Source organism: Thalassospira sp. SM2505, assembly GCF_054901115.1.
The window spans coordinates 1,792,843-1,905,810 of sequence record NZ_CM142731.1 but is presented as its reverse complement, the minus strand read 5'-3'; the positions used below and the strand labels follow the sequence as shown (position 1 = coordinate 1,905,810).

The 112,968-nt window shown below is 54.1% G+C and carries 115 protein-coding genes, 2 tRNA genes and 1 other RNA gene (2 of these 118 cut by a window edge); 49 read left to right on the top strand and 69 right to left on the bottom strand.

Annotated features, from left to right (window positions below):
- The 10 genes from ACTU44_RS08655 to ACTU44_RS08610 form a co-directional block, all read right to left on the bottom strand.
- On the bottom strand, positions 1 to 218 hold the 5' portion of the coding sequence (locus ACTU44_RS08655; protein ID WP_287465545.1) for a hypothetical protein. It extends 7 nt beyond the left edge of the window; 218 of the gene's 225 nt are visible here — the first part of the coding sequence; it begins with the start codon at positions 216 to 218; the stop codon falls past the left edge of the window.
- A complete protein-coding gene (locus tag ACTU44_RS08650) occupies positions 218 to 433 on the bottom strand; it encodes a hypothetical protein (protein WP_462097214.1) in 216 nt (71 codons plus the stop codon). Before ACTU44_RS08650 ends, ACTU44_RS08655 begins: the two co-directional genes overlap by 1 nt.
- A complete protein-coding gene (locus ACTU44_RS08645) occupies positions 420 to 854 on the bottom strand; it encodes a hypothetical protein (RefSeq protein WP_412557574.1) in 435 nt (144 codons plus the stop codon). The genes ACTU44_RS08650 and ACTU44_RS08645 overlap by 14 nt, the downstream gene beginning before the upstream one ends.
- Positions 855 to 857: 3 nt before the next feature.
- Positions 858 to 1,361 carry a host-nuclease inhibitor Gam family protein gene (locus tag ACTU44_RS08640; protein WP_412557573.1) on the bottom strand — a complete coding sequence of 168 codons (504 nt, stop codon included), beginning with the start codon at positions 1,359 to 1,361 and terminating at the stop codon, positions 858 to 860.
- A 76-nt stretch (positions 1,362 to 1,437) separates the two neighbouring features.
- A complete protein-coding gene (locus ACTU44_RS08635) occupies positions 1,438 to 1,737 on the bottom strand; it encodes a hypothetical protein (RefSeq protein WP_287465540.1) in 300 nt (99 codons plus the stop codon).
- Positions 1,738 to 1,748: 11 nt separating this feature from the next.
- Positions 1,749 to 2,717: an AAA family ATPase gene (locus ACTU44_RS08630; RefSeq protein ID WP_462097213.1), complete on the bottom strand. Its 969-nt coding sequence runs from the start codon at positions 2,715 to 2,717 to the stop codon at positions 1,749 to 1,751.
- A 64-nt stretch (positions 2,718 to 2,781) separates the two neighbouring features.
- A complete protein-coding gene (locus ACTU44_RS08625; protein WP_462097212.1) occupies positions 2,782 to 4,725 on the bottom strand; it encodes a transposase domain-containing protein in 1,944 nt (647 codons plus the stop codon).
- On the bottom strand, positions 4,725 to 5,198 hold the full coding sequence (locus tag ACTU44_RS08620; RefSeq protein WP_287465537.1) for a phage regulatory CII family protein: 474 nt from the start codon (positions 5,196 to 5,198) through the stop codon (positions 4,725 to 4,727). Before ACTU44_RS08620 ends, ACTU44_RS08625 begins: the two co-directional genes overlap by 1 nt.
- Entirely contained in the window at positions 5,198 to 6,058 is an 861-nt protein-coding gene (locus ACTU44_RS08615) for a ParB/RepB/Spo0J family partition protein (protein WP_462097211.1), read from the bottom strand. The genes ACTU44_RS08620 and ACTU44_RS08615 overlap by 1 nt, the downstream gene beginning before the upstream one ends.
- A 159-nt stretch (positions 6,059 to 6,217) precedes the next feature.
- Positions 6,218 to 6,514 (bottom strand): helix-turn-helix domain-containing protein, encoded by a 297-nt coding sequence (locus ACTU44_RS08610; RefSeq protein WP_462097210.1) that lies wholly within the window; start codon positions 6,512 to 6,514, stop codon positions 6,218 to 6,220.
- Positions 6,515 to 6,714: 200 nt separating this feature from the next.
- On the opposite strand from ACTU44_RS08610, the gene ACTU44_RS08605 reads away from it, so the two are divergent.
- From ACTU44_RS08605 to ACTU44_RS08580, 6 genes are all read left to right on the top strand, one after another.
- Entirely contained in the window at positions 6,715 to 7,227 is a 513-nt protein-coding gene (locus ACTU44_RS08605) for a helix-turn-helix domain-containing protein (protein ID WP_287465535.1), read from the top strand.
- Positions 7,228 to 7,234: 7 nt separating this feature from the next.
- Positions 7,235 to 7,675: a hypothetical protein gene (locus tag ACTU44_RS08600; RefSeq protein ID WP_287465534.1), complete on the top strand. Its 441-nt coding sequence runs from the start codon at positions 7,235 to 7,237 to the stop codon at positions 7,673 to 7,675.
- Positions 7,668 to 8,138: a hypothetical protein gene (locus ACTU44_RS08595; protein WP_462097209.1), complete on the top strand. Its 471-nt coding sequence runs from the start codon at positions 7,668 to 7,670 to the stop codon at positions 8,136 to 8,138. The genes ACTU44_RS08600 and ACTU44_RS08595 overlap by 8 nt, the downstream gene beginning before the upstream one ends.
- A 256-nt stretch (positions 8,139 to 8,394) precedes the next feature.
- On the top strand, positions 8,395 to 9,402 hold the full coding sequence (locus ACTU44_RS08590) for a zinc ABC transporter substrate-binding protein (RefSeq protein ID WP_462097208.1): 1,008 nt from the start codon (positions 8,395 to 8,397) through the stop codon (positions 9,400 to 9,402).
- Positions 9,362 to 10,057, top strand: a complete 696-nt coding sequence (locus ACTU44_RS08585; protein ID WP_114099329.1) for a DUF1007 family protein — start codon at positions 9,362 to 9,364, stop codon at positions 10,055 to 10,057. The genes ACTU44_RS08590 and ACTU44_RS08585 overlap by 41 nt, the downstream gene beginning before the upstream one ends.
- A complete protein-coding gene (locus ACTU44_RS08580; protein ID WP_462097207.1) occupies positions 10,005 to 11,069 on the top strand; it encodes a nickel/cobalt transporter in 1,065 nt (354 codons plus the stop codon). Before ACTU44_RS08585 ends, ACTU44_RS08580 begins: the two co-directional genes overlap by 53 nt.
- Before the next feature lie 59 nt (positions 11,070 to 11,128).
- On the opposite strand, the gene ACTU44_RS08575 is transcribed toward ACTU44_RS08580, so the two are convergent.
- The 4 genes from ACTU44_RS08575 to ACTU44_RS08560 form a co-directional block, all read right to left on the bottom strand.
- The gene (locus ACTU44_RS08575; RefSeq protein ID WP_336083388.1) at positions 11,129 to 11,563 is read right to left on the bottom strand and encodes a DUF7282 domain-containing protein; all 435 of its coding nucleotides are present in this window, start codon (positions 11,561 to 11,563) and stop codon (positions 11,129 to 11,131) included.
- Between the two features lie 119 nt (positions 11,564 to 11,682).
- Positions 11,683 to 12,411, bottom strand: a complete 729-nt coding sequence (locus tag ACTU44_RS08570; RefSeq protein WP_462097206.1) for an anti-sigma factor — start codon at positions 12,409 to 12,411, stop codon at positions 11,683 to 11,685.
- Entirely contained in the window at positions 12,408 to 12,950 is a 543-nt protein-coding gene (locus ACTU44_RS08565; protein ID WP_462097205.1) for a sigma-70 family RNA polymerase sigma factor, read from the bottom strand. Before ACTU44_RS08565 ends, ACTU44_RS08570 begins: the two co-directional genes overlap by 4 nt.
- Positions 12,951 to 13,087: 137 nt before the next feature.
- Positions 13,088 to 13,957 carry a LysR family transcriptional regulator gene (locus ACTU44_RS08560; RefSeq protein WP_114099326.1) on the bottom strand — a complete coding sequence of 290 codons (870 nt, stop codon included), beginning with the start codon at positions 13,955 to 13,957 and terminating at the stop codon, positions 13,088 to 13,090.
- 188 nt (positions 13,958 to 14,145) lie between these two features.
- On the opposite strand from ACTU44_RS08560, the gene ACTU44_RS08555 reads away from it, so the two are divergent.
- Positions 14,146 to 14,424 (top strand): DUF1127 domain-containing protein, encoded by a 279-nt coding sequence (locus ACTU44_RS08555; RefSeq protein WP_462097204.1) that lies wholly within the window; start codon positions 14,146 to 14,148, stop codon positions 14,422 to 14,424.
- Positions 14,425 to 14,592: 168 nt separating this feature from the next.
- On the opposite strand, the gene ACTU44_RS08550 is transcribed toward ACTU44_RS08555, so the two are convergent.
- The gene (locus ACTU44_RS08550) at positions 14,593 to 15,462 is read right to left on the bottom strand and encodes a LysR family transcriptional regulator (RefSeq protein WP_462097203.1); all 870 of its coding nucleotides are present in this window, start codon (positions 15,460 to 15,462) and stop codon (positions 14,593 to 14,595) included.
- A 147-nt stretch (positions 15,463 to 15,609) separates the two neighbouring features.
- On the opposite strand from ACTU44_RS08550, the gene ACTU44_RS08545 reads away from it, so the two are divergent.
- Positions 15,610 to 15,870: a DUF1127 domain-containing protein gene (locus ACTU44_RS08545; protein WP_114099324.1), complete on the top strand. Its 261-nt coding sequence runs from the start codon at positions 15,610 to 15,612 to the stop codon at positions 15,868 to 15,870.
- Positions 15,871 to 15,941: 71 nt separating this feature from the next.
- Here the strand turns inward: ACTU44_RS08545 and ACTU44_RS08540 are convergent, their stop codons facing one another.
- The 6 genes from ACTU44_RS08540 to ACTU44_RS08515 all read right to left on the bottom strand — a co-directional run bounded on the left by ACTU44_RS08540 (position 15,942) and on the right by ACTU44_RS08515 (position 22,677).
- Positions 15,942 to 16,583, bottom strand: a complete 642-nt coding sequence (locus ACTU44_RS08540) for a bifunctional 4-hydroxy-2-oxoglutarate aldolase/2-dehydro-3-deoxy-phosphogluconate aldolase (protein ID WP_462097202.1) — start codon at positions 16,581 to 16,583, stop codon at positions 15,942 to 15,944.
- A gap of 23 nt (positions 16,584 to 16,606) precedes the next feature.
- Positions 16,607 to 17,545 (bottom strand): glucokinase, encoded by a 939-nt coding sequence (gene glk, locus ACTU44_RS08535; protein ID WP_462097201.1) that lies wholly within the window; start codon positions 17,543 to 17,545, stop codon positions 16,607 to 16,609.
- Positions 17,545 to 19,377 carry a phosphogluconate dehydratase gene (edd, locus tag ACTU44_RS08530; RefSeq protein WP_462097200.1) on the bottom strand — a complete coding sequence of 611 codons (1,833 nt, stop codon included), beginning with the start codon at positions 19,375 to 19,377 and terminating at the stop codon, positions 17,545 to 17,547. Before edd ends, glk begins: the two co-directional genes overlap by 1 nt.
- Before the next feature lie 5 nt (positions 19,378 to 19,382).
- Complete coding sequence (gene pgl / locus ACTU44_RS08525; protein WP_114099320.1) at positions 19,383 to 20,102, bottom strand: 6-phosphogluconolactonase; 720 nt, start codon at positions 20,100 to 20,102, stop codon at positions 19,383 to 19,385.
- 70 nt (positions 20,103 to 20,172) lie between these two features.
- Positions 20,173 to 21,660: a glucose-6-phosphate dehydrogenase gene (gene zwf / locus ACTU44_RS08520; protein ID WP_114099319.1), complete on the bottom strand. Its 1,488-nt coding sequence runs from the start codon at positions 21,658 to 21,660 to the stop codon at positions 20,173 to 20,175.
- Between the two features lie 549 nt (positions 21,661 to 22,209).
- Positions 22,210 to 22,677 carry a hypothetical protein gene (locus ACTU44_RS08515; protein WP_114099317.1) on the bottom strand — a complete coding sequence of 156 codons (468 nt, stop codon included), beginning with the start codon at positions 22,675 to 22,677 and terminating at the stop codon, positions 22,210 to 22,212.
- 363 nt (positions 22,678 to 23,040) lie between these two features.
- Here ACTU44_RS08515 and ACTU44_RS08510 point away from each other — a divergent pair, with 363 nt between their 5' ends.
- The 3 genes from ACTU44_RS08510 (at position 23,041) to ACTU44_RS08500 (ending at position 27,221) form a co-directional block, all read left to right on the top strand.
- Entirely contained in the window at positions 23,041 to 23,172 is a 132-nt protein-coding gene (locus ACTU44_RS08510; RefSeq protein WP_255355705.1) for a hypothetical protein, read from the top strand.
- Between the two features lie 708 nt (positions 23,173 to 23,880).
- Positions 23,881 to 25,170 (top strand): polyhydroxyalkanoate depolymerase, encoded by a 1,290-nt coding sequence (locus ACTU44_RS08505; protein ID WP_114099316.1) that lies wholly within the window; start codon positions 23,881 to 23,883, stop codon positions 25,168 to 25,170.
- A gap of 197 nt (positions 25,171 to 25,367) precedes the next feature.
- Positions 25,368 to 27,221: a monovalent cation:proton antiporter-2 (CPA2) family protein gene (locus tag ACTU44_RS08500; RefSeq protein WP_462097199.1), complete on the top strand. Its 1,854-nt coding sequence runs from the start codon at positions 25,368 to 25,370 to the stop codon at positions 27,219 to 27,221.
- A gap of 79 nt (positions 27,222 to 27,300) precedes the next feature.
- Here ACTU44_RS08500 and ACTU44_RS08495 read toward each other — a convergent pair whose 3' ends face one another.
- Entirely contained in the window at positions 27,301 to 28,089 is a 789-nt protein-coding gene (locus tag ACTU44_RS08495; protein ID WP_462097198.1) for an acid phosphatase, read from the bottom strand.
- Between the two features lie 281 nt (positions 28,090 to 28,370).
- Between ACTU44_RS08495 and ACTU44_RS08490 the strand changes: the two genes are divergently transcribed.
- Positions 28,371 to 29,111 carry an SDR family NAD(P)-dependent oxidoreductase gene (locus ACTU44_RS08490; protein WP_462097197.1) on the top strand — a complete coding sequence of 247 codons (741 nt, stop codon included), beginning with the start codon at positions 28,371 to 28,373 and terminating at the stop codon, positions 29,109 to 29,111.
- 8 nt (positions 29,112 to 29,119) lie between these two features.
- On the opposite strand, the gene ACTU44_RS08485 is transcribed toward ACTU44_RS08490, so the two are convergent.
- The 4 genes from ACTU44_RS08485 to ACTU44_RS08470 all read right to left on the bottom strand — a co-directional run bounded on the left by ACTU44_RS08485 (position 29,120) and on the right by ACTU44_RS08470 (position 32,896).
- Positions 29,120 to 29,734 carry an NUDIX domain-containing protein gene (locus tag ACTU44_RS08485; protein ID WP_462097196.1) on the bottom strand — a complete coding sequence of 205 codons (615 nt, stop codon included), beginning with the start codon at positions 29,732 to 29,734 and terminating at the stop codon, positions 29,120 to 29,122.
- A 21-nt stretch (positions 29,735 to 29,755) separates the two neighbouring features.
- Positions 29,756 to 30,544 carry an alpha/beta fold hydrolase gene (locus ACTU44_RS08480; protein ID WP_462097195.1) on the bottom strand — a complete coding sequence of 263 codons (789 nt, stop codon included), beginning with the start codon at positions 30,542 to 30,544 and terminating at the stop codon, positions 29,756 to 29,758.
- A 163-nt stretch (positions 30,545 to 30,707) separates the two neighbouring features.
- Complete coding sequence (locus ACTU44_RS08475; RefSeq protein ID WP_181850366.1) at positions 30,708 to 30,869, bottom strand: RSP_7527 family protein; 162 nt, start codon at positions 30,867 to 30,869, stop codon at positions 30,708 to 30,710.
- Between the two features lie 509 nt (positions 30,870 to 31,378).
- Entirely contained in the window at positions 31,379 to 32,896 is a 1,518-nt protein-coding gene (locus tag ACTU44_RS08470) for an NAD-dependent succinate-semialdehyde dehydrogenase (protein ID WP_462097194.1), read from the bottom strand.
- A gap of 194 nt (positions 32,897 to 33,090) precedes the next feature.
- Here ACTU44_RS08470 and ACTU44_RS08465 point away from each other — a divergent pair, with 194 nt between their 5' ends.
- Positions 33,091 to 33,555, top strand: a complete 465-nt coding sequence (locus tag ACTU44_RS08465; RefSeq protein WP_114099310.1) for a c-type cytochrome — start codon at positions 33,091 to 33,093, stop codon at positions 33,553 to 33,555.
- A gap of 168 nt (positions 33,556 to 33,723) precedes the next feature.
- Here the strand turns inward: ACTU44_RS08465 and ACTU44_RS08460 are convergent, their stop codons facing one another.
- A complete protein-coding gene (locus tag ACTU44_RS08460) occupies positions 33,724 to 34,425 on the bottom strand; it encodes a cytochrome b/b6 domain-containing protein (protein WP_462097193.1) in 702 nt (233 codons plus the stop codon).
- Positions 34,426 to 34,728: 303 nt separating this feature from the next.
- On the opposite strand from ACTU44_RS08460, the gene ACTU44_RS08455 reads away from it, so the two are divergent.
- From ACTU44_RS08455 to ACTU44_RS08440, 4 genes are all read left to right on the top strand, one after another.
- Positions 34,729 to 35,997, top strand: coding sequence for an imelysin family protein (locus ACTU44_RS08455; protein WP_462097192.1), 1,269 nt, complete (start codon positions 34,729 to 34,731; stop codon positions 35,995 to 35,997).
- A gap of 97 nt (positions 35,998 to 36,094) precedes the next feature.
- Positions 36,095 to 37,558, top strand: a complete 1,464-nt coding sequence (locus tag ACTU44_RS08450) for a di-heme oxidoreductase family protein (protein WP_462097191.1) — start codon at positions 36,095 to 36,097, stop codon at positions 37,556 to 37,558.
- A 45-nt stretch (positions 37,559 to 37,603) separates the two neighbouring features.
- Entirely contained in the window at positions 37,604 to 38,731 is a 1,128-nt protein-coding gene (locus ACTU44_RS08445; protein WP_462097190.1) for an imelysin family protein, read from the top strand.
- Between the two features lie 36 nt (positions 38,732 to 38,767).
- Entirely contained in the window at positions 38,768 to 39,907 is a 1,140-nt protein-coding gene (locus tag ACTU44_RS08440; protein ID WP_462097189.1) for a DUF1513 domain-containing protein, read from the top strand.
- A gap of 432 nt (positions 39,908 to 40,339) precedes the next feature.
- On the opposite strand, the gene ACTU44_RS08435 is transcribed toward ACTU44_RS08440, so the two are convergent.
- The 8 genes from ACTU44_RS08435 to ACTU44_RS08400 all read right to left on the bottom strand — a co-directional run bounded on the left by ACTU44_RS08435 (position 40,340) and on the right by ACTU44_RS08400 (position 47,852).
- A complete protein-coding gene (locus ACTU44_RS08435; RefSeq protein WP_462097188.1) occupies positions 40,340 to 41,098 on the bottom strand; it encodes an IclR family transcriptional regulator in 759 nt (252 codons plus the stop codon).
- A gap of 45 nt (positions 41,099 to 41,143) precedes the next feature.
- Positions 41,144 to 41,530 carry a RidA family protein gene (locus tag ACTU44_RS08430; RefSeq protein WP_114099304.1) on the bottom strand — a complete coding sequence of 129 codons (387 nt, stop codon included), beginning with the start codon at positions 41,528 to 41,530 and terminating at the stop codon, positions 41,144 to 41,146.
- Between the two features lie 15 nt (positions 41,531 to 41,545).
- Positions 41,546 to 42,313, bottom strand: a complete 768-nt coding sequence (locus tag ACTU44_RS08425) for an amino acid ABC transporter ATP-binding protein (RefSeq protein WP_114099303.1) — start codon at positions 42,311 to 42,313, stop codon at positions 41,546 to 41,548.
- A 10-nt stretch (positions 42,314 to 42,323) separates the two neighbouring features.
- Positions 42,324 to 42,983, bottom strand: a complete 660-nt coding sequence (locus tag ACTU44_RS08420; RefSeq protein WP_462097187.1) for an amino acid ABC transporter permease — start codon at positions 42,981 to 42,983, stop codon at positions 42,324 to 42,326.
- An 11-nt stretch (positions 42,984 to 42,994) separates the two neighbouring features.
- The gene (locus ACTU44_RS08415; RefSeq protein ID WP_114099302.1) at positions 42,995 to 43,657 is read right to left on the bottom strand and encodes an amino acid ABC transporter permease; all 663 of its coding nucleotides are present in this window, start codon (positions 43,655 to 43,657) and stop codon (positions 42,995 to 42,997) included.
- Between the two features lie 27 nt (positions 43,658 to 43,684).
- Complete coding sequence (locus ACTU44_RS08410; protein ID WP_114099301.1) at positions 43,685 to 44,521, bottom strand: transporter substrate-binding domain-containing protein; 837 nt, start codon at positions 44,519 to 44,521, stop codon at positions 43,685 to 43,687.
- A gap of 278 nt (positions 44,522 to 44,799) precedes the next feature.
- Complete coding sequence (locus tag ACTU44_RS08405; protein ID WP_462097186.1) at positions 44,800 to 47,223, bottom strand: heavy metal translocating P-type ATPase; 2,424 nt, start codon at positions 47,221 to 47,223, stop codon at positions 44,800 to 44,802.
- Between the two features lie 188 nt (positions 47,224 to 47,411).
- Positions 47,412 to 47,852, bottom strand: a complete 441-nt coding sequence (locus ACTU44_RS08400; RefSeq protein WP_462097185.1) for an ArsR/SmtB family transcription factor — start codon at positions 47,850 to 47,852, stop codon at positions 47,412 to 47,414.
- Positions 47,853 to 48,031: 179 nt separating this feature from the next.
- Here ACTU44_RS08400 and ACTU44_RS08395 point away from each other — a divergent pair, with 179 nt between their 5' ends.
- From ACTU44_RS08395 to ACTU44_RS08375, 5 genes are all read left to right on the top strand, one after another.
- Positions 48,032 to 48,586 (top strand): DUF2975 domain-containing protein, encoded by a 555-nt coding sequence (locus ACTU44_RS08395; RefSeq protein WP_462097184.1) that lies wholly within the window; start codon positions 48,032 to 48,034, stop codon positions 48,584 to 48,586.
- Positions 48,586 to 48,795: a helix-turn-helix domain-containing protein gene (locus ACTU44_RS08390; protein ID WP_114099298.1), complete on the top strand. Its 210-nt coding sequence runs from the start codon at positions 48,586 to 48,588 to the stop codon at positions 48,793 to 48,795. The genes ACTU44_RS08395 and ACTU44_RS08390 overlap by 1 nt, the downstream gene beginning before the upstream one ends.
- 105 nt (positions 48,796 to 48,900) lie before the next feature.
- Positions 48,901 to 49,317 carry an MAPEG family protein gene (locus tag ACTU44_RS08385; protein WP_114099363.1) on the top strand — a complete coding sequence of 139 codons (417 nt, stop codon included), beginning with the start codon at positions 48,901 to 48,903 and terminating at the stop codon, positions 49,315 to 49,317.
- A gap of 105 nt (positions 49,318 to 49,422) precedes the next feature.
- The gene (locus ACTU44_RS08380) at positions 49,423 to 50,178 is read left to right on the top strand and encodes an SDR family NAD(P)-dependent oxidoreductase (RefSeq protein WP_462097183.1); all 756 of its coding nucleotides are present in this window, start codon (positions 49,423 to 49,425) and stop codon (positions 50,176 to 50,178) included.
- Between the two features lie 13 nt (positions 50,179 to 50,191).
- The gene (locus ACTU44_RS08375) at positions 50,192 to 50,344 is read left to right on the top strand and encodes a hypothetical protein (protein WP_462097182.1); all 153 of its coding nucleotides are present in this window, start codon (positions 50,192 to 50,194) and stop codon (positions 50,342 to 50,344) included.
- A 61-nt stretch (positions 50,345 to 50,405) separates the two neighbouring features.
- Here the strand turns inward: ACTU44_RS08375 and guaA are convergent, their stop codons facing one another.
- A complete protein-coding gene (guaA, locus tag ACTU44_RS08370; RefSeq protein ID WP_114099292.1) occupies positions 50,406 to 51,959 on the bottom strand; it encodes a glutamine-hydrolyzing GMP synthase in 1,554 nt (517 codons plus the stop codon).
- 290 nt (positions 51,960 to 52,249) lie between these two features.
- Between guaA and ACTU44_RS08365 the strand changes: the two genes are divergently transcribed.
- Positions 52,250 to 52,567 carry a hypothetical protein gene (locus tag ACTU44_RS08365; protein WP_147252033.1) on the top strand — a complete coding sequence of 106 codons (318 nt, stop codon included), beginning with the start codon at positions 52,250 to 52,252 and terminating at the stop codon, positions 52,565 to 52,567.
- A 203-nt stretch (positions 52,568 to 52,770) separates the two neighbouring features.
- Here the strand turns inward: ACTU44_RS08365 and ACTU44_RS08360 are convergent, their stop codons facing one another.
- The 6 genes from ACTU44_RS08360 to ACTU44_RS08335 form a co-directional block, all read right to left on the bottom strand.
- Positions 52,771 to 54,108: an RsmB/NOP family class I SAM-dependent RNA methyltransferase gene (locus ACTU44_RS08360; protein ID WP_462097181.1), complete on the bottom strand. Its 1,338-nt coding sequence runs from the start codon at positions 54,106 to 54,108 to the stop codon at positions 52,771 to 52,773.
- Positions 54,109 to 54,320: 212 nt separating this feature from the next.
- Positions 54,321 to 55,787: an IMP dehydrogenase gene (gene guaB / locus ACTU44_RS08355; protein WP_336083460.1), complete on the bottom strand. Its 1,467-nt coding sequence runs from the start codon at positions 55,785 to 55,787 to the stop codon at positions 54,321 to 54,323.
- A 252-nt stretch (positions 55,788 to 56,039) separates the two neighbouring features.
- Positions 56,040 to 57,377 carry a methyl-accepting chemotaxis protein gene (locus ACTU44_RS08350; protein ID WP_181850362.1) on the bottom strand — a complete coding sequence of 446 codons (1,338 nt, stop codon included), beginning with the start codon at positions 57,375 to 57,377 and terminating at the stop codon, positions 56,040 to 56,042.
- A complete protein-coding gene (locus tag ACTU44_RS08345; RefSeq protein ID WP_114099288.1) occupies positions 57,352 to 57,876 on the bottom strand; it encodes a PAS domain-containing protein in 525 nt (174 codons plus the stop codon). The genes ACTU44_RS08350 and ACTU44_RS08345 overlap by 26 nt, the downstream gene beginning before the upstream one ends.
- Positions 57,877 to 58,053: 177 nt before the next feature.
- Positions 58,054 to 58,860 carry an RlmE family RNA methyltransferase gene (locus tag ACTU44_RS08340; RefSeq protein WP_114099287.1) on the bottom strand — a complete coding sequence of 269 codons (807 nt, stop codon included), beginning with the start codon at positions 58,858 to 58,860 and terminating at the stop codon, positions 58,054 to 58,056.
- A gap of 63 nt (positions 58,861 to 58,923) precedes the next feature.
- On the bottom strand, positions 58,924 to 60,114 hold the full coding sequence (locus tag ACTU44_RS08335) for a Ppx/GppA phosphatase family protein (RefSeq protein ID WP_336083465.1): 1,191 nt from the start codon (positions 60,112 to 60,114) through the stop codon (positions 58,924 to 58,926).
- A 243-nt stretch (positions 60,115 to 60,357) separates the two neighbouring features.
- Between ACTU44_RS08335 and ACTU44_RS08330 the strand changes: the two genes are divergently transcribed.
- The 3 genes from ACTU44_RS08330 (at position 60,358) to ACTU44_RS08320 (ending at position 61,095) form a co-directional block, all read left to right on the top strand.
- Positions 60,358 to 60,431, top strand: a tRNA-Gln gene (locus ACTU44_RS08330).
- 81 nt (positions 60,432 to 60,512) lie between these two features.
- Positions 60,513 to 60,586 (top strand) — tRNA-Gln (locus ACTU44_RS08325).
- A 116-nt stretch (positions 60,587 to 60,702) separates the two neighbouring features.
- A complete protein-coding gene (locus tag ACTU44_RS08320) occupies positions 60,703 to 61,095 on the top strand; it encodes a GFA family protein (protein WP_114099286.1) in 393 nt (130 codons plus the stop codon).
- Between the two features lie 12 nt (positions 61,096 to 61,107).
- Here the strand turns inward: ACTU44_RS08320 and ACTU44_RS08315 are convergent, their stop codons facing one another.
- The 3 genes from ACTU44_RS08315 to ACTU44_RS08305 form a co-directional block, all read right to left on the bottom strand.
- On the bottom strand, positions 61,108 to 61,779 hold the full coding sequence (locus ACTU44_RS08315; protein WP_462097180.1) for a 5-formyltetrahydrofolate cyclo-ligase: 672 nt from the start codon (positions 61,777 to 61,779) through the stop codon (positions 61,108 to 61,110).
- 129 nt (positions 61,780 to 61,908) lie between these two features.
- Positions 61,909 to 62,115, bottom strand: a complete 207-nt coding sequence (locus ACTU44_RS08310; RefSeq protein WP_008892097.1) for a cold-shock protein — start codon at positions 62,113 to 62,115, stop codon at positions 61,909 to 61,911.
- A 360-nt stretch (positions 62,116 to 62,475) separates the two neighbouring features.
- Entirely contained in the window at positions 62,476 to 63,261 is a 786-nt protein-coding gene (locus ACTU44_RS08305) for a hypothetical protein (protein ID WP_462097179.1), read from the bottom strand.
- A 271-nt stretch (positions 63,262 to 63,532) separates the two neighbouring features.
- Between ACTU44_RS08305 and ACTU44_RS08300 the strand changes: the two genes are divergently transcribed.
- Together ACTU44_RS08300 and ACTU44_RS08295 are read left to right on the top strand one after the other, a co-directional pair.
- Positions 63,533 to 64,558 carry a GGDEF domain-containing protein gene (locus ACTU44_RS08300; RefSeq protein WP_336083472.1) on the top strand — a complete coding sequence of 342 codons (1,026 nt, stop codon included), beginning with the start codon at positions 63,533 to 63,535 and terminating at the stop codon, positions 64,556 to 64,558.
- Positions 64,559 to 64,761: 203 nt separating this feature from the next.
- Positions 64,762 to 65,796 carry a hypothetical protein gene (locus tag ACTU44_RS08295; RefSeq protein WP_114099282.1) on the top strand — a complete coding sequence of 345 codons (1,035 nt, stop codon included), beginning with the start codon at positions 64,762 to 64,764 and terminating at the stop codon, positions 65,794 to 65,796.
- A 92-nt stretch (positions 65,797 to 65,888) separates the two neighbouring features.
- On the opposite strand, the gene ACTU44_RS08290 is transcribed toward ACTU44_RS08295, so the two are convergent.
- Both ACTU44_RS08290 and ACTU44_RS08285 read right to left on the bottom strand, forming a co-directional pair.
- Positions 65,889 to 66,212 carry a hypothetical protein gene (locus ACTU44_RS08290; RefSeq protein ID WP_336083475.1) on the bottom strand — a complete coding sequence of 108 codons (324 nt, stop codon included), beginning with the start codon at positions 66,210 to 66,212 and terminating at the stop codon, positions 65,889 to 65,891.
- Between the two features lie 118 nt (positions 66,213 to 66,330).
- Positions 66,331 to 66,954, bottom strand: a complete 624-nt coding sequence (locus tag ACTU44_RS08285; RefSeq protein ID WP_114099280.1) for a LysE family translocator — start codon at positions 66,952 to 66,954, stop codon at positions 66,331 to 66,333.
- Positions 66,955 to 67,581: 627 nt separating this feature from the next.
- Here ACTU44_RS08285 and ACTU44_RS08280 point away from each other — a divergent pair.
- A complete protein-coding gene (locus ACTU44_RS08280) occupies positions 67,582 to 69,132 on the top strand; it encodes a 2-isopropylmalate synthase (protein ID WP_336083478.1) in 1,551 nt (516 codons plus the stop codon).
- A gap of 85 nt (positions 69,133 to 69,217) precedes the next feature.
- Here the strand turns inward: ACTU44_RS08280 and ACTU44_RS08275 are convergent, their stop codons facing one another.
- A complete protein-coding gene (locus ACTU44_RS08275) occupies positions 69,218 to 70,066 on the bottom strand; it encodes a LysR family transcriptional regulator (protein WP_462097178.1) in 849 nt (282 codons plus the stop codon).
- 134 nt (positions 70,067 to 70,200) lie between these two features.
- On the opposite strand from ACTU44_RS08275, the gene ACTU44_RS08270 reads away from it, so the two are divergent.
- The 7 genes from ACTU44_RS08270 (at position 70,201) to rodA (ending at position 78,230) form a co-directional block, all read left to right on the top strand.
- Entirely contained in the window at positions 70,201 to 71,130 is a 930-nt protein-coding gene (locus ACTU44_RS08270; RefSeq protein WP_462097177.1) for an MBL fold metallo-hydrolase, read from the top strand.
- Between the two features lie 93 nt (positions 71,131 to 71,223).
- On the top strand, positions 71,224 to 72,138 hold the full coding sequence (locus ACTU44_RS08265; RefSeq protein WP_114099276.1) for an alpha/beta hydrolase family protein: 915 nt from the start codon (positions 71,224 to 71,226) through the stop codon (positions 72,136 to 72,138).
- 182 nt (positions 72,139 to 72,320) lie between these two features.
- Positions 72,321 to 73,361: a rod shape-determining protein gene (locus ACTU44_RS08260; protein WP_008892088.1), complete on the top strand. Its 1,041-nt coding sequence runs from the start codon at positions 72,321 to 72,323 to the stop codon at positions 73,359 to 73,361.
- Between the two features lie 122 nt (positions 73,362 to 73,483).
- Entirely contained in the window at positions 73,484 to 74,467 is a 984-nt protein-coding gene (mreC, locus tag ACTU44_RS08255; protein ID WP_114099275.1) for a rod shape-determining protein MreC, read from the top strand.
- Positions 74,464 to 74,979, top strand: coding sequence for a rod shape-determining protein MreD (gene mreD, locus ACTU44_RS08250; protein ID WP_114099274.1), 516 nt, complete (start codon positions 74,464 to 74,466; stop codon positions 74,977 to 74,979). The genes mreC and mreD overlap by 4 nt, the downstream gene beginning before the upstream one ends.
- A 167-nt stretch (positions 74,980 to 75,146) precedes the next feature.
- Positions 75,147 to 77,063, top strand: coding sequence for a penicillin-binding protein 2 (gene mrdA, locus ACTU44_RS08245; protein WP_114099273.1), 1,917 nt, complete (start codon positions 75,147 to 75,149; stop codon positions 77,061 to 77,063).
- A 3-nt stretch (positions 77,064 to 77,066) separates the two neighbouring features.
- The gene (rodA, locus tag ACTU44_RS08240; RefSeq protein ID WP_114099272.1) at positions 77,067 to 78,230 is read left to right on the top strand and encodes a rod shape-determining protein RodA; all 1,164 of its coding nucleotides are present in this window, start codon (positions 77,067 to 77,069) and stop codon (positions 78,228 to 78,230) included.
- A 13-nt stretch (positions 78,231 to 78,243) separates the two neighbouring features.
- Here rodA and ACTU44_RS08235 read toward each other — a convergent pair whose 3' ends face one another.
- The 3 genes from ACTU44_RS08235 to ACTU44_RS08225 form a co-directional block, all read right to left on the bottom strand.
- Positions 78,244 to 79,695 carry a GGDEF domain-containing protein gene (locus tag ACTU44_RS08235; RefSeq protein ID WP_114099360.1) on the bottom strand — a complete coding sequence of 484 codons (1,452 nt, stop codon included), beginning with the start codon at positions 79,693 to 79,695 and terminating at the stop codon, positions 78,244 to 78,246.
- Between the two features lie 52 nt (positions 79,696 to 79,747).
- Positions 79,748 to 80,830, bottom strand: coding sequence for an ABC transporter substrate-binding protein (locus tag ACTU44_RS08230; protein ID WP_114099359.1), 1,083 nt, complete (start codon positions 80,828 to 80,830; stop codon positions 79,748 to 79,750).
- A gap of 348 nt (positions 80,831 to 81,178) precedes the next feature.
- A complete protein-coding gene (locus ACTU44_RS08225) occupies positions 81,179 to 81,379 on the bottom strand; it encodes a hypothetical protein (protein ID WP_114099358.1) in 201 nt (66 codons plus the stop codon).
- Between the two features lie 305 nt (positions 81,380 to 81,684).
- Between ACTU44_RS08225 and ACTU44_RS08220 the strand changes: the two genes are divergently transcribed.
- Positions 81,685 to 82,836, top strand: coding sequence for a M24 family metallopeptidase (locus ACTU44_RS08220; RefSeq protein WP_336083493.1), 1,152 nt, complete (start codon positions 81,685 to 81,687; stop codon positions 82,834 to 82,836).
- Between the two features lie 68 nt (positions 82,837 to 82,904).
- Here the strand turns inward: ACTU44_RS08220 and ACTU44_RS08215 are convergent, their stop codons facing one another.
- Complete coding sequence (locus ACTU44_RS08215; protein WP_336083495.1) at positions 82,905 to 83,240, bottom strand: Hpt domain-containing protein; 336 nt, start codon at positions 83,238 to 83,240, stop codon at positions 82,905 to 82,907.
- 80 nt (positions 83,241 to 83,320) lie between these two features.
- Positions 83,321 to 84,355 carry a phytanoyl-CoA dioxygenase family protein gene (locus tag ACTU44_RS08210; RefSeq protein WP_462097176.1) on the bottom strand — a complete coding sequence of 345 codons (1,035 nt, stop codon included), beginning with the start codon at positions 84,353 to 84,355 and terminating at the stop codon, positions 83,321 to 83,323.
- Between ACTU44_RS08210 and cobD the strand changes: the two genes are divergently transcribed.
- Positions 84,342 to 85,436 (top strand): threonine-phosphate decarboxylase CobD, encoded by a 1,095-nt coding sequence (cobD, locus tag ACTU44_RS08205; RefSeq protein WP_462097175.1) that lies wholly within the window; start codon positions 84,342 to 84,344, stop codon positions 85,434 to 85,436. The genes ACTU44_RS08210 and cobD overlap by 14 nt on opposite strands.
- 6 nt (positions 85,437 to 85,442) lie before the next feature.
- On the opposite strand, the gene ACTU44_RS08200 is transcribed toward cobD, so the two are convergent.
- Positions 85,443 to 87,041, bottom strand: a complete 1,599-nt coding sequence (locus tag ACTU44_RS08200; RefSeq protein ID WP_462097174.1) for a sigma-54-dependent transcriptional regulator — start codon at positions 87,039 to 87,041, stop codon at positions 85,443 to 85,445.
- A 168-nt stretch (positions 87,042 to 87,209) separates the two neighbouring features.
- Between ACTU44_RS08200 and ACTU44_RS08195 the strand changes: the two genes are divergently transcribed.
- Entirely contained in the window at positions 87,210 to 87,515 is a 306-nt protein-coding gene (locus ACTU44_RS08195; protein WP_336083503.1) for an STAS domain-containing protein, read from the top strand.
- Positions 87,516 to 87,518: 3 nt separating this feature from the next.
- Positions 87,519 to 89,582, top strand: coding sequence for a SpoIIE family protein phosphatase (locus ACTU44_RS08190; protein WP_462097173.1), 2,064 nt, complete (start codon positions 87,519 to 87,521; stop codon positions 89,580 to 89,582).
- Between the two features lie 17 nt (positions 89,583 to 89,599).
- Here ACTU44_RS08190 and ACTU44_RS08185 read toward each other — a convergent pair whose 3' ends face one another.
- The 4 genes from ACTU44_RS08185 to ACTU44_RS08170 form a co-directional block, all read right to left on the bottom strand.
- A complete protein-coding gene (locus ACTU44_RS08185) occupies positions 89,600 to 90,211 on the bottom strand; it encodes a tetratricopeptide repeat protein (protein WP_462097172.1) in 612 nt (203 codons plus the stop codon).
- Positions 90,212 to 90,374: 163 nt separating this feature from the next.
- Positions 90,375 to 92,327 (bottom strand): putative bifunctional diguanylate cyclase/phosphodiesterase, encoded by a 1,953-nt coding sequence (locus ACTU44_RS08180; protein WP_462097171.1) that lies wholly within the window; start codon positions 92,325 to 92,327, stop codon positions 90,375 to 90,377.
- Between the two features lie 166 nt (positions 92,328 to 92,493).
- Positions 92,494 to 92,883, bottom strand: coding sequence for a TfoX/Sxy family protein (locus tag ACTU44_RS08175; protein ID WP_336083512.1), 390 nt, complete (start codon positions 92,881 to 92,883; stop codon positions 92,494 to 92,496).
- Complete coding sequence (locus tag ACTU44_RS08170; RefSeq protein WP_114099263.1) at positions 92,867 to 93,571, bottom strand: helix-turn-helix transcriptional regulator; 705 nt, start codon at positions 93,569 to 93,571, stop codon at positions 92,867 to 92,869. Before ACTU44_RS08170 ends, ACTU44_RS08175 begins: the two co-directional genes overlap by 17 nt.
- A 125-nt stretch (positions 93,572 to 93,696) precedes the next feature.
- Here ACTU44_RS08170 and ACTU44_RS08165 point away from each other — a divergent pair, with 125 nt between their 5' ends.
- On the top strand, positions 93,697 to 94,134 hold the full coding sequence (locus ACTU44_RS08165) for a VOC family protein (RefSeq protein ID WP_462097170.1): 438 nt from the start codon (positions 93,697 to 93,699) through the stop codon (positions 94,132 to 94,134).
- 75 nt (positions 94,135 to 94,209) lie between these two features.
- On the opposite strand, the gene ACTU44_RS08160 is transcribed toward ACTU44_RS08165, so the two are convergent.
- Positions 94,210 to 94,842, bottom strand: a complete 633-nt coding sequence (locus ACTU44_RS08160) for an alpha/beta family hydrolase (RefSeq protein WP_462097169.1) — start codon at positions 94,840 to 94,842, stop codon at positions 94,210 to 94,212.
- A gap of 325 nt (positions 94,843 to 95,167) precedes the next feature.
- Here ACTU44_RS08160 and ACTU44_RS08155 point away from each other — a divergent pair, with 325 nt between their 5' ends.
- The gene (locus tag ACTU44_RS08155; protein WP_462097168.1) at positions 95,168 to 96,214 is read left to right on the top strand and encodes an AbrB family transcriptional regulator; all 1,047 of its coding nucleotides are present in this window, start codon (positions 95,168 to 95,170) and stop codon (positions 96,212 to 96,214) included.
- A gap of 5 nt (positions 96,215 to 96,219) precedes the next feature.
- Here the strand turns inward: ACTU44_RS08155 and ACTU44_RS08150 are convergent, their stop codons facing one another.
- The 3 genes from ACTU44_RS08150 to ACTU44_RS08140 form a co-directional block, all read right to left on the bottom strand.
- Entirely contained in the window at positions 96,220 to 97,653 is a 1,434-nt protein-coding gene (locus ACTU44_RS08150) for a methyl-accepting chemotaxis protein (RefSeq protein WP_462097167.1), read from the bottom strand.
- A 232-nt stretch (positions 97,654 to 97,885) separates the two neighbouring features.
- Positions 97,886 to 98,806, bottom strand: coding sequence for a DMT family transporter (locus tag ACTU44_RS08145; RefSeq protein WP_114099259.1), 921 nt, complete (start codon positions 98,804 to 98,806; stop codon positions 97,886 to 97,888).
- Between the two features lie 165 nt (positions 98,807 to 98,971).
- On the bottom strand, positions 98,972 to 100,588 hold the full coding sequence (locus ACTU44_RS08140) for a fumarate hydratase (RefSeq protein WP_462097166.1): 1,617 nt from the start codon (positions 100,586 to 100,588) through the stop codon (positions 98,972 to 98,974).
- A gap of 295 nt (positions 100,589 to 100,883) precedes the next feature.
- On the opposite strand from ACTU44_RS08140, the gene ACTU44_RS08135 reads away from it, so the two are divergent.
- Complete coding sequence (locus ACTU44_RS08135) at positions 100,884 to 101,819, top strand: AEC family transporter (RefSeq protein ID WP_462097165.1); 936 nt, start codon at positions 100,884 to 100,886, stop codon at positions 101,817 to 101,819.
- Between the two features lie 80 nt (positions 101,820 to 101,899).
- Here the strand turns inward: ACTU44_RS08135 and ACTU44_RS08130 are convergent, their stop codons facing one another.
- Both ACTU44_RS08130 and ssrA read right to left on the bottom strand, forming a co-directional pair.
- Entirely contained in the window at positions 101,900 to 102,439 is a 540-nt protein-coding gene (locus ACTU44_RS08130) for an SspB family protein (RefSeq protein ID WP_114099257.1), read from the bottom strand.
- Positions 102,440 to 102,576: 137 nt separating this feature from the next.
- Positions 102,577 to 102,943: a transfer-messenger RNA gene (gene ssrA, locus ACTU44_RS08125) on the bottom strand.
- Positions 102,944 to 103,073: 130 nt separating this feature from the next.
- On the opposite strand from ssrA, the gene ACTU44_RS08120 reads away from it, so the two are divergent.
- The 5 genes from ACTU44_RS08120 (at position 103,074) to ACTU44_RS08100 (ending at position 106,573) form a co-directional block, all read left to right on the top strand.
- The gene (locus ACTU44_RS08120; RefSeq protein WP_114099256.1) at positions 103,074 to 103,868 is read left to right on the top strand and encodes a thymidylate synthase; all 795 of its coding nucleotides are present in this window, start codon (positions 103,074 to 103,076) and stop codon (positions 103,866 to 103,868) included.
- Positions 103,868 to 104,395, top strand: a complete 528-nt coding sequence (locus ACTU44_RS08115) for a dihydrofolate reductase (RefSeq protein WP_114099255.1) — start codon at positions 103,868 to 103,870, stop codon at positions 104,393 to 104,395. The genes ACTU44_RS08120 and ACTU44_RS08115 overlap by 1 nt, the downstream gene beginning before the upstream one ends.
- 130 nt (positions 104,396 to 104,525) lie before the next feature.
- Positions 104,526 to 105,107, top strand: a complete 582-nt coding sequence (locus tag ACTU44_RS08110; RefSeq protein WP_462097164.1) for a TetR/AcrR family transcriptional regulator — start codon at positions 104,526 to 104,528, stop codon at positions 105,105 to 105,107.
- 147 nt (positions 105,108 to 105,254) lie between these two features.
- Entirely contained in the window at positions 105,255 to 105,890 is a 636-nt protein-coding gene (locus tag ACTU44_RS08105) for a class I SAM-dependent methyltransferase (protein ID WP_462097163.1), read from the top strand.
- A gap of 125 nt (positions 105,891 to 106,015) precedes the next feature.
- Complete coding sequence (locus ACTU44_RS08100; RefSeq protein WP_336083534.1) at positions 106,016 to 106,573, top strand: peroxiredoxin-like family protein; 558 nt, start codon at positions 106,016 to 106,018, stop codon at positions 106,571 to 106,573.
- Positions 106,574 to 106,674: 101 nt separating this feature from the next.
- Here ACTU44_RS08100 and ACTU44_RS08095 read toward each other — a convergent pair whose 3' ends face one another.
- The 5 genes from ACTU44_RS08095 to cyoA form a co-directional block, all read right to left on the bottom strand.
- A complete protein-coding gene (locus tag ACTU44_RS08095; protein WP_462097162.1) occupies positions 106,675 to 107,463 on the bottom strand; it encodes an SURF1 family protein in 789 nt (262 codons plus the stop codon).
- Between the two features lie 95 nt (positions 107,464 to 107,558).
- Positions 107,559 to 107,939: a cytochrome o ubiquinol oxidase subunit IV gene (locus tag ACTU44_RS08090; RefSeq protein ID WP_336083539.1), complete on the bottom strand. Its 381-nt coding sequence runs from the start codon at positions 107,937 to 107,939 to the stop codon at positions 107,559 to 107,561.
- Entirely contained in the window at positions 107,936 to 108,556 is a 621-nt protein-coding gene (gene cyoC, locus ACTU44_RS08085; protein ID WP_462097161.1) for a cytochrome o ubiquinol oxidase subunit III, read from the bottom strand. The genes ACTU44_RS08090 and cyoC overlap by 4 nt, the downstream gene beginning before the upstream one ends.
- Before the next feature lie 10 nt (positions 108,557 to 108,566).
- The gene (gene cyoB, locus ACTU44_RS08080) at positions 108,567 to 110,576 is read right to left on the bottom strand and encodes a cytochrome o ubiquinol oxidase subunit I (protein WP_336083543.1); all 2,010 of its coding nucleotides are present in this window, start codon (positions 110,574 to 110,576) and stop codon (positions 108,567 to 108,569) included.
- A gap of 91 nt (positions 110,577 to 110,667) precedes the next feature.
- The gene (gene cyoA / locus ACTU44_RS08075; RefSeq protein ID WP_443082650.1) at positions 110,668 to 111,807 is read right to left on the bottom strand and encodes a ubiquinol oxidase subunit II; all 1,140 of its coding nucleotides are present in this window, start codon (positions 111,805 to 111,807) and stop codon (positions 110,668 to 110,670) included.
- 440 nt (positions 111,808 to 112,247) lie between these two features.
- On the opposite strand from cyoA, the gene ACTU44_RS08070 reads away from it, so the two are divergent.
- On the top strand, positions 112,248 to 112,968 hold the 5' portion of the coding sequence (locus ACTU44_RS08070) for an MFS transporter (RefSeq protein WP_462097160.1). 620 nt of this gene lie beyond the right edge of the window; only the first 721 of its 1,341 coding nucleotides appear in the window; the start codon lies at positions 112,248 to 112,250; its stop codon lies beyond the right edge, outside the window.

Sequence of the window (112,968 nt, the reverse complement as noted above, 5' to 3'; positions counted from 1 at the left end):
CCACGCACACGTCTGCGTGGTGCCATCAGAAATCGTCTGTATTGTTCGATTGCCTGGCGGTCACCAATTGCGTCCTCGGCCGGGATACCAGGCACGCGACGGTTTGAACCGATACGGCGGCGAAGAATGGCTTCAGGACCGCTCGCGAGCTTGATCGCATTCACTGGCAACTGCTCGCCGAACTGGATATCTCCACCCTCGTAGCAATAAGCAAACATCAGGCTGCCTCCCCCTCAGAGGACTTGAAGTTGATCGCCCGATCATTGAGCACATCATCAACACGGCGCGGCCTGACACCGGGACTGCGATCCGGTGTGTAGCCATGCGATATCGCAACGCTCAATGCCCCCTTGGCATGACGTGCCAGGACATAGATCTGACGACGGTCGGCCAAGAGCACCGAGTACAAGACAGTTGGCTTACGCTTGCTCATCGGTATCCTCCGGCTCGGCAAAGAAATCAGACGGTAGGATGAGCTGGACGAACGGGTCACTGCGGCCCAACACGCCGTCGATATGTTCGCCAGTGATCTTCTTGGCCTGAAAAGCTCGCCCCAGATACTGCTCAGGAAGGCGGGAGAGCGTGATCTGAGCTGTATTGCCTCGCTTCGGCACTTTGAGCTCCCACCCTTTGGAAACCTCACTCAGCCGGAGTTTTCCTGCATGGTCATCAATGCCCCAGCGCACCATGTACTGCTTGCCTACACTGAGCTTGAGCCGTTTGACGGCCTCATCACCAAAGCGCAAAACGACCATGTTGCACTTATGAACCTTGCGGGTGGTCAGCAGAACTTCGTCAGGCTTGATAGCCGGTTTGACATTCTTGACGGGCGGCTCGATTGTTACGAATGACATTGCTCATTCCTCCTCGATCAGCGCCGCAACCAGTTTGTCGATATCACTGTCCTGCGGCTTGACAATGACAGCGTCGGTCGCATCAACAACCGAGATACCAAGACGCTTAAGGTCTTTGCCCGGAAGATTGGAAAGAGCCGTTTTCACCGGCTTTTCAGTAACCTTCACAAGGGTTGAAAACTGGTCAGGAAGTGTGTTGCGAATGCGCGCGACCAGAAGGACATCTTCGGGACATTCAAGCCGTCCTGGCTGCTTTCCAAACCCAACCTTGATCCCTGCAAACGTGCGGGATTTCGGTTTGGTAAACAGATCCGGTGCAGCCTCAATCGCGTTCTTGAGTGCTGTCTCATGCTCGCGCACGGTTTCAACCTGTTTGCGGATCATGCCCATATAGCGGGCCTTGATCTTTTCGAGATCCTCGTGCAGGGCGGTCACACCTTCCTGCAGCTCGATCCGGGCGGCAGCATAGCCCTGTGCCATTTGTTCGATCTCTGCCATCGTCGTCATAGCGGTTTCCTTTGAAGGGTCCGCCAGTAGCGGATCTGTTGAAGCCAAAAGCGAATGAAGGGAATGCGGGAACGTTTCATGCGACTGATCCCCCGCCGTCCGGCGGCAGATCGCGGCGCAGTATTTCTGCCGTGCGTCGGTCTGCCAGATTGATGACCTGACCTCGGGCAACGGCGCGCTCGATCGCGTGCAGGCTGGTCTCACCAACAGGGATCGGTCCGGCGCTATGCTCGTAAGAGCCAAGACTGTCAGAGAGCTCCTGCAGGTTGGTCAGCAAGATGTCTGTGGTTGCGTGATCGAGTTTCAGGCTCCCGGAACTGTGGTTGGCCATTTTCCGCAACGCCGCTGTGATGTTGGACAGTTTTTGGCTGATCATCACAAACCTCCTCACACTGCTGACGAGGAATGTTTTTCCCACGCCATCTTGATGTGTTCGATTGTGCGAGGAACGCCTGCGCCATTCGCCAGAAGGGTTGCCAACTGCAAGCATTTGGTCATCCCACGCAGTGCGCCTGGCTTGCGCGCAATCGCCTTGAGGTATCGGATTTCTTCTTTGTCTGTGACATCCCAGGCAGCGATCAACGCACACATGTCGGCTGCTTTCGGTTGGTTTTGTGTACAGCGCACGCCAACCCGTGAAAAAAGCTGCGCAAAACCGGGTTTGCGTCCGTTGCCTTCCAGTCGGGCGTAAACCGTTTCATTCCCAACAAACACCAGCCCGACAGTTCCGCGTGCCTTGTCATAAATGGACCGCGCCTGATCAAGCGCCTCAGTTGTCAAATGCTGGGCTTCGTCGATGATGATCAAGCCGTTGGTACCATCAACGCGGTTTACGATTGCCTTTGACAGCTTGGTTGGTGACTTCTCGGTAATGCCAAGCACTTCTGCCAATTCAAGCAACATGCCGTGCGTGCCCTTGGTGCTCGGCTCCATGGTCGCCACCCAGACATTGCGATTGGTACGGGCATATTGTTCGCACGCTGTCGTCTTACTGATACCGGCACCACCGGCGATAATGGCGATTTCCGGCAGCACGTGGGCATATTGCAACGCGCTCATGAACTCGATCGTTGACGGGGTTTCAACATAGTCGGGGATGCGAGGTACCCGCTTTGCCGTCTGCTTTTTCTCGCCCAGACCTGACAGCCAGATTTGAACCTCGCCCGCCACGCGGGAATTGTTGCCGGCATACGTGCCTTTGAACCAACCAGTGAACGTGCCGTATTTTACACCGGTCAGCTTTGCCACATCTGCTTGGCTGTAGCCCTCTGCGTCCATGACCTCTTGGACACGACTGCGGATTTCCTGAATCTCTTCGTCTGTAAAAGTGCTGTCTGTCGCAACGATATTGTTCATGCTAAAATCCTTTATTGGTCGTCTTGATCAAAGAGGGTGCGCAATGCTTGGCGGCGGCGCGCCCTCACTCATCCCGTCCGCCCTGCAGGATCTGCAGACCAGCCCGGAAATTTCGTGAAAAATCTTCTTCGTCATCAGGTGTTGGTAATGCCTCGGCTTGGCGTGCAAGGTTGCCTGTAACCAGGCGAACAGCAGCAGGCTGCGGTGCCGCCTCGGCGTCGTCGCTGTCCGGAAGCAGATCCATGTATTCTTCAAGTGAAAGTGTGCGCTCGATCTCGGCGGCTTTCTTGGTCAGGTTGATGAATGCCCGACGCTTGCGGCCATGTTCGCGCGCTGCGTTGCGATCAGCGAACCCACTGGCCTCCCAAAGGCCAACTTCGCCGATGAAACTGCCATCAAGGCGATAGGCGTAAACGCTGTCATGGAGGAAGTCCGGGTCAAACCGCACCATGATCGACTTGCCCATGTGATCATGCAGGCATTCATCCCAATAGAAGTTCCCCATAAGCTCGATCCGGCCACTGCGCTGATCCGTGCGGATCTGTTCGGCGGCTAGCAAGCACATGCGCAATTGCTCGGGGGCAGCTTTGCGGATGACGGAATCTGCGTAGCTGGCATCGAATGCCTGGTCAAAGGACCGAACCCGACCGCACACCCGCGTATTGCGCTTCGGACGTGCGTTGTGGACGCGAATGCCCTCGCCAACGACCTTCAAAAATTCATCAAGCGGGATCGCTTTACTGCGGTAGTTTTCCGGCTTGGCATCCGGCTTGTTGCCGGTGTAGGCACCGGCGAATTTCGGATGTTTCGCAATGTGGTTGCAGAAATCCCGGAACATGCGTTCGATTGGCTTGGATTGCCCGGAATACGGTGTGGTCCAGTGGATATTGATGCCCAATGCGGTGAGGATACCGCTTGGTTCTTCAGGCTTGACCTTGAACCGGAAACGGTTTGGCGTGCCGCCAGAGATGCACTTGGCGGCAAATCCGCGACCGTTATCAAGCCATGCATGATCCGGGATACCGTATTCACGGAACAAATCACCAAAGGCCAGTCGAACAAGGTCAGAGTTTTCGGATTTATCTACGCGCCAGGCGACGCATTTATTGGAATACAGATCCTGAATCGCAATCATGATCGGGCGGCAAATCTCGCCATCCGGGAACTCAACCCATACGTCCCATTTGTGACCATCAACGTTGACCGCTTCCATCGCGTGGAATTCTGATCTGTCGCGCACCTGGGGCGGATACATCATCTTGAGTTTTTCGCTGCCTTCGCGCAGCAAGACACGAACCGGAGCCGGTATTTCGCTTTCCAACCGTCGTTCCAGTGTGCGTGCAGCTGGTATTGTCCAACCATTCTCCTGCGCCGCTGTCTCAAGTCGAAGATAACAGGCAGCGAATGGCGGCTTTTCAAGGCGCAGGAAATCAGCCTTCAGACATTCCCAGGCGAGCGGGTCACAAGGTACTTTCTTCGTGCGGCCGGCATGTCGTGGACAGAGGGCAGGCAACCAGTCTTTGCGATCCAAACCTTCAACCAGCTTGAACCAGTTGTAGATCGTGGATGCACCGATGTTCTGTTGCGCAGAAACGCTGCATACGGCTTGATCCTTGGAAAGTGCACCACGTTGCAGAGTGCAAATGGCATCAAGAACAGCAAACCGGTCATGCGCCTTTTTCTTCCGCGCTTCGGGCAGAGCCTCAAACCACTCCCAGTCTACGCGGGCAGCAGTCGAACCCCTTCCATTTGATTGCGGTGCTTCGGCTTTCTTGCGGGCGATTTCCCGCTTCTGCAGCTCTGTTTGGGCCGGTATTGGCAGCAATGACCAATGATATTCCCAACCGCCGCCGCGCCCTTTGCGTTTCCTTGCAAGCGGGTCATTGTTATGGGTGGATGCATCGCGCCAGTTGTTGCGATCTGCAAGCGCATTGACACCCATCTTGGTGCCCGGTGTACCTGGCAGCCTCAATTCGGCGATTTCAGCGGGTGAAAACCACTCTTGCATTACGACTTCCTCCCGCGCCGGAGCGAATGAAGCTCCCCGTTAAGTTCTTCGATTTTTTCAGCAAGGATCGCTTCGCGGACCGTGCCCTCGTATTTCCGTGGAATGACTGTCAGGCCAAGCTCCTCGGCCAGCAGGGTCAAAAGCCTGTAATCATCGGTCGCGTGCATGAGCGCAACAGCACGTGGCACGCTGATTTTGTGATCTTCGCGCGACTGACTGGCATAGGCGTCGAGCATGTTTTTGGAGACTTCTTCACCAAGAAATTCTCCCATGCGGCGTGCTACGTCCTCGCGTTCCAGCGGTTCCTTTTCGCGGACCTTCACATCTGCAAGAATGCGAGACACCGCCAGTGCGATCTTGCCGCTGATGGTCGCTGCTCGAACCATCTGCTCTTCGAACCTTTCGACCTTCGGGCTGGAGGGATGCCAGCTCAGCAGGTCCAGTGTCTTGCGATCTGAACGTTGCCGGACCATCAAGCAGCCTCCTCGGCGTCAGGAGTTGCCATATCGAGCAAATCTTGGAGAAGAAGACGATCCCCGGCTGACAGCTCCCGGACGAACGTCCGTCGCGCGGTAAGGCCTGAATGGCGCCAGGCATCCATCAGTTTTTTGATTTCGGCTTGAGTAGTATCCGCAACCACCTTCGGCTTGCCACTGGTTCGCTCAAGCGCGGCTTTGACCGATTTAACCCCGTGCTTCTGATCAAGGATCAGTTCAACAATCTTGATCTGCGCGTCCGGCTCCTGTTTGGCCAGCAGCAACAGCTCACTCTGATTTTTGGAAAGTTCCGTGCCGACAAGGTTCTTGCGAACTTCCGGTGACAAGCTGGTGGCGATCTTTACTGATCGCTCGATCGTGCGTGGGTTAAAGCCCAGGCGATTTGCTGCATCTTTGGAAAACGACATCGTGTCGTTTTCGTTCTTGCCCTTATTGTGGCCTTGTGCTCCGTGCTTCGTCTCCGGGTGCAACTCTTCATAAATGCGTTTGCGCTCTGCAAGAAACACCGCCCTATCCAGCGGGTTTAATTCATGTCTCAGAAGGTTCTCATCAATCTCAATTAGTTTGGCTTGAAGTGGTTTGATATCGTCGACAATTTCAGCAGGGATCACATCAAGACCTGCTAGTTTCGCAGCGGCCAATCGGTGTGCACCAGCAACAAGGGTCAACTCTGGGCGCAGCGCGTCCCTTGTGGCAAATGTCCGAGAGATCGTAATTGGCTGCAGAACACGTCCACATTGACGAATGCTGTCAGCAATCACTGCAACATGGTCCTGGTCAACAGCACGGAGACGTTCACCAATCGCGATCAACTCGATATCAACCATTTCAGCCATTCAGAGCCTCATAAGAACCATAAGAGATGAATTGAGAAGGTGGCGGCGGCGCGGGGGTTGAGAGAGGGTTTGACGCCGCCGCCATGGTTCCCTGTGATCGAAAGCGACCAAACAAACCGATCAACAGAGAATGCCGGGAGTTCGTATCCGGGGAATTGTTCACGCGGCTTCGTCTTTTAGACAGTGACGAAGCCGTGGCCGATCCGTATAGTTCTGGGAAGGTTGAGGTTTGAGGCGATTTCCTTTGGCGTCGTAGCGCGACGGCCAGATATCCTTTGCCCGTAGACCAAGTGCTTCTGCGATCGCTTGCTCACCCTCTGCATGGGGATGACGAGTTGCATCGCGTGTCGTACCGACGCGAAAACCGGAAGCACGGTCTACATCAGCAAAGGTGAGCCCCTTCTGGTTCAAATCGAACCGGATCTCCTGAGGGCTTCTGTCGTGCCTGCGCACCATTGGCATCTCCTCGAACTTCCCGGCCCTGCCAGGCCGGTAGATTTGGAATGTAAAATTCCGTGAACGAGGAAAATCTGAGCCTTTTTCGACTAACAGTCAAGCGATAAAATTCGTTTACGGTTCAATAAACAGCTTCTTTCGAATGATTTATCGCTAACAGTTTGTAATTATTGATGTTTTGCGGAAGTGAAAAGTCCGAAATGAACAGTAAACCTCCGTTTTCGGTTAGCTCAGAATACCGTAAAGGCCTCATTAGCCGATTAAGGGATGTTCTGAATGGGGAAACAGCTCGCTCATTTGCGCAGCGGGCGGACATCCCACAGAGCACATTCAATAAGATAGCCACCGGGGAATCAGAACCTCGTGCCTTTACATTGTTGAAAATTGCTGACACCGCCAACGTTTCACTTCACTGGCTCGTAACCGGCGAAGGACCAAAGGATATTCGGCAGTCACAAGGTTCCCCGGACCAAAACACTCTGGACGCGATGAACTTTAAGGACCAGGGACCACCAGCCCCTCTAGATCAGGATCTGCTGATGATGATCATTGAGGAGCTGGAGAATTTTCGCTCTCAGCATAACCTCAAGTGGGACAACAAACAAAAATCTCGCCTAATTACATTAGGTTACGCTATGATGCTCGCAGAACGTGAAAAAGGTAACCAGGTAGGGCCAGAAATGATGCGCTACCTGATGCAAGCAGCATCTTAGAGGTTTCATGGACAAACGCACCCAGATCGACAAGGCGCGACTATCTTTCCAGAACGCCATGAGAGAATCGCTCGGTGAGAATGATAACAACACCTCGACCGAAGCAACTGGAATCAATATTTATGGTGGTACCATAAATATTGAAAACCTTGAGCTCTCAATTGCTCTGCCTGGATCAAAAAAAAACTGTGAAAAGTGTACTTTCCTAAAAGTAAACTTCGCACAAAGCTGCTCGAATTTCGAAAAAAACTCTCTGTATCGTACTATCGTGCTTTTGCTCCAGGCCATGATCTCAGCTGCCTCTGACAAAATAAAAAAATCAGCAATTGTCAGAAACCTATGTATAAACCTGCAGACGCCTGCGACAGTTTGCAGCTTCATTGGCGCAGCGATAAGAAGAGTCATCGCCTGTCAGTTGCGGCTAGATCACAGGAGGAACTATGCTTGATTTTCTTATATTCGTTGGCGCTCTTTTTCTGTTTGCTGGCTTAGTTGTTGTGATCAAACCCCAAAAAAAATTGACCCGCAAAACCGGCCTCATATACCTAGTAATTGGCGCAGCACTCGGGCTTGGAGCGGTCGCACTCTCGGATTCTTCTGAGAGCAATGCTGACATTGCACAGGCCAAAGCGGAGCGCGAAGAAGACAAACGCAAAGGCTTCCATTGCCTAAGCGCATGGGACGGCTCTTACCCAGACCTGGAACGTTTTGTCGAAGATCGACTGGTTGATCCGGATAGCTACGAGCACATCAAGACCCTGGTTTCACCAGTGTCAGACATCGGAACTCACAATATCTCAATGCAATTTCGAGCCCGCAATGGCTTCGGCGGCATGACGATCGGCTCGGCCAGCGCAGTGATCACTCAAGAGGACTGCAAGATAGTCACAGCCTCAATTGACGAGAATTAAGAGCTGGCTAAGAGAGGCTCGAGGCTAAACTGAGAGCTGAACGAACTGAACGCCATCGACTCCAACATCAAATGGCGGACACTACCATTCGCCAGCCAACTCCAAAACCAAGTGCACTTACTCCACCGGAGCGCCGTTTTGGCCGGAAGGCCCCGCACACCGTGTCTTGTCCCACTTGGTCCCGTATCATCCCACCTTATCCCGCCTCACTCTAATAATAAGTGTCGGTTAACACCCGCTGATTGCGGCCGCCCCGATGGCAATGACCTATATCCCGTCTGCTGCGGCTCATGGCGATGACGCGCCAAAGGTTGTGACATCCATCAAACCGATCCACGCCATCACCAGCGCCATCATGAAAGATATTGGCGAGCCGCTTCTTCTTCTTGATGGTGCATCCTCTCCGCATTCCTATTCCCTGCGCCCAAGCGAGGCCCGAGCACTGAGCGAGGCCGATCTGGTGGTTTATGTTTCCCACAGCCTTGAAGGTTTCCTTGAAAAACCGCTTGAGACTCTTTCAAAGAGCAGCCATCAGCTTGAACTGATTGCGACCGAGGGCCTTGCCCTTCGCAAGATGCGTGAAGGCGGCACGTGGGAAAATCATGGTCATGACGATCATGACGATCACGACGAAGATCACGGCCATGACGACGATCATGGTCACGATGAACATGCACATGATGAAGACCACGATCAGGATCACGATGCGCACGGTGAAGAAGATCACCATCATGAACATGGTGGTATTGATCCGCATATCTGGATGGATCCGGCCAATGGTGCAAGCATTGCAACGGCAATTACAGATGAACTTGCCGAAATCGATCCCGAGCATGCCGATGACTATCGCGCCAATCTGAAAACGTTACTTGCAAGCCTGACGTCACTTGGCAATGATCTACGCCAACAGATCGCCCCGATCCAGAGCAAGCCCTATGTCGTGTTTCATGATGCCTATCAGTATCTCGAAACCGGATTTGGCTTGAATGCGGTCGGGTCGATCACGGTATCGCCTGATCAGAAGCCCGGAGCCAAGCGCCTGCATGAAATCGAAGACAAAATCCGTGACACCGGTGCCGTCTGCATCTTTGCCGAACCGCAATTCCGCCCGGCAGTTGTGCAGGCTGTTGTTTCCGATACCGGTATTCGCAGCGGAACCCTTGACCCGCTTGGCGCGGAAATTGCTGCCGGACCCGATGCCTATCAGGAAATCCTTCGTCAGAATGTCGGCGCCCTTGTCGACTGCCTTGGCAACGCTTCGTAAATCCTGCGCGACAGTGCTGGTTGCCGGCTTCGCTTTGCTGGCAACCAGCGTTTCGGCGTTTGCCCATCCCCATGTCTGGATTGATGCCAGCGCCGAATTCCTGTTCGAGAATGACCAGATCACAGGCATTCGCATTCATTGGGTGTTTGATGATCTGTTCAGCATGACGCTGATGGACGAGTTCGACCAGAACCACGACACGCGGTTCTTTGGTGATGAAAACACCAATCTGCGCGATAATGCCTTTGCCGCACTGGCAGAAGTTTCCTGGCTGACACATCTGCGCCGCAATGAAGAGCTGGTGCCATTTTCCGGCGCATCGGACTTCAAGGCCGATGTTACCGATGACCGGCGTGTCAGCTATGACTTCAAGCTGGACCTTGAAAGCCCGCTTGATCCGAAAAAGGACACAATCAGCCTGTCTGTCTATGACGCTGAATATTATATTGATGTCGCTTTCACACAGGTCGACCCCATCCTGTTTTCCGGGGTCAAGAATCTCTCCTGCCATTTCGAGATGAGCGAAGATGAAAAGAATCGCATCTATTTTGACCTTGTTGCGCCGATCCGCGCCGATCTTGTTTGCGCGGGCAAGGTGGCAGATGGCGGCAATGCTGGCAGCCTTGCTCCTGGTGATTTCGTTCGGGTCGATTAATCCGGCCAATGCGCAGTCGGCCAATCTTCTGGGTCGCGGCAGCAATGATAGCACCAACACAGCTCAAAACCCGTCATCTCCCGCGCAAGATGAAAGCCTGATTTCCCTGCCCGGCTGGCTGTCTGATCTTGTTGGTCAGACAATTGTCATTCAGACCAAACTCAACCGCGAAATCACCGCCACCCTGCGTGATGCCAAATCTGATCGCAGTATCTGGCCGGGACTGATGATCATTGCCCTTTCCTTTGCCTATGGCGTGTTTCACGCCGCGGGGCCCGGTCATGGCAAGATGATTACCACCACCTATTTCCTGTCACGCGATGCCGGATGGAGACAGGGGGTTGCCATGGGCAGTCTTATCGCAGGCGTACAGGCGGTAACCGCCATCGTGCTGGTTGGTGGCTTGACCCTGATCCTTAATCTTGGCCCGGCGGCAATCACCCAAAACGGTCTGGTCCTTGAGGCTGTTTCATATGCCCTGATTGCGGGTCTTGGCGCGTTGATGTGCCTGCGCATTCTGCAGGGACGGGATGATTGCTGTGATCACGGCGAACACACCCACCATGACCATCATCACCACACGCATGACCATGGTCATGACCACAATCTCGCACATGAACATCAGCACGATCATCAAGACACCGGGCACCATCATGCCCACAGCACCGCTGCACCGGCTCAAACGCGCTGGCAGATGATTGCAAGCGGGATCGTTGTTGGCCTGCGCCCCTGCACGGGCTCTATACTTGTGCTGCTCTTTACGATGGCAAACGGGATGTTTCTGATCGGCATCGGGTCGGCCTTCGCCATGGCCCTTGGCGTTGCCCTTACCATCAGCCTGATCGGACTTGCCGCCATTGGCATCCGGACCGGAACCCGGCATCTGTTTCATCTTTCTGACGGGGCAGCGGGGATCATCCGGCGCGCCGTCGGCTTTGGCGGGGCTTTGATGATCACATTGTTCGGGGTGATGCTGTTGCTGGCATCAGCAAGGCAACTGGGCTGGCTTTAAACGATAACAGCCCGCACGGTTGACACCATGCGGGCTGCTGGCATTCCTGAGCGGATGCGTTACCGGGCGCTGACAACCTTCATCACCAGTTTGCCGTCCGGCTTGATCGGCCCATCTTCCTTCGCACCGAGGGTATATTCAAACACACCGGTTTTCATGCCACCGGCCTCGGAATGAACCATCAGCATCAGCATCTCGCCGGATTTGACCGGCTCCTGCAGAATGGCCGCGACGTCCATATTCTCGCCCTTCTTGATCGGGGCATAACCCACAACCGGTCCCGGCTTCATGTCGCTATCGGTGCGGTGAACAACCAGCCAGCCATTTTCACCAGCCATGATTTTTGACGCGGTGACAGTGCCGCCCGACATGTCCTGATCCATGGCATCGACCATCGGCCCCATCGCAAATGCTGCCGAACTTCCGGCAAAAACAACCCCGGCACCAAGCAGCATGGCACCAGCAAACCCCGTCGCCTTACGTTTGAACGTCATGTGAAGTCTCCTTTGCTTTTGAATGTGAACACGCCTTTTGCGGTTCGCTCGTCTGGTGCGTTGATCGCACACACAAGAAGCTACGCAGACAATTCAATCGGGTTTCAAAAAGGTGATTTTTAATGCACGACCGGGATCAGATGTCCGTGAATGGCCGGTCCGGTCGGAAGTCCGGTCGGCGATCCCCCGACCGGTTCAAGACTGATCCCGAAGGTCGCCTTGCGCAGCATCGCCGGGGCGAACTGACCAAGTTGCTTGGTGGTCGGGTTTGCAACATTTTCCAGAAGTCCAAGCGATTGTGGCTGTGGCCCGGTTTCATCGGTAACGATCCACAGCTGATAGGTTTTACCCTCGGGAACGGTTGCCTCGACCGGCCGAATGGTGACCTCGCGGGTATCAAGATCGACACTCATGACAAAGGCCGGCTGGGTGTCATCACGATGGAACACGGCGACAAACTTGCCATCGGCAACGGGCAACACCGGATCGGATGTGAACACCGTTATCAGAAGCCCGGCTGCTATTGCAGCAGAACCCAAAGCACCGACACGCCAGATCGCAAGTTTGCGTTTAAGAGCCGCGAAATCGGCAATCCCCGGCACAGTTCGGGCAATCTCAATCCCCTCGGCATCAATCCGGCTTCGAATATTCGCAAACAGATTTGACGAGGGTGCAACAGCTTCGTAATGGGTGTTAAGTGGTGACAACCGGTTTTCCCAAGCAATAATTGCCACCTCAAGATCAGGTTCATTGCCCCGGCGCGCATTCACGGCATCGCGTTGCCGGGCGTCAAGCGTCCCGAGCACATATTCCGCCGCCAGCATGTCCTTGTCTTCGTGATCGGTCATGATCCGAGGCATTCCTTTAATTGTCGCAGGCTGCGATGCAGCCAGGTCTTGACCGTTCCCACTGGCTGGGCAAACCGTTCAGCAAGTTCGGCACGCGACCAGCCTTCAAGATAAGCCAGTTTGACCATTTGCTGACGATCATCTTCCAAGCCGCCCAGACAATGTTCAAGTCGGCGGACTTCACCGGCCCGCGCGACTTCTTCAAAAACGGTATCTGTCGAGGCAAGTGTATCAACATCCACTTCGTCAATGTCGGCTTCCGGACGCTGGCGCCTGACAATATCAATTGCCCGATTGCGGGCAATCGTCGCCATCCATGTGATCACCGATGCGCGTCCCGGCTCAAAGTCGCCCGCCTTCTGCCAGATGCGGACATAAATATCCTGAAGAGCATCCTCGCTTTGGGCGCGGTTTCTCAAGATACGCAGAACGATGCCAAAAAGTTTCGCGGAGGTGGCATGATAAAGCTGCTCGAAAGCATCCCTGTCGCCATTAAACGACAGCTTAAGGAGGTTTTCCAGATCCCGGGTTGTCGTCATAACCACCCCCCTGCAACATGCGATAGACCGGATCTCAACGCATGATCAAAGACAAACCGGGACAAAATCCCGGAACTGCATTGTCTTACGCTGATTTGCAGGAACCTGATCAATTCAGGCAGGGACAAACCCGATCTTCAGGATTTAAAATCTGCCGGGATGTTTTCGGTTGCCCTGATGAGGGCATCCATCACCATGCGAACGCCGGGCGATCTGCGCATATCGGGATGTACCACAAGCCAGACCGGCTTGCTGACTTCACCCAGTTTGTCGTCAAAGATCATCTCAAGGCGATCATCAGAATCGGCCATATAGCGCGGCAACAATCCAAGGCCGTGCCCCGCAGCTACAAAGGCAAGGACTGTTTGCGTATCATCAGCCTTTACACGCATGGGAAGCTTGGCATCAATCGTTTCCCAGACCCAGCCTTGTTGATAATCGCCAAAGGTATTGCGCCCGTCACTGCAAAATTCCCAATCCTTGCGGGCGACCCGGCTCGTATAGCCCTTGGCAGCGTAAATGGCAAAACGCAGATTTGTCAGCTTGCGCGCGATCAGGCCACTTTGGTCGGGCGTTGCCATGCGGACCGCCACATCGGCCTCACGTCGGGCCAGATTGGCAATCACGCTGGATCCCAGAATTTCATATTCGAGATTTTTCTGATCGCGCAGCAATTCGGCGAGGCGCGGCGCAAACAATAGCCTTCCGGCCGCTGGCGGCACCGCAATCCGGACCACACCATGTGCGGTTTCATCCCCGCGTGCCTGACGTTCAAAGGCCAGAACATCTTCCTCGATGCGGCCAGCCACGGGGACAAGGTTTTCCCCGGCATCGGTCAATTGCCAGCCGGTAGCCAAACGGTCGAAAAGACGGGCACCAAGATCGGCTTCAAGGGCCTCGATCCGTCGGGCGACGGTTGTGTGATCCTTCCCCAGACGGCGTGCTGCCCCGGAAAGGGTACCAGCCTGCGCAACGGCGACAAAAAACCGCAAGTCGTTCCAGTTCATTTATCACCCCTTACAAGCAGTCAATCGAACAATCTCACGCATGACCGCCCTTCCCTATCGCCCGGAGAGCATCAGAACAATTGCGCAAATTTGCACAACTATAGCGCATTTTATCGGAGTTCCATCGCGTTTTTGCGCATGCCATTGTCACTTCATCAAAACAGCCCACACGATCAAGGAGCGTCAGAATGGCTATTTCAAACCAGATCGATTGCAATCCCGTCGTTGGTTGCGTTTCGACAAAATCCATGCCCGAGATGACGGCGCAATGCCACACATCCCCGTCCTCGCGCCCCAACACCACCAAGGGTATTGGCGCTATCATCCGGAGCATTCTTGATGCCGTCATATCATGCTACAAACGCCATCAGAGCCGGGCGGACCTGAACCGTCTGAGCGACGATCAACTGCGCGATATCGGTTTGGAACGCGAGCATGATGGCCATATCATCCAGTCGCGTTTCTAAGCAGATCAAAGCGGCCAAAGGTCCGATCTCTGGCAGTCCTCTGGCAATCGACACGCTTTGATAACCGTCATCATGCCGATAGGGGTATCGACATGATGACATGTGCCTCCCTCAGGCATGAAAAGGCTCCCGTCCTGCGGGGGCCTTTTACCTGTTTGATCCGGATGACTAGACCTGAAATTCTTCGGATATTTCGTCAGCGGCCTTGATCAGCGCATCCATCACAAGCCGCACTCCCGGCGATCTGCGCATATCGGGATGAACCACCATCCAGCCGGTTTCACGGCTTTTACCGTCAATATCTGCGTGGATCAGTTCAAGTTGTTCGTCCCTGTCGCCAAGATATCTGGGCAAAACGCCAACACCGTGGCCCGCAGCAATAAACTGGCGGACTGTTTCAGTATCATCTGCGCGAAACCGGCATGGTAATTCCCGGCCCAGAACATGGCGTACCCATTCCTTCTTCGAGGCACCATAAGCGGTATCCTCATAGCCACAAAATTCCCAGTCAAGGCTGGGAACCCGGTCGCGATACCCCACCGCGCCATAAAGCCCGACACCAAGTTCCACCAGTTTTCGGGTGATCAATCCCGGTTCGCGCGGGGTGACCATGCGTACGGCAATATCGGCTTCGCGCCGGGCAAGGTTGACGATATTGGCCGCCCCGATGATTTCAAATTCCAGGCCCTTATGTGCCGTTAACAGTCGAGCAAGACGCGGGGCAAACAACACACGCCCGGCAACCGGCGGCACCGATATGCGCACCACCCCGTGGGCAGCTTCATCGCCTTTGGCCTGTCGTTCAAAGGCAAGAGCCTCTTCCTCGACCCGTTCGGCAACCGGCACAAGATTCTGTCCCGCTGTTGTCAGTTGCCAGCCGCGCGGCAGCCGGTCAAACAGTTTGGTTCCAACATCAAGCTCAAGGGCCTCGATCCGGCGGGCAACGGTCGTATGTTCCTTGCGCAACCGGCGTGCCGCCCCGGAAAGACTGCCCTCGTCGGCAAGAACAAGGAAATAGCGCAGATCATTCCAGTTCATCTTTGCACCTTATCTGTGATCGGCTTTTGAGTTCTGGTTATTTTTGCACATTAAATCTGCAAAACAACCGAATTCCTGTTTTATTTTGCATATGACAGGATCGAACCATCAAAGACGCAACTCAACCAGAAATATCAGGAGGCCATCATGGCTCATCAGATTTCTGCACATTCTGCCCGGTTCGATATTGCCACAGACCCCATTGCCAAACGGATGCCGTTCGGCGCGTTGTTCAACCGGATTGTCAAATATTCAGTTGAAGCCCGCAAACGCAAGAACCAGCGCGAAGTTCTCAGCACCCTGAGTGATGCACAGCTTCTTGATGTCGGTCTGGAACGCAAATTTGATGGTGAACGCTGGTATGTTGACCGGATTTCAAAAGAGCTCCCCGCCCGCAAAATCCGCTAACCGCCTCGCGGCCACCAGCAAAAAAGGGACCCGAACGGGTCCCTTTTTTATTTGTATGAGGATTTGTTATTTTACCCGCGCAGGGCATTGACCCGGTCGGTTGCTTCCTGTGCCAGTCGGGTGATGGTTGTCCAGTCACCGGCCTTGACCGCATCCTTGGGCGCGACCCACGAACCGCCCACCGTGATGATGTTTGGCAGGGCCAGATAATCGGCCAGATTGGACAGCGACACACCACCGGTCGGGCAGAATTTAACCTGTGGCAGCGGACCTGAAATCGCCTTGAGCATCGAAACACCGCCCTGCTGTTCTGCCGGGAAGAACTTCAATGTGTCATAGCCATGATCCATCAGGTTCATGATTTCGGACGGCGTCCCGGCACCGGGAAGCAACGGACATCCGGTGTCGGCTGCTGCCTTGAGCAAGCTTTCCGTATGGCCCGGCGAAACAGCAAAGGCACAACCGATTTCGGCCATGCGTTCCATCTGTTTGGCATTGACCACGGTTCCGGCACCGGTGATGGCATCAGGGACTTCGGCGATGATGCGTTTGATGCTTTCCTCGGCTGCGTCGGAACGCAAGGTGATTTCAAGCACCGGCAGACCACCGGCAACCAGTGCCTTGGCGAGCGGCACGGCATCGTTAACATCTTCGATCACCAGAACCGGCACCACCGGGGCTTTGGACAGAATTTCACGCGATGAAAGGCTCATAAACTATTCCTCCAGTTTCCCGGTCAGGCCGTCAAAATCTTGGCGCAACCGAGCAGGGCCGGGTATTTCGCCGTCATCAGGCGCACCGGCACATCATTCATCAAATCATGGAAACGGCCCTTGGCGATCATGCGCTCTTTCAGGCCGCTTTGTTTCATATAGTCGGCAATGCGCGGGCCGATGCCGCCACCGATAAAGACCCCGTCAAAGGCACCAAGCGTCAGGACAAGATCCCCTGCAACCCCGCCCATGAACAGGCAGAACCGTTCCAGCACCTTAAGGCAAAGCGGGTCACCATCCTTAAGCGCACCATCAACAACCTCGGCTGCGGTTTTGGGGACCACCGTAACACCATCAATCGCCGCCAATGCACGATACAGGTTTTCAATCCCCATGCCCGACAGGATACGTTCGGCCGACACACGGCCCAGTTCCCCGGTCAGGAATTTGACGATCTCATAATCAAGATCGTCAACCGCAGGCAGGGACACATGTCCGCCTTCGCCCTGAATTGGCAACCAGTGCCCTTCATGGGGCAGCAATCCCGACACACCAAGCCCGGTTCCGGCCCCGATCACTGCCAATGGCAATCCCGGGCGTCCCGGACCATCAAACAGCGTGATCAGGTCTTCGTCGCCCAGATACGGCACAGACATGGCAAGACCGGTGAAATCATTGACCACAACAAGGCGGTCCAGATTGAATTCGGCCTTGAGTGCCTCTTTGGAAAACACCCACGGGTTATTGGTGAACTTGATCGTGTCGGCCATGGCAGGGCATGCCACCGCGACAGCAAATTCACGCAAATCCGAACAGTCGGTCTTGACCATAAAGTCCCGCATGGCATCGCCGATGGTCGCATATTCGCGCACCGGCAATGTCATCGGTGTATGGGGATTGCCTGCCTCGTCCAGCCAGGCAAAGCGGGCATTGGTCCCGCCGATATCACCAACCAGCATCATTACGCGACTTCAGCCTCCCCCGGGAAGGCGGCACTGGCACCCAATTCTGCCAGGCCAACATGTTCGCGGAACACACCGAACATTTCACGGCCAAAGCCGTCCTGATGTTCGGCCTTGTTGTCAAAGGTCGCGAAATCACGCTTGGCCAATTCGGCCTCGGTCACGTTCAAAAGCAACTCGCCGGTTTCAGCATCCAGACGAATGATGTCGCCGTCTTTCACCTTGGCAATCGGGCCATTCATCATGGCTTCGGGCGTCACATGAATGGCAGCCGGAACCTTGCCCGATGCACCAGACATACGGCCATCGGTAACCAGAGCCACCTTGTAGCCAAGATCCTGAAGCACACCCAGCGGCGGGGTCAGTTTATGCAGTTCAGGCATACCATTGGCTTTCGGTCCCTGGAAACGCACAACACAAACCACGTCACGATGCAGTTTGCCTTCCTTGAAGGCATCCATCATGGCTTCCTGGGATGTGAACACCGCTGCCGGAGCCTCGATCACGCGGTTTTCCGGCTTAACAGCGGATACCTTGATCACCGAACGGCCAAGATTGCCCGAAAGCATACGCAGACCGCCATCGGCACTGAATGCCTTTTCGGTCGGACGCAGGATTTCTTCATCATGGCTGTTTGCCGGGGCATCTCGCCATGCAAGCTTGCCATTATCAAGATACGGCTCGGTACCATATGCGGCCATGCCACCGTTATGGATGGTTTCGAGATCCGGATGCAGGATGCCGTTTTTCAGAAGATCGGAAATCACAAAGCCCATGCCACCCGCAGCGTGGAAATGATTCACATCAGCCTGACCGTTCGGATAAACACGGCACAGAAGCGGCACAATACGTGACAGTTCGTCAAAATCGTCCCAGCGCAGTTCGATACCAGCCGCCCGCGCCATGGCGGGCAGATGCAGGGTATGGTTGGTCGAACCACCGGTCGCAAGCAGACCGACGATGCCGTTCACAAAGGCCTTTTCGTCAAGAATCTTGCCAATCGGGCGGTAATCATTGCCAAGCCTGGTGATCTGAAGGGCGCGGCGTGCGGCCTCTTCGGTAAGCGCATCACGCAGTTCGGTATTCGGATTGACAAATGCCGCACCGGGAAGATGCAAGCCCATGACTTCCATCAGCATCTGGTTGGAGTTTGCCGTCCCGTAGAAGGTGCAGGTGCCCGGGCTGTGATAGGATGCGGTTTCGGCCTCCAACAGTTCCTTGCGACCAACCTTGCCCTGAGCATAAAGCTGACGAATGCGGGCCTTTTCATTGTTGGGCAAACCCGACGGCATCGGACCGGCCGGGACAAACACCGCCGGAATATGGCCATAGGAAAGTGCGCCCATGACAAGACCCGGCACGATCTTGTCGCAAACACCAAGATACAGCGCGCCATCAAAGACGTCATGAGACAGGGAAACCGCCGTCGACATCGCGATCACGTCGCGCGAGAACAAGCTAAGCTCCATGCCCGGACGGCCCTGTGTCACGCCGTCACACATGGCCGGAACGCCACCGGCAACCTGTGCGGTTGCTCCAGCTTCAAACACGGCCTTTTTGATCAGGTCCGGATAGACACCAAGCGGCTGATGGGCCGAAAGCATGTCATTATAGGACGTCACGATACCAAGATTGGCACCCTCGTCCCCATTGATGCGGGCCTTTTCAGCTGCGCCACAGCCTGCCGAGGCATGGGCAAGGTTACCACAAGACAGCGAAGAGCGATGCGGGCGATCAGAAGCTGCTGCTTCGATCTTGGCAAGATAGGCTTCGCGGGTTGGTTTGGAACGCTCGATAATGCGTTTTGTAATCTGTTCTATTTCACGTTTCATGGGGCTCAGCCTTTCGGGTTCTCGGCGCTCCACCACAGATCGACGGGGACGTCAGTCTGCTGCAAAATTGCGCGAACTGGCATCTCTTCGATATCTGTGCCGTTTTTCGCGGTTTCAAAGGTCGACCATTTGGACTGTCCGGTAATATGGATACCTATATACCGGGCGTTAAGGATGGCGGGTAAAGTCATGCTGATGCGCGGGACCGGGGATACGGTCGGGCGTGCAGCGGCGACCACCTCGCCATGTTCGGGATAAAGCCCCTTGCGCAGGGCTTCGGGCGTTGAGGACGGGAAAAGTGATGCGGTATGACCGTCATCCCCCATCCCCAAAAAGACAATATCAAGCGGCCAGTGCATTTCGGTACGCAGACGGGCGCTAACCGTTGCAATTGCGTCTTCGGGGTTGCTGTCGGATGTTTTCAGCGACACAAAGCGCGCATTCTGGGCTTCGTTGATAAACAGGTTATCGCGCACCAGCTTCTCATTGGACTGGTCATCGTCAAGCCCCACCCAGCGATCATCGCCAAGGGTGACGGTTACCTTTGACCAGTCAAGGCGCGCGGTTGAAAGGGTCTGGAAAAGCGGCTTGGGGAACCGGCCACCGGCAACAGCAATGCTGGCATGGCCTCGGGTGGCAATGGCAAATTCCAGCCGCTCGATGGTTTCCTTGACCATTGCCGCAAGCATGTCATCGCCGCTTTTGAAAATGCGTTCGTTAATCATGTTCTCTTCCCGAATTGGGGTCATGGGGAATATGTGGCACCCCGGCATCAAAGCCGGGGCAACATCATTCCTAGAACCCGGCTTCTTCGTTCCAGGTCCGTCCATCACGTTCAATCAGCGCAATGGCTGCTGACGGGCCCCACGTTCCAGAAGTGTAGCCTTTGGGCGTAACATGGTTGTTCTGCCAGGCTTCCTGAATGGCATCGACCCACTGCCAGGCAATGTCCTGTTCGTCACGACGTACAAACAGCGTGTTGTTGCCATCAATCGCATCAAGCAACAGACGCTCATAGGCATCCGGGCTTCGGCCACCAAAGGCCTCGGCGAATGACAGGTTAAGTGCCGTCGGGCGCAAACGCACAAGCCCCGGCCCCGGGTTCTTGTTGTTCAAAACCAGATGGATACCGTCATCAGGCTGCAGGCGCAGAACCAGCTTGTTGGCCTGATAGTTGGTCATGGATTTTGCCAGCGGGAAAATCTGATGGGGCACGTCGCGGAACTGGATCACGATTTCCGAATGACGTTTCGGAAGGCGTTTCCCCGTGCGCAGATAGAACGGAACCCCGGCCCAGCGCCAGTTATTGAGCTCTGCCCGAATTGCGACAAAGGTTTCGGTGGTGCTATCGACATTGGCACCTTCTTCTTCAAGGTAGCCCGGCACTTCCTTGCCACCGACAGCGCCCTTGCGATACTGACCGCGCACGGTTGCGGTATCGATATTGGCATCCGTGATCGGTTGCAGGGCCTTAAGGACCTTGACCTTTTCATCACGCACCGCGTCCTGATCAAGGACATAGGGCGGTTCCATCGCAACAAGGCACAGCAACTGCAACATATGGTTCTGGACCATGTCGCGCATCGCACCGGCATCGTCATAATAGGACCAGCGTCCTTCGACACCGACTTCCTCGCCCACTGTGATCTGAACGTGATCGATATGTGCACTGTTCCAGAGCGGTTCGAACATCGCATTGGCAAAGCGCAGAATCATCAGGTTCTGCACCGTTTCCTTGCCAAGATAATGATCGATACGGAAAATCTGGTTCTCGTCAAAGACATCACCGATCTGGCCGTTGATTTCACGGCAGCTTTCAAGATCGTGGCCCAGCGGCTTTTCAAGCACGACACGGGAATTCGGTGTGACCAGACCAACCTTTTTCAGGTTAAAGGCCATATCGGCAAACAACGCCGGGCTGGTCGAGAAATAATAGACACGGTCACGATCAGGCTGATCGGACAGTTTGTCATACAGAAGCTTGAAGCCCGCCTCGTCATCGGCAGAGACCTGCACATAGCCGATGCGGCTTGCGAATTTGGTCCAGATTTTGGCGTCAAACTCGCCCTTGGGGATGAACTTTTTCCCGGCTTCTTCCAGTTTGGAGCGGAATTCCTCGTCGCTATGTTCGCTGCGCGAAGCGCCAAAGATGCGGGTTTCATCATCGAAACGCCCGGTACGTTCCATTTCATAGAGTGCGGGGAACAGTTTCCGTAACGCCAAATCTCCGGTCCCACCGAAAATCACGATATCAGCGATACGATGCTTAAGCCTTTGTCTCATTCTGCCCTTAGCCTTCCAACGTTTCCTTCCCGTCGCCAAGGTGGGACCCCGGATCAGATGATCCTGGCAGGCTACCGGGACACGGCATTTGCCGTGATAACAACATCGGGTTTTCCCGATGCGGCTTGTGCTTTCGCCCTTCTGCACAGATATGGACAGGCCATACATGATGCAAAGCGGGCATATTCGGGATGGTAAACATGATGCATTTCTGCGTCTGAAACATTTCCGGCGGGCAAGCACCCATGGCAATGTTTGAATGTCTGACCTTCCCGACCGTTCCAGACAGCGCTGCTGTGTCCTGATCAGCAAGGCTGCGAAGTGACGGCTTTAGGCGCACTGTTACACGATCTCTGGGGGCAAGACCACTGCGATCAAACGCAAAACCGGTCGCTTTACCGGAATCTGGTTGAACCGTAACAATTTGTTGCGAAACACGTTCCACAACAGCCGAAATCAAGTCCAACAATACAACCTTACAGCACGCAGATGTAAGAAGAAAAAATCAACTATTTGAGTCATTAAAAAAATCGGTCACAGGGTTTAGATCTATGCCGCCGTAACCACCACGTAAATGACCGCCCAGATTGCGCAGATCCAAGAGGAGATTAGGCAGCCTGCAGCTACAAACTTCACCCGGTTATTGAGCCAGTAGTAGAATTCTACACGCGACTCATATTTCAGCGCTGATGGCTCGGATGTGTTCACCAACGCAAAGTATTCTTTGGCAACCTTGGGATCAGCATAAATCTGACGCTCCATCACAATCTGGCACATCCACCGGCACCCCAGAAAACATGCACCACCGATACCGGCCAGGCCAATTGCCAGACTGAATACCAGAGATATCTCCTGTGTTACCAATCTCTGCGTGGCTGCATTTGCGAGCAATCCCAAAGTAGCGCCCGAGGCGATGATGCCAACTCCAAGAAATTTCATATACTGCTCCCACAGGAAGCAAAGCTTATCTGAGTAGAACTCGACTTGCGCTTCGGTCAGTTTACTGTCCTTGCCCATACACCACCTCCAGTTTGAGACGCACCGTTTTAAATTTCTAAAGTATGCATAAAGGCATAACAAATTCATAGCGCCCGGATAAGGCCAGTGTTCCCTTTTCAAGCCGTATATCCCGCCAACCGTTTCAGAAACATGAGGACTCGCCCAGAAGCGCAGTTTTCTGCGCCCTCTGTTCAACCCGAGTCTCAACAATCCAAGCAGATGTTCTCATTCACCCGCCAAAATGAGAACATTTAAGATCGACATAAAATCGTTTATTTTCAATAATATAAAGACAATCATCCCAATTTGTTCCAATTTTGTTCTTGCAGGAACAAAATCAGAACAGTATGTTTTCCCCAGACAGATTGAGGAGGACATCCCATGCACAAATTGATCGAAAACCCGACCCGCCTGAATGAGCTTTGCAGCACCGTTGCGATTGTCGGCAGTACAGGTTTCTTCCTGTTTGTGATCGCCTTGGGCATGGCACAGAGCCTTCGTGGTCTTGTCTGAAAAGTTCCCTATTGAAATCGACTTGAAATCTGTGAGGCCCGGACCTTAAGCCACCGTCGCTTCAGTCCATCACGGGCATCTGGCCGGCAGGCAACCCCGCACCCAAACCCTGTCCCGCCTGTCGGCCAGAGCTTCCCAAATGCCCGTCTTCCCGATTGGGCCTCAGTTACCGCCTATAATGTACTCCGCACGACTTGGCGCTGCCATTCCCCTGGCAGCGCCTTTTCTTTTGGTGGCACACAGCATTGGCGAAGGATCCGGAAAGAAAAACCGGATCGACAGACGAGTCTTTTGGCGCTTCGATCTGGCGGGTTTGACAGCGGCGCTGACGACCATTTCAAGCTTAAAACACTTATTGCGACGCAACAACTTACGCTGCATTGCAAAATTTAACTCGACAGAACGCCCAAATTTCGTTTGAATCAAAGCAGAAAACGATAATTTGGACTTTCATCATACTTTATGGCTATTGCAAGTAAGCTTAACTATCGTAGGCTTTGAAGCAATTATGGGATTTCTGTTGCCAGGATATTCGCACCCTTTGCGATCTATCAGACACGCACCAGTCAAAACGGATGCTGCGCACAGAACCCCGATAAGACCAAATCGCATATCGCAGAACAACTGCCTTGCGACAAGAAACAGGATGAAAGCCGTAACCAGGTCGGTGGCGATGCCCAATGGTCCGTCACCCGGGAGTGAGAATAAATGCTGTATCACCTTTACGAATTGCAGCACGCCACAATAAGCCCGCTTCGCATGGCAGCCGATGCCAGCAAAAAGTGGCTGCGCAATCCGGCAAACCCGTTGTCCTATACCCATCAGGGTCGGGCAGCTGCCGCAGCATGTGACGTGTTCACCCATTTCACCCACCGTTATGGCAAGCCGGAATTCGGTTTGGAAAGCACGGTTATTGATGGCGAAACGGTTCCGATCACCGAAGAAATCGTCCATAGCGAAGCTTTTTGCGACCTGCTGCATTTCAAGCGCGAAACCGACCATCTCAAGACCCAGCCCGATGACCCGCGCGTGCTTCTTGTCGCGCCGCTTTCCGGGCATTTTTCAACACTTCTGCGCGGCACGGTCGAGGCATTGCTTCCCGATCATGATGTTTACATCACTGACTGGATTGATGCGCGTACGGTTCCGGTCCATCAGGGCCACTTCGATCTTGATAGCTATATTGATTACCTGATGCGCTTCCTGCGCAAGCTTGGCCCGAACACCCATATGATCGCGGTGTGTCAGCCCTCTGTGCCGGTTGTTGCCGCCGCCTCCCTGATGGCTGCCGGTAACGAGAAATGCCAGCCTGCATCGATGACACTGATGGGTGGCCCGATCGATACCCGCGAAAACCCGACCGAGGTCAATAATTTCGCCAAGCAGCACAGCCTTGACTGGTTTGAACATCACGTGCTTTCGCATGTGCCCCTGCCCCATGCCGGTGTCATGCGCCGTGTCTATCCAGGCTTCATGCAGCTGGCCGGTTTCATGAGCATGAACTGGGACCGCCATGTATCGGCCCATCACGACATGTTCCTGCATCTGGTTGAAGGCGACGGCGAAAGCGCTGACGCAAAGCGGTCTTTCTATCAGGAATATCTGGCAGTCATGGATATGACGGCGGAATTCTATCTGCAGACCCTTAAGGTCGTGTTCCATGAACACAGCCTGCCCGAAGGCACCATGCGCTGGCAGGGTGTCCCGGTTGATCCGTCTGCGATTACCAAAACCGCCCTTCTGACCGTCGAAGGCGAGCGCGACGATATTACCGGCATGGGCCAGACCCGCGCGGCACATAAGCTGTGCAGCAACCTGCCCGACAGCATGCGTATGCATCACCTGCAACAGGGTGTCGGCCATTACGGCGTCTTTAACGGTCGTCGCTGGCGCGAACAGATCAGCCCGCGCATCAAGGATTTCATCCGCCGTCACGATCATGAGGGCAAAGGCGCGCGCAGCGCACCCAATGTTACCCATATCAACGCGGCTGAATAATCGCGCGTCAGCCAGACCAATGATCAAAAGCCGCCCCGTAAAACGGGCGGCTTTTTTGTTTGGTGCTCTCCAGATTTTTTTCCCGATATGTAACGCCTGCCACCCCCAAAGCCCTTCAAAAAAGCCACCAAAAGCTTGATGCTTATGCGAGAATGCCGTGTTTGATCATCCCGCTTGACCGTGCCGGAGCCTCCTTGATGGAAATTCTGTCCTCTGCTTTCATCTATCTTGTAGCTGCCGTGATTGCTGTGCCGATTGCCCAGCGTCTGGGTCTGGGCTCCGTCCTTGGATATCTGATTGCCGGTGTGATGATCGGCCCGGTTCTGGGCATCGTTGGCGCCGAAGCCGCCGACCTGCAACACTTTGCCGAGTTTGGCGTTGTAATGATGCTGTTTCTTGTCGGTCTGGAATTGCGTCCGGCGATGTTGTGGTCGATGCGCGGACAACTGATTGGCCTTGGTGGTCTTCAGGTACTGGCAACCACCGGCCTGATTGCCGCGGCCTGCATGGTGTTCGGGCTGGACTGGCAGCAATCTGTTGCCATCGGTATGATCCTTGCCCTGTCATCAACGGCGATTGTTCTGCAAACACTTGGTGAAAAAGGCTGGCTTGGTACGGTAGGAGGCAAGAGTTCGTTTGCGGTTTTGCTGACACAGGATGTTGCCGTGATCCCGATGCTGGCAATCATCCCCCTGCTTGCGGTGACAGCACACGGATCAGGTATCGCCCATGATACCGGGCATGGCAGCATATTGCTTGATCTGGTGCCGGACTGGGCGCAACCCGTTGTGATTATCGGTGCGATTGCCTCGATCGTCATTGGTGGACGCTATCTGATCCAGCCGATCTTTCGCTTTATTGCCAAATCACACTTGCGCGAAATCTTTACTGCGGCGGCCTTGTTGCTGGTGGTTGGCACCGCACTTTTGATGAATGCAATCGGCCTTAGCCCCGCACTTGGCACTTTCCTTGCCGGTGTCGTGCTGTCTGACAGTGAATATCGCCACGAACTTGAAAGCGACATTGAACCGTTCAAGGGACTGTTGCTTGGCCTGTTTTTCCTGACGGTTGGTGCTGGCATCGATTTCAATCTGTTCTTTGATCAACCCGGCACCCTGATCGGTATTGCCCTTGGCATCATGGCGGCGAAGTCTGTTGTGCTGTTTGCGATTGCAACCATTGTCCGCATGTGTGGCGCGGACCGGATGCTGTTCTCGCTTGGTCTGGCACAGGCCGGGGAATTTGCCTTTGTGCTGTTTGGCATGGCCTATGGTGTCGGGGTATTGCCATCCGAACTTGCCCAGAAAATGACACTTGCCGTCGCCCTGACAATGTTTCTGACCCCGGTTGCCTTTATCATTCACGAGCGTTTTCTTGCGCCGCGTCTGGTCAATGCCGGCACACGCGAGGCCGATAAAATCGAAGCCCCTGGCGATATCGTTGTCGCGGGTATCGGCCGTTTTGGCCAGATCATCACCCGTCTTCTGGGTACCAATGGCTACAATGTCGTGGTTCTTGACCACGATCCCGAACTGATTGAACGGCTTGGCCGGGTCGGGTTCCGCGCCTATTTCGGGGATGCAACACGCCCCGATCTTTTGCACACCACCGGTATTGCCAATGCCAAGCTGTTTGTGGCCGCAATCGATGGCCGTGACAACCTGACCGAACTGGTGACCCACGTCGCCAAACATTATCCAAATGTGCGCATTCTGGCCCGCGCCCTTGACCGCCATCATGTCTATGAGCTTGAAAATGCCGGGGCCCATTGCGTCCAGCGTGAAACGTTTGAAAGTGCGCTTAATCTTGGACGCGATGCCCTTGTCGAGCTTGGCCTGTCGCCAGCACGCGCAGATCGCAAGAAAACGGCTTTCCGCAAACATGATTTCGAAACGCTTGAAAAACTGCGCACCCGCTGGAACGAACATGGCGTTGACAAAGGCTATATCGACACCTTGCGCGCCCAGAACGAGACATTGTTTGAAATCATGCGCGACGAGCGCGGGGAACCTGAAGAAACAGAGAATACTCCCCTTTCCGAGAAAACCTGATACCGCAAAGACAAACAGGAACCGCACATTTCTATGCGGTTCCTGCCTTACTGATCAGGCTTTTAAAGTCCGCATATCTTTACATGCCAAGACCAAGGCCCTTGCGGACTTCGGCTTTGGCTTCGTCGAAATCGGCAATAAAGGCCGGATTGTCGCGCACCATGACCGCGCAAATCGCGCCCAGCAAACGTCCCGCTTCGATGTCACTTGGGAAGTGGACTCCGCCAATCACCCGGTTATAGGCAAGGTCCCAGCCACGCTGCATGATTTCATCGCGCCGTTCGGGGATCATGTCGGCCAGAACAATTGCGGTGAAATGCGAGAATGCCGAATGACCGCTTGGATATGATCCATAGTTTTTAAATTCGGAAACTGCCGACACCTTATCGCTGACCGTGCCCGGACGCGCACGATCCCATTTTTCCTTACCCTGCTTGTTCAGGTTGCTTTCGGTCTTATAGACTTGGTGGAAGAACTGCTTGGCAATCGGGAAGTTCTCGGCTTTCCAATCCGCACCAAGCACATCGTCCCAGTTAAAGACGCTTTGCTCGGAATCACGGATTGCCTGTTGTTCGAGTTCCTGTGTGCGGCGTTCCTGCCACTTCAGGACGATATCAAGGTCATCCTCAGCAAATATGCCTTTTGGTGGAGGTGCCAGATACAGGGTCGAGTCAAATTTTGCCGGATCAATATAGACTTTGACGTCTTTGACAATCACAGCCCCATCCATCACATCAGATGCATGCGATGACAATGGCACACTGAATGCCAGTGCAGCAACAACGACCCCGAGCATTTTGACTTTCGCGAAATGATTGCGCGATACGTAGCCCAGGTGATGCAGATTTTGTTGTTTTGTTTCTTGCATTTTTTCCTCCTTGAACGTTTACCGAATTGCTCGGCGACAAGGGAATAGCAATCACAATGCCAAGAAGGGAATTATAGAAAAAACAAGTTAAGCATTTGATTTAAATATATTTTTAATACACGTAGTCTTCTTTTACAGATAATCACTTGGGACAAATTCAACCCAAAAGGAGAACCGAATGCGTCAAATATGACTCATATTACACACGCTTCAACGTCACCTATCTGAACCGGACATCGGATCTTTGCGTAAGGGAAGAAAGAACCATTGCAAGGTCTGTCATGTCCGATACATCCCCCGTTACTCTGCAAAGCTTTGCCCGAAATGATATTGCCATTGTGATTGGTGCAACCGGGGGCATTGGCCGGGCATTTGTGGCCCATTTGAAAGCATCCGGGCACTTTGCCCGTGTTCTGGAATATGGACGGAAAACCGAACCGGGTCTTGATTTCGAGAATGTGGAAACCGTTGCCCGCTGTGCCGAGGATGCCAGGCGGCAATCGGCTGATCTGGGATGTGACATCGTTCTGATCATTGATGCGACCGGCTATCTGCATGACGAGGTGTTTCAGCCCGAAAAGTCCCTGCGCCAGATTAATGCCGACTACATGGCCAAGCAGTTTCAGATCAATGCCATTGGTCCGGCCTTGCTGATGAAGCATTTCTGTCCGCTTTTAGCACGCAACGGCAAATCGGTTTTCGCAACCCTGTCGGCCAAGGTTGGCAGTATTGGCGATAACCGGATGGGCGGATGGTACGGATATCGTGCGGCCAAGGCCGCCCTGAACCAGCTGGTCAAGTGTAGCGCCATTGAACTGGCCCGGAGCAAACGTGATGCGGTCTGTATTGCCCTGCATCCCGGCACGGTTGATACCGGACTTTCGGGTCCATTTGCAAAATCGGGCCTGAATGTTCAAAGCCCCGAGCAGGCTAGTGCAAACATGCTGGCCGTGATTAACAACCTTGCTGCTGACAAGTCGGGTGGTTTCTTTGCCTATGACGGACAGGAACTGCCCTGGTAGGCACGCGCCTATTCGAACAATCCGGTCAAAAGCGCATGCTGAAGCAAGATGATTGTCTTGGCATCGCGGATCCGCCCATCGGAGATCATCGGAAGAACATCGTCATAGCTGACCTCAAGAACGTGGATGTCTTCACCCTCGTCCCTTAGGCCACCGCCGTCTCCTTCGCGGTGATTGCGCGTGACCTCGGCAACGAACAGATGCAGACGCTCAGTCACGGAGCCCGGGCTCATGAAAAGGTCAAAGACCTTTTCCGGCTTGCCGATACGATAACCTGTTTCTTCCTCGACCTCTGCAATGACGGCGGCAGCGGGATCGCGATCATCAAGCAGGCCAGCCGGCACTTCAATCAGCATGCCGTCCGAATTGCCATTCACAAAAGACGGCAACCGGAATTGCCGGGTCAGGATCACTGTCCTGTCCGCACGGTTATAAAGAAGAATGCCCGCCCCGTTGCCGCGCTCATAGGCTTCGCGCGTCTGGTGCTGCCACGTCCCGTCGGATCGTTTCAGGTCAAAACTGACGCGATAAAGGTGATACCAGTTGTCAGACAGACATTCGATATCATCAATACGCACATGGTCCTGGTCGGGGATCAACCAGCCTTTGGGCAGATCTGACATGGTGTCTCCGGCTTTTGCGAACTAGCGGTTCAAAAATGCAGACAGGGTCAAAAGAACCGCATCGGGCTTTTCGGCATGTACCCAGTGGCCCGCCCCCTTGATGCTGGTAAAGGCGGCCTTGGGAAACAGCGATTTGATATGATCGCGATCCTTGGGATCGACATAGTGGGAATTCGCACCCGAGATAAACAGAACATCACCGTCATAGGAACCGGCTACCTCGCCCTCGGGCCAGCCAATAATGTCAGCAAGATGGGCGGCCATGGCATCAATATTGACTTGCCATGACATTTTGCCGGTATCCTTGTCTGTCGTGACATTCTGGGCGAGAAACTGACGGATACCCTTTTCCGAGACACCCGATGAAAGGGCATCTTCGACCTCGGCACGGCGGGTCACCGCATCAAAATCGACACCGCGCATTGCACTGATATAACCGGTGTAATCGTGTTCGTAGCGAACCGGGGCGATATCGACGATCACCAGATCAGCCACCAGACCGGAATCTTTCGACAGCGACAGCACCATCGATGCCTTCCCCCCCATCGAATGCCCGACCAGATGAACCGGTTTATCAGAAACATCGCGGATCAGTTCGGCAAGGTCGGATGCCATTGCGGGATAGGTCATTTCCATATCCCAGTCTGACCGGCCATGGTTGCGCAAATCCGCAGTCACCACGTGGTATTTTTCCGCCAGACGCCGGGCAATCGCGGTCCAGTTCCGGGCCTGCCCGAACAGACCATGGACAATTACAATGGTTCCATTGTCGCGATTTTCTTCACCAAAGGCATAATGAGCGAGTTTCATAAGAACCAGTTTCTCCGGAATTCAGGCGGGATATTCCCCCTTAATAACCGGCTCGGCTCCGAAGGTGAAGCATACATACGAAAACACCCCCGCATGGGAGGATTGCGGAGGTGTTTTTCAAGATACCAGACGAACTGGCACCGGAATTCTTTGGAGGGCGAACTTATGCGCCAGCCGGTACGCCGCCATGCGGCTTACGGTTTGCACCGAACAGTGCAGCAACCTTGCGAACGACTGCCAGAAACATGCTGCGCATTGCAGCCGCACGGAGATGTTCTGCTTCGCGCTGCAGGGCAACCAGGTCATAATCACGATACATTTTCATGTCCGTTTCCTTTCAAAAGCATCCCGCGCATATCGCGTCTGGGTTTTGCGTTACATTCTCTGAAAACCGGTGTACGCCTGTTTTTACATTCCCACGAGAAGAGATTCTTCACTCCACCCATGCACGTTATGCATAACGTGAGACATTACCGCCACAATTACCGCATGCGCATAACGCATGAATGTATCATGACAAATAACAGCTTCGATTTGCTGGATATTTTCAAAAAGCCTCTGCTTCAGCCGGACATCAGAACTGGATTAATTAGAGATTTCTGCCTTGTTCAGAGCCTCGTTTCCATAAACCAGTAGAAGAAACCATGCGAAAAACAGCTTTGGGCACCGCGATTTTTTTGCCAAATACGTTAAAATCATCCGGTTTTTTCGCCGGAGTCCGACCAAACAATTTTGCATGGCTTTGCCAAAAGCAAAAAACGGCAAAAGCCAGGAAGGCAATTGCCGTTTTCCGATCTGTGATTTGAGCGGTATTTGGGGTCGCGTCAGTCCACACTAACCAATCGCGTAATTGAGGTATTTGGGTTCAAGATATTCCTCAAGCCCCCAATGACCGCCTTCTCGGCCCTGCCCGCTTTCCTTTACCCCGCCAAAAGGCGCGCCTTCATGGCTGGTGGTGCCGTCATTGATCCCGACAACACCAGTCTCAAGACGATCAGCAATCCGCTGAACCCGGCCGATATCACGGCTATAAAGATAGGATGACAGGCCGGTGCGCACCCGGTTGGCAAGTTCGATCACCTCATCCTCGGTCGAGAAACGGTAAATCGGGGCGACCGGGGCAAACAGCTCCTCGTCAAAACAGTCAGCATCATGGGGAACATCCGTCATCACCAGCGGACGGACGAAATGTCCTTCGCCCGGCATCTCTGCGCCATAAATCAGTGTCGCCCCGGCTTTCTGGGCATTCTCGACCAGACGTTTGACCTTGGCCACCGCCTGACGATTGATCAGCGGGCCGATATCCGTTCCGGGCACGAAGCCGTTGCCGATGGTCTGTGCGTTGCTGGCTGCAACGAACTTTGAAACGAATGCCTCATAGACACTGTCCTGGACAAAGATGCGGTTGGCACAAACGCAGGTCTGGCCGCTATTGCGGAATTTCGAAATCATCGCCCCGGCAACCGCGGCATCAATATCGGCATCATCCATAACGATGAACGGTGCATTGCCGCCAAGCTCAAGCGACAGCTTTTTCATGGTGGGCGCACATTGCACCATCAGCCGTTTGCCAACTTCGGTCGACCCGGTAAAGGACAACATCCGGACGCGTTCATCGCCTGTCAGAGCCTCGGCAATCGGTTGGGGAAGCCCCGTCACCACGTTAAAGACCCCGGCAGGGAAACCCGCCTGCTCGGCAAGCTTTGCTGCGGCCAATGCCGAAAGCGGCGTATCTTCGGCCGGTTTGACAATAACAGTACAGCCTGCGGCCAGGGCAGGCGCACATTTACGCACAACCATGGTCAGCGGAAAGTTCCATGGCGTGATTGCCGCCACCACGCCCACCGGATGCTTTTGCACCACGACACGGCGGTCGCGCTGGGTGGCCGGCATGGTCTGACCATAGGCGCGCTTGGCTTCTTCGCCATACCATTCGGCATAGGCAATTGCCCCGATCACTTCGCGCAGGGCCTGATCATAGGGTTTACCCTGCTCAAGCGTGATAAGGGCAGCCAGGTCTTCCTGATGGGTTTCAAGCAGATCGCGCCAGCGCCGCACCATGACCGCGCGGTCCTTGGCCAACAGGCGCGACCAGCCCGGAAAGGCATCATGGGCGGCATCGATTGCACGGCGCGCCTCGGATGTACGCATGAACGGAACCGCCCCGATGACATCGCCCCGCGCAGGGTCAATGACGTCAAGGACCTCCTTGCTGTCGGCATCCTGCCAGACACCATTGATATAGGCACGTTTCAAGTCCCAGTCGCGGATAAGACTGCGCGCACGCGCACGGCCTTCGCGGATGGCAGTTTCATTGGCGGTCGAAGCATCATGTGGGGCGGCGGTCGACATATCTGGTAGTTCCTTTGACGCATGTGTCGAAAAAATCTTTCTACTCACGCGCTTGTGATTCCGGTTTTAGGGGCGCAACTGGGACACTAAGCTGAGCGACAGGCATGAAGCAACAAGATGCTTCCAAGAGAGAAAAGAAACAAACGCCTGTTTCGCGATCAGAGAGACCACGCAAACGACAATAGAGAGAAGCCATGAAGCACCTTGTTACTGCAGGACTGTTCGGCGCGATGATCGCCGCGGGCAGCATCATGCCGATCAATGCCAACGCTGACGAGATGATGGATAATGGTGCCGTACAAAACCGCCAGATGTTGATGGACGGGATTGGCGGCGCCATGGGAACACTTGGATGTTACCTTAAGGGACAATGTGATCTTCCTGATCCGGTCTTGCGCAATCTTGCCAATGGCATTGCCTTTGCCGCAGCAAGTGCCCCGGCCGCCTTCGAACCCCAAACAACGGGTGCGACGGTAAAAACCACCGCAACCGAGAAAGTCTGGACCGACTGGGATGATTTTTCCGGTCGTTTCCCGGAACTCAGGGAAGCAGCCCTTGCCGTGGCGGCTGTTGCCGGTGACAAATCGGCAATGGGTGCAGCGATGGGCGATCTTGGCAAGACCTGCAAAGGATGCCACGACACCTATCGGTCGAAATAATCATATCTGTCTCGCCCTTACCCCGGGGCAAGTGTCCCTGATCCGGCTTTTTCTCCCCCCTGCTGATAGCTCAGCACACCAAAATCCGGATCGGGGGCATATAATCAAAAAGGCCACTAGCGCATCGCACTGGTGGCCTTTGATTTTCATGCTGTGACACGAACAGTTCTAGCCGCGCGCAACCGTAACCATCCCCCAGACGATCAACCCGCAAACAATCAGGATCGCAATTCCGACAACCGGGGACGCAAAGCGGATTTGTGCAAATCTGGCTGCCAGCTCTACCGGCACCGTTCGCACACCTGTTACCATCGCACCAATCAGGTTTTCACGCTTTGCCACCAGGTAGAACAGGGCTGCAAAGACATGCAGCCCGACCATTACGTAAATCAGATTGATATTGGTGCGATGGATCCAGTTCATGATGCGCGCGACATCGGAACTGACATGAGCAACAAGCGGCCCGTCAAAGAACAGGAAGGTGTCTTCGCTGGCAAAAAGACCACTGATCGCCTGAATAGCGACCAGAACGATCAGAACCACAACCATCCAGCCCCCGGCCGGATTATGCCCGGCATAGGTCAGTTCAGCCATCGAGCCAGTCGGGATTTTAATCGCATATCCGATGACCTTGTCCGGTCCCTTTATAAAAGACCCGAACCGCGCGTTCGAACTTCCGACAAATCCCCAGATGATGCGAAACAGAACAAGTGCCAGCACGCTGTATCCGGCAATGGCGTGGATATCGATCATCAGTTGCCGGTTGGTCCACCATGCGGTGACAATGGCCACAACCAGTGCCCAGTGGAACAGGCGCACCGGGAAGTCCCAGAGTTTGACTTTCTTTTGATCTGACATCTGATGGCTCATCTGGTCTCTCCTGGCGTAACGAAGTTCTGGTCCGGTCTGTTGCACAGCTTAAACTGATAATGCCCTGCCATTTCTTTAAGACCAGATCAATTTGCGGGTATCACATTCAAAAAACGTGAATATTTCGCAACAAACCCATTCTTCAATTGAAAATCATTATCATAAGCAGTATCACTTGGACTGAAAGCATCTGGATCGGGGCGAAGATCGGGGACCAGATTTCTTCGTTTGCAAAGATTCACTCGCCTTTTGATCCTCAGGGCACTGCCCTTGGCTCACTTTCAGGGATAGATGGGAACTCCTATGAAAATCGCAAAAATTCTCGGGACGGCCGCTTTGGTTTCGACCCTTGGCGTGCAGGCCTATGCCGCACCGGGCGCCAAAGACGTTCTGACGACCTATGCCGATATCGCACATGCCGGTTACGAAGACTCACTGATCACGGCCAAGAAGTTACAATCCGCAATTGATGCACTGATCGCGCAGCCCTCGGCCGAGACCTTTGGCGCGGCAAAGTCTGCATGGCTTGCGGCACGGGTACCATATCAGCAGACCGAAGTTTATCGTTTTGGCAATGCCATCGTCGATGACTGGGAAGGCAAGGTAAATGCATGGCCGCTTGACGAAGGTCTGATCGACTATGTCGAAACCGGCCTTTACGGCGAAGAAAGTGAAGAAAACCCGGCCTATACCGCTAATGTCATCGCAAATCCGAGCCTGAACATTTCAGGCACGACCATTGATGCATCAATCATTGATGCCGCCCTTCTTGAAGACTTGCATGAAATCGACGATGTCGAATCAAACGTTGCAACCGGCTATCACGCGATTGAATTCCTGCTTTGGGGTCAGGACCTTAACGGGACCGATGCCGGTGCCGGTGCACGTGAATGGACCGACTATGCAGCCGGTGATGCGTGCACCAACGATAATTGCGACCGCCGTGGCGCATATCTCAAAGCGGCGGGCGAGCTTCTGGTATCCGATCTGGAATGGATCACCGAACAGTGGGCCGATGGTGGCAAAGCACGCGAAACCGTTCTTGAAGGTGATGGTGTTCCGGGCCTGACTGCGATTGTGACCGGTATGGGGTCGCTGTCTTATGGCGAACTGGGCGGCGAGCGCACCAAGCTTGGTCTGCTGCTTCATGATCCGGAAGAAGAGCATGATTGCTTCTCGGACAACACCCACAACAGCCACTTCTATGACGCACAGGGCATCCAGAACGTTTATCTTGGCCGTTACACGCGCGTTGACGGTTCGGTCGTTGAAGGTCCGGCACTTTCCGATCTGGTAGCAGCCAAGGACGCCGCTCTTGATACCGAACTGCGCGGCAAGCTTGCGACGTCGGTTCTGGCAGGCAAAGCCATGGTTACCCGTGCACAGGGTGGTGAACATTTCGATCAGCTGATCGCCATGGGCAATGACGACGGCAACGCTGTTGTTCAGACCTTTGTTGATGCACTGGTTGATCAGACCAAATCGATTGAACAGATCATTGCTGCTGTTGGCATTGACGGCATTGAATTCGAAGGCTCTGACAGCCTCGATAATCCGTCTGCAGTCAACTGAGCCTGATGACTCGACACCTGCCTTGATGGCACTGAACGGCGGGGGATTCAGTCTCCCGCCGTTTTGCTTTTACAATAATCATAAGACCAAAATCGTCATGAAACGTTTCGTTCCTGCCCTGCGCCATCTTGCCTTGTCCGGTCTTGCCGTGATGACGGTTAGTGCCCTGATCCCGACAGCCTTTGCCCAACAGGTTGATGACCCTGCCTTTCCGGGGGGCAATACCAGTTGGCCAAATGCCGACGGGCGGAATGTCTTCACCCATTATTCAGCCAATATGACCTTTGAAAAGCGGCTTGATTTCAAGCTTGGCGAGGCCCTTTTTCAAAGGCTTTGGGTCACCGCACCGACACGCACCAAAACCGCAGACGGTCTTGGCCCCCTTTTCAATTCGCGGGCCTGCAATGGATGTCATATCCGCAATGGTCGCGGTCATCCGGTTGATGAAAACAATCCCAAAGAGGGTGCAACATCCATGTTGCTGCGCCTTTCGATCCCGCCGCAAACAGCCGATCAGTTACGCGATCATCTTGATGGCAAGATCGCAGCCATTCCCGACCCGGTCTATGGCGGCCAGTTTCAGGACTTCTCGGTCGCGGGCATCAATGCCGAAGGACGCGTGAAGGTCAGTTATGAAAATATCGATGTCACCCTGTCTGACGGAGACGTCATTACACTACAAAAGCCCGATTATCAGATGACCGATCTGGCTTATGGACCGCTTCATCCTGATGTGATGGTTTCGCCACGCCTTGCCCCGCCGATGATCGGGCTTGGATTGCTCGAAGCCATTCCTGACGAGCTGCTGCTTGCGCGCGCTGATCCGCAAGACGCTGATGGCGACGGGATTTCCGGCCGGGTCAATCATGTCTGGGATATTGCCAAGGCACAGCTTGCCATCGGGCGGTTTGGCTGGAAGGCAGGAATGCCAAGCCTTGACCAGCAAAACCAGAATGCGTTCCAGTTTGATGTCGGATTATCCACCCCGCTTTATCCCGATGGATCAGGCGATTGCACCAGCGCCCAAACGGCATGCCTGAACGCACCGAACGGCAATGATCCGGAATTTGAAAATCTTGAAGCCCATTCGCAGGTCACTGACCTTGTGCTTTATTACACCCGAAACCTTGCCCCGCCGGTGCGCACCAATGCCAACGATGCAGATGTCGTAGCCGGGCAGAAGATTTTTGACTCCATTGGCTGTGCATCCTGTCATACGCCCCGTTACCAGCTTCCGGAACGCACGGACATGACGGAGCAATCCGGTCAGGTGATCTGGCCCTATAGCGACTTGCTTCTGCATGACATGGGCGAAGGCCTTGCAGATCATCGGCCCGAAGCCCAGGCATCAGGCCGCGAATGGCGGACACCACCGCTTTGGGGACTGGGGCTGGCCAAACAGATCGATCCACGTGCCGGTTTCCTTCATGACGGCCGGGCACGAACCATCCTTGAGGCCGTCCTGTGGCACGGCGGCGAAGCAGAGCCTGCGCGCCATTCTGTCACAATGCTGCCACCATCCGAGCGCAGGAAACTGCTTGCATTTCTAAAGTCGCTTTAAGCCTGTATAAGTGTTTCAAATCCCGTGAATATTCGGAAAAGACATATGCCGCAAAAATCGTTCTGGCGTATCACGCTGCTTTCAGTCATGACCGTACTGGTTACCGGTTTTAGTGCGCCTCCTGCCCATGCCGATATCCCCGACGGGAAATACAGTGCCGTATTGTCGCACCTTCTGAATACAGTGATGCCGCCCAAGCTTGATGAATTTCATGACGCGGCATCAGAGCTGACCAAATCCATCAAGGATTTCTGTGCCGATCCGGATGCAGATGATCTCAAAGACGTTCAGAACGAATTCAATAGTGCGATGGATATCTGGCAGGAAATCCAGCCCTGGCGCATGGGGCCACTGGTTGCCAATGGCCGGGATCAGCATATCGAATATTGGCCCGACAAACATGGTACTGCCGCACGGCAATTCCGGAAACTGCTGTTTAGCAAACCGGCAAGCTATACCGATCCGGCCCAGCTTGCCGAAGCAAGTGCGGCCCTTCAGGGGTTCCCGGCACTTGAGGAAGTCCTGTTTGATGACAAGAATGCCGACCATCTGAGCAAGGGTGACGAAGACGGTGTCTTCCTGTGTCAGTACGGCTCAGCCATTGCCACCAATCTTCAGACCATCACCGGCGAGCTGCGTGACGAATGGCCGGAATTTGCCGAAGCCATGAGCACAGCAGGCCCCGACAGCATGGATTACCCGACGGCGAAATTTGCCGCGACCGATCTTTATCGCGCCCTCCATGAAGGCTTGTTGATTATCTCGGCCCAGAAGCTTGGCCGTCCGTTGGGGGAAAATGAACAGGATGCCAAGGCCAGCCGTGGCGAAAGCGAAGTCGCCAAGCGGTCCTTGCGCAACATTGTCCATAACCTGACCGGGCTATTTGCCATTTATGACGGCAAATGGGGTGATGTCGGCACCGAGGGTGCGGGTATGGCATCGCTGATCGACAACAGCCTTCTGGATCGGTCCTTCCGCCTGAACTGGCAAACCGTCATTGACGCGGCAAATAACCTGCCGCCGTCAATGGACGAACTGCTGGCGCAGCCAGATGGCTATGCCAAGCTTTCCGAGTTCAAATCGCAGATCGATTTCCTGATTACGCTGGTCGAGAACGACATTGGCGGCACCACCCAGCTTGGTGGCGGTTTCAATGCGCTTGATGGCGACTGAGTAATCAAAGCGGAGCTCTCATAACCGGAGAAGAAAATGAGACATCAACGTCGCGATTTTTTGAAACTCATGGGTGTTGGCGGGGCATTTACCCTTTTGCCGCTTGATATCGCGCGCGCGGCAAGCACTCCGGCCATCGAAGACCGTGCGGTCTATATTTCCGCCAGTGCCGGGAATGCCGATGATTACTATGTCAGCGCCTTTAACGCGTCGGGCAAGATCCTGTTTGAACAGGCTCTGCCGGGGCGTGGTCATGATATCGGTTTGCGCCCGAACCATGTTGATGTGGCAGCGGTCGAACGTCGCCCGGGTCTTTACGGCCTGATCCTTGATCGTCATACCGGCGAAGTCCGCGCCAAGCTGCATTGCCCGGAAGATCGCCGTTTTTATGGTCACGCGATCTATTCGAACGATGGACGTTTTCTTTACATCACCGAAAACGATTTTGATCATGCGCGTGGCGTTGTTTCGGTCTGGGATGCCAAGGATGGCTATCGCCGGGTGGCCGAATTTGACAGTTATGGCACCGGCCCGCATGAATTGCATCTGATGCCCGGTGGCGAACAGCTTGTAATTGCCAATGGCGGGCTTCACACCCATCCCGATTTCGACGGTCGTACGCCGCTTAACATCGATTCCATGGAACCCAACCTGTCGATCATTGATCGCCGCACCGGCGAGCTGATCCATCAGGCCGCGCTCAAACATGACTGGCATCAATTGTCGATCCGCCACCTTGATGTCTCAGCCAATGGCACGATTGCCGCAGGCTTCCAGTATCAGGGCGAGATTAATGATCAGGTCCCGCTTGTCGGTGTCTGGCAACCGGGCAAGGAAGTCCGCCCGATCGAGGCACCTGACAATGTGCAATATCGCATGCGCCAATATTGCGGGTCTGTGCGCTTTGATGCGTCTGGTCAGGTCTTTGGCATTTCCTGCCCGCGTGGCGGGCTTGTCACATTCTGGGATGCTAAAACCAATGACTTCCTGACCCATATCGCGGCCCCGGATGGCTGTGGTCTTGCGGCAACGGACCGCCCCGGCGAATTTGTCGGCACCAGCGGCCTTGGTAATGGCTGGCGCATGGATGCGATTCGCCGTAAGCGCGTTGAATTGCCCGACGATTCTCATAAATCGCTGCATTGGGACAATCATTTGCGGCGCATAAGCACCTGATATCCCGATCCTTGAAACCCGATAAAACCCGCACATATGTTGCGGGTTTTATGCTTTCCAGGGTTTTAAAACCGCAGAAAACCGACAGATTAACCAACTGTTTTTGTAGGGATAATTTGGCAACACCGTCATCAACCAAAAATCTTGCGCAAATGAGAACGATTTTCACTTGCGTTCCGATTTTCCCTCGCCTATAACAGGTCTCGACACAGCCCGCGAATGCAACCCATTCGCATTTTGTCCCCAAAATGGCTTGTCTCTCAACCTACGGGTCCTCTCTCCCCGTAGGCCTCTCAAGGTGGTAAAGCGGTGGTTATCGATGCGGGAAACGATAACCGCCGCTTTCTCTTTTCCGGATATCTTCATCTTTGGCAAACGGCACGCAATAGCGCCACCCCCCTGAACCTGTCAGGTTGCAGGGTGATCGCCGTTCTAGCTGCCTTGTGACAGTTTCATGCCTGCGGTTTGCAGCGCATTCTTGTAAAGCTGATAATTCTCGCGAGCATCTTCCTTGGGGGCGACGATACAAACGGTCGCGGCACAGATGCCCTTGCGATCATAGACCGGTGCGGCAAAGCAATGGGTAAAGGTATCAACGATGCTGTCGAACGAGAAAAACTGTTCGTGATGCGCCTTGCGGATTTCCGCGATATAGGCGTCAACATCCATCCGTGTACCATCGGGAAGAATGAAATCTTCTTCGGGGATCAGGTCCCGAATTTCATCATCACTGAGATGGCCCAGCAACAAGCGGCCCGATGCGGTCCAGGGAATGGATGTGCGTTGCCCGACATCGGCCTTGATGCGAAACGGACGGCTGCCTTCGCGCTGCAGGGCGACGGTGTATTTGCCGCCATCAAGCATACAGAACTGCGACGTTTCCTTGGTGCTGGCAGTGATTTCATCAAGCACCGTGGCGGCCTGACGGGTCAGGTCGAAATAGTCGCTATAGGCCAGTCCGAGGAAATAGACACGACGCCCGAGGAAAACCGATCCGTTCGCATCGGTAACCTCAAGCATACCATGATCCAGCAAAGTGCCGATCAGGTCATAGATCGTAGATGTTGGCGCACCAAGCGCCTGGGCGATTTCAGCGGGACGCTGGGAGGTTCTGACATCACGCAGATGATCAAGAATATCAAACGCACGATCAATGCCGCGCGCACGTTTACGTGTCTGACCTTCTTTCATAACCCCCATCGCCCCGCTTAAATCATGTCTTATTATTCAACTAGCTTATGCCTTACGAAAGGCAATGCAGTCGACCTCAACTTTGCAATCAACCACCATTGAGGATTGAACACATGCACGCGCCGGGGGATTTTCGCCAAAATATTCTTCGAAAACGCCGTTGAAGCTCCAGAAATCCCGGGCATCGTCAAGCCATACGCCGATGCGCATGATATCGGCCTTGTCATAGCCGGCATCCTCGACAATCTTCAGCATGTTCTCGATCGCGATGTGCGATTGCTGAACAATCCCGGTGCCGACGACTTCGCCGTCACGCATCGGTGTCTGTCCTGAGACATAAAGCCAGCCGTCGGCTTCTGTGGCCTTGGCAAATGGCAGTGTTTTCTGCCCGCTGCCTTTGCCTTCGCCAACGCCATGTCTTTTAATGCTCATAAATGATCTCCTGATTCAGATTTCGGAATTTGCAAGGAAGCCCTGCAATCGTTCGGTTTTGGGCGCACCAAAAATCTCGTCGGGGGTGCCTTCTTCGTGAATGCGCCCCTGATGCATGAAAACGACCTTGGTCGAAACGTCGCGCGCAAAGCGCATTTCATGCGTCACCAGCAACATGGTCATCCCCTCAACCGCCAGATCGCGCACCACGGCAAGAACCTCGGCGACCAGTTCGGGATCAAGGGCGGATGTTACTTCGTCAAACAGCATGATCTGCGGGTTCATGGCGATGGCGCGTGCAATTGCGACACGTTGCTGCTGCCCGCCGGAAAGCTGACCGGGATAATGATCGCTGCGTGCAGCCATGCCCACACGTTCAAGCCACTTTTGGGCAACTTCACGTGCTTCGTCCTTTGGCATATTTTTGGTCTTGATCAGACCCAGCATCACGTTACGGATGGCAGTCATATGCGGAAACAGATTGAACTGCTGGAACGCCATACCAGTCATCGAACGCTGGCGGGCCACTTCGCGTTCTGGCAAACGGCGGCGTTGCCCGGCACCATCTTCGCGATAGCCGATTTTTTGACCGGCAAGCTCTATCGACCCTTTTTCGAAGTCTTCAAGCAGGTTCACACAGCGCAGAAGTGTTGTTTTGCCAGAACCGGAAGACCCGATCAGGGAAACAACGTCGCCCTGCTGCATCGTAAGATCGATACCTTTGAGAACCTCGAGTTCACCAAAACTCTTGTGAAGACCGGAAATAGTCAGAATTGGGGACATGATAGCCTCATTAAGGGATCGAAATGCGACGCTCGACAGCACGGCCGGCTTGCTCGATCACGAAGTTCAAAAGGAAATAGACAAAGCCTGCGAACAGATAGAATTCGAGACTGAGATATGTACGCGCAATCACCTGCTGGGTGGCCAGCAACAGCTCGACCACACCGATGATCGACAGCAATGTCGATGCCTTGACGATCTCGGTTGCGGTATTCACCCAGGTTGGCAAAATCTGGCGCAAGGCCTGTGGCAGCAGGACATAGACAAAGGTCTGCATAAAGGTCAGGCCGATTGATTTGGCCGCCTCGGTCTGTCCGACCGCAATCGCCGACAACGCCCCGCGCACAATTTCACCGACATGGGACGAACAAAACAGCGTCAGCGCCAGCACCCCTGCCTGAAATGCTGTCAGGTCAACACCGACCACCGACAGAATGTAAAAGCAGGCAAGGATCAGAACGAAAACAGGCGTCCCGCGCAGAAAGTCGATATAGAGCCGCACGATAAAGCGCAGCCAGCGCTGCCCGTATGTCATTGCCAGACCAACAAACACGCCCAGAATGGTGCCAAGCACAACCGACGAGACCGATATCAGAATTGTGTCGCCAAGCCCGTCCAGCAGGTTCATCCGGGCATTCCACAACTCTGTAAAGAAAAGAGAGAAATTCACCTGATACCCTTTCAACGAGGAACAGCAAGACGCTGTTCAAGACGGCGCAACAGCCACGCGATCACATAGCAAGCCACGACATAAATCATCGACGCCACCATCCAGGTTTCAATCACCCGGAAACTTTCGACATTGATCTTGCGGGCATAGAAAGTCAGATCGGGCACCGCAATTGCCGCCGCCAGCGAGGTATCCTTGAACAGGGAAATGAAGTTGTTCGAAAGCGATGGCAAAACGTTACGGAACATCACCGGAATGATGATGTTGGTCTTGATCTTGAATTCGGTCAGACCAATCGCCAGTCCGGCTTCACGCAAGCCTTTTGGCAAGGCAACAAGCCCCGACCGGAATACCTCGGCCAGATAGGCACCGGCATAAATCGACAGCGTGAAGATAAAGGATGAAATCTTGTCGAGTGCGATGCCCAATTGCGGCAGGGCAAAATAGCAAAACAGGATCAGCACAAGGATCGGGGTATTGCGGATTGCGGAGACATATCCCCCCGCAATCCAGCGCAAAATCTTGTGGCGGGACAGCATCCCGAAAGCAGCAAGAAGACCAATCAAGCAGCCGATCGCAATCGACACAATGGCAAGAAACAGTCCCAGACCAAGTCCCTGAGCCAGAAGTTCCCAATTGCGCCAGATGACGTCAAAATTGAAATCGTAATTCAAAACAGTTCTTTCAGGATGCTGAACGCGTTACTTGTACTCGACAGGGAAGCCGATTTTCGGCACGGCCAGTTCTTCACCGAACCAGGTCTTGAAGCTTTCAGCATAGAACGGGAACTCAACACCGGTCATGCCTTCATGAAGAACGGTGTTAACAAAGTTCAGCCAACGCTGATCACCCGGTTTAACGCCGCAGGAATAGCTCTGCGGGTTCCAGGCGTAACCAGCATCCTCGTAACGGCCCGGGTTCTGAACCATGAACCAGCGCAAGGCCGACTGATCGGTTGCGGCGGCTTCTGCACGGCCTGAATTCAGGGCCTGATACATCAGATCAACGCTGTCATACTGGTCGACTTCTGCTTCCGGCAGGGCCGCATGGACCATTTCTTCGGCATAGACGTTCTGAAGAACCGCCACGGTCACATCATCACCGGCTGCTTTCAGCGCGTCATAGTCGGCATAGTCGCCATTTGCCATCAAAAGCAGGCCAACGCCTTCGCGATAGTAAGGAATGGTGAATTCGATCTGCTGGGCACGTTCGGCGGTGACGGTCATGAACTGGCAGGACAGGTCAACCTTGTCGGTTACCAGGTTCGGAATACGGGCATCACCAGACTGCTGAACATACTGGATTTTATCCGGGTCACCGAACAGCGCCTTTGCGACAAGACGGCCCATGTCAACGTCAAAACCCTTGAGCGTGTTGTCGCTGTCCATGAAGTGCCAGGGCGGGTTGGTCGAACCGGTCCCCAGAACAAGATAACCACGATCAAGCACTTCCTGAAGCTTGCTTGCTTCCTGTGCCATGGCAGAACCGGCAGCAGCCGTCATCACCGTCGCAACGGCGAGCGTTTTAATAAAAGTCATCTTTTGTCTCCGCGTTTTAATGAGCCACACATGCTGGGTAGTTTCTTAAATTCCGTTATAGCGGAATCGATACCGTTGTTTCGGATTTAAACTAGCAGCGTTTTTTAACGGGAGTCAATTTCGTTTTGCCCCGCCCGCGCCTTCCCGTGAAAATTTCGGACATACAGACAAAGAAAATGCCGCCGTCTGCATCCACAGACTGGCGGCATTTTCCTTTATTCATCCCTGTTCGAACCAGTCTCTGAAACCGGTAGAAATCAGAGGATTACAGCATCTGACTATCTCGCTTTGCGCAAGGCGACCAGAAGCCTCAGACTATTGATCGTGACCAGAACAGTCGCACCGGTATCGGCCAGAACCGCCAGCCACAATCCCGTCAACCCCGTGATCGAGGTCACCAGAAAGACTGCCTTAAGCCCCAGCGCAATCGTGATGTTCTCGCGAATGACACGGCGTGCCGCCCGCGATAGCTTGACCAGATTGACCACATCGCCAAGACGATCCTTGACCGCAACCGCATCGGCGGCCTCAAGTGCGATATCCGTTCCCCCACCAATGGCGATCCCGACATCAGCAGCCTTTAGCGCCGGGGCATCATTAATCCCGTCACCAACCATCGCCACCGGGCCAGAGCGTTTGGGATCGTCGCGCAGGGCCGAAAGCGCGTTAAGCTTGTCTTCGGGCATCAATTCCGCACGGTAATCCATGCCCAGTTCAGCAGCCATCCGCCTGGCAACACGGGTGGCATCCCCGGTCAACATCACAGGTGTAATGTTAAGCCTGTTAAGTTCGGCAAGGGCGGCCTTGGCATCCGGGCGCGCAACATCACGCAGCGCCAGGGCACCAATGACCATACCATCCTTGAGGATCACGACCGCCGTGCTGCCTTCTTCCTCTTGCGCTGCAAGCCAGTCATCAATCTCGCCATCAGGCGTTACGCCAAGACGGGTTGCCGCCCCCACCTGATAGATCACACCGTCAATCTTGCCTTCCACCCCTGCTCCGGCAATGGTTCTGGCATTGTCGATCACCGGCAGTTCAAGGTTCCGGTTTTCCGCGGCCTGCACCACAGCACGGGCCAGCGGATGGGACGTCACGGTTTCAAGTGCCGCAGCAATGGTCAGAAGACCGTTCTCGCCATATCCATCCGTAGTCTTGATCGCCGCAAGTTTCGGTTTGCCTTCGGTCAGGGTCCCGGTCTTGTCAAACGCCATGGTGCGAACCGCCCCGATCAGCTCAAGCCCGGCACCGCCCTTGACCAGAAGTCCGATCCGGGTGGCACGTGCAAGTGCCGATGTCACCGCCGCCGGGGTCGAAATCACCAGCGCACAGGGGCAACCGATCAGCAACAATGCCAGACCACGATAAATCCACTCATCCCATGACTGGCCAAACACAACCGGCGGAATAACAACTGTCGCCGCCGCCAACGCCATAATAATCGGGGTATAGATGCGGGCAAATTTGGCAACAAACCGTTCTACCGGTGCCTTGTGTTTTTCGCTTTGCTCGACCAGTTCGATCACGCGATCAAGCATGGTTTGCCCGGCTGCGCGGGTCACTGCCATCCGAACCGGACTGTCGGTGACGATGGCACCGGCAAAGACTTCGTCACCTTCCTTGCGATAGACCGGAACCGACTCCCCCGTCAGGTGGCTGTTGTCGACCTCGGCCGCGCCGGAGGCAATCACCCCATCAGCCGGAATACGTTCACCCGGACGGATTTCGACGAGATCGTTTTGCGCCAGTTGTGCGGGGGAAACGGTTTCAAAGCCGCCATCACGCACCAGACGTGCCTGTTCGGGTGCCAGCTTCATCAGGGCCTTGACGCCACTTCGCGCCCGCCCGGCCGCAACACCTTCAAGCCGTTCACCGATGGCAAACAGCAAAACAACCATCCCGGCCTCAAGACTTTCACCAATGGCCACGGCCCCGATAACCGCAACCGACATCAAAAGTTCGATCGAGAAGATGGCCCCACTTTGTGCAAGCCGCAGCGCTTTCCTCATCACCGGCACGGCCGCAAGGATCGAGGCAATTGACATCGCATAGGGTGACGTTGCCGGCACCAGCGCACCGGTCGCCCCGCCCAGCAGCAGGAAGATAGCGGCAAAGGCGATTTCGTCATTCTCTGAAGACCATGGCGCATACCAGCGCGCTTTTTGCGCGTCGACCGGATTGCCATCCTGACCGAGAGGGTCTTGGCCCTGGCCGGACTTGGTATCGGAGCAACTGCTCGCCCCGCAGCAAGAAGCTTTTGCCAACGCGTCCATGCTGCCCGGAACCGGCTTTTCCTGTGCCGGATAACCAAGTTTGGTCAGCATGGTTGTGATGCTGTTGCGGCTGTCGGTGTGGGCATCATCAATGCCCAGAGTTACAGTTTCGCGCATCATCGACACATCCACGCAAGACACACCGTCAACTTTGCCCAGTGCGGTTTCGATCTTTGCCACGCAGGAACCGCAATCCATACCAGAAACCTGCCAGTGGTAATGACTTACAGCGCCACCCTTTTTAGCAACAATATCCCGCAAGACTGCATCTTCGTCTGCATTGACCGGAAGGGATACAGAAATCCCCTGACCGTCACCGGTAATGCCGTGATCGGGAACCGCCTTGTTCAAGGCATCTATCAGGCTTTCCCGACACCGTCCGCAATTGCCGATCGCCGGAATATCGTCCCATTTTGCAACGAAGGACATTTAGTCACCTCATAAAGATCAAATTTCTATTCATATATTACATTCAAACTAGGATTCATATGTTGGTCTGTCAAGGATATTCAAATGATGATTTGAATATCAAAATCGCACATGCCCGTTGCCCGGCTTTGACACCAACATAGATACTGGTAAACCCAGTTAAACAGCTGAACTAAAAACGAAAAAAATCAGTCGTGGGTGACATGCGCAAAAACATCGCGCACCACGCGCGAAATATGCTCGTCATCAATCTGATAAAAAATATGCCGTCCGCGCCGCTCGGACGCCAGAATCCGCTGATCGCGTAAATGACGCAGATGATGGCTGCAAAGCGATTGCGACATGTTGGTCGCATCTGCCAGTTCGCTCACCGTTTGCGGTTTTTCCATACAGCGCAGAACCAGTTGCAAGCGCCCGGCATCCCCCAGAAGCGAAAAGATTTTTGCTGCCGCCTCGATATGGGGCAAAGACAAATCCGCTCCCACCGCGCGCGATGCATCGCGCGTTACGGCCTCGCCCTGTTCGGTGCTCAGGCCAAGACGGGCCGCAGCATCGCATTCCTGACAGTCATTTTCTGCGCGCGATGACACGGGCTTGGCGATCGGGGAACTGGTTTTGCTTTCTGACATGGCCCTTATTTTCCATGCCTGCCCGGCCTTGGCAAGGGGAACGATCCACTCATGCCTGCATTCTTACACTGAATGCCCCCGAATACAGTTTTCACATTGACTCATTTCGATAATTTATTCATGTTTTACATGAATTTTATAAATCGATTCGAGAATACCCACATTCAGGAGCCCCACAAATGACGACCGCAACTAAACCTGATACCCTTCAAAACGTGCGTCGCCTCAGTACCGTTCTGTATTGGGGATGTGCGCTTGCCATCATCTTCCAGTTTTTTGTCGTTCCGATCATCTGGTATGTGCCGGGCTGGATTGAAACCAGCAGCAGTCAGATGACCGTCAGCATTGCCGATCTTCATGCTCTTTCCGGCTGGCAGAAATACGCCACCATGCTGGTCATGATGATCCCTTCCCTGATCATGGCTTACGGGCTCAATCATCTGCGCAAGATGTTCAGGGCCTTTTCCCGTGACATCATTTTCCAGCCCGCGCCAATCAGGCACCTTAAGGTCTTTGGTGTCGCGCTTTTGGTGCAAACACTGGTAAAACCGCTGACCGGGGCTGTGACATCGGTTCTGGCGACCTTCCATCGTCCGGCGGGTGAAAGAATGTTGTCGATCGGGCTTGGCAATGCCGAAGCCAGCACCCTTTTCCTTGGCGCTCTGATTATCGTGATTGCCTGGGTTCTTGGCGAAGCAGCCCGGATCGACGATGAAAACCGGAGCTTTGTCTGATGGGGATTGTTGTCCGACTTGATGTGATGCTTGCCACCCGCAAGATGAAGTCCAAGGATCTTGCCGCCCGGATCGGCATCAGCGAACAGAATCTGTCGCTTTTGAAATCGGGCAAGGTACGCGGCGTAAGGTTTGAAACCCTTGCCGCGATCTGCAAGGAACTGGAATGCCAACCCGGCGACCTTCTGGAATTTGAAGACGACACCTGAACCCTACACAGCGCAGCAAGCGCCCGGCATATTCCCCTCGCCCCTGATCCAACCATGCAGTTTCCGACGTAAGTCGATTAATGAAACAGCATGGTTGGATATCTGGTGACGTACGAACTTTTCACTCTATTGCTTAATGCGCTGATCTGCCTTGGCCTGCCATGGATTTATAACTACGCCTATGCCAAGCAACCCGGTGTTGGTGGCAAACGCCTTATGGGCAATCGCGATATGTTGCCCGAACGTACCGGTATTGCCGCGCGTGGCCTTCGCGCCCATCAGAACCAGCTTGAAAATCTGGTTCCCTTTGCGATTATCGTCTTTAGTGCACACGCCATCGACATTTCCAACACGGTCACAATTATTTGCGCCACCCTTTTCCTGATCGCCCGGATTGCACATGCCGGGTTTTACATTGCCGGTATTACCCGGCTGCCGGGCGTCAATGGCGTACGATCCATCGCCTATTTCATCAGCCTGTTCTCGATGCTGGTCTATGCCGCCCAATTGTTTTGGCATTAGAGTTTAACCCGTGCTTGCCGCCTGAAGAATGTTTTGCCTAAATGACATCAAGCGATGGCAACATGTCGCACAAACAGCAAAATACTTCAGGAGAGGACGCAATAGATGTCAAAGAAGATCGCCCTGGTCACCGGTGCTGCACGCGGAATTGGACTGGCCACCGCCAAACTGTTTATCGCCCAAGGCTGGCAAGTCGCGATGGTCGACCGTGACGGGGATGAATTGCTCAGCGCCTCTGCCGATCTTTCCGATGCCAAACCGTTTATCTTTGACGTCTCGGTTCCCGAACAGGTCGATCAAATGATCGCCGATGCGCTTGCGGCATTCGGCCAGATTGATGCGGTGGTCAATAATGCCGGGGTTGCCGACTTCCTGCCGGTCGAAGAAACCAGCTTTGCCACCTGGCGCCGGATCATGGAAACCAACCTTGATGGCGTCTTCCTTGTCTCTCAGGCCGCTATTCCGGCGTTGAAGCAAACCAAGGGGGCGATTGTCAATATCGGCTCGATCTCGGGCCTTCGCGCGTCAACCCTTCGTGTGGCCTATGGCACATCAAAGGCCGCAGTCATTCACATGACCAAACAACAGGCCGCCGAACTTGGCGAATATGGCATTCGCGCCAACTGCGTCTGTCCCGGCCCGGTCAAAACCAAACTGGCGATGGCGGTGCATTCGCCAGAAATCATCTCGGCCTATCTTGATGCCATGCCGCTTGGCCGATACGGCACCGAAAATGAAATCGCCGAAGTCATCCATTTCCTGTGCTCGGACAAGGCAAGCTTCGTGACCGGTCAAATCGTTGCCGCAGATGGCGGGTTCGAGACAACCGGTGTCGGCCTGCCTGCGCTCCGCCGAAAATAAAGGCCATGCAACCATGCGCCCGCTTCGCCTGATCATCGCATTGACCGCCATACTGGCCCTGTCATCCTGCCTGACCTTCAACTGGCAACGCAGTGTCCAACAGGTCCTGTCAAATGCGTGTAACTCCACAGGCGATTGCGGGTCGGATGGGCCCGGCTCGAACTAGCTCCAAACAAAAACGGCGCATCCACTGGACGCGCCGTTTGGTGTTTCCGCTATCGGAAAGCTTATTCCCACTCGATGGTTCCCGGTGGTTTCGACGTGAAGTCATAGGTGACACGGTTGATGCCGTTGACTTCATTGATGATCCGGTTGGCGATGCGGCCAAGCAGTTCCGGCGGGAACGCATAGAAGTCCGCAGTCATGCCATCGGTCGAGGTGACTGCGCGCAAGGCGCACGCATAGTCATAGGTACGACCATCGCCCATCACGCCAACGGTACGGACAGGAAGCAGAACAGCGAAGGCCTGCCAGATAGCGTCATAAAGACCGGCATTGCGGATTTCTTCGAGATAGATCGCATCAGCCTTGCGCAGAATATCAAGCTTTTCGCGCGTGATCGGCTGGCCCGGAATACGGATCGCAAGACCCGGTCCTGGGAACGGATGACGGCCAACAAAGCTGTCAGGCAGGCCAAGTTCACGACCAAGGTCACGGACTTCGTCCTTGAACAATTCACGAAGCGGTTCCACCAGCTTCATGTTCATGCGTTCCGGAAGACCACCAACATTGTGGTGCGACTTGATGGTGACAGACGGGCCACCGGTGAAGGACACACTTTCGATCACATCCGGATAAAGTGTGCCCTGTGCCAGGAAGTCTGCACCACCAATTTTCTTGGCTTCTTCTTCAAAGGTTTCGATGAAGAGACGGCCAATGGTTTTGCGTTTTACTTCCGGATCGGTTTCGCCTTCGATGGCACCGATAAAGGTATCGGACGCATCAACATGGACCAGCGGGATGTTGTAATGGTCACGGAACAGCGAAACGACCTGATCGGCCTCGCCCGAGCGCATGAAACCATGATCAACAAACACGCAAGTCAGCTGATCACCAATCGCTTCGTGGATCAGAACCGCGGTGACCGAGCTGTCAACACCGCCCGACAGGCCACAGATGACCTTGCCATCTCCGACCTGTTTGCGGATTTTCTCAATCGCGTCGTCCTTATAGGCATTCATCGTCCAGTCGCCAGAGCAACCGGCAACGCCATGCGTAAAGTTCTTAAGGAGCTGCGCGCCATGCGGGGTATGGACCACTTCCGGGTGGAACTGAACCGCATAGAATTTCTTTTCGTCATTGGCGATGGCGGCAAACGGTGCGCCTTCGGATTTGCCAACTACGCGGAAACCATCCGGAAGCGCATCAACGCGGTCGCCGTGGCTCATCCAGACCTGTTCGCGTGCGCCAGCCGCCCACACCCCGGTGAACAGCGCGCAATCTTCGATCACGTCGACAAAGGCACGACCGAATTCACGATGATCGGATGTCGCGACCTTGCCGCCAAGCTGGTTGACCATGGTCTGCTGACCATAGCAGATGCCCAGAACCGGAACGCCAAGTTCAAACACCTTGGTCGGTGCTGACGGTGCCTTGTCCCAATGGACAGACGCCGGGCCACCCGAAAGGATCACGGCCTTGGGGGCATATTCATCAAGGAACGCATCCGAGATGTTATTAAAAGGATGGATCTCACTATAGACACCGCTTTCACGCACGCGACGTGCAATCAGCTGGGTGACCTGGGATCCGAAATCAATAATCAGCACGCGATCAGTCATCGGGCCGTATCTCCGTCGAAGATGGGGTTGCGCCGTACATACGCCAAACCATCGAGATGGGCAACCCGGCGCAGGTGGTCACCCAACGATGCATTCAAAAAACTTTTGCCCTTAGCCCAGGCATTTGGAGGAGATTGCGGCGTTTTTGCGCGCAATTCCCCCTGAAAACCCCACAATTGGTCCCTTTTTCCTTCGCAATGGGCGCGCATTATCCCAATCAACGGAACGCGGGAAACAACGCGTCCGACCATGAGCAACGCACTTTTGATCAATGCAAGGGACACGAAATCATGAGCACTTCCAAAGGTAGTAAAATCGCACTCGCTGTCGCTGGTCTTATTCTGGTTGCCGGTACAGCAACCGCCATCGCAATGACCCAGAAGGACGGCGGTTCCGCCCTGCCGATCTTTGGCACTGAAGAAAGCGCACCGGCCGAGAAGTCCGAAACCATGACCCCGGCCGAGCCGAGTGCCGAAATCGGCGAAAGCCTGAAGACCGGCCCGGATGCCCAGGATGACGACATTCCGGGCATGAACAATCTTGAGAATTCCGAAGGTTTGGACAAGCCGACTACCATCTTTGATGGCGCGACCGAAAAAGCCGAGTAACCGGTTTTCCGTCGATATCGGGCCAACACCCGAAAGGCCGTGGCACCGGCAATTTGCAGAAGAGTCCATCAACGCAATATTGCGTTCACGGTGAAACAAAACTGGCCCTGCGAGGATCGCTCGCAGGGCCTTTTTCTTTGCAGGCAGATTAAGGGCGGCAAAGGTTTTGGCCTGGTTTCCATATGCCTTGGCCGCCATTGCCATTACTTTACCTTGCCTTTGGCCGTACGTTCGAACACCGCCACAAAGAACCCGTCCGTGCCATGAACATTTGGCGACAGGCGCAGCCAGGGTTTGTCCTTGCCGCCCGGAACCGGAACGGATTTCGGTGCATCGGGCCAGATTTCGCTGATCGGAACCGGTCGGAAATCCTTGCGATCGCGCATAAAGGTCTCAATCAGGCGTTCGTTTTCTTCGGGCATGATCGAGCAGGTCGCATAAATCAGACGACCGCCCTTGGTGACCTTTGCGGCACCGGCCTTAAGGATCTTGCTCTGCTGCCCCATAAGGGTGCGCAGGTCGCGCTGACCGATACGCCAGCGCAAAGCCGGGTTACGGCGCAACGTTCCAAGACCGGAACAGGGCACATCCAGCAACACGCGGTCAAAGAAACCGGATTTGTTACGCAACCAGCTGTCACGTTCATCGGCAATGATGCGCTGCTGGATGCAATCGCCCGCACCGGCGCGGCGTGCACGCTTGCGGGCATTATCCAGTCGGCCACCATGGGTATCACAGGCAAGAATACGCCCCTTGCCGTGCATGTCTGCCGCAAGACCAAGCGTTTTGCCGCCACCGCCGGCACACATATCAAGCACGGTCATGCCCGGTTTGGCATCGACCAGCTTGACGCAAATCTGTGATGCTTCGTCCTGAATTTCGATCAGGCCGTCTTTATAGGCCGCCGTGACCAGCATATTCAGACCAAGTGGCAGACGCAGACCATTGGGTGCAAACGGGGTACGCTCGATATCCTTGATGCCGTCTGCTTTAAGCGACTTGATGGCATCTTCGACCGTGCCGCGCAGACGGTTGACGCGAAGATCAAGTTTGGCCGGCTGGTTATAGGCCGCCATCTCCGCCGTAAGGTTTTCGTGATGAAGCTTCATCAGTTCGGCATAAAGCCATTTCGGCAGCTCGGTTTTGACCGCACCGGGCTGGGCATCATGATCAAGGGTCTTGTCAGACAGCTTGTTGATCAGGTGTTTTTCATTGGGGTGAAGGGTTTCCGGGCAGAATTGCTCGCCACAGAACCGGTCGGCGATTTCGGCAGTTTTCAGGCCGTCATGCAACACCAGATCAGCGATCATGCGTGCGCGGCCATCCTGAAACTCGTATCCGACTTCTGCCAGCCACCAGCCCAGACGGGCCTGATGACGGATCAGGTTATAGAAACGTTCGCTGATTTCACGGCGATCGCCACCGCCGATATAACGGCGTGATCCGAAATAACCGGACACAACGCGGTCTGCGTCGTCTCGGGTATGGGTCCAACCGTCGTAAAGTTCAATGACGGCCGCGATACGTGCACCGGGTTTCAAAGCGAATTTCCAACCTGTTTTGCGGGTGTTACTGCTGCTTCGGATATGGGAAGCGCGAACACGCCTTGCGATAAATACGATAAAAAAGACGATGACGGCAGGAAAGCCTGCCGTCACCCGAATTCTTGCGCCGCTCTTATCATGGCTTGGCCCTTTCGCCAACAGCGTCAAACGCAAGGCAGCCAAGCCAATCAAGAAGCGAAGCGTTCCGTCTAGCTGCCCGGACGATAGTTCGGGGCTTCGCGGGTGATGGTCACATCATGGGCGTGGCTTTCGCGCAGGCCCGCATTTGTGATGCGAACAAACTCGGCACGTTCACGGAAATCGGCAAGCGTTGCCGAACCGGTATAACCCATGGACGCCTTAAGACCGCCGACCAGCTGATGAATGATCTGGCCTGCCGGACCTTTGTAAGGAACGCGGCCTTCGATGCCTTCGGGAACCAGTTTCAGGTTATCCTGAACATCCTGCTGGAAGTAACGGTCAGCCGAGCCACGTGCCATCGCACCAACCGACCCCATACCACGATAGGATTTGTACGAACGGCCCTGATACAGGATGACTTCGCCCGGTGCTTCGTCCGTACCGGCCAGAAGCGAGCCAACCATGCAGGTGCTCGCACCCGCTGCCATTGCCTTGGCGATGTCACCCGAGAACTTGATCCCGCCATCTGCGATAATCGGAATATCAAGGGTATGGGCCATTTCGGCACAATCCATCACAGCTGTAAGCTGCGGAACGCCAACACCGGCAACAATACGGGTGGTGCAAATCGAGCCCGGACCGATACCGACCTTGACAGCATCTGCACCGGCTTCGGCCAATGCCTTTACCGCAGCAGCGGTTGCAACGTTACCTGCAATGATCTGGGTGTCGCCGACTTTTGACTTGATCTGTTCAACCGCCTTGATCACGCCAGCCGAGTGGCCATGGGCAGTATCAATGACCAGAATATCAACACCGGCTTCGACCAGAGCCGTAGCACGTTCAAAGCCTGCTTCGCCAACGCCGGTTGCCGCAGCAACACGCAGGCGACCGCTTTCGTCCTTACAGGCATTCGGGTGCAGCTTGGCTTTCTCGATGTCCTTGACCGTAATCAGGCCGGTGCAACGATAGGCATCGTCAACAACCAGAAGCTTTTCGATACGGTGCTGATGCAGAAGTTTCTTGGCTTCGGTGGTATCGACATTCTCGGTTACCGTCACCAGACCTTCGTGGGTCATCAGTTCGGAAACCGGCTGTGCGCGGTTCGAAGCGAAACGAACATCACGGTTGGTCAGAATACCGACCAGTTTGTTCGAACCACGTTCAACAACCGGAATACCGGAAATGTGGTTCACATCCATAAGATCAAGCGCATCTGCCAGCGTCTGGTCCGGGTGGATGGTGATCGGGTTAACAACCATGCCCGATTCGAATTTCTTTACACGGCGAACTTCTTCGGCCTGCTGAGCGATATCGAGGTTCTTGTGAATAACCCCCATGCCGCCATGCTGCGCCATTACAATCGCCATTGCACTTTCGGTTACGGTATCCATAGCCGAGGAAAGCAGCGGGATCTTCAGGTCAATCTTCTTGGTAATGCGGGTATTGGTCTGCACCTGAGCAGGCAGCACTTCGGATGCTGCGGGTTTGATCAAAACGTCGTCAAACGTCAGGGCTTCTACAATGCGGGTCATCTGGCCACCTCGTTAATCTGAGTTGGCGCGGAATTTATACATGTTATGCCCCAAATGCCAAGTTTTCCGCGCCCATAACAGCCCTGTGATTTTATTGATGCTTTATTTTGCGCATTCCGTTAGAAACTGGTCGATGGGACTGCTGTCAGGCTGGTCAGTCACATTGTTCTGATTAAACAATCGCCATCATCCCCAATTTCCAGACATAAAATCCGGTTTCGCCATGCGCACAAGACTTGCGCGGAACCTTAACTATGCCTGCTTGGCGGTTTCTTTCGCACGGTCATCAAGAACCTGGCTGATAAAGTTCCGGACGTCACCATCAAGTGATTCTGCACGCCCTAACAGGCCAGTCGCCTCGTTATGCAGCGTGACCAGAACTTCACGGGAATCATTCGTTCCCGAAGCAACATGTCCGACACTGGTGACAATATCACGCATGCGGCAGACAGCTTGCTCGATACGATTGCTGATCTCGTTCACCGCGTCGGTTTGCTCACGCGTTGCGTTGGCAACAAGGCGCGCACCATCATCGATTTCATTAATCTTTTCACTGATATCTCGAACAAAGGCCACCGCTTCGCGGGTCATTTCCTGCATCTCGCCGATTTCACGAATGACTTCTTCGGCGGCATGACTGGACTGATTGGCAAGGTTTTTGACCTCGGACGCAACAACCGCAAATCCCTTGCCAGCTTCACCTGCGCGCGCAGCCTCGATCGTTGCATTCAGCGCCAGAAGATTCGTTTGTTCGGCAACATCGGTAATCAATTCGACAACGCCGGTTACGCGTGTTGCCAATGCATCAAGACGTTCCATATGCTCGGCGGCTGAACGGGCCCGTTCGACTGCGGTTTCAGACAAGGTCGCCGAACCGTCAATCTGGCTCCCGATTTGCTGGATCGACCCACTGAACTGCTCGGTAGCCGTTGCTATCCCGTCAAGCGCAGCACTGCTTTCTTCGGCCGCCTTTCGCATCTCGGCAGCCTGATCGGCAATTCTGGTGACATTTTGCGACAGGAAGTCTGAATTTGAACTCAGGCTTCGCGCACTGTTGGACAAATCACCAACAACAAGTTTGAGATCATCACCAATCCGCCCTGCACTGCTGCGGAACGTTTTGGTCTGAACATCCATAATCTCGAGTGCGCTATTGACCTTCTCGGCATAGCCGACCAGATCACCGCGCAATCCGCGCGGGACGATCTTGCGGTAATAGTCGCCTCTCGACGCACAGTTCATTGCCGCTGCGGCTTCCTTGGTAAAGGCCTCGGTCAGATCAAGCAGCTGGTTGACCGCATTTTGCATGTTTGCAAGCTTGCCGCGCTTTTGACGATTGGAAATGCGGGCATCCATGTTGCCATCTGCAGCAGCAAGAACGGTATCGCACAATTCATCAAGATAACGCTGCTGGCGATAGATGGTCAGCCCCCCCGACACACAGCAAACCGTCAGCAATCCGCCAAGCACCGGGATCGCATAGGCCATGAGTTCAGGAACGGCGAACACAGACGAAACTGTCAAAAGCCCTAGGCACCAGCACACCGCCAGCACCAATCGCAGGTTAGAGAGTGAAAACAAATTGATCATAATCGATGCCTGCTTCCCCCAAAAGCTTGCCGACCATCGCGGTTCCCCGCGCCATTCCATCTTTGCGATTTCGTTCTTTTGCTTCTTCTTCGCAAAGGGCCGCATATAGCGGAATGACTTTTTCAATTGCATCGCGTCGCGGAACACGACGGTTGGAATGATACCCGATGATTTTGCCCTGCGGCCCGAAGGTCGGCGTCACGTTGGCGAGAACCCAGTAATGGTCGCCGTTCGAGCAACGATTGATGACATAGGCAAAGATCTCGCGCCCGGCTTCGATGGTCTGCCACAACAACGAAAAGACACATCTTGGCATATCGGGATGGCGGATAATGCTGTGGGGCTGACCAAGGATATCTCTTTCGTGATATCCAGCCACCCGCAGAAACACATCATTTGCATAAGTGATCCGACCTTTAAGATCGGTTTTTGACACAATAATTTCGTCTTCGTCGAAATGACGTTCGACGCCGGTCAAGAACAGACTGTCTTGTTTCATCAGACACACCCCACTCTAAGGACCGTCCCCGAACGGCCCCTATTTCCCACAATCATTACGTTGCAGATTTAACTGCAACTATAACCTGTAAAGTCTGCGAGCTGGTTTGATGTAGCGCAAGCGAAAACGAATATTTGATTTTCCCGTTTCAATATCGAATGACGGCAAAATCAGCACCTATTCAACAGGTGACCATCCATCACCTTCGCCAACTTCGGCATTCTTGATATCGTCTTCCGCATTGTTCTGACCACGGAAGCCGGTCGCGATCAGATAGGCCTCCGGGCTTTCGGGACGCGATGCCGGTGGCTTGGCATGTTTGGTGACACGGAAGTTCTTTTTCACACGATCAAGAAGATCGTTTTCCGTGCCGCCCTTGAACACCTTGGCAATAAAGATGCCGCCCGGCGCCAGAACTTCTTCGGCAAACAAAAGCGCATGTTCAACCAGATCAATGATCCGGATGTGATCGGTCTGACGATGCCCGGTGGTTTCGGGCGACATGTCGGAAATCACCGCATCAACCGGGCCATCAAGGGCGCGTTTGATCATGTTGGGTGCTTCGGGATCAAGGAAGTCGGCCTGCAAACAGGTAGCCCCCGACAGGCCTTCCCATTCGAGAATATCAAGACCAACAACCTGACCACGCCCCTGTTTGGAGCCGACCATGTCAATGGCGACCTGCGTCCAGCCACCTGGTGCGGCACCAAGGTCAACAATACGCATGCCCGGACGGAGCAAGTCGAACTGGTTGTTGATTTCAATCAGCTTGAAAGCCGCACGCGACCGATAGCCAAGGCGCTTGGCTTCCTGAACGTAAGGATCATTGAGCTGACGATCAAGCCAGCGCGTCGATGACAGTTTCCGTCCCTTGGCACTTTTGACACGTGTACGCAGGCCACGCCGCGCACCGGTATCAATGGCTGCAATGGCCGAACCCTTGCGGCGGCGCTGCCCGCCTTTTCCGCTGCGATTTTCGCTCATGATCTTTCCTGAACTGAATTCTGTTTTGGCCAATGACCTGTCGGGACGTTCTCGTCTGACCGATCAGGATGTGGCCGGAATATGCGACACTGTATGACGGCGTGCGTCGCACGGGTCAATAGCATGACCATCCGCACGCATCAAATCGACCAAAATACCTTCGCGCAGGCCCCGATCAGCGACCTTGAGTGTCGCCAAAGGCCAGATATCGCGAATCGCGGCGAAAATCGCAGCGCCCGCATCCATCAATTCTGCACGCTGATTACCGATGCAGGGATGGCCCTTGCGTTTGTCGGCTTCCATCCGGAGCAGAAGCTCGGTCACGCGTTCGGCATCATCAAAGCGCAATTCCGATCCGTCGACCTTGTGACGCTCATAACGTTCAAGACCAAGCGCAATGCCGCAGAACGTCGTTACAGTGCCCGACGTACCGACCATCTGCACCTTGTCGTCATCAAGCATGTCAGTGCAGCAATTGCGCTTGGCAAATTCTTCAAGACGCTGACGGATTTCGGTACGCATGGCCTCAAACCGTTCGCGCCGTTCCTCAACCGAGGCATAGCGTTCGGTCAGGCACAAGACACCGCAAGGCATCGAAAGCGTTTCAATGCACTGGGTCTTCCCCGTGCTATCGACCTTGATCCAGCATATTTCCGTACTGCCACCGCCAATATCAAACACGACGGCATAGGGGCGCTCATCAAGAAGGGCCGAGCAGGCCTGAAGTGCCAGACGGCTTTCTTCATCGGGATTGATAATATCAAGGGTAATGCCGGTTTCGTCCTGAACACGACGGACGAATTCGTCCCGGTTATTGGCCGTGCGACAGGCCTCGGTCGCAACAGCACGCAACCGTGCGCCCGGATGGCGACGCAATTTCTTGGCACAGACACGCAGCGCATCAATCGCGCGTTCCATCGCCGCTTCGCACAGATATCCCTTTTCGCGCACGCCCTCTCCCAGCCGGACAACACGTGAAAACGCATCAATCACTTTGAACCCGTCATTACACGGACGCGCAACCAGAAGCCGGCAGTTCGAACTGCCAAGATCAATCGCTGCATAAAGCGGGGCGGTGATGCAATCAACCATGCGCGCAGGTTTGCCGCGCTCGCCAGGCACCTGAACGGCCTGGCCGGGTTTTGGCATTGCGGGTTTCTCGGGCACATCAAGCACCGCATGGTCACCCATGGCAGCGCCGCCTGCGGGGCTTTCTGCCCTGTGCGAGTTGCTATGGGGATTAACCTGCTTCACCTTCTGAGAACCTGCCTTTTGTTATCTGCTCAATCTGTATCGGGGATCATCAAGACATTTATATGACGATCCTGCGAATCAGCTATATGAGTGTAACGACAATCCCCGACAAGGCAAATCCCGTATGCAGTAATCGCATGGTTGAACAAATCGAAACAAAAAAGGGGTTGCCAAAACCGGGCGGGTTTAATACATAGCGCCCCACGCCATGACACATCGCGTGTCGGGCGGACCAAGTTTTCTTGGGGAATAGGTTAATGGTAGACCCGCGGACTCTGACTCCGCTAGTCCTGGTTCGAGTCCAGGTTCCCCAGCCAACTTTGCCGGACGTCGCAATGGCCCGAACATTGCGCATGACATGCGGTCCGGGATATAAATAACGCACAGCAAGATACTGCTGGGGAATAGGTTAATGGTAGACCCGCGGACTCTGACTCCGCTAGTCCTGGTTCGAGTCCAGGTTCCCCAGCCACTCTGCCCTTCCTGAACACATCCCTTGATATCCTGACATTTGCGCGCTGGCGTTTGCACATGAACAGCTGTTCATTGTAAAGCTTGGGGGTTATTGCATTTTTCAGGAGACGGAAGATGGATCGCGTCACAGGCGGCTGCCTTTGCGGCAAGGTTCGGATTGAGGCAACCAGTACCCCCTATCGGGTGGGGTTGTGCCATTGCCTGGATTGCCGCAAGCACCATGGTGCGCTGTTTCATGCCTCTGCCATTTTTCCGCAAAACGCAGTAACCGTCACCGGCAACACCAGTTCATTTGAAGGACGGCATTTTTGTCCGACCTGCGGCTCGTCGATTTACGGCCACAGTGACGACGAGATCGAAATCAATCTGGGTATCTTTGACGCGCCAGACCAGTTTGCCCCGACATATGAACTCTGGACCATCCGGCGTGAAGGATGGCTCCCCTCCTTCCCGCTCAAGCACAGCTACGAAAAAGACCGGCCATCGTCGCGCCGTAACGAGGATTAGGGCGCAGGTAGTCTAGCTGCACAAATGACAGGGCGGTGATGACTGATCAGACTTGCCACCCGCCGGTTCCGCCCGATCTGTTACAAACCGGACGCCTGCATCTGTAATCAGGATGTCGACCGGTATGTCATATTGGTGTGGTTTGATGTCCTCGATGCCGGTCGCCTCGAACCCGATCCCGACCACCAAAGGCTTGCGGGACATGGTCGCAAGAGTGCGGTCAAAAAAACCACCACCATAACCCAACCGGTACCCTGCCCGGTCGAACCCGACCAGTGGCGCCAACAGTACATGAACAGGAACTTCGTCACTGTTTTGCGGTTCGGGAATCCTGGCATATCCTGGTGCCATTTCACTGTCATGCGTCCAGTTATGAAAGACCATCGGCTTGTCCTTGCCCGATACCACTGGCAAGGCAGCATTGCCGCCGCTATCAAGATGGCTTTCAATAACCGGGCGCAGATCAATCTCGTTCTGGATTGGCCAGTAGAAGCCGACAGTGGCCTTGGGGCGCTCTAAAAGGAAAGCCTTGAAACTGGATCGTACCAGGTCCGAAAGATGCCGGTGCGTTTCCGCATCCAGTGTCGCGCGCCAATCGAGCAACACCCGCCTGATGGCTTGTCGCCACTCGGACTGGCTTTTTTCATCCTCGGATGACGGTGGGGCGGGAAGATCAAGGCTCATGGACGTTACACACTGTTTTCGGGTTTCTCGGAACGGAAAGCCTACAGCAAAACCCCATAAACGCATAACGCGCCGGGAGCCCGGCGCGTTAACGGTTGTCAGCAAAAAAGCTGCAAGCCAGATAGAAAATTAGAGAATGGCGAGTTCTTCTGCCGACATGCGGCCATTGCGACCTTCAATCAGCTCAAACTGAATCTTCTGCCCTTCATCAAGTCCCTGCAGACCAGCACGCTGAACAGCGGTGATGTGCACGAATGCATCTTTTCCGCCTTCGTCCGGGGTGATGAAGCCATAACCCTTGGTCGCATTGAACCACTTAACCGTTCCGGTAGCCATATCCGTAGTCGTCCTTAGTTTAGTAAGCGCACCCCCGAAGAAGGAGATGCTAGAAAGAGTCCCTGCACCACACCCATAAAGAGCACAATTACTTTCAACTTGAAGGCAACCATGCACATGAAAGATGCACTGCATCGTTTCAACAATTACGCGAATTTCGGGCTTAGTGCAATGGATTCATGTATGAAGTTCGATTTTCGGCATCGGATATTCGCTGTCGATCATGTAATTTCCTATGGTTGAAAATTCAAAACCGCTCAACACCCATAGATAAAACCGCGACAACCGGGAATGTCCATAATGGCTCCAGCCTGCGACACTCGTTTGGAAAAATCTGACCCATCCATTCCAGGCCCATGGTCAATAGGACATGAAATGACGCAGCAATTGATGACTTCCGGGAAGATTTTCAACACGTTCACGTTCGGTGTCCATGCGCCTGTCAAAGCTCGACAGAAAGCTGCGATTTTCCGGCGTATCATGGCATTGCAATGTCAGCACAACGACATGAACCGGCGGGAATGGCATTTGCTCGATAAGCGGGTCTTCGTCAAACAATCCGGCATGCGCAACAAGCACGTCAATCCTGCCAACCCTGACCAGTTCAGCGCCCTGCCTGATGGTACGTAACCCATACCATTCAATCGGTTGAGCAAAGGGCATTTCGAGCTTTGGCAAGGTTGCAAGATATCCTACCGTAATCACATTGCGATCCAGCAAGGTATCTCCGGTCCGTCCGAATATAACCAGTTCGAACAGAACATCATGTCGGGAAATGATCGTTCCTTCGAGCGCCCGGTATCCTTCGGCGACAATACAATCAAGGTTTCCCTGATCATAAAGGCTCATCATCCGGTCGAACGGCATACCATCATGCCAGTCCATATCCGGCGACGCCACCAGGACATTGTAAAACCGGGCTTGCTGCGAGGACAATGTCGAAAGCCATGTCGGCGTTACATGCACGACATTTCCGACCCTGATATGCGCGCGGTTTGCGCCTGACGGCGCAGGTTCTGACGCCATCGTGGTTGTGATCGAGAACACACCACAAACAATGACCACAATTGTCAAAGCAACAGTGCGGAACGACAAGATCAACACCATGACACCACCATGAAGGTAAACTCCCGACAGGGATAACATGTGGCATTCTATATCTTTCAGTTCAAGAAGCCGTTATCTCGTAATGCCTTAACGGCCTCTTTAAAAATGAATGTCTGATTTTGTCATGATTTGTTCGACGGTTTCACGTGACATTGCCCTACAATTAGATGGATTATGGAACAATGAATCCAGAATGCGTCGAAATGGCGCATGCACGAGCGCAAAAACATCAGATCATAAGATGCAATAAAGACGAACCGGGACACCGAAAATACTGAATGGGAACGACTTTCGGATCGGAATAGATCAAGTGACAGCGACAACCAAGATCGCAAACCCGCGTGATATCGCGCATACTGTCATGGCGCTGATAAATGAACTTAACCTGCAGCCAACGCCACAGGTTTATCACGTGTTTTATAGCTACGTTTCAGATGAAATTCCCGAACTGTGCCAGCTCCTCAAGGTCCTGATCAAAAACACACAGGAACTCGATGAAGAAACCGTTTTTCGGATTTATCACAAATATCTTGGCTCACATGCGATGGAACAGCACATCAATCAGGGTGTCGAAGGTCTGCAGGCCGCCGTCGAACGTGTCGAGGAAGCAGTTCATTCCGTGATGCGGGATACAGAACTGTTCTGTGATGAATTTGACAGCGCATCCCAAAAGCTTTCATCCGATGATATCACCCTTGATGATGCACGCTCTGTCAGCCGCGATCTTTCGGGGACATCTCAAAAGGCACGGGAATGCTATGGATCATTCAATGGCAGTCTTGACGAATATCACAAGGAAGTGCGCCGGGTACGTAACGAACTTGAACTGGTGCGGCGCGATGCCCTGACCGATACACTGACCGGCATTGCCAACCGCAAGAATTTCGACAATTCGCTGCGTGATGCCGTTACCACCACAATGGAAACCGGGGCACCATTATCGTTACTGATGATCGATATCGATCATTTCAAAGAGTTCAATGACAATTTCGGACATCGGGCTGGTGACGGGGTTCTGAAAGCCGTCGCCCGGGTTCTCGTCAGTTCGACCAAAGGGGCGGACACCGTTGCGCGCTATGGCGGCGAGGAATTCGCCGTGATTTTGCCCAATACCACGAAAGAGAATTCTGAAAAGCTGGCAAACAAACTCCGTGAAAACGTCTCGACACAGCGCATTATAAACAAGAAAACAGGCAAGGATTTCGGTAAGTTAACCGTTTCTATTGGCTTGACGTCCTACCAACTAGGGGAGAATATACTTGAGTTTGTTGACCGCGCAGACAAAGCCCTTTATCTCGCGAAACAGGATGGCAGGAACACCTGCGTTCTGCAGTAATTCAGTGGTATAAGGCATCAATGCAGTCGTTTCCGGCGACAAAATCTCTGACACAAGAGAAAACCGGAACGAAGAACAAGCAGGTAGACATCGAGCCAACACACGTGTCCTGACAAGTCGAAATGACAGGTTCGAGCCACTTACAATCGACCCTGTAATGCACAACATAGAAGTGCAAAGGCTTTGCGGGGCGGAGCAACCGAATGAAGACACCTAAGACCGAACGCAAGATCGAGCTTGAACACAAGATCTTCAAAACGTTCGACGAATGCCACTTCCAGAAGTCTGATATCTCAGACGAAGCTCTCTTTGTCCTTAAAATGGCAGAGGGATCTGTCGTTTCATTGCCTTTGCGCGCCATTTGCCGCGAATTCGACATTGACCCTGATTCCAAGGATGGCGACCTCATCAGCCTGATCGACCAGGCCCTGAATTTCGTTAGTGTGTTGCGCCCCGGCGACAATCTGCCACTGGAAGTTCTAACTGGCGAAGCATCATGGGAAGTCGACGAGGAAAATCAGGCAATCGCCTATAACCGTATCACCATGCAGCTCGTGACCTGGATGTCAGGAAGTGAAGAACTCATTACTGACCCGGACGAACTGATGCAGATCGCCGAAGATCCGAACACCAAGAAAAAGATCAACCAGGCCTTTGACGAGGTTGCCGAGAAACTCGGGTTTGGCAAGGAAAACCGCGAGGAAGTCGTCAATCTTGTCCATCAGGTTGCCGACGAGTTGTCCTATATCGAAACGCTGCGCGTACGGTATCGCAAAATCCTGACGGTGGATCGCAAGATGCAGGAACTTCGCCGCATCTATGCCCATGAAAAAGGCGTTCTTGAGACCGTCACGCAGGCCATCCGGCTGCTGGATGACGCCAAAAGGAAGTTCGAAAACACCTTTGACGAGCTTGATGCCAATACCGGTGAAATCATGTCGGTTCTGCGTAACTTCACGTCACAACGCCAATATATCCGTAGCAAGCGTGACGATCTTTACAAGCGCCTGCGCGCCTGGCAACCGCTGATTATTCAGTGGGAAGAACTTGAACTTGAACGTGGCCCGCAGGCGGTCCGTCTGGTCAAGGATACATACCAGTTCCTTGCTCCACGCTTCATGAAGGTCAAGGAATGGCTGCTGATCACCAAAATGCAGGACGGCGTGTCGGAACAACACAGCTTCAAAAATGAAGATGAACGCATGGGCGCGCTCAAAGGCAAAATGATGCAGTGGTAAACACCACCCTCATCCTGCCCGGCGAATGTATAAAAGGCGCGAACACACTGTTCGCGCCTTTATTTTTTTTCACAGTCCGGGAAAATGTCGGGTCAGTCACCGCTCATAGTGATCTTCAGCGCCACATGATCGTCGATCACAGTGATTGCCTTTGCAGAATTCGCAGGCACAGGCACTTTGCGATCAATACAATAGGCAATCATCGCCGCAGCAAGTTCCGCCCCCGAAGTCGGCACAATGGTCTTTCCACCCTCGTCCGAGGTAATCGTCATGCGGGCGATAACGTCCTTTGATCTTTGAATTTCAAAACTGCTGATATGCCCGGCTGGTAATGCTTTGCCAGTCCTTCGACCATGCGCCAAAAGTGCCTTGATCAATTCGCCATCTTCAAAAACGATACAGCGTATCTCGCGCATAGCCAAATATCCCACAACAGTTGTTTGATTACATATGATTACACTGCATCCAAAAAACAAACTTCAACTTTGTCTTATGGATGCCAGTCAATATCTGAGACCAAACCGGAAGCTGTTCTCAACTGCTCGCAAGCCAGACACCGACCCCGATCATCAGGGTACCGGCGACCCGGTTCAAGACCCGGACATTGCCGCTTTTTTCAAGGAAACGACGTAAGGAGCGGCCGCCAGTTGCATAAAGCGTCATGCAAATCAGTTCGGTCACCAGAATGATCGCGACCAGAACCGAAAGCTGCGGAGCAATGGCATGCTGCAGGCTGATGAAGGGAGGCAACAGAGAAATCATGAACGCCCAGCCCTTCGGATTGGCAATTGCCGTAACAAAGCCCTGCGTGATCAGACTGCCTGCCGTTGCGGTTTTGGCACCTTCGACTTCGGCCGAAAGGGCCATGCGCCCGCGTGAACGCCACATCTGGATACCAAGCCAGGCCAGATAGGCCCCGCCCACATACTTGAAGACAGCAAATACCGCCGGATATTGTAACATCACGGTGGCAACCCCCAGTGCGGATGCCACGACAACAATGCCAACGCCGACCAGTTCACCTGCCATCATCCAAAGCGTACGGCGCAATCCGATGGTCATGCCAAGTGTTAACGCAAGGGTCATGCACATACCCGGCGTGATTGACACAAAAAATGCCGTCGGGATAAAGGCCCCGATCAAGGACAGACTGACCATGAATAGTTCCTGTGGCTGGAGTGGTGCGCGATTCTGATGGTCATTCTGTGGGGCACGACCAGATCAGGACAAAACCACTACCCGATATCCGAAATTCCGACCAGCATCTTTTTGGTATAGCGGAAATACCAACATATGCGCGCGCAGCGATCATCGAAAACCGGCATCAGCACCTTGAAAACAGGCCGATATCGTAGCTGTTTTCGGCACCCTCGCTAAATTCCACCCTAAAAAGACACGAAAAGGTACAAAAATTACTTGACCCGAACCGGTCGTCCGACGAAATTGGGGCATCGCCAGCGATGACTGGCACCAAAGCCAATTGATGAAGACCGATGACCGCAGACATTTGCAACATTGATGCATATGCCGACCGCGCCGAAGCAAAAGCTTTCGGTGGCGTTGTGCTGTCTGCCCTAAACCTTCTACTCGGTCTTATTGTTCTCGCAGCCCTAGGCTCGCTACGACTTACTCGCCCCTGAGCGAAACATGACGGCCCGGATCACAGGACATATAGTCGATCCATTTGCCGCAGCTCAGGGGAATAAAGTCGCGCCAGACGGCCCGCACTCCTTCCAGACAGAATTTATATACCGGGCAATGCCCGTTTGATCAGGAAACAAGACAATGGCTAGTGCAAACGACAATCGCGTCATCATTTTCGACACCACCCTGCGTGACGGGGAACAGTCCCCGGGTGCATCGATGACGCTTGATGAGAAGCTGCGCGTTGCGCACGCTCTGGCAGAATTGAAGGTCGATGTTATCGAAGCGGGCTTTGCCATTGCATCAAATGGTGATTTCCAGTCCGTCAACGAAATTGCCAAACAGGTCAAAGGCCCGACCATCTGTTCGTTGGCCCGTGCAGCCAAAGGCGATATTGAACGTGCTGCCGAAGCACTGGAACCAGCCGAAAACAAACGCATCCACACTTTCATCTCCACCAGCCCGCTGCATATGAAATACAAATTGCAGATGGAACCGGAACGCGTTCTGGAAAAAGTCATTGAAAGTGTCACGCTGGCACGCAAATTCACCGATGACGTCGAATGGTCGGCAGAAGACGGCTCGCGCACCGAACATGACTTCCTGTGCCGCTGTGTCGAAGCTGCCATTGATGCAGGCGCAACCACGATCAACATCCCGGATACTGTTGGTTACACCACACCGACCGAATATGCCGATCTGATGACCATGCTGTTTAACCGCGTGCCGAACATTGACAAGGCAATCCTGTCGGTTCATTGCCATAACGATTTGGGCATGGCTGTTGCCAACTCTATCTCGGCAGTCAATGCCGGTGCCCGTCAGATTGAATGCACCATCAACGGTCTGGGCGAACGTGCCGGCAATGCTGCACTCGAAGAAATTGTGATGGCAATCAATACCCGCAATGATGCCTTCCCCTTCACCACGGGCATCGACACCACCAAGATCATGAATGCATCGCGTCTGGTTTCGGCCGTGTCGGGCTTTGTGGTGCAGCCGAACAAGGCGATTGTTGGCGCCAATGCCTTCGCCCACGAAAGCGGCATCCATCAGGACGGTTTCCTGAAAAACTCCGAGACCTATGAAATCATGAAGCCGGAAACCATTGGCCTGAACAAGTCAAGCCTGGTTATGGGCAAGCATTCCGGTCGCCATGCCTTCCGCGAGAAGCTCAAGGAATTGGGCTTTGCCGATCTGGGGGACAATGCGATTGAAGACGCTTTTGCCCGCTTCAAGGATCTGGCCGACAAAAAGAAAGAAGTCTATGACGACGATATCGTTGCACTGGTCGATGACGGCATGCGCGATAACGAACATATCAAGTTTGTTGGTCTGACGGTTACCTGTGGCTCCAAGGGTCCGCAGACAGCCGAACTGGAACTGAGCGTTGATGGCGAAGTTCGCACCGCCAAAACCACCGGCGACGGGCCGATTGATGCGACTTTCAATGCAATCAAGGCAATCTATCCGCATGACTGGCGTCTGAAACTCTATCAGGTGCATGCTGTGACCGAGGGCACCGATGCCCAGGGCACCGTAACGGTCAAGCTTGATGGCGAGGACCGCACGGTGGTTGGCAATGCATCGGATACCGATACCGTTGTCGCATCCTGCATGGCCTATGTGACCGCCGTAAACAAACTGATCGAGAAAAGCAAAAAAACCGCCCCTGATGCCATGGCATCCTGATCAGGTTTCTTGAACTTCTTAATGTAAAGGGGCGGCCTTCGGGTCGCCCTTTTTAATTGACTGTGCCGTGCGCGATCCAAATGACCTATTTGAACTGGTCAACCAGATGATCGATAAACAACCGTACGCGTTTGGGAAGCTGGCGGCGGCTTGGCATCACGATATAAAGGGCAAGGGCCTCCAGCTCGACCGGGCATGTGATCTGAACCAGCTTACCCTTGGCAACATCATCAGCACAGCCACTGATGGGCAGGATTGCCGCAAGCGCGCCCTTGGCGGCAAGACTGCGCGCCAGTTCAAAGTTCCCGGTACGAATTGGCGGCTCGGACAATTCAAGCCCCGGATCACTTACCGATTGCAGGACATTGGCATGATCCAGAATGGGCAAGGTGGGCGTTGTCCCCTTTGACCACATATCGTCCGGAAACGTTCCCGGACGGGCAAAAAGCCCCATCGGTTCAAACCGCAGGCGCCGCGCAATCAAGCCATCGCGGCCCGGATGACGCCCGCGCAAGGCAATGTCATAGTTCTCGCCCACCAGATCAACAGTCTGGTCACTGACATTGACCACAAATCTGACATCCGGGTAATTGGCACGAAATGATGTGATCTGCTCAGCCAAAAGCATTTTGGGATAATCGACCGGCACCGAGATCCGGATTTGTCCGGATGGCACTGCATATTGGGACAGATCCGCCTCGCCTTCCTGCAACAGGGCAACAGCCGCACGGCAATGATCAAGATAGCGTTGCCCGTCATCGGTCAAGGACACCTGTCGCGTGGTTCGATGCAACAGGCGGACGGCAAGATGCTCCTCCAATGCTGCGACGCGCGCCGTCACCGTCGAACGCGGGACCGATAACCGGCGTGCCGCAGCGGCAAAGCTGCCTGCGTCTGCAACCTCGATGAATGTCTGAATTTGTGAAAAGTTCATCGCGATATTTCACCTCAACCGTGATCCATTGTCCATTTTTTTCAGTTTATTTATTCAACATTACCCGTCTTTATTGGATGAACACTTCATTTGTAAGGTGCCGTATCATTTGTTTCGATCCAAAGAGGTGCCTGATGAAAAGACGTGACTTCATGTTATCCGGCCTTGGTGGCCTTGGCGGCATTGCCGCAGCGGCAACGATTGGCCACACAGCGGGGGCCAATACCCCGTCACGGGCACCAGCCGCCCCACGCCTTGCAATTTCCTGGCTGGGTGGTGCAACCATGCTGATCAAGTTTGACGACTTTACGATCCTGACCGACCCGACCTTTGGCGAGGGTAAGGAAGCCTATTTCATGCCCGATCCGAATGCGATGTTCGACCTGAAAACCGGACCCACGCCACGTTTTCATGCCCGGAACACACCATTCCCCGGCGTTGATGTTTCGTCCATCGACTTGATGATGCTCAGTCACCTGCACGAGGACCATTTCGATCAGAAAGCCGAGGCAACGATCCCCAAAACACTTTCTACCATCCTGCCGCCGGCGGACGCAGACAAGCTGGGCACCAAGGGATTTACCAACCAGATCCCCCTTGATTGGGGCGTCAGCAAAACGATCGCGACCGACAATGGAAAGATCAGTATCAGGGCGATCCCTGCCCATCATTCAGCCAATCCGCAAGTCAGTGCCATGCTTGGCAAGGGAAACGGCTATTGGCTGCGGTTTGAATCCGGCAACTGGAAAAAAGACGTCTACTGGACCGGCGATACATTCGCCACAGAGGAAGTGCTTGCGAGCATTCGCCGCATTGGACAGCCCGATATTCTGATCCCGCATATGGGTGCGGTTGGCGCCACCGGCCCGCTTGGCCTGATCAGCATGGGCGCAAAGGAGGTTCTTGAACTGGCAGGCCTGCTGGGGAACCCGAACGTTCTTCCGATCCATCATTCAACCTTCCCGCTTTATCTTGAGCCGGCTTCACATCTGATTGCGCAAGCGGACGTCGCCCACGACCGAATTGATCTGATCGCCGAGGGCAGCACCATCGAATATATCTAACCCTTGGTCGAACACCCACACCCCTTTCGTGTAAATAGCCCCCAACCACCCGATGTGGTAGGATTACGGATATTTGGGAAAAGGGGTTTGACCATGACCGGACCAAACACGCCTGACCGTACCGCAACGATTTTCCTTATTGTTGGTATGATGCTGTGCCTGACCTTTGGCATTGTGTTGATCCCGGCACACTCGGCTGCACAAACGCCTGCGGCAGTGTCGGTTACGATCCCGTCCCTTCCCTATCCGCTAAGCGGCCTGCGCAAGCGCCTGATTGATCAGGGCAAAGCGGTCCCCGATGTCGATGTCACCCTGCAATCCAGCATTCCGGCGCAATATTACGGCCCATCCGAAGACATGCCGGGTTCTGCAAACAAACACGCTGCAATCGTTGCTCTTCCCGATTGCGACGACCACTTTCCGCTAGACTGGATAACAACTTTGCAAACGGCGGGGATCAGTGTTCTTCTGATCTCGCCGGGGCAAGCCCATCCGGCACAGGATTATTGTGGTGGGGGACAGCTTCAAAACCCCAAACACGGTTTGTCATTCTGGGCGTTTGATGCGCTCAGTGCGCTTGACTATCTTGCCAGCCAAAAAGATATCGACCCGGATCGCATTGCCGTTTTCGGCTATGGCTACGGTGCGGGTGCGGCACAACTTGCAATCTATCGCGATGGCCATGCCAAACATTACACCAACCGGTTTCGCACCCTGATCGGGTTGCGTCCGCAATGCATGTCGGAAATGAACAATTTTGTCCCCAGTCTTTTGATCGGGGTCAGAAACGATCCGTTCAATCCACCTTCCTGGTGTAAATGGCGGATGGATCGCGACCTGACAGATGACCGGGCGCCGGTGCGCTTCGAGATGGTCGAAAGCGGCGAAATAATTGAAAAACAAGCGACTCGCAAAGAGCTGAAAATAGAAACAGGGTCTCCAACAATCGCACTTGTGACCAATTTCCTTGCTGAAACCGGATTTACAGAAAAACAGCGACAAAATTGAATTAATCCGCCAAGACCATATTCCTGATCATGTTTTTCCACCCTTATTTCAGGAAAATTACGCGCCTTAATTATTCCTCAATCCCCTGCGCAGATTATTCGTGCATCGGCTTGTTCCTTGCGCTATCAAAGCCGGTACATTCGTATTCAAGATTTTACTATTAACCGGGGCATAGGGCAGGAATGTTTTCCAAGCTTCTTGGGGTTTTATCCTCCGACATGGCGGTGGATCTGGGCACCGCGAACACACTGGTTTACGTTAAAGGACGCGGCATCGTCCTGAACGAACCATCCGTGGTGGCCATTACCGACGAAAAAGGCAAAAAACAGGTCCTTGCAGTTGGTGAAGAAGCCAAGCAAATGCTCGGTCGTACCCCGGGGTACATTCAGGCGATCCGCCCGTTGCGTGACGGTGTTATTGCGGAATTCCACATCGCCGAAGAGATGATCAAGCACTTCATCCGCAAGGTCCATAACCGTCGCAACTTCGCGAGCCCGGAAGTCATTATCTGCGTACCTTCCGGTTCGACCGCAGTTGAACGCCGCGCCATTCAGGAAAGCGCTGAAAGCGCTGGCGCGCGCAAGGTCTGGTTGATTGACGAACCGATGGCAGCTGCCATTGGCGCGGGTCTTCCCGTCACCGAGCCGACCGGCTCGATGGTTGTTGATATTGGCGGCGGCACCACCGAGGTCGCTGTTCTGTCGCTGGGCGGTATCGTCTATGCACGTTCGGTCCGCGTTGGCGGCGACAAGATGGACGAGGCGATCATCGCCTATATCCGTCGCACCCATAACCTTCTGGTCGGCGAAAGCACCGCCGAACGTATCAAGAAGGAAATCGGTTCTGCCTGCGCTCCTGATGATGGTGATGGTGCAACGGTTGAAATCCGTGGCCGTGACCTGATGAATGGTGTTCCGAAAGAACTTCTGATCTCTGAACGCCAGATCGCAGAAAGCCTTGCAGAACCGGTCTCAGCCATTATCGAGGCTGTAAAGGTCGCCCTTGAGCAGACCCCGCCGGAACTGGCAGCAGATATCGTCGACAAGGGCATTGTCCTGACCGGCGGTGGTGCAATGCTTGGCAATCTTGACTATGTCCTGCGTCACGCAACCGGTCTTCCGGTTTCGATCGCAGACGATCCTCTTTCCTGTGTTGCGCTCGGTACCGGTCGCGCACTCGAAGAGAAAAAGATGCTTCGCAACGTTCTGCACACTGCATACTAAAATTTGACGATAAAAGTCATCACCGGGTCGTATCCACACTGGACGCGACTCGGTGATTTCGTTATGGTTGAATATCCCGTTCGGGATTTGAGACGACCTTTTGGGAAATTGCGGGGAATACATTGGCACAGCATGGCGGTCCGCAGCAGCGAATCTTTTCGCCGTTACGCACGGCGCTTCACCGCTTCGCTTTTATATTGCTGATCTTTACGGCTTTCGGACTGATGCTTCTGGGCAAGGCTGATACAGTTCTGATCGAACGTATCCGTGCCGCATCTGCCGATCTTGTATCCCCGGTCATGAATGTCATTTCCCGTCCTGCGGCCAGCATCAATGAACTGACCGACAAGATTTACAATCTTGCCCATCTTTATGAAGAAAACGAACGCCTGCGCCGAGAAAACCAGCAGTTGCTGGCCTGGCAGCAGGCAGCGCGCAACCTGTCGCATGAAAATGTTCGTCTTCGTGAACTTGCGCGTTACACCAATCCGCCTGCCCTGCATCTGGTCACCTCGCGGGTGATTGCTGACATGGGTGGCGCTTATGCGCACAGTGTTATGATATCGGCCGGATCGCGTGATGGTGTTGCCAAGGGGCAAGCCGTTATTTCCGATGAAGGGCTGGTTGGCCGCGTTGCAGAGGCCGGTTATCAGGCATCGCGTGTTCTTCTGATCACGGACATCAACTCGCGCGTACCGGTCATTGTTGAAAACTCGCGTGATCGCGCATTCCTGTCGGGTGACAACACCAACCGTCCGCTTCTGACCTTCCTGACCGCGGATGCGGCTGTCGCACCCGGTGATCGCATTCTGACATCGGGTCATGGTGGTGCCTTCCCGCCGGGTATCCCGATTGGCGTTGTCTCGTCGGTTTCGGAAAATGCCGTGCGCGTCGCCCCATTGTTCCGCCGTCATCAGCTGGAATATCTGCGGGTTGCTGATTACGGCCTTCAGGGCATTCTGAGCGAAAAACGCATCCGCGAAAGCCAGTCTCCGGTCAACCATAACGATACCCAGCTCTCACCTGACATTCCCATGGGTGTTGGGGTGGTACCGGAAAATGCGCCTGCAACATCGAACGCTCCTTCAAACGGGGCGACCCCGTGAAACCCGGCGTCTGGCATCGACTGGACGTTGTCGCGCGTGGCCTTTTTCCAGCTTTCAGCGTTTTCGTCCTTTTACTGATCAACCTGCTTCCTGTCAGTGTTCCGTTGCTGGCAACCGCGTCACCGGCCCTCGCCCTGATGGCAGTATTCTACTGGTCGGTGAACAGACCTGATCTTTTGACAGCCGTTGCCGCCTTCCTGCTTGGCCTGCTTCAGGATCTTTTGATGGGGCTGCCGCTTGGTGTCAGTTCACTTGTCCTGCTTTTGGTACAGACCGGATCGGCCAGTCAGGGACGTTTTTTCCATAACAAGCCATTTAGTGTGATGTGGTGGGGTTTTGCCCTCGTGGCGATCCCGGCATTTCTGGTGCAATGGCTTTTAAGCTCTGCGCTGATCGAGGCTTTCTTGCCCATAAAGGCAACCATAATCAGTTATGTCCTGACGGCAGTGCTGTTTCCCATTGTTGCCTGGGCGCTGGCCCGTGCACAAAACAGCCTTCTGCGCTATGTGTAGGACAGCAGGCAAGCTTTGAAACCCTGTGCAAAATTGATGTTTTGGCAACGCCTATCGGATATGCTTGAACAAGATGGTTTCCAAGTTCTGCCAACCGGGATAAAACGGGCAGAAATCTGCAGTTTCGAACTGTAACGACGCGTCTAAAAGACAGGTATTCTTCGCCCATGTGGCATCGCGACTCAGACAGATTCAGAATGTTCACCCGACGCGCCCTTATGCTCGGTGCTGGCAAGGGTGTTTTGCTGACCGGTCTGGCTGCAAGGATGTATTACCTGCAGGTGCTTGAAAGCGACCGCTACCGCACGCTGGCCGATGAAAACCGTATCTCGCATCGATTATTGCCACCGCCGCGTGGATTGGTCACCGACCGATTTGGTGAACCGCTTGCGATCAATCGTCAGAACTATCACATCATGATCGTGCGCGAACAGACACCCGACGTGCGTCGCACACTTGAAATTCTTGACCAGATTATCGAACTTGGCCCTGACACGATTGAACGTGTTGAACGGGATGTGGCACGTCGCCGTTCCTTTGTACCTGTCACAGTGCGTGACAATCTGACATGGGATGAAGTCGCGCGCGTCGGGGTAAATGCCCCTGACCTGCCCGGTCTGATCATTGATGCCGGACGGTCGCGCGACTATCCCGAAGGACCGCATCTGGCCCATACGCTGGGTTATGTTGCCGCTGTATCGGAAAAGGAACTGACTGGCGATCCGTTGCTGGAACTGCCGGGCTTTACCATCGGCAAAAGCGGCGTTGAAAAGGTCTACGATCTTGCACTGCGCGGGACAGCTGGCACCAGCCAGGTCGAGGTTAACGCACTTGGCCGTGTGATCCGCGAACTTGAACGCGAAGAAGGCGATAGTGGCAACACGGTTGTCATGACGCTTGATCTCGAATTGCAACGCTACGCCAATCAGCGTCTTTCGGATCAGGAAAGTGCATCGGCCGTCGTCATGGATATCCATAATGGCGAGGTTCTCGCCCTGGCATCGCACCCGACATATGATCCGAACGCCTTTACCAACGGTATTTCGCACAAACTCTGGAACAGTCTGGTCAATAACCCCTATGCGCCGCTGTCAAACAAGGCGGTGAACGGGACCTATGCACCGGGGTCGACCTTCAAGATGTGTGTCGCACTTGCAGGGCTTGAAGCCGGGATCATTTCACCGAACCAGAAGTTCTTCTGTAATGGTTATCTTGATCTGGGCAATGCCCGTTTCCATTGCTGGAAACGCGGTGGCCACGGCTGGATGAACATGCATGACTCGCTCAAGCATTCCTGCGATGTCTATTACTATGAAATATCGCAGAAAATCGGTATCGACCGGATTGCTGCCATGGCTCACAAGCTTGGTCTGGGCGAAGAGACCGGCATTGATCTGCCGAATGAACGAAGCGGCCTGATCCCGACCAAGGACTGGAAAGAAATCCAGCTTGGCAAGCGCTGGCAGGGTGGTGAAACCCTGATTGCCTCGATTGGTCAGGGCTATGTTCTGGCTACGCCACTGCAGCTCTGCACCATGACCGCGCGATTGGCATCGGGCAAGGCCGTCAAGCCGCATCTGACACGTGATCACGTGACACCTGATGGTGTATCCAGTCGCGAAGCCGAAGAATTCCCCGAACTTCAGGTCAGCCGCGCCAACCTTGCGCGTATTCGCGACAGCATGAACGGCGTGACCAACGAGATACGCGGCACAGGTTATGGTGCGCGCATCAAGACCGAGGGTATGGAAATGGCGGGCAAAAGTGGCACCAGCCAGGTCCGCCGTATTACGATGCGTGAACGTCAGACGACCGGTGTTCTGGGCAATGATGAATTGCCATGGAAATATCGCGACCATGCATTGTTTGTTGCATTCGCACCGGTTGATAACCCGCGCTATGCCTGTAGTGTCGTGGTGGAGCACGGTGGCGGTGGTTCGGGTGTTGCCGGACCAATTGTTCGTGACCTTTTGCAAAAGGCACAGGAACTTCAATCTGCGCGTCAGGGTATCTCGGCTGCCAACCTGCCCAACAGTGCGCAATTGCGGCCACGCACAGCCCAAAACAACGAGAATGAGGGCTGATCCATGGCCATGAGCAAATATCGCATTGGTGAAGATCCCGATTACGTTCCGATTGGGCGCCGTCTTCTATTGTTGAACTGGACGCTGGTTCTGTTGATTGCCGCCCTGTCAGGGATCGGCTTTGCCATGCTTTATTCCGCTGCCAACGGATCGCTCCAGCCTTGGGCCGAACGTCAGATGATGCGCTTTGCTGTAGGCGCAGTTCTGATGATTGTCATAGCGGTCACCGATATTCGGGTTTGGCTGAAACTTGCGTATTTCTCTTACTTTGTGGCGCTTGTGCTTTTGGTTGGTGTCGAAATCAAGGGCGATATCGGCATGGGCGCACAGCGCTGGATTAATCTTGGTTTCTTCCAGCTGCAACCGTCAGAACTTATGAAAATCTCGCTGGTGCTTGCTCTGGCCCGCTATTTCCATGGGCTGACGGTCGAGGATACCGGGCGTATCACACTCCTGATCCCGCCTCTTTTGATGGTTCTGGCACCAGCGGCACTTGTTCTGCGCCAGCCGGATCTGGGAACGGCCCTGCTGCTGATCGCCGGTGGAGGTGTTATTTTCTGGCTGGCCGGAGTTCGCATGTGGAAATTTGCGCTTATTCTGGGCAGTGCCCTTGCCGCAATTCCGATTGGCTGGCAGTTTCTGCGCGATTATCAGAAGAACCGCGTTCTGACGTTCCTTAACCCCGAAAATGATCCGCTGGGCGCCGGCTATCACATTACCCAGTCAAAGATCGCATTGGGTTCCGGGGGATTATTTGGCAAAGGTTTCATGCTGGGTTCGCAAAGTCATCTGAATTTCCTGCCTGAAAAGCAGACCGACTTTATCTTTACCATGCTGGGCGAGGAATTCGGGCTGGTTGGCGGGCTTGCCCTGCTTGCACTTTATGCGCTTGTCATTACCTATGGCTATATCATTGCCCTTCGCTGCCGGAACCAGTTCGGACGACTGGTCGCGATCGGGGTGACATCGACCTTCTTCCTTTATGTCTTTATCAATATCGCAATGGTAATGGGCCTGATACCGGTTGTCGGCGTTCCGTTGCCGCTGGTGTCCTATGGTGGCACGGTGATGATGACCATTCTGGTCAGTTTTGGTCTGTTGATGAGTGTGTCAATTCACCGCGATATCCGCATTTCCCGTCAGGGGAATGACGACGGGCGCAACTGATATCAACCGGCAGTCAGGCCTCCGAATAGTCCGGGATTTGCCTGAAGTCGCATTGTTTACAGCGATTTCGGCCATTTTCCTTGGCCTCATAAAGCGCGCGATCAGCCAGAGAATACATAACACTGGAAATATCGCTGTTTTCCCAGTCCTTGAGGCTTTGGATATACCCGCGGATATCTGCATCAAACAATTTCAAGCTTTGGGTGGACGGCAATCCGGCTACACCAAAACTCGCGGTAAATGAAACAACATTTCCCCCGAACGACACCGATGCATTTTCAAAGGCCACGCGCAGTCGCTCTGCCAGTTTAAGTGCCCCAGCAATTTCTTCCCCCGGAAGCAAGACAGCGAACTCCTCGCCACCCATACGCGCAGGAAGATCAATCTCGCGCACGGTTGCCCGCATGATCCTGGATAACTCAACCAGAACCGCGTCGCCGGTCTGATGGCCATAGGTATCGTTAATGGACTTGAAACGGTCAATATCAAGCAGGATGATTGATACTGGTGTATCGCGACGACGCCATGTTGAAACAGCTTCTTCAAAACGGGCCAGATATGATCGCCGGTTGGGCAAGCTTGTAAGTGAGTCTGTTGATGCCTGCACTTCAAGCTTTTGCATGGCCTCTTTCAGCTCGTCGGTGCGTTCAGCAACCCTGGCTTCAAGATTGACATTGGCATCCATCAACTCATCGCGTGCCTTGCGCAACTGACCAATCTGTCTCCGGATGACGCCAAAAAGTCCTACCGTCACAGATCCCAATAACTGAATTTCGTCGTCATACCTGTGATATGGCGGCATTTCCAAGGGGCGCGTGTCATCTGACGGGTCGGACCGGACCAGATAGTTCGCCAACTGCACCAACGGGCGCGATAAAATATAATAGCTCAGCGCGGCAAACATGAAGGCCATCACGACAGCAAGCACCATTGTTGTCAGAAATGACCATGACAACCTTGACATAAAGGCGCTTGTAAAAACCTGGGGATTGTAAACGACAACCATTTCGCCAACAGTGGCTGCGGGCCTTTGTTCGGGGTCTCGAACCGGCACAATAACGGTTTGAATGCCACCATACATTCTATCCCCCCACAGGCTGGTCGGAATTTCACCGGCAGGGCGCTCTCTGTCAAAAAAGATACCGTGTTCGGCATTGAGCAAGGTGACCCGCTGAATGGAACGCTGGTTCATCATGCCGCGTGCCATCACGTCCGCGAGTTCTCTGTCACGCCGAAGAAGCGACTGAACAGCCACAGGCACGTTGGACGACGTAACCCTTTGATTGCTTTGGTGGTAAATTTCCGCAAGCCATTGATAATCGTGATAACCGCGTAGCACAACGATTATCAAACCGAGCCCAAGGGCGAGAAGCATCGAATATTTAAGCTGACGGGCAGCAATTGTACTCCCCAGCTTCAAACCGGCCAGCATATCGTTATGCGTTTCGTCCAACTTCTTTGGCAAGCCAGCTTCCCTCATTCGCTTAAGGTCGTTCTTTTTCGGACGCTTTTGCTTTTTATTGGCGGTGGCTCTGCGTCAAAAGTCCGAACTGATATTCGGACCGGGTGGGTGAATTGACAAGACTAAACCGGGAGAAATCTATTTTATTCCAATCCCGTGAAAACAGAACATCGCCAAACTCGGGCAGGTTTGCACGCGTAACAGCTTCCATTCTGAAAGTTATTTCGGGAGTGTCTTTCAAAATTGCAACATCGTTAATATAGTCATGCAACAGCACCATGACCCAGGCCCCGGCAAAGAAATGTCCGCCATGGGTTAATGTCATCTGATTATTCAGGACAGCTGCCAGCCCCTCTCTGGACCAGTTCAGACCACCAATGACAACATCCTGTCCCGGTATTTTTCCAGCAGCTTCAAGTGCCGCAATCGCACCCAGAGCAATATTGTCATTGGCGGCCCAAACCGCATCTATACATCCACCGCGCTTTAACCAGGCCTCTGTCTGTCGATAAGCCTCGTCATACGACCAGTTGGCGACCAGCCGGCGCTGTTCATCAAGGACAGGATAGCGGCTTAGGGCATGATCAAGTCCGGTAAGACGTTCCAGTGAGGCTGGCGTTTTACGGTCACCCGCAATCGACAACAGACACAGTTTCCCTGGCAACTGATCAGCGTTAACCGCACGTGCGCCGTCAATCAGGGATTTTGCAATATCATAGCCTGCCCGTTCGTTATCGGGGGTCAGGGTCAGGATCCAGTTTTTTATGTCTTTGCGCGGCCGACCATACGTGTCTTTTTGTTCCTCGGTCAGGTCATTGAGCAACATGATCACAGGTATGCCGCGCTGCTCTGCCTCCAGCACAATACGGGTTCCCTGCTGATACTCGTTCACGGCGATAATGAAGTCAGGCGGCGGTTGAAGCGCAAATGCCTTTTGCGCACTTTCAACCATCATTTTCCAGTCCCGGTCGCTGTCAAACACGATCAGTTCGTAGCCAAACTGATCGGCAGCAGCCTGCATGGTATCGCGGACATCCTTCCAGAAGCCGCGATCACCATATCCCGGATTGATAAAGGCCACACGAATATGGTCCGGCTGGCTTTCGTTTTGGTCTGCGCGGGCCTGAATCGATGCCATGGCAAAGAACAGTCCGCCCCCAAACAGACACAAAAAAATCCCGCGCAATTCTCGTTCCCCGACGAAACACCATCCAAGGCCAAGTAAAAATTTCAGCCATCCATACGACCGGATAGTGAATTTCGCCTCAAAGGTCAATCAGACTGCGCAAGTTTACTTTAGAAAATCCATAATATTCACTGATTTGCCACATGCCACCGCTCTAAATCCAAGTGAACCTACTGAATTATATTATCTTTCTTTGAGGCACAACATAACCGCGCAAACAAGGATTTACCTCGTCTGATACTTGCAACAGTTGCTGGATTGTTGATCAGATTGCGTTCGGCCTGATGCAGGCAACCGGATTTATGGCGCGCCGGACTGGGCGCGGCTCAGTGCCCGCGCGAGCTCTTCATTGCTCATATTGGCGCGATCTTCAATCCCTTGCTGTTGTGCAAGATGATAAAGGTCATCCCGGCGCCATTTGTTATAGTTCGGCTTTTTATAAGGGCGGAACGCAGACGTTTCCCGTTCTGAATTTCCAGAGAGTTTGTTCAAGCTCGCCACTCTTGCCTCCTTTATGGGACGGTCACAAGCAATCCCGGCACATTTCTCTCCCCCACCTGTAATAGTGCCGTAATATTTCATTTAGGTGGGTTTGCTGAAATTTCTATTCCCCACTCGACGATTTTACAGGTTTTTCTCGGGAAATATCTGATTACAAAGGAAAAATAACTAGTGGTGGCAAGACAGCCCCAATCAAACAATTACAATTTGTCATCAATTTAATGTTGAATTGTCATTTTTACTATTTGCCCTGAAAAATCTCTGATAGCATCGCTGCAAACAAACACACATCAGGGATAAGTCTCATGGCACTGCATTTTGAACGCCAGGAACTGGCAAACCGCCGCGCCCGCACAATTGAAAAGCTCGAAAAAGAAGGGCTGGACGGGTTGTTGATGTTCCGTCAGGAAAGCATGTTTTACCTGACCGGATATGACACATTCGGTTATGTGTTCTTCCAGTGCCTTTATCTGGGCGTTGATGGTCGCGTCGCGCTGATCACCCGCGCCCCGGATTTGCGGCAGGCACAACATACCTCGGACATTGAAGATATTCGCATCTGGGTCGATGGCCCGAATGTCAATCCAGCCTTCCAGCTGCGTGACATGCTTGCCGAATTCGGCTGTTCCGGCAAGAAACTCGGCGTCGAGTATGAGGCCTATGGCCTGACGGCAGCCAATGGCAAAAAGCTCGAAACCGCTCTTGATGGTTTCTGTTCGCTTGAAGATGCTTCCGGACTGGTGTCCGAACTGCGCGTTGTCAAAAGTGCCGCCGAACTTGATTACATCCGCAAGGCCGCCGAACTGGCCGATGATGCATGGGATGCTGCCCTTGATACGGTCCATGCCGGTGCCTTTGAGGGCGATATTCTTGCCGCCATGCAAGGTGCCATTTTCTCGGGTGGTGGCGATTATCCGGGTAATGAATTCATTATCGGGGCCGGGCGGGATGCCCTTCTGTGCCGGTATTTCACAGGCCGCAAACATATTGGCGAAACCGACCAGATCACGCTGGAATGGGCCGGTGCATATCGCCACTACCATGCGGCAATGATGCGCACAATCCCGGTTGGCAAGGCCCTGCCGCGTCATATCGAAATGCACAAGGTTGCAACTGATGCGCTGGTCGCCTGCCGCGAGGCGCTCCGCCCCGGTGAGCCAATTGGCAAGGTCTTTGATGCCTATGCCCGGGTGTGTGATCAGGCGGGGATGCAGGCCCACCGGCTTAATGCCTGCGGTTATTCAATGGGAACGACCTTTGCACCGAACTGGATGGACTGGCCAATGTTCTATCATGGCAATCCGGTCATTGCCGAACCCGGTATGGTATTCTTCCTGCACATGATCCTGATGGATAGTGAAACCGGGATCGCAATGTGTCCGGGCCATTCGGTGATTGTCACCGAGACCGGCAATGAAAGCGTTTCCCGCCACAGCGTCGATCTGATCACACGTTGATCTTGAATATCACAAGGACAACCAGTTCTGGTTGTCCTTGCTTTTTGGCACCCGGCCAAAAGAACCGATCAGCTTAATTCCGCCATCATGGCCGCAACGCTGTCTTCCACCAGCTTGTCGAGTTCGGCAATGCGGGCATGAAGCCCATCCCCGTATGTCCCGTCATATTTTTCCAGATCACGTGCCGCATCCGCCAGTTTAAGGGCCGCCATATTGGCCGCCATACCCTTTATGGTGTGGGCTGCCCGATACAATGTTTCGGCATCACTATTATTTGCGGCCTCGATCAGTCGGCTGCGTTCTTCCTGATAGGAAGCAGGTAACAGACCAACCAGCGTTGCAAATTGCTCCTTGCCTACTGCGGAACAAATCTCTGCAAACCGGTCCTTATCGATCAAATCCATACCTGCCTCTTTTTTTATCGGGCACCAGAAACACACAGCAACCGCAGCGCTTCTTTGCTCCACCAGCAACCTTTGGAATATTAACCGACCCTGTTGCCAGAACAAAGCTCCAGAACAGCATTGGCCCAATCCACCGTCTTTACATCAATGTCCTGCATGTGCCGGTATTTTTCGAACTGGCTGGCAATCAGAACCAGACGTTTTTCAAATGCCGGGGGCTGTTCAAGGCTTAAAAGTTCCTCGGCAAGTGGATCGAATGCCGCGTTCTGGAATTCAAGAGACAGGCTGATCCGGGGTTCGGTCGCATGTATGCTCGCCCGGCTTCCCCAGTGATATAAATCCTGTCGCCAGCCCATCACCGCACCCGGCCCCGCCGGAAGTGCCCTGACATCCTGCAAGACAACATCTTCCGGCTTGGCGACCGGCGTCTCATAACGCCTTTCAAAAGAACGCGGCAAGACATACATGCACCCGTTATAAGGCGTCGCGTTGCTCAGCGGCACCCATAGCGACAGGCTGATCAACATGTCATCACCAATCGCACTTTCGCCCTGATAGTCGCGATGGGGCGGCCAGCCCCGCCCGCCATCTGCCGGATTGACATGCCATGCCCAAAAATGCGGAAGCAACGCGATCCGGTCACCAAGGAAGTGACTGAGCAACGGTCGAAGACGCTGAAAAACCTGCCATGCCTCGTCATAAAGGTAAATCATCGCCGGTGACAGGTCATTGGCCACAAGGGTTTCGATCCCCTGACGCAGCTTGGCGAGTTCATCGGCGGGAAGAACATCTTCAATCAGGAAATACCCCTCGTCCCAAAAACGGTCCGAAAGTGCACCACCATCAAATCCGCCATTCCCCGCTCCAATTTCCTCGATCTTTGCAAGGGCATCGGTTGCTTCCGAAATCGATAACTGCGGATTAAGCTGCTGCCAGGATACGGGCAGAATGGCGTTTTTCGGTGTGATCATCGACAAATGTCCGGTATTGAAGATGGCCGGACGATACGCAGCACGGATCGCATTGGCAAGTCCCGTTCGATCATGGCAAAACGTCCCGGAATTAAGACTTTGCGCCTTAAAAATCAGGTTTGGCACATCTATGGTATCGAGCAACACCCCGCATCAGCCACAAGCTCCGATCAATCATGGCGGGGCGATAGATGCCGCTTCACGAAAATACGGCATCCCCGCTGAAGACTGGCTTGATCTGTCAACCGGGATCAATCCGGTGGGCTATCCCGTCATCGATATTGCCACCGCCCATTGGCAACGTTTGCCATTAGCGTCCGAGCTTGATCGGTTGAAACGTGCAGCTTGCGATTATTATGGTGTCCCTGCACCGGATTACATGGTCTGTGCACCGGGCACACAGGCGCTTATTCAAACCATCCCTTTCTGGATCAGGGACCGGATCGACATATCAAAGGTTCACATCATGGGGCCGACCTATGGCGAACATGCCCGGTGCTGGACACGGGCCGGGCATGACTGCGCCCCCAATGAAACTGCATCCGGTGACCGTTTTGATGCGACCAAGGAAATCCTGCGATCTGCGGCCCCCGGCACCATTGTAATCATTGTTAACCCCAACAATCCGGATGGCGGCATCCTGCCCCCGTCTGAAATCGCGGCGCTCTCCGAACTTGCCAAGCAGGCGCGAAGCTTTCTGATCGTTGATGAAGCCTTCATGGATTGTCAGCCGGACCAATCGATCTGTCCGATCATTGGTGACTTGCCCAACACGCTTGTCCTGCGTTCATTTGGCAAGTTTTTCGGGTTGGCCGGGGTCCGGTTGGGATGCGTTGTTATGGCACCCGACCTTGCCGCTGGCTTGTCCGAACGGATCGGGCCGTGGGCCATTCCGGGCCCGACCATTGAAATTGCCAGGCGCGCCTTCGGGGATCAAACCTGGCAGAACCAAACCCGGTCCCGATTGGCAAGCGACGCTGTGCGACTGGATGATCTGATCGGCGCAAATTCGACCTTGACCCTTTCCGGGGCGACCGATCTGTTTCGCTATTACGATGGTGCGGATTGCGCAAAACTTGCCGACCATCTTGCCCGATACGGCATTCTGGTACGTCTGTTTGATCATGATCACAACAAGGTCCGCTTTGGCTTTCCCGGCACCGAGCCGGAATGGCAGCGTCTTGTCAGCGCACTTGATGACTGGAAAAGCCGGGATCACGCATAGGCACTTTTACAGGCCGTTATCTTCCCATGATTGCTTTTTGCGATAGATCGTTGACGGACTGACGCCAAGTGCATCGGCTGCCCGCGGGATCGATCCGCCACACCGTTCAATCGCCTCTTCAATCGCCTGCTTTTCGACCTGCCAAAGCGGCCGGATTTCAGAATATCCCAGTCCATTGTCGCTTAGCCCACGGGGGGCCATGCCGGTACGGTCACCCGATGCCGTGCCAACACCGACAAGCTGGCTGTTTTTTCCCGTCTGATGGTTTTCGACAACCTTTCGCATCTGGCGCGCACCGGCGAGAAAGGCCAATGCCTCGGGGTCGCCTTCCCACAACCGGCCAGTCCCGCCTGTTTCGCGCGAGACCACAGGATGGGGTGGCGGGGCCTCGATCGTCGCGGATCCGAAATGGTCATCCTCGGTACCGCTATTAACCGGGCGCGGCACCATCGAAAGGGTAACTTCCGTCCCGTTATTGAGAACAACGATGTTACGGATGATGTTCTGAAGCTGGCGGATATTCCCCGGCCAAGTATAGCGCGCAAACAGGGCCGAGACTTCGGGGCTGAACTTTTCGAAATCACGCCCTTCTTCGCGGGTATAGCGTTGCAGGTAAAAATTGGCGATCTGCAGGATATCGTTGTCGCGATCACGCAAGGGCGGCATATGAAGCGGGATCACATGCAGACGGTAGTAAAGGTCTTCGCGGAACCGTCCGGTGCGCACTTCTTCAAGCGGGTCACGGTTGGTTGCGCATACAAACCGGACGTCCACGGTTTCAAGCGAACTGCCACCGACCTTCTGGAACGTTCCGGTCTGAATGAAACGCAGAAGTTTGGTCTGAAGATCCAGATCCATCTCGCAGATTTCATCAAGAAACAGCGTTCCACCCTCGGCCCGATGGGCCGCACCCTCGCGATCAGAAACGGCACCGGTAAACGCCCCTTTGACGTGACCGAAAATCTCGCTTTCCATTAGGTCTTTGGGAATGGCACCACAGTTAAGAGGAATGAACGGCGCCTTTGCACGTTCGGATCGGCGGTGAATGGCTTCGGCTGCCAGCTCCTTGCCCGTGCCGGACTCTCCGGTGATAAAGACGGTCGCTCGGCTTGGCGCGGCATTTTCGATAATGCGATAGATGTCGCGCATGTTTTCCGAACCGCCAATGATGTCGAAATACATCTTGTCGGTTTCTGTTTCGACCAAATCTGTGTTCGGGCTGTTGGAAATTGATGGCATTCCAGCCAGTGCCTTGGTCACGGTTTCGCGCAATTTATCTGCTGTGAACGGTTTAAGCAGAAAATCCCAGGCTCCTTCGCGCATGGCCTCGACCGCGACATTGACCGACCCGTGGGCCGTAATCACCACAACTTTGCAATCAGGTCTGATCTGTGCGGCGGCGCGCAATACTTCGCGACCGTCCATATCGGGCAAAACAAGGTCAAGAACCATGGCATCAGGCGGATTTTGGTTCAGACGTTCTATGGCGTCTGCGCCCGTCACGACATGATCAACCAGATGACCATCCGCACGCAGGTAGTCCTGATACACCCGCGCAAGCGATAATGTATCCTCAACAATTACAATGCGTGCCTGCTCTGGCATTTTCTGGTTCATGTCCCGATATAGCCACTATAGCCCAGCATACTGATAGCGCCGTGCCCGTCACAACGTCTAACATTCTTGCAGTGGCATCCTAAAGCATACACAATCAGACTTAGGTTAAAAAAGGTATAGTTTTTACGACGTTACCCGCTGCCAGGAGTATCAATTTTGAACTACAAGACAGAATGCGCCAATGGGACCACGACAGTCGAACTTGGTGGACGCTTTACATTTGGTGACCATTCCAGTTTTCGCAAACTGATTGAAGAAATCCGGACCCACGGATCAAGCACCTATGTTCTGGATGTCGCTGCGGTGGAATTCATTGATTCGGCGGGCCTGGGGATGTTGCTTCTCGCCCGTGACGAAGGCGAAAAGACCAATACCACAGTCGTCATTCGTGGCGCACAGGGACAGGTCAAACGCATGCTTGAAGTCGCCCGGTTTGATACCTTGTTCAAGCTTGAGAACTAATCCATGGCCGCTGGCAGAGAAAGCCGCATGAACCCGTCCATCGCCGTTGCCCAATCGCTTGCCCTTGATGATGTGGATGCGTTTATCGCCAGCGGTGCTATTTGGGAAATGCCCGAAAACCGCTCTGTCAGATATACATTTGGTCAGACACCTGAGGATTTTTCCCACAGCAATCATTTCTCTGCCTGTCTGGTCCCCCCTGACGCCAGCCGCGAATGGCTTGGCGCGCTGACCAGACTGAATTGCGACGTCTTTGTCGAATGTTCCCGCGAGATAGATCTTGCCGATATTGCCCCTTTGATCAAGCAACAAGGTGGCAACAAGAACACCCTGTCCATATGCCTGTCGACGCGAAGCGCCTATTACCTGCCCGTCGCCCGGAAATTTGTAACCGCACTACGCCATCGGGAACTCATTGGCGAAAAAATCGCCCCGACAGTCGAGATGGCTGTACAGGAAGCCTTTGCCAACTCCCTTATTCACGGCAATCTGGAACTCGACACCAGCGGCCATCTGTCGATGGACAGCTTTACCGAACTGGGGGAAGAAACCAAACGTCGCCTTGCATCTGGCAAACATGGCGGACGGGCCATCCTGCTGACCGCACGCAAGCGCAAAAACGGCCATATCGTTATTTCAATCAACGATCAGGGAAATGGCTTCACACCACCTGCCGACTCCTGCCCAACCAATGTGGCAGGGCGCAAAACGACCTTCGGACGGGGACTGCCATTAATCAGAAGCCTTTGCCATGCGGTGAATTTCTCCCGTGACGGACGGAGCATAGAACTTGAATTTGATCAGGAAGGCACTGAATTCCCGTCCTCATCGACGCCTACAAATGCCCGACTGACAAGCCAGCCGGCTCACGAAACCGATGTCGATATTCGCAATCCTCAGAACGCGACCATTCTGATTGCCGATGACACATTGCTGTCACGCGAAATCATCGCGTCCTACCTGCGTGCAGAAGGCTTTACCAACCTTGCATTTGCCAAGGACGGTGAGGATGCCATCGAACAGGTCCGGAAACACAATCCCGATCTGATCATTCTCGACATCATCATGCCGAAACTCGATGGTTATGGTGTCTGCAAGGCGCTGCGAGCCAATCCGGATTTTGCCGAAACCCCGATCATCGCCCAGACAGCGCTTGAGGAAAATGAGGGCCGCACACGGATTTTCGATGATGGCGCGACCGACCTGATCCTTAAACCGCTCAACAAGGCGGAACTGATTGCACGTACCCGCATTCACCTTGAAAACCGCCTGCTGGTCAAACAGCTTCAGGCATATCAGGAAAGAACCCGGTCCGAACTGACCCTTGCCCGCGACATGCAGGAAAACCTCAACCCGGCGCCTGAAAACTATCGCGGCACCGGACTTGATTACGGATTACGGATCAGCGCCACCTTCCAGATGTCATCCGAGCTGGGCGGTGACATGTGGGGACTGGTGCCAATTGATGAACATCGGCTCGGTGTTTACATTGTTGACTTTGCCGGTCATGGCCTGGGTGCAGCATTGAACACTTTCCGTCTGCATTCCCTGATCTGGTCCGATCAGCTTCGCGACCGTGAACCCGGTGACTATCTTGAAAACCTTAACCGCCATCTCAAGGGCCTTTTGCCCGTCGGGCAATATGCCACCATGCTATACGGGGTCATTGACCGGGTTCGGGGCAAGTTCACCTATGCCAGTGCTGCCTGTACGTCACCGATCCTTGGCAACAGCCTCACTGGGCAAGCGCGCTATCTTGACGGGTCGGGTGTTCCACTGGGTGTCATTCGTGATGCACGCTATGAAACGCGAGAAGTCAGCTTTACGGCCGCCAGCTTCCTGCTGCTTTATAGCGATGCGCTGATTGAAACCACACTTGATGATGGGCAGTTCCTGAGCGAGGACAAGTTGCTTACAATGCTGCGTGAAACCATCATCGAAAACCGCAAGGAAATTGATCTGGCAGCCCAGATTGCCGATCAGTTCATGGATCGCGCCCCGGCCAAACTTTCAGATGATTTTACGATTGTGTCCCTGCAATCAACACCGATCCCCTGCGCAATCTAGCCAGGTCGAACCGGTCTTCAGGAACGATAGCGCGCCCGTCCGACGCTTGACTGGATCAGATCGCCAAACGGTTCAGCCTCACCCCAGACAAACTGGGTGCGATCAACTGTTGGCTCGGGACGTTCACGGATCACGATGTCACGTTTGGATTGCAGACGCCCGGCAATCACGGTCCGCACCAGATTTGCCAGTCCCTTGCGCGCACCGGCATGATCAGGTTCCGCTGCAAGAACCGCCCCCAATTGATCAAGTGCCCGCATCTTGTCACGGCACCCGAGAAGATCGGCGGCAAGAACCCGCAATTCTCGCGCATCGGGTCGCAGGCTGATCGCAATTTCAAGATGTTCCAGTCCGGTTTCCCGGCGACCGGTCTGAAGATAGACCCGCGTCAGGCCCAGATGCGTAGATGCGTCAAGATCATCAAGCAGCAAAGCCCGCCCAAACGCATTCAGGGCCAAATCCCCCAGACCGAGGTCAAGCAATACATGCCCAAGAACCCGAAGCCGGGCTGGCTGACTTGGCAGACCATCAATCAGGTCACGTAATCGCGCACGAATTTCCGGCGCAAGATCAATCTCGCCTGCAAATGCGATATGCTGTGACTGCGAAACCTGTGTCTGCGACGACATTGCCAGATGCCCCGTTCCCGCCAAAAATCGGGATCGGCAGTCAGGTTTGACTGAAATTTGAGATCCCGCGTGAAACAGATTAACGCCATCTGGTTGCGGGAAGATTAACCGGGTCGTCTCAAAAGTCGTTTGGCATCTTTATAAATGCCCGGTATCGGCGCCGTCAGGATTTAAGGTTGTCAGATAAAGGCATCAGGTGTGGTTCGGGCGCGGGCCTGGCAAAGAAATAACCCTGCATCAAACAGCCACCAAGCACGGTGATCTCGTCGCGTTGATGTTCGGTTTCGATACCTTCAAGGACACAATCAATCCCAAGATTTGCACACATGTCGATCACGGTTTTGACAATCCGTCGGCTGCGTTCATTGCCGGGAAGCGGTGTGATAAAGCTGCGATCAACCTTAAGCACATCAAATTCCAGCTCATGGACGTAACGCAAACTGGAATAGCCGATCCCGAAATCATCAAGGGCAATACGCGCACCATGTTCACGCAAATATCTAATGCTGGTCCGTGCAGCGGCAAAATCTCGCAGAAAGGCCGTTTCGGTGACTTCAAATGTCAGTCTGGCCGGGTCAAGTTTGCGGTTTCTGATCTGTTCGATCAGCCATTCGACCGTGTCAGACAAAACAATGTCACGAGCTGACAGGTTAAAAGATACCGCAACCGAATTCGGCCAGTGCATCATATCGGCCAAAAGTTTTTCAAACAGAACTCTGGTCAGAAGGTTCACCTGACCGGTTTTTTCTGCCACCGGGAAAAATGTCCCCGGCGACACCCGTCCCATCAGGACACTGTCCCAACGTGCCAGTGCTTCGACCGAAACAACGTTACCCGACTTCACATCAAAGACCGGTTGATAATGAAGGGTAAGTTCTTTTGAAAGGTCGGCTTTGCGCAAAGCCTGCTCAATCTGGGAATCATGCCGGATCAATGTTTCATGATGGGCCGCAAATAACACCGGTTCACCCGGACAGTTCTTCTTGGCGTGATACAGGGCGAAATCGGCACGCTCGAACAATCCATTCGAACTGCGTGCAACACTGGGGTAAGTCGCAAAACCCAACGATGCAGAGACCTGAACTGTAATCGTACTCAGCGTAAAAGGCTGATTAAGTGCCTTACAAAGACGATGACCAAGCTCGATCAGCTCGATTGCATCCCCCTGTTTGGTCAAAACGGCACCAAACTCGTCCCCGCCCAGTCTGGCAAGAAGCGTGTCCTCACCAAGTATCCGCCGCAATCGTTCACCGGCCTGCATCAAAAGCTCGTCCCCGGCCGGATGTCCATGGACGTCATTGACCGGCTTGAACCCGTCGAGATCGATCATCGCAACAGCAAATGTCTTCTCTGGCTCCGACCTTTTGACCATTTCATCAAGATGAGTGAAAAACGCACGTCGGTTTGAAAGACCGGTCAACGGATCAATCAGGGCAAGAGCTTCGTTTTGGCGGGAAAGCTCGATTGTTGTCTGATGCTGTTCTTCAAGATCAAGCTGGGTATCAATGAGTCCGGCAAAATTGGCATAAAAGCTTCGAATGATCTGGATGATCATCACCGAAACCAACGCCATATTGACCGCGATCGCGACATAGACCTCGTTGCCGCTCAATCCGAAGAACATCACAAAGGTGCCAAGCACAATCACCACGACAAGCATTGCAGCAGGCGGAAAGTTCACCAGACAGAAGATACAACCAACAACCGTGATCGAGATGAAATAGGCGACATGCCCCTGTTGATAGGCATCGCCATAATCGAACATTGTAATCGCCCAAGCGGTAAACAGAACCGAAACCGTCGCAGCAAGCACCCTTATCCGGCGCAAATGACCCAGACATACACTGATATCATCAATGTCGACTCTTGCCCGGCTCCAGGCTATTGCGCGGGCGATGCACACAGTCCCCAGAACGATCACTGCGTAGACCGTCAGCCAGTCCGGTGCATCACCATAATGCGTATAAGCCAGTGCCACCGCATTGGCGAGCAACAGCATGTAAAGTACAGGAATTTGGCGTGACAATGCCTGGACCTGCGCACGGATCAGCTCCGGTTTTTCAGTTTGGATCTTGAAGATATCGGCAACATGTTGCCAGAACTTGCCGACTGCCACGAATCAGGAACCCAATACATTCATTGTCATAGCGAAATACTACACACAATTTATATTAGACAACATACCCTGATCTGCCCATGCGCTGCAAACGCACAAATTTCAACGCATATTGGCGATGACACATCCCGCCCCGGCAAAGAATTGGAAAATTCGCGCAGCCTTTCTATTCCGTGGTCTTTTGTTTTTGCCTGACGGGGTTCCTGTTGCGGGTCTTGGCACCTTTTGCTGCCTCTGCCCTGTGTGCAGCGCCGAGAGCCATATGGGCAAACTTCATGAGTTGATCGGTGTCATCGAACCATTCGCCCGGCACTTCGAAATAGGACAGGTGCGCGCGTCCCGACGGCACAAGAAACGGCTCCATTCCCATGGCTTCATAGGTTTCGCTGGTTTGCGCATCGCCTTTGAAATAGGCCACATCATCGAAAATGATCGCAAAGAACAAGCCGTTGCAATAAAGCCCGAAGCCGCCAAACATCCGCTTCGCCCGAATGTTTCCCAGCGGTGACAGAAGTTCCGCGAAGGTCAGAACAAACTCGTTATCGACCGATGCCATTGAGTATCTCCCCCTCGACACCCTCGGAAATCAGATAGTCCCGCAATGAACGCCCCGGCACGGGTCGGTATTTGTTGGTGGAAATTTCCATACCGCGAATACGATCGGCACGGAAAACCCGAAAGGCCTCGCGCAACTCGCACCAGCACGCCAGCAACCATGTGCTACCGAAAAACAGCATTCCCAAAGGCCAGACACGTCGTCTGGTTTCATCGCCCTTGGCATCGGTATAGTCGATATCAATCAGGTTACGTTCCCGAATGGCACGTCTGAGGTCTGGCATCGAAATCGCGATTGGTTCCTGCGCAATTTCCGCCACCGCAATCGGCACGCCGCCAATCAACCCGCGCATTTTCTCGGGCAAGACGGCCTCGATCTTGGTCAGCGCATCGCCTGCGGCCCGTGCCATTTGCGGATCGGTCCAGCTTTGTACCATGCGTGCGGCCACGACCAGTGCCTCGATCTCGTCGGCATCAAACATCAAGGGTGGCAGGTCATATCCATCACGCAGGATGTAACCAACGCCCGCCTCGCCCTCGACAGGAACACCTGACGCAGCAAGGTCGCGGATATCGCGGTAAATGGTACGTTCGGAAACTTCCAGTTCCTCGGCCAAGTCACATGCCCGGCACAGTTTCCGGCGGCGCAAGATTTGGACAAGGCGAAATAGTCTGTCGGCCCTTCTCATGATCACTCCTTCGTCATCCTGCCCTGAAAATTATCATACCGCTCCTGACAGGCTCCTGTCAGGAGGGATGTGTAATTATTGCGAAATCGGGACAGGACCTAAACGCCAATGTCAGGAGAAAGACAATGAAAGTCACCAATTCCTATCTAATCATCATCACCGACAAATTCACTCAAAGCCGCGCCTTCTATAAGAAGCTCGGCTTTACCCCGGTCTTTGATGGTGACTGGTATTGCCAACTTGTCTGGGCAGATTTCCCATCCGTCCAGCTTGGCTTGATGAAACCGGGTCACGAAACCCAGCCCGCCATTTTCCACGCCGCCACCCTTGGCGAAGGCAGCGTTCTTTGCCTTGAGGTTGAGGATGCCGGTCTGGCGGCAGACGAATTACGCGATGCCGGTTTCGACTTCGCCCTTGAAGTCCGTGATGAACCGTGGGGACAGCGCCATTTTGCCCTGCTTGACCCGAATGGCGTGCGCATCGATGTCGCAAGCCAAACCGGTCAGATCGCCCCGGAATATGCCCAGCATTTCCTTGATGATGCACAGGCTGTTATCGCCTGACCTCCTCGCGCCGGATATCAAACCCAATCGCCCCTGCATGAAAGCAACAGCCCGCCAGATGGCGGGCTGTTTTCATCAGATCAGTGTTTTGGCAAAGTCCGATATTGCGCTGGCCGCATCGGAAATATTCTGGCTTTGGGTTCGCCCGGAACTTGTGCGCGGCTTGAAATCATGTTCGCCATCTTCGACCCAATGCAGCCTGATAGCATCTGAAAGATCATAGCCCGCGATCTCGTCAGGCGAGCCGAACGGGTCGCGCGTGCCATGACAAATCAGGGTCGGTGTCACAAGTTTTGCCAGATGCTCTGTGCGCAGGTTGTCAGGTTTTCCCGGCGGATGGAACGGATATCCAAGGCATACAAGCCCCGCCACACCAAGATCATCTGCGACCATGCTGGCCATCCGCCCGCCCATGGATTTACCCCCAAGGATCAGCATTTCCGGCCCGCCAAGCTGTGAAACGACCTCGCCCAGAAACGGGATCAAAACCGGTGCCCGATCCGGCCCGCGCTTTTTGCCATCCAGCCTGCGCTTGGCCATATAGGGAAATTCAAACCGCGCAACCCGCAAACCGCCTTTGGTCAGTGCCCCCGCCATTTCATTCATGAACGGACTGTCCATCGGTGCCCCGGCCCCATGCGCCAGCACGATGGTCAGCTTGGCATTCGCGTCGCCATCAAACAGAAAGCTGATCGGATCGGTGCTCATTGATGATCCCTTTGATAAATCGAACAATAGCTTTAAGTCATACGCAACGGGCACGCCCTGTCCAAGCGCAATCATGGTCTGACCGACTGGCCCGCGATATTCACCGCGCAAAGACTCTATTCTCAAATGATTATAAGGTTATAATTGCCAAACCCGCCCCGTCGACACGCCCCAATTGTCGAACCATGCCGCGTCGCGCCACCCGCGATGATTTGTCCTTCACAATGCAAAGGCCATAATCGTGTCATCAGAACGCCCTGAAACACCAGCCGCCCCGCCCAGAGAACGTATAGGACGGCTGCCAAAACCGGTTCAATGGCTATTGATGATAGCCGTATCCCTGGCTGTCTCCGTCGTTCTGCATCAATGGCATGTACCCGCGGCCCTTCTGGTTGGTCCGATGATGATCGGCATTCTGATGGGCACCAATGGCGCAACCATCACCCCGCCCAAGGCGCTTTATCTTGGCGCGCAATCGGTGCTCGGGGTCATGATCGGTGGATCAATGACGATTGGCATCCTGACTTCCTTTGTGCAGGACTGGCCGCTGATCATTGGTGTAACGACCATGACCCTTCTTGCCAGCAGCTTTTTGGGCTGGATCCTTTGCGTCAAACAGGTTTTACCCGGAACAGCAGGCATATGGGGATCATCGCCCGGTGCGGCCTCGGCAATGGTCATCATGGCCGAGGCCTTCGGGGCAGATGCCCGTTTGGTTGCCTTCATGCAATATGTGCGTGTGGTGATCGTCGTGGCCGTGGCCTCAAGTGTCGCCAATTTCTGGGTCGACCCGGCGGTCGCCGCCGCAGCCGCAGAAGCCCATCAATGGTTTCCGCCCCTTGATGCGACAGGTTTTGCCATGACGCTGGTGCTTGCTGCTGTTTGCTGTGTGCTTGGTGCGAAATCTCGTTTGCCGTCGGGCCCGCTTCTGGTGCCGATCATCCTTACGATGATCCTCCATGTCAGCGGTTATCTTGATGTGGTATTGCCCGAATGGTTTCTGGGCCTGACCTATGCAATGATCGGCTGGGTCATCGGGCTTAAATTCACGCCATCGGTTTTGCGCCACGCGGCGCACGCCTTTCCCAAGGTTCTGTTATCGATCGTGATGCTGATCGGCTTTTGTGCCGGGATTTCTGCCCTTTTGGTTATCTTCATGGATGTCGATCCACTGACCGCCTATCTGGCCACAAGCCCGGGCGGCCTTGACTCCGTTGCCATCATTGCGGCCAGCACCAATGTAGACCTGTCCTTCATTCTGGTCTTGCAGGCAACCCGGTTCTTTATGGTTCTGGCTTTTGGGCCACCCTTGGCACGCCTGGTGGCAAGGCGCACAGCTCATCTGACCAAGCCGGATGGCGAAATTATCTAGCTCGCCTAAAGCGCAAGAATTTTGCCGACAAAACCTTCAACCCGGGCGCTGAGCTCGGCCCCCTGTGTTTCAAGGTTTCTGGCGGCATCCCCCAGTTCGGATGAAACCGTATCGGTGTGTTTGATCGCATTGGTGATTTCAACAACGCTGTCCCCGACAGAGCGTGCCTCGCCGACTGCAACACTGGCATCTGATGCAACCGAGATACAGATGCCAGCCTGCTGTTCGGTTTGCGATGCCGTGGTTTCAGAGCGCGCCTCAAGATCATCCATGGCCACTGCGATCTGATCTATATCGCCACCGGCCTTGGCAATTGCGTCAAGCATCGCACTCATCCAGCGCGAAATTTCGTCCGTCGCGCTGGCCGATTGCCCGGCGAGTGCCTTGACCTCCTTGGCGACAATTGCAAAGCCTTTGCCCGCCTCGCCAACACGTGCTGCCTCGATCGAGGCATTCAGTCCCAGCATCTTTGTCTGTGCTGCAATCGCCGAGATTGATGACAACATCTTTTCAGCATCAGCAGCACGTTCCTTAAGGGACGCAAACGTATCGCGCATATCACGGGCCTGCCGTCCGATTTCATGGGTGGTTCTGACGGTATCAGCGGCATCGGCTCCAACCAGAACCAGCTGATCTTTCAGGGTCTCCATCTGTTGGGCGACATTTTCAATGCGCGAAAGTGCCCGCTCGGCAGCCTGATCAATTCCCTGACTGCATACGCGGGTTCGATCCGAACTGTCGCCCAGAATATCAAGCGCACTGCGCATCTGGCTGACCGCAGCCCCCAGCATCCCAACCGTCCCCTGAACCTGGCTTTCGAAGTCAGAAGCCAGTTGTTCCCGTGATTTAAGAACCTGTTCGCGTTCAAGAATACGGGCAACCTGTCCGCCGACGAAACCCAGTAGTTCGAGCATCTCGTCATCAAGTTTCGCAACATCGGGGCTAAAGAATTCAATCACACCCTCCGTCCGGCCAGCCAGCTTGACCGGCAAGGCGAAGCAACCGCGCAACCCGTTGCGTGCCGCAGACGATGCGCGAAGAAAACCGTCCTTTTGTGTCACGTCCGGAATACAGACAGCATCACCGTTTGCCGCAACAGACCCAATCAATCCCTGTCCCAGTGCGAAAACAGTCTGTTCGGACTGAGCGCGAAAGTCGGCGATATCTGACGCGGAAATCGACGCGCTAACCGACCAGATTCCCGCAGACGACAACTGATCTCCGTTCCGCACATAGGCATGCCCGACCGGCCAGTTACAATATTCACAAACGGCACGCAGAATGTCGGCAATGGCTTCATTGCGTGCGGAGGCTTCATCAGCGACAGAACTTACCCTGCGCAACAGACGCAAAATATCAACCAGTGCCGTACCATTTGGCACACGCTGGAAATCACGATCATTTTCGGGGGATACGGAACGAATAAAACCGGCAAACATCTGATAACTCCGAGGCTGAAACGGTCCGTGATCCCCAAAGGGTCCCGAACAGGTTGCGCAAGCCTCGTTGCCTGCCGATTTTGGAAATGCCAAGGCGCCGTTGCCTTTAGCTGCTGTTACATTAGCGTAATATTGCACACGCGAAAAGAACATTTCGCGTGTGCAATACAATTTACCGGCTTCAGGACTTCGTCACATTGATTTCCATTGTGAAACTGCCCGGACCCAGTGGTCAGATCTTCATCTTGCGAAACACACCAGACGCGACCATCACGCCAAGGATCACAAGAACCACGGCAAGAACCAGCGCAAGGTTGCCCTGCTCACCCAGCAGCACCACACCGCCAAGTGCGGTCAGTGCCGGGGTCATTGCGCCAAAGGCCGACGCACCGGTCGACCCGATATGACGCACGGCAAGACCATAGGTAATGACGGCAACACACCCGGCCAAAAGCCCCTGTGCGGTCAGAAGCATCATGACATCACCCACCGGCGCATCAGCAAGCGTTGTCCCGGTAAACAGCGCAATAACCGCCATGATCACAAAGGACCAGAACCCGACAAAAGCCGCCGCTTCAAGCGCGCCAAGGCCGCTTTGGCGCATGGCATGGGTGTAACACGCCCACATAAACGCCCCGGCCGAAACAAGGCCGTAGCCAAGCAACATCTCACTGCTGATCGCACCGGCCGGTTTGAGCGCAACCAGTGACAGCACACCGACAATCACCGCGGCATATCCGCCCAGACGCACCTTGCCCGGACGTTCGCCAAACATCACAACAGCAATCAGAACCGCCCACACAGCCATCACACCGGGCAACAGAATGCCAACATGGCTTGCTGGAACAAATTGAAGGGCACTGGCAACCATCAGGGTATAAAACGCCCCGGATCCAATCAGCATCAAAAGTCCGTTGGCAATCGAAAGCCCCTTGGGCCAGATGCCTTTTTTAAGCCAGATCGGGGCAAGCAACACAAACGGCACCACAAAGCGCAAAAGACCGATATCCACCGCCGTAAAGTTCGATGTCATGGCATAGCGGGTTGCAATCAGCCAACCGGCCCAGATGAACACCGTAGCAAGGGCAGATGTCACACCGACAAGTCGGCTTTCCGTCGCGCTGGTGGCACGAAGCGCGGAAGTTTCAGACATAACAAGTTATCCGATAAAGGGTTGATTTTGCCGGAATCAGACCATTTTCACTGCCAGCGGGCAACCCCTTTGACCGGAGGTCAGCCATGCGTTGCGGCGCAATAGAAAAACGGCGCAAGGTTTTCCCTGCGCCGTTTGTATTCTTTCAGGACGATCAGACTGAAATCAGATGCCGAATTCGGCAAAGAAATCATTGCCCTTGTCATCAATGACGATAAAGGCCGGGAAGTCTTCAACTTCGATCTTCCAAACGGCTTCCATGCCAAGTTCCGGATATTCGTGAACTTCGACCTTCTTGATGCAATCCTGTGCCAGACGTGCAGCCGGGCCACCGATGGAACCAAGATAGAAACCGCCATACTTGTTACAAGCATCCTTGACGGCCTTCGAACGGTTGCCCTTTGCCAGCATCACGAACGAACCGCCAGCGGCCTGGAACTGCTCGACATAGGCATCCATACGACCTGCCGTGGTCGGGCCGAACGAACCTGAAGGCATACCTTCCGGGGTCTTGGCCGGGCCTGCATAATAGACCGGATGGTTTTTCAGGTATTCGGGCATCTCTTCGCCGGCATCAAGGCGTTCCTTGATTTTGGCGTGCGCGATGTCACGGGCCACAATCACAGTACCGGTCAGCGACAGACGGGTTTTCACCGCATATTGCGACAGCTGTTTGCGGATTTCATCCATCGGACGGTTCAGGTCAACCTTGACCACTTCGTCTTCAAGATGCTCGTCGGTCACTTGCGGAAGGTATTTCGCCGGATCATGTTCGAGATCCTCGATGAAGATACCGTCCTTGGTGATCTTGCCAAGAATCTGACGGTCGGCAGAGCACGAAACCCCAAGACCAACCGGGCAGCTTGCACCATGACGCGGCAGACGGATCACGCGCACATCATGGCAGAAATACTTGCCGCCGAACTGTGCGCCGATGCCCATTTCGCGGGTCATCTCAAGAACCTTCTGTTCCCATTCAAGGTCGCGATAGGCCTGACCATGATCGCCACCTTCGGTCGGAAGGTTGTCGTAATAACGCGCAGACGCCATTTTCACGGTCTTGAGGCAGGCTTCCGCCGACGTACCACCAATGACGATGGCAAGGTGATAGGGCGGGCAAGCCGAAGTGCCAAGGGTACGGATTTTCTCATCAAGAAACTTGCGCATGCTTTCCGGGTTCAGAAGTGCCTTGGTCTGCTGGAACAGGAAGGTCTTGTTGGCAGACCCGCCCCCCTTTGCCATGAACATGAATTTGTATTCATCGCCCTTGGTCGCATACAGATCAATCTGAGCCGGAAGGTTCGAACCGGTGTTCTTTTCTTCGAACATATTGATCGGGGAAACCTGCGAGAATCGAAGGTTATGCTTCTGATAAGCCTGCCAGATGCCTTTGGACAGTGCTTCTTCATCTGAACCATCGGTGATGACCTTGCCACCACGTTTCCCCATGACGATTGCCGTTCCGGTATCCTGACACATCGGCAACACACCGCCCGATGCGATGGATGCGTTTTTCAAAAGATCCATCGCCACGAACTTGTCGTTGGGGGTCGCTTCTTCGTCATCAAGGATTTTGCGAAGCTGTTCAAGGTGCCCCGGACGCAACAGGTGCGAACAATCAAAGAATGCCTGAAGGGTCAGCTTTTCAATCGCTTCGGGTTCGACCTTCAAATAGGTCTCGCCATTGACGTCAACGGTGGAAACACCCTCATCACCGATCTTGCGATACGGGGTGGTGTCCTTCCCCTGTTCGAACATGGGTTTATAGACAAAATCACTCATGGAAGGCTCTCGTCTCTCTCAAAAACAAGGTGGGATTGTTTTTCTCAATAATTGACGCGGAACATAGCGCCTCAGCACAGAAATTTCCATGTTCTTTGCCCCTTCATGCTTTTTTTGTCCCGATTTACGCAGTTCTGCCGATATCTGAACGCCCCTTTGCCCCACCCATCTCGGCACAAACCACGTCGGACTACCCTTATGATTGATTTGCAGTGGACATTCACCAAACAGACAGTGCATCAAGGGACACGCTTGCCCACCCGATGGTCAGGCGCCTCACTTCTCAGGATCAATGATGCTGTCCCAGATTTTGATTATCCTTCCGATTTTCGCGCTGATCCTCACAGGATGGGTTGCGCGCAAAAGCGGCGCACTTGGCCCGACTGCGACGCGTGAAATCAACCGGCTTGTTGTTTATTTCGCCCTTCCGGCCCTGTTGTTTGACATCATGGCCAAGGCCGAGCCGCATGAAATCTGGCAACCTGACTTCATTCTGGCCTTCGGGTTCGGGTGCGGCTTTGTTTTCATCCTGACCATCGTGATGCGTATCGCCAGTGGCCATCATCTGGTCGATGCGGTGATTGACGGGCTGACAACCAGTTACGCCAATGCCGGTTTTCTCGGCTTCCCGCTTGTGCTTGCCCTGATTGGTGAAAGCGGTCTGGCGGCCACCCTGATCGCGACGATCCTGACAGCCTGTGTTCTGTTTGCGATTGCCATCATCCTGATCGAGTTCGGCCTGCAACAGGAAGCAAACAGGTTTCACATTGTCATCAAGACGCTAAAGGCACTGATTAAAAACCCGCTGCTGATTGCACCGACCCTTGGCACGATTGTGATGTTCTCGCCGTGGGAATTGCCAGAGCCGGTTGATGTCTATCTGAAACTTGTCGGTGGCGCAGCTGCCCCTTGTGCGCTGATCGCCCTTGGACTGTTTCTGGCTGATCGCACAGCCAGTCAGAAACACGAAAAATGGAGCACCACGGGGATTTTCGTGTTCATCAAGCTGATTGCACAACCGGCACTGACCTGGGTGATGGCCGTGCCCGTTCTGGGCTTGCCCGAACCGCAGGCCCATCTGGCAATCCTGCTTGCCGCCCTTCCGACCGGCACCGGTCCCTTTATGCTTGCCGAATTTTATGACCGCGAAAGCGTTTTGACCGGGCGGATGATCCTGATTACGACAATCCTTTCGGTCGCAACCCTTTCGGCCTATCTCGCACTCGCCTGAACCCAAACAAAAACAGGCCCGACACATTGATGTCGGGCCTGTAATTCATGCATGGGCGGTGCGCCTCAACGCAGCCTGCGTTATTTCTTGCGGAAGGCATCCAGGGCGATGACTTCGCCGGTTTCACCCGCATCCGGTTTGGATTTCTTGCGAGATTTTGACGGTTCGGCAACCAGTGTCGGTGCCGGTTCCTCGTCATCCATCAGGTCCGCATCCAGATCGTCATCTTCGTCATAGTCGAAATCTTCGTCATCCATTTCTTCTTCGACACTGAAGGTCAGCATGAAGTTGGCAGACGGATCGACAAAGGCCAGCATCGCATCAAAGGGCACGACCACCGTTGTGGGCATGCCATCAAAGCTCATGCCGACCGAAAAGTGATCATCTTCCGATTTCAGATCCCAGAATCGGTGCTGCAGGACAACCGTGATGTTGTCCGGGTGCGCCTTGCGCTGGTTTTCAGGCAATGCAACGCCGGGATGATTGGTCTGGAAGGTGATGTAATAGTGATGCTCGCCGAAAAGGCCTTCTTCCGCCACACGCGCAAGAATATCTTTCACTACGCCGCGCAGCGCCTGGTCGACCATAAGATCGTAACGGAATTCTTCCGGTTTCTGCATCAGTAATCCTGTATCTGGCGGGATACCGGCACGTCCCGGCAAACCCCGTCATTGTCATATAGCATCTTTGCACACCAATTACATCTTGGTGTGCCTTTATGGACTCTATTCATAACGAAGCGGGGAATAAATACAAGAGTGGGGCGTTCTGTTGCTAGGTGCCCCGTCCCCCACCAAATTACCGCTCCCGGCAACCGGAATTTCGCTTTGGTGCTAGTACCGCTTACGCAGCAACAGCAACCGGAGCATTGTTGTCGTTTGCATTTACAAACATTGGCCCGATGCGGTGGTACCATGCCGAGCGCCCACATTGACTTTTACTGCTCACGTCGATCCTGTTTCGGCCCCACGAAGATTGCCTGAGTCGGGCAACCGTAAATTTGGTGGAGCCGCCGGGTACCGCCCCCGGGTCCGTAAAGCCTATTCTGTCACGCAGTTTAGCGCCGTAGTCGGGTTGCCCCGACAGGCCCTATATAGGTCAACTAACACCGGTTTCACAAGGGGAATCGGGAAAAACTTTTTACCAAACCGATGAAAACGGTCCATGGTTCAGATGCCGTGCGCCTCTGCTTGCCCACGCGTTCTGACCTGACTATGCTGCCTCAAACACGATTCCAGAAATGCAGGAACGAGCATGCAGCAATATCTTGATCTGATGCGCCTTGTGCGCGACACCGGCACCCACAAGGAAGACCGCACCGGCACAGGCACCGTATCGATTTTCGGCCATCAGATGCGCTTTGACCTGTCCGAGGGGTTCCCGCTGGTCACCACCAAGAAGCTGCATCTGAAATCGATCATCCACGAATTGCTGTGGTTCCTTGATGGCGATACCAATGTCAAATATCTGCAGGATAACGGTGTACGCATCTGGAACGAATGGGCCGATGAAAATGGCGATCTGGGCCCGGTTTATGGCGGTCAGTGGCGGTCATGGCGCGGGGCTAATGGTGAAACGATTGACCAGATCACCGGCCTGATCGACCAGATCAAAAACAATCCCGATTCCCGTCGCCTGATTGTTTCGGCATGGAACGTTGCCGATGTGCCCAACATGGCATTGCCGCCCTGCCATTGCCTGTTCCAGTTCTATGTCGCGGATGGTAAATTGTCCTGCCAGCTTTATCAGCGCAGTGCCGATATCTTCCTTGGCGTGCCGTTCAACATCGCATCCTATGCGCTTTTGACCATGATGATCGCGCAGGTCTGTGATCTTGGCGTTGGTGATTTTGTCCATACGCTTGGCGATGCACATCTTTATACCAACCATCTTGAACAGGTCGAATTGCAGCTGTCGCGTGAAACCCGCCCGCTTCCGACCATGAAGATCAATCCTGACGTCAAGTCGATCTTTGATTTCAAGTTCGAGGATTTCGAACTGCTCGGCTATGACCCGCATCCGCATATTGCCGGCAAGGTTGCCGTCTGATGCCCGCCAACAATAACGACCGGATCGAACGGGTTGCCGTGGTTGCCGCCGCCAAAAACGGTGCAATCGGCAAGGATGGCTGGATGCCATGGGAACTGCCCGAAGACCTTAAACGGTTCAAGGCCCTGACCCTTGGCAAACCGATGATCATGGGCCGCGTGACGTTCGAGGCCATTGGCAAGCCATTGCCCAAACGCACCACCATCATCGTCACCCGCGACAAGGACTGGTCATATGATCATGAAAATGTCCGGGTTTGCCATGACATCGAAAGTGCGATCCGGCTTGGCGACCAGATTGCCGCCAGCACCGGTGCGAATGAAGTGATCATTGCCGGTGGTGCGCAGATCTATCACCTCGCCCTGCCCTTTACGACCCGCTATGAACTGACCGAGGTACATGCCGACATTGATGGCGATACCTTCCTTGATCCGTTGCCAAGGGATCAGTGGCACGAAACCGCCCGTCAGAAAATCGTCAATGATGATGGCCCGGATTACAGCTTTGTCACACTGGATCGGGTGTAAAACCGTCAACCGCCGGTCTTACACGTTGACGTGAAGCCACCAAGGTTGATTTTCCTGACAATTCGGTCCATCTTTAAGGTCGTTATAGAACACTCGTTCCAGTGTTCTGGTCAGTATCCAAGGACATGTTATGGCTCGGCCGCGCGGATTTGATGAAGAAAGCGTTCTTGATAACGCAATGAACATCTTCTGGAGCAAAGGGTTTGAATCCACCTCCGTTCAGGATCTGGTGGATGAGACCGGGCTTAACCGTGCGTCCATGTATGCAAGTTTCGGCGACAAGAAGGCCCTGTTCCTGCGTGTTCTGGATCATTACAGCCAGAAAATCAGTACCGAGCGTTTCGCAAAATTGCGCGAAATCGAAAACGGCCGCGAAGCGATCGAGGCAACCTTCCGCGACACGGCAAGAAACGGCTGCACAGACGGCAAACACAAGGGTTGCCTGATTGTGAATTCCGGCATGGAACTGGCTCCGCACGATCCGGAAATTGCGGCGATCTCCCATCAGGCATTTCGCCGGGTCGAAGACATGTTTGCAGCGGCACTAACCCGTGGCATCAAGCACGGTACGGTTTCAAAGGAAAAGAACGTTCGTGCATTGTCACGCTTCCTTGCCGGATCGATCCAGGGTGTTCAGTTGATGTCGCGTCGTGGTGCGGATCGCGAAACGCTTGAAGATTATACCAACACCATCTTAAGCACCCTTGATTAAGTCTTCCCGGTGCTATCAAGCCATTGATTAATCTGTCTGACGACAAAGCCCATATCGTGATTTCGGGTTGCGATCAGGCATGCCTTGCCCGATAGTCTGCACCTGAAAATCGATCCTGCGGGATCGGCCCCAACAGGTGGATATATCATGATAGCAAGCGACAGTTTCTGGGACAAAGCGGCGGACAAATACGCGCGAAAGTCCGTGGGTGATGAAGCTGCCTATGCCAAGACGCTTGAACGCACAGTGCAGCATCTCTCGCCTGACCAGCATGTTCTTGAAATCGGATGTGGCACCGGAACAACCGCGCTTAAGCTGGCCCCGCATGTTGCCCACATCACGGGTATCGATATTTCCGAACGCATGATCGAAATTGCCCGGAACAAGGCATCGGATCAGGGCATTCAGAACGTTACCTTTGCGCATAGCCCACATGACACATTCATCGCGCAACAGGGGGCCCAAAGCTTTGACGTTGTGATGGCGTTCAACGTGCTTCATCTGCTCGACGATCCGGCAAAGACCGTGCGCAGTCTGCGAATGCTTTTGAAGTCAGACGGGCTTTTCATTTCAAAGACCCCGTGCCTTGGTGAAATGACAAAGCTATTGCGCCCGCTTGTCTGGGGCATGCAAAAGCTGGGCAAGGCCCCTTTGGTCCATTACATCAACTATGTCACCCTTGATGACATGATCCGGGACGCCGGATTTGATATCATTGCAAGCGGCATCTATCCGGCAAAAACCAGATCACGCCTGATCATCGCCAAACGTCGCCAAGCCTGAATTTCCGCAATATTTTCTGTTAAGCCGGATCACAGTTCAGTGATCCCGGATTTAACAGCTTGTTATTTAGAACGATCATTCCATAATGAATATCAACATCCATATTGCACGTCATGAGGAATGAAATGTCTGCTATTACCCCGCTTATCCCCCGCCAGCCGGTCCCGGCTCTGAACGTACCGCTTGTCGGTGGCGGCATCTGGTCGCTGGCCGATCAGAAACCGGAAAACTTCACCATGGTGGTTTTCTATCGCGGTCTGCATTGCCCGATCTGCGGCAAATACCTCAAGGACCTTGATAACAAGCTCGCTGATTTTGCCAAACGTGGCGTGAATGTTGTTGTTCTGTCATCAGACGTCGAAGAACGCGCGATCGAAGCCAAGGCAAAATGGGAACTTGAGAACCTTGATCTTGGTTATGGCCTCAGCCTTGAGAAAGCCCGCGAATGGGGTCTTTATATCTCGACCTCAAACGGCGTGACCTCAAGCGGCTATGAAGAACCGGCCATTTTCTCCGAACCCGGCCTGTTTCTGGTCCGTGCCGACGGCACCCTCTATTTCGGCACCGTTCAGACCATGCCATTCGCCCGTCCGGCCTTTGACCAGATCCTTGGGGCCCTTGATTTCGTGATCGCCAAGGGCTATCCGGCGCGCGGCGAAGTGATTGATCATACCAACCCGTAACAAGCTTCAAGGTCGGTTCCCCCCCCCTCAACCGCCCGTCACACAAGCAAAAAGCCCGGCATCATTCGAATGCCGGGCTTTTCTTTTTCAGTGCCAAGGGATCAATCCTCGTCCGGGTCCGCATCTCCTTCGCGGCGCTTGCGCGGACGCAGAACAATCCAGGCCGCAACAAGTGTCAATGCCGCCATCCCGAACCAGGTCAGGGCATAGGACAGGTGATTGTTCGGGAAACTGATCCTGGTCAGGCCCCCGACCGGAAGCTTCGCCGGGTTGTCCTTGCCATCCGCATCGATGAAATAGGGGGCAACGTCGTTGGCATCAAGACCACGCTTGATCGCCATCGCCCGGACATCGCGTGAATACCAGCGGTCATCTTCGGGCACATTATCGCGCATGAAGGTGCCAACCGGCTCATCAAGGCGCAGCAGGCCTGTGACGGTAACCTCACCTTCCACCATGCCCTCGGTCCGGCCTGCGGGATCGCGGCGATCTGTCGGTACGAAGCCGCGATTGATCATGACGATTGTGCCATCATCACGCGCAAGCGGGGTCATCACCCAATAGCCGGCCCCGTAATCGGTGGCGGCATAGACATGGCTTTCAAGATCGTTGCGATAGGTTCCTGTAACCCTGACCTTGCGATATTCATCGCGCGCCCGGCTGACAGTTTCCCAGTCATCGCGGGTCGGGGCGGCAACAGCATCGCCATGCACGCGCGCCTCAACCCGTTCAATCAGATCAAGCTTCCATGCCCGGCGTTCCACCTGCCAATATCCAAGGGCACTGAACCCTGCAAACAGGATTGCCGCCAAGGTCAGCACGACGATCCGTGTTACCGTTGATGGGCCTGTGCGGGTTGGCTCGGACTGAGAAATGCGGTGTTCCGTCATCTCGCTTTCTTTCAAAAGACGTCAATCATTCCTGAAATAAAAAAGGCGCGATACCGGTATAAGTATCGCGCCCCTTTCAGATATCAAGCGATGGCTTAGCCAAAGCTTTTGATCATTTCATGATCCATCTGCGGCATCATGTTGGTGTTGAGGTGATACATCACCCACAGCGAACCGGCGATGGCAATCGCAACGATCACAATGGTGAAGATCAGCGCCAACATGTTCCAGCCGCCTTCGGATTTGGTGTTCATGTGCAGGAAGTAGACCATGTGAACCACGATCTGGACAACGCCAAGACCCATAATCCACATCGCGGTCGCGACCTTGCTGTCAAGAACACCATCCATCACAAGCCAGAACGGGATCGCTGTCAGGATGACTGACAGGATGAAACCGATCATATAGCTTTTGAAAGTACCGTGAGAGGCACCATCGCCGTGATGGTCATCATGTGCGTGAGAATGTGCACTCATCCCAGAACTCCCAGCAGATAAACGACGGAGAAGACACCGATCCAGACAACGTCAAGGAAGTGCCAGAACATCGACAGGCACATCAGACGACGTTTGTTCGCCGGGATCAGGCCGCGTTTGCCAACCTGAACCATCAGGGTCACAAGCCAGATGATACCGAACGTCACGTGCAGACCGTGCGTTGCCACCAGCGTATAGAACGCCGACAGGAAGCCACTGCGCATCGGGGTCGCACCGAGGCTCCAGAGGTGATGGAATTCGTAAATCTCAAGACCAACGAAAGCCACACCGAACAGGCCGGTAATTGCCAGCCAGATCTGGGTGCCTGCGATCTTGCCTTTTTCCATCGCCAGCATGGCAAAGCCATAGGTGATCGACGAGAGCAGCAGCATCGAGGTGTTGATCGCCACCAGACCAAGATCGAACAGGTCTGCTGGCGAAGGCCCGGCCGCATAGTTGCGGCCGAGAACGCCATGGGTTGCAAACAGGATCGCAAAGATGAGGCAGTCGCTCATCAGATAGATCCAGAAGCCGAGCATCGTACCGGTTTCCGGGTGATGCTCTTCTTTCAGGTAAAAGACCGGCGCTTCGGTCTGAGAGGCAGTAGTATTCGCCATTGTCATTCCCTTACGCCTGCTGTTTTGCCAGAAGGGCTGTACGTTCGTCTTCGGTCTTCACAACTTCCGATGCCGGGATGTGATAATCACGGTCATAGTTGAAGGTGTGTGCAATCGAACCGGCAACCAGAACGATGAAGCTTGCAACAACAAGCCACCACATGTGCCAGACAAGTGCGAAACCAAGGACGAGCGAAATCGCAGCCAGGATAAAGCCAGCGCCGGTATTTTTCGGCATGTGGATATCAATGAAGCCGGAAGTCGGACGTACATAGCCACGTTTCTTCATATCCGCCCAAGCATCCAGTTCATGGACAACCGGGGTAAAGGCGAAGTTGTAAGCCGGGGGCGGCGAAGACGTCGACCATTCCAGCGTACGACCACCCCACGGGTCACCGGTTTCATCGCGCAGCTTGTCACGTTTGATTACCGCAACAACGATCGACAGGATGAACGAACCGATACCACCGGCAATCAGAAGCGCACCAAAGGCCGCAATGATGAACCAGATCTGAAGCGACGGATCGTCAAACTGGCTCATACGGCGGGTAACACCCATCAGGCCGAGAACATAAAGCGGCATGAAGGCGAAATAGAAGCCGATGGTCCAGAGCCAGAACGACATCTTGCCCCAGAATTCGTCAAGCTTGAAGCCGAATGCTTTCGGGAACCAGTAGACGATACCGGCAAACATCCCGAAGACCACACCGCCGATAATCACGTTATGGAAGTGCGCGATCAGGAACAGGCTGTTATGGAGCACGAAGTCAGCCGGCGGAACAGCAAGCATAACGCCGGTCATGCCACCAATAACAAAGGTCAGCATGAAGCCGATTGTCCACAACATCGGAACATCAAAGCTGATGCGGCCCTTATACATGGTGAACAGCCAGTTGAAGACCTTTGCACCGGTCGGGATCGAGATGATCATGGTGGTGATGCCAAAGAAGGCGTTCACGCTTGCCCCCGACCCCATGGTGAAGAAGTGGTGCAGCCAGACGATGTAGGACAGAATGGTAATAACCACGGTGGCATAAACCATCGAGCTGTAACCGAACAGGCGCTTGCGGCAGAAGGTCGACACAACTTCAGAGAACACACCAAACGCAGGCAGGATCAGGATATACACTTCCGGGTGACCCCAGATCCAGATCAGGTTGATGTACATCATGGCGTTACCGCCAAGATCGTTGGTGAAGAAGTTGGTGTCTGCGTAACGGTCAAGACCAAGCAGAACCAGAACCGCGGTCAGAACCGGGAACGCTGCAACGATCAGGATGTTGGTGCAAAGCGCGGTCCAGGTAAAGACCGGCATCTTCATCATCGACATGCCCGGCGCGCGCATCTTGACGATGGTCACAATCAGGTTCACCCCTGAAAGCAACGTACCGACACCTGCGATCTGCAAGGCCCAGATGTAATAGTCGACCCCGACCCCCGGACTGTAGACAATGTCAGACAGCGGCGGATATGCCAGCCAGCCGGTCATTGCGAATTCGCCAACAAACAGCGACGCCATGATCAGCGCGGCACCACAAGTGGTCATCCAGAAGCTGAAATTGTTCAGGAACGGGAATGCAACGTCGCGCGCACCAATCTGCAGCGGCACAACAAAGTTCATCAGACCGGTCACCAGCGGCATTGCCACGAAGAAGATCATGATCACACCATGCGCGGTGAAAATCTGATCATAGTGGTGCGGCGGAAGGAAACCTTCGGCACCGTTAAAGGCAATGGCTTGCTGGGCACGCATCATAAGAGCATCGGCAAAGCCACGCAGAAGCATGATAATTGCCAGGATGATATACATGATGCCGATCTTTTTATGATCGATCGAGGTGATCCACTCGCGCCACAGATATCCCCAAAGACGGAAGTAGGTCAGACCGCCGACAACGGCGATGCCACCCACAACCACCCCCAGAAACGTCACAAGAATGATCGGATCATGGAGGAACGGGAAGGAGTCGAGGGACAGCCGGCCAAATATAAAGTGTAAAAGGTCCGGATTAGAGAACATCGGATTACTCTTCTTTCAAATGCAGAAAGGCACCGGATTTACGGTGCATAAACTGCGAAGGGCCGGTTGGCTCTCACCAACCGGCACTGCTTCAGAACCCTGTCGAAACGCCTGCGGGCGAAACGCTCATGGCGCGACCTGTCTGCCCATTGTCAAACAATGGCAGATTGGCAATCTCGCCAGAGAAACCACTTTCAGGAGTGGTGCAAAGCGAAGCCACGTAGGATTTGCTCTCGGGTAACGGCTGGCTGCCGCGCATCTGCGGAACGTCATAGGTCAAAGACATGACGTTATAGACACCGGCCAAACCGCCACCGCCATTCTCGTCGATCGCCATCATCTCGTTCATGCACATTTTCGACTGGTCAACGCACATGTTGAGAATTGCCTGGAAAAGTTCCGGGTCGACTGCGCTGTAATAGCGAACCGGTTCCTTAACGCTCGGCTTTTCAAGCTCAAGATACTGCGCACGGCCAAGGAAGTTCTCATCGGACTTCACCTTGGAGACCCATTCGCTGAACCCGTCTTCGCTCAGGCCGTGGAACTTGAAGCGCATATGAGAGAAACCCTCACCGCTATAGTTCCCCGAGAACCCGTCATAAACGCCTTCTTCGTTGATCACGGCATGGAGTTTGGTTTCCATACCTGCCATCGAATAGATCTGACCCGCAAGAGCCGGAATAAAGAAGGAGTTCATGATCCCCGAAGAGGTAATTTTGAACTGGATCGGCGTATCCACCGGAGCTGCAAGTTCGTTGACGGTCGCAATACCCTGCTCCGGGTATACGAACAGCCATTTCCAATCGAGGGAAACAACCTCAATCACCATCGGTTTGTGATCTTTGGCCAACGGACGTTCTGCATCAATACGATCCAGCGGACGATACGGATCAAGCGTATGCGTCGTAACCCAGGTGATCGCGCCAAGCGCGATAATGATCACCAGCGGTGCGGACCAGATGACGACTTCAAGCTTCGTGGAATGGTGCCATTCGGGATCGTATTCCGCATCCTTGTTGCCCTGACGGTATTTCCAGGCAAAGAAAACAGTCAGTGCCATCACCGGAACGATGATCAGCAACATGAGGATCGTGGAAACGATAATCAGATCGGACTGCTGGGACGCGATATCACCCGACGGGTCGATAACAACCAGGTTGCAACCGGCCAGAAGCGAAAACATCGAGGCTACAGCGACGCCACGTACAAGTTTTGAAAGCATGCGCTTCATACTTTGTCAGTTTCTGGAAGATGTTCTCACAGACAACAATATGCCTGCGAGCCGCATGAACGACCCATCGGAGATCGCCACACGTCGTACCCCGTCGCAACGGCATATAGGAATAATCATTCCAAACATCCACGCAAAGGGCACAATTTTGGCAAATTTTTTTCAAAAATCCGCCAAGTCGGAATTTCGCGGGAATTGCTATAGCTGCATCGCAACAATGTCAAGGTACCTGCGGCGCATAGCAGGTCTTTATGACAATTATCATTCCAATGTAAACCATACGTTGTGCGGTGCAGAAAGATAATTGACACTGACGTTTGAAATTCACATGTCTATAATTAGACTCGATCCAAAGTCGTATCGTCCTTCGAGCCGCATTTGTGATCCAATTAAAAGTAGTTAGGACCCAAAGGTCCTACCAGTGATTTAGGGAGAACGGCGTGAACCAAACGACAGAAAACTACGCGACCGCTACCTCATCAGGTTTGGAACGCGATGCGCGGCATCACAATGCCGACGCCACCAACGATCCCGGTCAGATTGCGCTTGGCGTAATCATCGGCCGAACTTCGGAATTCTTCGACTTCTTCGTTTATTGCATCGCATCGGTACTGGTGTTCCCGCAACTGCTGTTTCCCGGTGAAACAGCATTGGTCGGCACAATGTATTCGTTTGCCATCTTCTCGCTGGCCTTTATCGCGCGCCCCGTCGGATCGCTTGTCTTCATGACGGTCGACCGTCGCTATGGTCGCGGGGTAAAGCTGACCATTGCCATGTTCATGCTTGGCGGCTCCACGGCTGCGATGGCCTTCCTGCCCAGCTATGCCTCGGCCGGTATCGTTGCAATCTATCTTCTGTGTGTCTTCCGCTTCCTGCAGGGGCTTGCATGGGGTGGTGCGTGGGATGGTCTGGCCTCCCTTCTTGCACTGAACGCGCCAGATAACCGCAAGGGCTGGTATGCGATGATCCCGCAGCTGGGCGCTCCGCTTGGCTTCATGCTGGCCTCATCGCTGTTTGCCTATCTGCTTCTGACCCTTCATCCAGATGACTTCCTGGCATTTGGCTGGCGCTTTGTGTTCTTCGTTGCATTTGCAATTAACGTGGTTGCCCTGTTCGCCCGGCTGCGACTGGTCGCAACTTCGGAATTCGGACATCTGCTCG

Excerpts from the sequence above, each read along its gene's own strand:
- cyoC (WP_462097161.1), bottom strand. The coding sequence starts at position 108,556 with ATGGCGAATACTACTGCCTCTCAGACCGAAGCGCCGGTCTTTTACCTG.
- ACTU44_RS08515 (WP_114099317.1), bottom strand. The coding sequence starts at position 22,677 with ATGGGCAAGGACAGTAAACTGACCGAAGCGCAAGTCGAGTTCTACTCA.
- ACTU44_RS08315 (WP_462097180.1), bottom strand. The coding sequence starts at position 61,779 with ATGAGCCTTGATCTTCCCGCCCCACCGTCATCCGAGGATGAAAAAAGC.
- ACTU44_RS08140 (WP_462097166.1), bottom strand. The coding sequence starts at position 100,588 with ATGAGTGATTTTGTCTATAAACCCATGTTCGAACAGGGGAAGGACACC.
- ACTU44_RS08380 (WP_462097183.1), top strand. The coding sequence starts at position 49,423 with ATGTCAAAGAAGATCGCCCTGGTCACCGGTGCTGCACGCGGAATTGGA.
- ACTU44_RS08110 (WP_462097164.1), top strand. The coding sequence starts at position 104,526 with ATGGCTCGGCCGCGCGGATTTGATGAAGAAAGCGTTCTTGATAACGCA.
- rodA (WP_114099272.1), top strand. The coding sequence starts at position 77,067 with ATGGCCATGAGCAAATATCGCATTGGTGAAGATCCCGATTACGTTCCG.
- guaA (WP_114099292.1), bottom strand. The coding sequence starts at position 51,959 with ATGACTGATCGCGTGCTGATTATTGATTTCGGATCCCAGGTCACCCAG.
- ACTU44_RS08185 (WP_462097172.1), bottom strand. The coding sequence starts at position 90,211 with ATGTCGTCGCAGACACAGGTTTCGCAGTCACAGCATATCGCATTTGCA.
- ACTU44_RS08475 (WP_181850366.1), bottom strand. The coding sequence starts at position 30,869 with ATGAAAATGTATCGTGATTATGACCTGGTTGCCCTGCAGCGCGAAGCA.
- ACTU44_RS08445 (WP_462097190.1), top strand. The coding sequence starts at position 37,604 with ATGCCGCAAAAATCGTTCTGGCGTATCACGCTGCTTTCAGTCATGACC.
- ACTU44_RS08410 (WP_114099301.1), bottom strand. The coding sequence starts at position 44,521 with ATGACTTTTATTAAAACGCTCGCCGTTGCGACGGTGATGACGGCTGCT.
- ACTU44_RS08630 (WP_462097213.1), bottom strand. The coding sequence starts at position 2,717 with ATGAACAATATCGTTGCGACAGACAGCACTTTTACAGACGAAGAGATT.
- ACTU44_RS08565 (WP_462097205.1), bottom strand. The coding sequence starts at position 12,950 with ATGACGACAACCCGGGATCTGGAAAACCTCCTTAAGCTGTCGTTTAAT.
- ACTU44_RS08220 (WP_336083493.1), top strand. The coding sequence starts at position 81,685 with ATGGCACTGCATTTTGAACGCCAGGAACTGGCAAACCGCCGCGCCCGC.
- ACTU44_RS08645 (WP_412557574.1), bottom strand. The coding sequence starts at position 854 with ATGTCATTCGTAACAATCGAGCCGCCCGTCAAGAATGTCAAACCGGCT.
- ACTU44_RS08435 (WP_462097188.1), bottom strand. The coding sequence starts at position 41,098 with ATGAAAGAAGGTCAGACACGTAAACGTGCGCGCGGCATTGATCGTGCG.
- ACTU44_RS08375 (WP_462097182.1), top strand. The coding sequence starts at position 50,192 with ATGCGCCCGCTTCGCCTGATCATCGCATTGACCGCCATACTGGCCCTG.
- ACTU44_RS08365 (WP_147252033.1), top strand. The coding sequence starts at position 52,250 with ATGAGCACTTCCAAAGGTAGTAAAATCGCACTCGCTGTCGCTGGTCTT.
- ACTU44_RS08200 (WP_462097174.1), bottom strand. The coding sequence starts at position 87,041 with ATGCCAGAGCAGGCACGCATTGTAATTGTTGAGGATACATTATCGCTT.
- ACTU44_RS08320 (WP_114099286.1), top strand. The coding sequence starts at position 60,703 with ATGGATCGCGTCACAGGCGGCTGCCTTTGCGGCAAGGTTCGGATTGAG.
- ACTU44_RS08480 (WP_462097195.1), bottom strand. The coding sequence starts at position 30,544 with ATGAAACTCGCTCATTATGCCTTTGGTGAAGAAAATCGCGACAATGGA.
- ACTU44_RS08120 (WP_114099256.1), top strand. The coding sequence starts at position 103,074 with ATGCAGCAATATCTTGATCTGATGCGCCTTGTGCGCGACACCGGCACC.
- ACTU44_RS08625 (WP_462097212.1), bottom strand. The coding sequence starts at position 4,725 with ATGCAAGAGTGGTTTTCACCCGCTGAAATCGCCGAATTGAGGCTGCCA.
- ACTU44_RS08460 (WP_462097193.1), bottom strand. The coding sequence starts at position 34,425 with ATGAGCCATCAGATGTCAGATCAAAAGAAAGTCAAACTCTGGGACTTC.
- ACTU44_RS08275 (WP_462097178.1), bottom strand. The coding sequence starts at position 70,066 with ATGAACTTTTCACAAATTCAGACATTCATCGAGGTTGCAGACGCAGGC.
- ACTU44_RS08540 (WP_462097202.1), bottom strand. The coding sequence starts at position 16,583 with ATGAGCCTTTCATCGCGTGAAATTCTGTCCAAAGCCCCGGTGGTGCCG.
- ACTU44_RS08395 (WP_462097184.1), top strand. The coding sequence starts at position 48,032 with ATGACGACCGCAACTAAACCTGATACCCTTCAAAACGTGCGTCGCCTC.
- ACTU44_RS08295 (WP_114099282.1), top strand. The coding sequence starts at position 64,762 with ATGAAGACACCTAAGACCGAACGCAAGATCGAGCTTGAACACAAGATC.
- ACTU44_RS08465 (WP_114099310.1), top strand. The coding sequence starts at position 33,091 with ATGAAGCACCTTGTTACTGCAGGACTGTTCGGCGCGATGATCGCCGCG.
- ACTU44_RS08400 (WP_462097185.1), bottom strand. The coding sequence starts at position 47,852 with ATGTCAGAAAGCAAAACCAGTTCCCCGATCGCCAAGCCCGTGTCATCG.
- ACTU44_RS08570 (WP_462097206.1), bottom strand. The coding sequence starts at position 12,411 with ATGACCGATCACGAAGACAAGGACATGCTGGCGGCGGAATATGTGCTC.
- ACTU44_RS08340 (WP_114099287.1), bottom strand. The coding sequence starts at position 58,860 with ATGAGCGAAAATCGCAGCGGAAAAGGCGGGCAGCGCCGCCGCAAGGGT.
- ACTU44_RS08430 (WP_114099304.1), bottom strand. The coding sequence starts at position 41,530 with ATGAGCATTAAAAGACATGGCGTTGGCGAAGGCAAAGGCAGCGGGCAG.
- ACTU44_RS08135 (WP_462097165.1), top strand. The coding sequence starts at position 100,884 with ATGCTGTCCCAGATTTTGATTATCCTTCCGATTTTCGCGCTGATCCTC.
- ACTU44_RS08100 (WP_336083534.1), top strand. The coding sequence starts at position 106,016 with ATGTCTGCTATTACCCCGCTTATCCCCCGCCAGCCGGTCCCGGCTCTG.
- ACTU44_RS08145 (WP_114099259.1), bottom strand. The coding sequence starts at position 98,806 with ATGTCTGAAACTTCCGCGCTTCGTGCCACCAGCGCGACGGAAAGCCGA.
- ACTU44_RS08090 (WP_336083539.1), bottom strand. The coding sequence starts at position 107,939 with ATGAGTGCACATTCTCACGCACATGATGACCATCACGGCGATGGTGCC.
- ACTU44_RS08605 (WP_287465535.1), top strand. The coding sequence starts at position 6,715 with ATGAACAGTAAACCTCCGTTTTCGGTTAGCTCAGAATACCGTAAAGGC.
- ACTU44_RS08105 (WP_462097163.1), top strand. The coding sequence starts at position 105,255 with ATGATAGCAAGCGACAGTTTCTGGGACAAAGCGGCGGACAAATACGCG.
- pgl (WP_114099320.1), bottom strand. The coding sequence starts at position 20,102 with ATGATTAACGAACGCATTTTCAAAAGCGGCGATGACATGCTTGCGGCA.
- ACTU44_RS08265 (WP_114099276.1), top strand. The coding sequence starts at position 71,224 with ATGACCGGACCAAACACGCCTGACCGTACCGCAACGATTTTCCTTATT.
- ACTU44_RS08555 (WP_462097204.1), top strand. The coding sequence starts at position 14,146 with ATGGCTATTTCAAACCAGATCGATTGCAATCCCGTCGTTGGTTGCGTT.
- ACTU44_RS08450 (WP_462097191.1), top strand. The coding sequence starts at position 36,095 with ATGAAACGTTTCGTTCCTGCCCTGCGCCATCTTGCCTTGTCCGGTCTT.
- ACTU44_RS08150 (WP_462097167.1), bottom strand. The coding sequence starts at position 97,653 with ATGTTTGCCGGTTTTATTCGTTCCGTATCCCCCGAAAATGATCGTGAT.
- ACTU44_RS08610 (WP_462097210.1), bottom strand. The coding sequence starts at position 6,514 with ATGGTGCGCAGGCACGACAGAAGCCCTCAGGAGATCCGGTTCGATTTG.
- ACTU44_RS08190 (WP_462097173.1), top strand. The coding sequence starts at position 87,519 with ATGGCCGCTGGCAGAGAAAGCCGCATGAACCCGTCCATCGCCGTTGCC.
- ACTU44_RS08095 (WP_462097162.1), bottom strand. The coding sequence starts at position 107,463 with ATGACGGAACACCGCATTTCTCAGTCCGAGCCAACCCGCACAGGCCCA.
- ACTU44_RS08170 (WP_114099263.1), bottom strand. The coding sequence starts at position 93,571 with ATGAGAAGGGCCGACAGACTATTTCGCCTTGTCCAAATCTTGCGCCGC.
- ACTU44_RS08230 (WP_114099359.1), bottom strand. The coding sequence starts at position 80,830 with ATGGCATCGATTCAGGCCCGCGCAGACCAAAACGAAAGCCAGCCGGAC.
- ACTU44_RS08270 (WP_462097177.1), top strand. The coding sequence starts at position 70,201 with ATGAAAAGACGTGACTTCATGTTATCCGGCCTTGGTGGCCTTGGCGGC.
- ACTU44_RS08280 (WP_336083478.1), top strand. The coding sequence starts at position 67,582 with ATGGCTAGTGCAAACGACAATCGCGTCATCATTTTCGACACCACCCTG.
- ACTU44_RS08495 (WP_462097198.1), bottom strand. The coding sequence starts at position 28,089 with ATGCAAGAAACAAAACAACAAAATCTGCATCACCTGGGCTACGTATCG.
- ACTU44_RS08305 (WP_462097179.1), bottom strand. The coding sequence starts at position 63,261 with ATGTTATCCCTGTCGGGAGTTTACCTTCATGGTGGTGTCATGGTGTTG.
- ACTU44_RS08485 (WP_462097196.1), bottom strand. The coding sequence starts at position 29,734 with ATGTCAGATCTGCCCAAAGGCTGGTTGATCCCCGACCAGGACCATGTG.
- ACTU44_RS08155 (WP_462097168.1), top strand. The coding sequence starts at position 95,168 with ATGATAGCCGTATCCCTGGCTGTCTCCGTCGTTCTGCATCAATGGCAT.
- ACTU44_RS08640 (WP_412557573.1), bottom strand. The coding sequence starts at position 1,361 with ATGACGACGATGGCAGAGATCGAACAAATGGCACAGGGCTATGCTGCC.
- ACTU44_RS08500 (WP_462097199.1), top strand. The coding sequence starts at position 25,368 with ATGGAAATTCTGTCCTCTGCTTTCATCTATCTTGTAGCTGCCGTGATT.
- ACTU44_RS08425 (WP_114099303.1), bottom strand. The coding sequence starts at position 42,313 with ATGTCCCCAATTCTGACTATTTCCGGTCTTCACAAGAGTTTTGGTGAA.
- ACTU44_RS08505 (WP_114099316.1), top strand. The coding sequence starts at position 23,881 with ATGCTGTATCACCTTTACGAATTGCAGCACGCCACAATAAGCCCGCTT.
- ACTU44_RS08650 (WP_462097214.1), bottom strand. The coding sequence starts at position 433 with ATGAGCAAGCGTAAGCCAACTGTCTTGTACTCGGTGCTCTTGGCCGAC.
- glk (WP_462097201.1), bottom strand. The coding sequence starts at position 17,545 with ATGATGCTGGTTGGTGATATCGGCGGGACCAATGCCCGCTTTGCCTGG.
- cyoA (WP_443082650.1), bottom strand. The coding sequence starts at position 111,807 with ATGAAGCGCATGCTTTCAAAACTTGTACGTGGCGTCGCTGTAGCCTCG.
- ACTU44_RS08545 (WP_114099324.1), top strand. The coding sequence starts at position 15,610 with ATGGCTCATCAGATTTCTGCACATTCTGCCCGGTTCGATATTGCCACA.
- cobD (WP_462097175.1), top strand. The coding sequence starts at position 84,342 with ATGGTATCGAGCAACACCCCGCATCAGCCACAAGCTCCGATCAATCAT.
- ACTU44_RS08600 (WP_287465534.1), top strand. The coding sequence starts at position 7,235 with ATGGACAAACGCACCCAGATCGACAAGGCGCGACTATCTTTCCAGAAC.
- cyoB (WP_336083543.1), bottom strand. The coding sequence starts at position 110,576 with ATGTTCTCTAATCCGGACCTTTTACACTTTATATTTGGCCGGCTGTCC.
- ACTU44_RS08130 (WP_114099257.1), bottom strand. The coding sequence starts at position 102,439 with ATGCAGAAACCGGAAGAATTCCGTTACGATCTTATGGTCGACCAGGCG.
- ACTU44_RS08575 (WP_336083388.1), bottom strand. The coding sequence starts at position 11,563 with ATGACGTTCAAACGTAAGGCGACGGGGTTTGCTGGTGCCATGCTGCTT.
- ACTU44_RS08585 (WP_114099329.1), top strand. The coding sequence starts at position 9,362 with ATGTCGGCGCCCTTGTCGACTGCCTTGGCAACGCTTCGTAAATCCTGC.
- ACTU44_RS08115 (WP_114099255.1), top strand. The coding sequence starts at position 103,868 with ATGCCCGCCAACAATAACGACCGGATCGAACGGGTTGCCGTGGTTGCC.
- ACTU44_RS08350 (WP_181850362.1), bottom strand. The coding sequence starts at position 57,377 with ATGATCAATTTGTTTTCACTCTCTAACCTGCGATTGGTGCTGGCGGTG.
- ACTU44_RS08165 (WP_462097170.1), top strand. The coding sequence starts at position 93,697 with ATGAAAGTCACCAATTCCTATCTAATCATCATCACCGACAAATTCACT.
- ACTU44_RS08635 (WP_287465540.1), bottom strand. The coding sequence starts at position 1,737 with ATGATCAGCCAAAAACTGTCCAACATCACAGCGGCGTTGCGGAAAATG.
- ACTU44_RS08590 (WP_462097208.1), top strand. The coding sequence starts at position 8,395 with ATGGCAATGACCTATATCCCGTCTGCTGCGGCTCATGGCGATGACGCG.
- ACTU44_RS08285 (WP_114099280.1), bottom strand. The coding sequence starts at position 66,954 with ATGGTCAGTCTGTCCTTGATCGGGGCCTTTATCCCGACGGCATTTTTT.
- ACTU44_RS08160 (WP_462097169.1), bottom strand. The coding sequence starts at position 94,842 with ATGAGCACCGATCCGATCAGCTTTCTGTTTGATGGCGACGCGAATGCC.
- ACTU44_RS08615 (WP_462097211.1), bottom strand. The coding sequence starts at position 6,058 with ATGGCTGAAATGGTTGATATCGAGTTGATCGCGATTGGTGAACGTCTC.
- ACTU44_RS08580 (WP_462097207.1), top strand. The coding sequence starts at position 10,005 with ATGGCGGCAATGCTGGCAGCCTTGCTCCTGGTGATTTCGTTCGGGTCG.
- ACTU44_RS08620 (WP_287465537.1), bottom strand. The coding sequence starts at position 5,198 with ATGGTCCGGCAACGTTCAGATCGCAAGACACTGGACCTGCTGAGCTGG.
- ACTU44_RS08260 (WP_008892088.1), top strand. The coding sequence starts at position 72,321 with ATGTTTTCCAAGCTTCTTGGGGTTTTATCCTCCGACATGGCGGTGGAT.
- ACTU44_RS08470 (WP_462097194.1), bottom strand. The coding sequence starts at position 32,896 with ATGTCGACCGCCGCCCCACATGATGCTTCGACCGCCAATGAAACTGCC.
- ACTU44_RS08215 (WP_336083495.1), bottom strand. The coding sequence starts at position 83,240 with ATGGATTTGATCGATAAGGACCGGTTTGCAGAGATTTGTTCCGCAGTA.
- ACTU44_RS08595 (WP_462097209.1), top strand. The coding sequence starts at position 7,668 with ATGCTTGATTTTCTTATATTCGTTGGCGCTCTTTTTCTGTTTGCTGGC.
- ACTU44_RS08550 (WP_462097203.1), bottom strand. The coding sequence starts at position 15,462 with ATGAACTGGAATGATCTGCGCTATTTCCTTGTTCTTGCCGACGAGGGC.
- ACTU44_RS08290 (WP_336083475.1), bottom strand. The coding sequence starts at position 66,212 with ATGCGCGAGATACGCTGTATCGTTTTTGAAGATGGCGAATTGATCAAG.
- zwf (WP_114099319.1), bottom strand. The coding sequence starts at position 21,660 with ATGAGACAAAGGCTTAAGCATCGTATCGCTGATATCGTGATTTTCGGT.
- ACTU44_RS08510 (WP_255355705.1), top strand. The coding sequence starts at position 23,041 with ATGCACAAATTGATCGAAAACCCGACCCGCCTGAATGAGCTTTGCAGC.
- mrdA (WP_114099273.1), top strand. The coding sequence starts at position 75,147 with ATGTGGCATCGCGACTCAGACAGATTCAGAATGTTCACCCGACGCGCC.
- guaB (WP_336083460.1), bottom strand. The coding sequence starts at position 55,787 with ATGACCCGCATTGTAGAAGCCCTGACGTTTGACGACGTTTTGATCAAA.
- ACTU44_RS08310 (WP_008892097.1), bottom strand. The coding sequence starts at position 62,115 with ATGGCTACCGGAACGGTTAAGTGGTTCAATGCGACCAAGGGTTATGGC.
- ACTU44_RS08490 (WP_462097197.1), top strand. The coding sequence starts at position 28,371 with ATGTCCGATACATCCCCCGTTACTCTGCAAAGCTTTGCCCGAAATGAT.
- ACTU44_RS08405 (WP_462097186.1), bottom strand. The coding sequence starts at position 47,223 with ATGTCCTTCGTTGCAAAATGGGACGATATTCCGGCGATCGGCAATTGC.
- ACTU44_RS08345 (WP_114099288.1), bottom strand. The coding sequence starts at position 57,876 with ATGAAACAAGACAGTCTGTTCTTGACCGGCGTCGAACGTCATTTCGAC.
- edd (WP_462097200.1), bottom strand. The coding sequence starts at position 19,377 with ATGAAACGTGAAATAGAACAGATTACAAAACGCATTATCGAGCGTTCC.
- ACTU44_RS08560 (WP_114099326.1), bottom strand. The coding sequence starts at position 13,957 with ATGAACTGGAACGACTTGCGGTTTTTTGTCGCCGTTGCGCAGGCTGGT.
- ACTU44_RS08390 (WP_114099298.1), top strand. The coding sequence starts at position 48,586 with ATGGGGATTGTTGTCCGACTTGATGTGATGCTTGCCACCCGCAAGATG.
- ACTU44_RS08455 (WP_462097192.1), top strand. The coding sequence starts at position 34,729 with ATGAAAATCGCAAAAATTCTCGGGACGGCCGCTTTGGTTTCGACCCTT.
- ACTU44_RS08440 (WP_462097189.1), top strand. The coding sequence starts at position 38,768 with ATGAGACATCAACGTCGCGATTTTTTGAAACTCATGGGTGTTGGCGGG.
- ACTU44_RS08175 (WP_336083512.1), bottom strand. The coding sequence starts at position 92,883 with ATGGCATCGGTCGATAACGAGTTTGTTCTGACCTTCGCGGAACTTCTG.